The following is a 112,628-nucleotide window of genomic DNA, read 5'->3' as shown; positions in this document are numbered from 1 at the left end:
GCGTCCCGCCCGGCTCCGACACCGTGATGTCGGCCGTGCTCTGCACCGGCTTGCCCTTCACCGCCCACACCGTGCCGTCGTCGGCGTACAGCCGGGCGGTGACGTGGTGGGTGCCGCGGGTGACCAGGCGGGCCGGGAGGCGGTAGGCGGTGCCGCGCAGCCGGGTGACGGGCCGGTCGTCGACGAACAGGGAGGCGAAGCCGCGTCCGGGCACGGGTTTCGCCTTCGTGCCGTCGGGCGAGAAGCGGAAGTGGTGGACGGTCAGCCGTACGTCCCAGGTGTCGTGGGCGTCGGGCAGCACCTCGATGCCGACGTCGGGAGCGCCCTTCTTGTCCACCTGGCGCAGCCGCCTGCCCTGCGGGTCGGTGTCGTCGAGGAGCTTGCCCACCGGGGACGTCGACGTCTCACCCTTCCCGTCCGTCCTCTCGTGCGCGTCGCCGCCCCCGCAGCCCGCGGATCCGGCCAGCAGCAGGACACAGGCCGCGAGCACGGCCAGGAGTCCCCGCGTCCACGACATGCCCGGGAGCGTAGAACACCGGTACGACAGGCGAATCCCCCTGGAGTCTTGTTCTGGTTCCTCCCTGATGAGGAGGGCCGGGGCGGGCCGGGGTCCCCCTTGCGCCCGCCGCAACGCAATCCTATGGTGGAGCATAGGAATCACGTCGCAAGGGAGCGGCCATGAGCGGGGACGCGCGCAAGACGGCGGAGGGGCTGAGCTACCTCTCCGGTTTCGGCAACGAGCACAGCTCGGAGGCGGTGCCCGGGGCCCTGCCCGAGGGCCGCAACGCCCCGCAGCGCGCCCCCCTCGGGCTCTACGCGGAGCAGCTCAGCGGCACGGCGTTCACCGAGCCGCGCGCCCACAACCGCCGCTCCTGGCTCTACCGCATCCGCCCCTCGGCCGCCCACCCGGCGTTCACGGAGACCCACAACGGCTGGATCCGCACGGCCCCCTTCACGGAGTCGGTGCCGGACCCCAACCGCCTGCGCTGGGACCCCCTGCCGGAGCCCGCGGAGGGCACCGACTTCCTGGCCGGCCTGTGGACCCTCGGCGGCAACGGCGACGTCACCCAGCGCACCGGCATGGCCGTGCACCTCTACCACGCCACCGCCTCCATGGACCGCGTCTTCAGCGACGCCGACGGCGAGCTGCTGATCGTCCCCGAGCGCGGCGGGCTGCTGCTGCGCACGGAGTTCGGGCTGCTGCACGCGGAGCCGGGCCATGTGGCGCTGATCCCCCGTGGGGTGCGCTTCCGGGTGGAGCTGCTGGACGCTTCAGCCCGCGGATATGTGTGCGAGAACTACGGCGCCCCCTTCCGCCTCCCCGACCTCGGCCCGATCGGCGCCAACGGTCTCGCCAACGCCCGCGACTTCCGCGCGCCCGTCGCCGCCTACGAGGACGTCGAGGGCCCGGTGGAGGTGGTCAACAAGTTCTGCGGCAACCTCTGGACCGCCACCTACGACCACTCCCCGCTCGACGTGGTCGCCTGGCACGGCAACCACGTCCCGTACGTCTACGACCTACGCCGCTTCAACGTCATCGGCAGCATCTCCTACGACCATCCCGACCCGTCGATCTTCACGGTGCTGACGTCCCCGTCGGACACCCCCGGACTGGCCGGCGTCGACTTCATGGTCTTCGCGCCGCGCTGGCTGGTGGGCGAGGACACCTTCCGGCCGCCGTACTTCCACCGGAACGTGATGAGCGAGTACATGGGGCTGGTCGAGGGCGCGTACGACGCGAAGGCCGAGGGCTTCGTGCCGGGCGGCGGCTCGCTGCACAACATGATGTCGGCGCACGGCCCGGACCGGGAGACGTTCGACCGGGCGAGCGCGGCGGAGCTGAGGCCGCAGAAGATCGACGACGGGCTGGCGTTCATGTTCGAGACGCGCTGGCCCGTCCTGCTCACCGCGCACGCGGCCCAGGCGGACCATCTGCAGCCGCACTACGACGACGTGTGGCGGGGACTCGAGCGCCACTTCCGGCCGTTGCACTGATCGCCCACGACCGGTACGGATAGCCCGTGACCTCCTTCGCCCCGGACTCGATCGTCCTGAACCGCAAGCTGCCGCTCTGGTACCAGGTCTCGCAGTCCCTGCGCGCCTCGATACTCGGCCGCTCGCCCCAGGACCCCCTGCGGCTGCCCACCGAGGAGCAGTTGGCGGGGCACTACGGGGTCAGCGTGCTGACCATGCGGCAGGCGCTGAAGGAGCTGGAGGACGAGGGCCTGATCACCCGGCACCGGCGCCGCGGCACCTTCATCGAGCCCGGTGCCCGCCGGGCCGCTCCGGTGCGGCTGCTCGGCTCGGTGGACGCGATCGTGGCCCAGCAGTCCGGCATGACGACCGAGCTGCTGGACCACCGCAGCGCCTCCGTGCCGCCCGAACTCGCCGAGTTCTTCCCGGAGATCGACGAGGTGGCCACGTACCACCGGCTGCGCGGCGACGAGAAGACGGGCGAGCCGACCAACCACGCCCGCAACTACGTGCGTCCGGACATGGCCGCGCTGATCGACCCCTCGGACCTGGTGCGCCGGCCCATGACCAAGGTGCTGCGGGATGTCGTGGGCGCGGACATCAGCCGCATCACGGACACCGTGGAGGCCCGCCTCGCCGACCCGGAGACGGCCCGGCTGCTCCAAGTCCCGCTGCTCAGCCCGATCCTGCACTACACGGGGGTGACGTACGACACCGCGGGACGGGTCCTGGACGTGGCGGTCATCCACTACCGCGGGGACCGCTTCTCCTTCACGGTGACTCTGGACGCCACATGAGCTCACGTTCGGTGGCAGGTCGTACGATGCCCAGCGTGACGCACGACGACGCTCCGCCGCTGGCGGACCTCATGCCGTGGTCCGTCGCACCGCCGCGGCTCGGCCGGGGGTGGCCGACGGGCCCCGACGCGGCATCCCTGAAGGCCCGCTGGGACGCCCTGCTGAAGGCGGACGGTCCGGACCGGGAGGCCCTGTTCGAGCCGACGCGCTCCCGCACACCGCACACGGCGGTGGGGCAGCTCCCGGGGCAGTCGAGCGGCACGGAGAAGCTGATCCGCGCCTCCGGTCCCTGCCCCGAGCCGGTACGGGTCCTGCACGCGCCCTTCGACGAGCAGTGGCTGATCCCCGACCACCGCCTGATCGACACCGCCCGCCCGGAACTGTGGCGGGTGGCGGACGAGCAGCAGATCTTCGTGGTGGAGACCCCGTCGCAGACGGACGGCCCGCAGCTGCTCGCCACCTCCTGCCTCCCGCTGCTCCGCCCCGGCCGCATCCGCCCCCTCTACCGTCGCCCGGGCGGCACCGAACCCAACCTGGCGCCGGGCCTGACGGAGTATCTGGGCACCCGGCTCGGAACGGCGGTGCGGGCGCCGGACGTTCTGGCCTGGATCATGGCGACGGTCCGCCAGGACCTCACCGTGCCCCTCCCGGAGGATCCCGAACTCTGGTCCCGGGGCGTGGAGTTGGGCCACCGTCTGCTGTGGCTGATGCGGCGCGACGGCGAGCGGCCCCGGCTCCCCGGCGGCCGCCGCCCCTACGTCCGCGCCCCGCTCCCCTCGCGTCCTCTCACCCTCGACTACGACCGCGACGAGGAGACCCTGCTGCTGGACGAGGGTCGCATCTCCCCCGTGCCGCCGGAGGCCTGGGACTTCGAGGCGGCCGGAGTCCGGGTGCTGGAGCAGTGGTTCGGCGCCCGGACGGCGGAGCCCGAACCGGGCACCCTGTCGGCGATCCGCCCGGCGACCTGGCCGCAGGCGTGGACGACGGAACTGCTGGAGCTGATCACGGTTCTGGCGCTGCTGGCGGAACTACGGCCGCAGCAGCGGGAGCTGACGGTACCGGCCACGATCACGGCGGCCGAGCTGGCGACGGCGGGCGTGCTGCCGGCGCCGGAGGCCGCCCGCCGGCCCGCCTCGGTCCTGGACCACCACGAGGAGGGCCCGGAGGGCCAGTTCGCGCTGATCTAGAGCCCATCTAGCCCCTGGCGGGGTCGAAGGCGTCGAGGATCCTCTGCAACGCCAGGTCGAAGACGGCGTCCAGGTCGATCGGCCCCGGGTCCTCCATGAAGGCCGCCGCCATCCTGGGGTAGGCCCCGCCGGCGATCTGGCTCCCCAGATAGGCGATCCGCACCGCGTTCTCCTGCTCCTCGGACCAGGGCAGGTTCCTCGTGCGCTCGGCCGTGGCGAGCTCGTTGGAGACGAACATCGTCACCACGCCGTTGAGCATCCCGATCAGCTGCATCTTCATGCCATACGTCATGTCCTCGAGCGGATCCAGGCACGCCAGGCAGTGCTCGAGGTACCGCAGGGCGTTCGGGCTGAAGCCGTACACCGGTGACATCAGCCGCGGGAGCCAGGGATGGCGGTGCATGAGCGTCCGCGTCTGGTGCGCGACCCGCGCCATGTCGGCCCGCCAGTCCCCGCTCGGCTCCCACGGCTCGTGCTCCCCGCTGACCGCGTCCACCATCAGCTCGTACAGGTCCTCCTTGCGGGGGACGTAGTTGTAGAGCGACATGGTCCCGCAGCCCAGCTCGGCCGCGACATGCCGCATCGACACCGCGTCCAGTCCGCCCGCGTCGGCCAGTTTCACCGCCGCCGCCGCGATGTCGGCACGGGTGTACGCCGGTCTCGGCCCCCGCCCCGTCCGCTCGGGCCGGGCCCAGATCACTTCGGGTACCGCCGCTCGGCCCGCCATCGATCATCACCTCGGCCACCATCGTAGTTACGTACACCGTACGTAGTGCGCTATGGTCGGGACATGACTTCTACGTACGCTGTACTTAGTGAAGGTCTGGAGAAGCGCTTCGGCGAGGTGCGCGCCGTACGGGGGTTGGATCTCGCGGTCGCCGAGGGCATGGTCTGCGGGATCCTCGGGCCGAACGGGGCGGGCAAGACGACGGCCGTACGGCTGCTGACGACGCTGTTGCGGCCGGACGCGGGGTCGGCTCGGGTGGCGGGGCACGACCTCGTCCGGGAGCCCGCGGCCGTACGCCGGCACATCGGCGTCACCGGGCAGTACGCGTCGGTCGACGGCGACCTCACCGGCCGGCAGAACCTGCGGCTGTTCGCCCGGCTGCACCGGGTGCGGGACGCGGCCGCCCGGGCCGACGAGCTGCTGGAGCGTTTCGGGCTCACCGAGGCCGCGGGCCGGACCGCCGCCACCTACTCCGGCGGGATGCGCCGCCGGCTCGACCTCGCCGCGAGCCTGATCCGCCGGCCCGCCGTCCTGTTCCTCGACGAGCCCACCACCGGGCTCGACCCGGCCAGCCGCAACCGGATCCGGGACGCCGTGCGCGAGCTCAAGCGGGACGGCACGACCGTGCTGCTGACCACGCAGTACCTGGAGGAGGCGGACCAACTCGCCGACGACATCGCCCTGGTGGCCCGCGGGCGGGTCGCGCACACCGGGTCGCCCGCCCAGCTCAAGGCCCTCATCGGTTCGTACGCGGAAGCCGTCGTCGGCCACGAGGACGCGCTCACCGGGGCGGCGGCCGTCCTGGACCGGCTCACCGGCGCCGAGCCGGCGTTGGACCGGGAGCGCAACGCGGTGGGCGCCGTCACCACCGACCCGACCCTCACCCTCCCGCGCCTGGTGCGCGAACTGGATGCGGCGGGCGTGGCGTTGATCGACGCCAGCCTGCGCCCGCCGACCCTCGACGACGTCTTCCTCCGGCTCACGGACGAGAGCCCGGACGACTCCCCCGACCCCAAGGAGCTTGCGGCATGAGCGCGTTGACGTACGACGGCCTGGCGATGGTGGGCCGGCAGCTGCGGCGGGTCCGCAACAGCCCGGGCCTCGCCGTCCTCACCCAGGTCATGCCGATCAACATGCTGCTCTTCTTCGGCTATGTCTTCGGCAGCGCCCTCGCGATGCCCGGGCGCGAGTACCGGTCCTTCCTGGTTCCGGGGCTGCTGGTGGCGACGGCGGCGGGCGGGATCATGACCGGGATGTTCCAGGCGGCGGCCGACTCGCACCGGGGCGTGATGGACCGGTTCCGCACGATGCCGGTGAGCCGGGCGGCCGTACCGCTCGGCCAGGCGGTGGCCGATCTCGTGGTCACGGCGATCGGGACGGTACCGCTGCTGCTGGTCGGGCTCGCGGTGGGCTGGCGGATCGAGGGGTCGCCGGCCGGGACCCTGGGCGCGGTGGGGCTGCTGCTGCTCTTCCGGTTCGCCTGCACGTCCCTGGGGATCTGGCTGGGGCTGCTCACCCGCAGCGAGGAAGCGGCCGGGCAGCTAGGCGCCTCGACCTTCGTCCTGCCGCTGCTGTCCAACGCCTACATCCCTACGGACGGTCTGCCGGGCTGGCTGCGCGTCCTCGCCGAGTGGAATCCGATCAGCGCGGTCACGACGGCCCTGCGCGACCTGTTCGGGAACGCGCAGGTGCCGTCGGGTGCCGCCTGGCCGGTGGCGCATCCGATCGCCGGGTCACTGCTGTGGTGCGCGGCGCTGATCGCCGTGTTCCTGCCGCTGGCCGTGCGGAGGTACGCGCGCGGGGAGCGCTGACCTCCACGGCCGTCGACGTGGGCGGAGTCGGACCGGGGTACGAAGCGGGTGGGTCGTACCGGAGGTGACGGATCGGGGACGTGGCCGCGCCCGGGTGTGAGCCCGGGCGTCGCTGCATGCCGTGGGGATGACGGACGACGAGACCGCAGCGCTGTGCCGGGCGGCGCGGTGACCCGAGCGCGGCCCCTTTGCCAGGCGGACGCCGGTGTTTCTCAGCGACCGCCGAACAGCGAACGCGTGAGCCGGCGCAGCGGCGCGAAGAGCGAGACGCGGCGGACCCGCGCACCCCGGTCGCTGCGGGTCTGCGTGGTGTCACGAGCGGTCAGCTCGAGCATCAGCGAGGTCGCCTCGGCCGTCTTCTGCTGCGGCACGGCGGGACCCGCCAGCACCGAGAGATGACGGTCCAGACGCGTACTGCTCGCGCTGCTCCCGTAGGTGATCGCAGGGACCCTGGCCCTGCTGCGCACTGTTATCTGTTCCATGTCACTCCCCACCCGTACGAGTCCACCCGGCCCGGGCAGGGTAACCCTATCGCCCCAACCGGGCACTCGTGTATCGCGGTCACAGGATTCACCTTCCCCGTAAGGGTGTTGACGACGCCTCGGCAGTCACTCTCCGAATCCAACCGATTTCAGGGCGAGTTGGACAATCGGCTGGCTGGTGGGCTGCGGGGAACCCCCGTCGGGCTCGACGGTCACTGCGAGTGATGTAGCAGACTTGTTGAGACCGGTCGCGACCAAGGGCGTGTCGCCGGTCGGGAAGAGCCCCAGGGAGCGTGGTTGCGCGCCGGGGCGCATGAGCCACAGCTGGTGCACCCGTCCGCCGGGCGGGACGCCGTATCCGCTCAGCGTGACGATCGCCTGTCCCTCGGACGCGGAGGCGACCACCGCGAGACTTCGCCCCTGGGCGTCCCTGCCGGCACTCGCGCGGGCATCCGGAGCTGCGAGAACGTGGGCGATCTCACGTGACTGCGCCCGCTCCGCGTCCAGCCGGTCCTGCGTCCGGTTCGCCTGGACGGCGAAGAGCGAGGCGACCACGAGGGCCGCGGCGGCCGTCGCGGTGGCGAGCGGCGCGAACAGGGGGCGGCGCTCGCGGGGCGCACGGGAGCGTGCCGGCGGCGGCTGCGTGCCCCAGACATGCGGCGGCAGCTGGGGCGTGTGCTCCCGCGCCGGCCCCTGATCCTGCGGAGTGGCGCGTACGGCGGCCAGCACCCGGTCGCGCATCGCGGGCGGCGGCTGGGCGGCCGTGGACCAGGCGAGGCGGACCGCGTCCTCGGACAGCGCCCGCACCTCGGCGGCACAGGAGGGGCACGACTTCAGGTGCCGCTCGAAGCGGACCCGCTCGGCGGGCTCCAGGGCGTCGAGCGCGTAGGGGGCGGCGAGCGAGTGCAGATCCTCGCGGCCCAGCATCCGGTCGAGGAGACTCATGCGACACCTCCCAGGCACTTGCGCAGCTGGGTGAGTCCATCGCGCATACGGGTCTTGACGGTGCCCAGCGGCAGGGAGAGCCGCTCGGCCACTTCACGGTACGTGTAGCCGTCGTAGTAGGCGAGCGTGACGGACTGGCGCTGCAGCGCGGTGAGGCGGTCCAGGCAGCGGCGCACCAACTCTCGCTCCAGGCCCGCCTCCACCTCCTCGGTCACCTGGTCGAAGGCGGTGCTGTGGGCCCGGCGGGCCTCGCGCTGCTCGCGTTCACCGGCCGCGCGGGCGCTGCGCACCCGGTCGACGGCGCGACGGTGGGCGAGGGTGAGGATCCAGGACAGCGCGCTGCCCCGGCCGGGGTCGAACCGGGCGGCGGAGCGCCAGAGTTCGAGCAGCACCTCCTGCGCCACCTCCTCCGACTGCGCGGGATCGCGTACGACACGGCGCACCAGCCCGAACACCGGCCCGGACACGAGTCCGTACAGCGCTTCGAAGGCCTTCTGGTCGCCGCCGGCCACGAGTACCAGAAGCTCGTCCGCCTCCACTCGGTCCCTCTCTTCCCGGCCGCATGGGCCCCGTCCTGTCACACCAGGCATTCGCAACGAACGCACCTCCGGATGGGGTTACGGATCAGCGGACCGAAAAAGCGGGTGCGCGCTCGCTGAAACAAGATCTCAAGTTCCGCGTAAGAACGTTTGGGATTCGACCAATCCACCCTGCCGACCGCTCCGAATCAGCGTTCGTCAGGCAAGTTGGGACTGAGGACGGACGGCATGACAACTGACTCCAGGAGCGGCGCGGGACGCAGGAGCATCGCGACCCTCATAGCTGGCGCACTGGCCGCGGGAGGACTCGCGGCAGCCGGCGTGGCAACGCTGGAACCGGGGGCGGCTTCCGCCTCCAGCCACCGGGAGGCCCCGCTGATCTCGGGGCAGCCGCAGTACGACAACACGGACCTGTACGCGTTCGTCAGCCCGGACAAGCCGGACACGACGACGCTCATCGCCAACTTCATCCCCTTCGAGGAGCCGGCGGGCGGCCCGAACTTCTACCAGTTCGCCGACGACGCCCAGTACGACCTCCACATCGACAACAACGGGGACGCGCAGGGCGACCTGCTGCTGCGCTACACGTTCAGGACGCAGACGAAGAACAAGAAGTCGTTCCTGTACAACACGGGCGTGGTCAACAACCTGACCGACCCCGACCTGAACATCACGCAGACCTACGACATCGACCTGATCAAGCTGAAGAACCAGCGGGTCGTCTCCAAGACCAAGCTCGCCGACGACATCCCGGTGGCCCCCTCGGACGTCGGCAAGGCGTCGATGCCCGACTACAACAAGCTGCGCGAGCAGGCGATCTACAAGCTCTCCAACGGCGGCCAGACCTTCGCCGGCCAGGCCGACGACCCGTTCTTCGCGGACCTCCGCGTCTTCGACCTGCTGTACGGCGGGAACCTCTCCGAGGTCGGCCGGGACACCCTCAAGGGCTACAACGTCAACTCGATCGCCCTGCAGCTGCCCAACGACATGCTCACGGAGTCCAAGCACCAGCCGGTGGTCGGCATCTGGTCGACCGTCCAGCGCAGGAACGCCCAGGGCTACTACGAGCAGGTCTCCCGCCTGGGCAACCCGCTGGTCAACGAGGTCGTCAACCCGATCAAGGACAAGGACAAGTTCAACGCGTCCTCGCCGTGGGAGGACGGGCAGTTCCTGAAGAACGTGACCAACCCGGAGCTGCCGAAGCTCATCGAGGCGATCTACAAGATCAAGGCGCCGTCGGAGCCGCGCAACGACCTCGTCGACGTGTTCCTCAAGGGCGTCAAGGGCCTCAACCAGCCGCCGTACGTGAAGGCGGCGGAGGAGCTGCGCCTCAACACCTCCATCAAGCCCACCGCCTACCCGAAGCGGCTCGGTGTGCTCGACGGTGACAACGCGGGCTTCCCGAACGGGCGTCGCCTCACGGACGACGTGATCGACGAGGCGCTGCAGGTGATGGAGGGCGAACTGGTCGGTTCCAAGAACGACCTGGGCGACGCGGTCGACAAGAACGACAAGGGCTTCGGGAAGTACTTCCCGTACCTGGCCAACCCGACGTCCGGCTCGCGCGGTGCCACCGCCAAGGGCGTCACCAGCGGCAACGACGTCAAGAACCAGCTCGGTGACGCGCTGCAGCCGGCGAGCGCGGGCGGCATGGACAACACCACCCTGATCGCCGCCTCCGCGGGCGGCGGCGCGGCCGGCATCGCCCTGATCGGTGCCGGGCTGATGTGGTGGCGCCGGATGCGGAGCCGGGTGTACTAGGCCGGTCCCGCACGGAGGTCGGCGAGCCGCACGCCGTGGCGCCCCGGGGGCGCCGGGCGGGGCGGGCCCCGACCCCTCCGACGGAGGACCGGGCGGTTCTTCGGAGCGGCCCCGCCCGGTCCTCGGCCCTCCACAGACTGGCGTGGCCCGCACACAACGTCCCCCACGGTGCGGGCCGCGCCGCCCACAACTTCTGTACACCGCACGTCGATTGAGGAGAGGGCATGGCCCCGCGCACGAACGACACCGAGCCGGAGCGGGAGGACGGCCCCGCGCCGGCCACTCCCCCCGAATCCGCCGCCGTCGCGCCGGCGGTCGAGGAACAACGGGACGCCAAGAGCCCCTCGACCCCGCAGACCGACCCGAACTCCTCACGCACGGAAACGAAAAGGAACGCGGACGCGGTCACCAAGGCGGTCACCACGACGCCGGGCCGTCGGACGGACACGGAGCCGCACGCGACGAAGGGCACTGTGGTTTCCGGGGACTTCGGAGGCAACGGGCAGCCGGTCACCGCGAAGGACACCGTGGCTACCCGGGTCTCGGGAAGCGGCGGGCAGCCACTCGCCGAGAGCGGCACCGGGATGTCCCCGGACTCACAGACCGACGCGCGGCGCCCCGTCACGAAGGGCGCTACGCCACTCCCGGAGACCGGCGGGGAGCCCCCGGCCACGAAGAAGGCCGCACTCCCCCTGCCGGCCGCGAGCGGGGCTGAGCCCTCGGACACACGGCACGCCACGCCTCCCCAGCCGGTGGCCGGCGGGGCCGCTCTCGTCGAGGACGCTGATGAGCGCGTCGCCGCCGTGCGGCGGGTGTCGGCTGCCGGGCGGCGGTTGCGGGTCGTGCAACTCGGCGGGACCGCCGTGCTGTTGGCCGTCGCACTCACCGCCGGTTCGATCGCCTACGGGGCCATCCGGGACAAGACCGCTGGCACCCCGGTCGCGGCGGCCCCCAGCGCCATCTCACCGGCGCTGCTCTCCAGCGGCAGCATCGACGCGAGCATCGCCGCCCTGCAGGCCCAACTCCGTGCCCAGCCAAGGGACTACGGCAGCTGGGCCTCCCTCGGCCTCGCCTACGTCGAGCAGGCCCGCACCAAGGGTGACCCCTCGCGCTACCCCCAGGCCGAGAAGGCGCTCAAGCGCTCCCTCCAGGTGCGGCCCGGCAACGAACAGGCCATCACCGGACAGGCGGCCCTCGCGGCGGCCCGCCACGACTTCAAGGACGCCCTGGCGTACGCGGACCGGATCCTGAAGGAGAACCCCTACAGCCAGAACGCCCTCTCCTCCCGGATCGACGCCCTCGTCGAACTCGGCCGCTACGCCGACGCCTCGAAGGCCGCCGACACCGCCGACGCCCGCCGCCCGGGCGTCCCCGTCTTCACCCGCTACGCGTACGTCCACGAACTGCGCGGCGACGTGAAGACGGCACGGCGGGTCCTGGAACAGGCACTGGCCACCTCCACCACCCCCGGCGACCTCTCCTACGTCGCCGCCCAACTGGGCCTGCTCGCCTGGAACCAGGGCGACTACCGCACGGCCCTCACCGACTACGCCCGCGCCCTCGCCGCCGACGAGAACTACCTCCCGGCGCTCGAGGGCCGCGCCCGCGCCCAGTGGGCGACCGGCGACAAGGATGCGGCGATCAAGGGCATGGAACAGCTCGTCGCCCGCTATCCGCTGCCCCAACCCCTCGTCGAACTCGGCGAGATGTACCAGGACCGGGCGGCCAAGGGCGACGAGACCAAGGCCCGCGACCAGTACGCCCTGGTCGACGCCTGGATCGCCCTCGCCCGCGCGAACGGCGTCAACGCCGACCTCGACACCGCCCTCGCCGCCGCCGACCACGGCGACAGGGCCGCCGCCCTGCGCGCCGCCCGCGCCGAATGGGCCCGCCGCCACACCGTGCACACCGCCGACGCCCTCGCCTGGGCCCTGCACGTCAACGGCAAGGACGCCGAGGCCCTGCCCTACGCCAGGCAGGCCACGGCCACCGGCTACCGCAACGCCTCGTTCATCTACCACCGCGGCATGATCGAACGCGCCACCGGCCACACCCAGGACGCCCGCGCCTCCCTGGAGGCCGCGCTGAAGCTGAACCCCGGCTTCTCGCCGCTGGGCGCCCGTGAGGCCCGTAAGGCGCTCAAGGACCTGGAGGCGGCAAAGTGAGCTGTCGTCGTCTGCTCGCCTCCACAGCCGCCGTCCTCACGGCGGCCTGCGCGCTCGCGCTGGCTCCTTCCACCAGCGCGAGCGCGCATCCCCTCGGCAATTTCACCGTCAACCGGTACGACGGCCTGGTGGCCGCCCCCGGCACCCTCCGCGTGGACCACGTCGAGGACCTCGCCGAGATCCCGGCGACCCAGGCCAAGCCGGACCTCGAGCGGCTCGGCATGACCGAGTGGGCGAAGCAGCGGTGCGCGAAGGCGGCCGAGGGCAGCAAGGTCACGGTCGGCGGCCGCACCGCCGCGCTGACCGTCGACAGCAGCACGGCACGTCTGCGCCCGGGCCAGGCCGGTCTGCACACCCTCCGCGTGGAGTGCCGGCTGACGACACCGCTGCCCAAGTCCCAGACCGTCCGGGTCGGCTTCCACAGTGCCGGGTTGACCACGGGACCCGGCTGGCGCGAGATCACCGCGCGCGGCGACCGGATGACGCTCACCGCGTCGGACGTACCGAAGACGTCCGTCTCCCATGAACTCACCAGCTACCCCAAGGCGTTGCTCTCCTCCCCGGCCGACACCTCGTCCGCGACCCTGCGCGTACGGCCCGGTGGCCCCGCGCTGGCCCCGGAGAAGGCGGAGGCCCCCGGCGCCTCCATACTCCCCCGCGGCGCCGACCGCTGGACGCAGGACCTGAACAACCTGGTCGCCCGCAACCACCTCACCGTCGGCTTCGCCGCGCTCGCCCTGCTCATCGCGATCGTCCTCGGCGCGATGCACGCCCTCGCCCCGGGCCACGGCAAGACGCTGATGGCGGCCACGGCGGCGGCGCGCGGCGGCCGGGCCCGCCTCAGGGACGTCCTCCCGCTGGCCGCCTCGGTGACGGTCACCCACACCCTCGGCGTCGTGGCCCTGGGCGTCCTGGTCACGGCCGGCTCCGCGGCGACCCCCTCGGTGATCGCCTGGCTGGGCCTGGCGAGCGGAGTCCTGGTCCTGCTGGCGGGCGCGAATCTCGTACGCCGGGCCTGGCGCAACCGCGCGCCCGCGCATCAGCCGCACGCCCATCACACCCATCACGACCCTCAAGAAACAGCGCCCGCACCGGAGTTGGAGCTGGTGGGAGCGGCCGGCGCGACCGCGACGACGGAACATCCCGGCCACCATCACCATCACGAACACGAGCACCACCACGACCACGACCATCAGCACGAACACGAGCACCGGCACGACCACCACCATCCCCACGACCACACTCACGACCACAGCCACCACGGCCACACCCACGACGACGCCACGGTCGAGCACACGCACGGCGGCTTCACCCACACGCACTCCACCGCCCCCACCCTGCGCGGCACGCTCCTCCTGGGCTTTGCCGGCGGCATGGTGCCCAGCCCCTCCGCCGTCGTCGTGCTGGTCGGCGCGGCGGCGCTCGGGCAGGCCTGGTTCGGGCTGCTGCTCGTGGTCGCCTACGGCATCGGGCTCGCCCTCACCCTCACCGCGGCCGGGTTCGCCGTGGTGAAGCTGGGTACGGGAATGAACCGGGTGCTGGACAGGCGCCCCCGCTGGACCACGCACCCCATGGCGGCCCTGCTGCGCAGGACCGCACCGCTGGGATCCGCCCTGGTCGTCGTGGCCCTGGGGGCGGGGCTGGTCCTCAAGGGGGCGGCATCCGCACTCGGATGAGCTACTTTGTGAATGAATCAGGTCAGATGCCGTGGGGGGCGTCGGTGTCCGGAGAACCTGGCAGGGAACGTGTGATCGCGGGCCGCTACCGCCTCCTGTCCCCCCTCGGTGAGGGCGGCATGGGGACGGTGTGGCGGGCCCGCGACGAGGTGCTGCACCGCGAGGTGGCGGTCAAGGAGGTGCGCGCTCCCGCCGGTCTGCCGACCGCGGACGTGGAGCGGCTGTACGCCCGGCTGGAGCGCGAGGCGTGGGCGGCGGCCCGGGTCGCCAACCGCAATGTCGTCACCGTGTACGACGTGGCCACGCAGGACGGCCGGCCCTGGATCGTCATGGAGCTGGTCCGCGGCATCTCGCTGGCGGAACTGCTCGACGCGGAGGGCCCGTTGGACCCGCGGCGGACGGCGCACATCGGTGCCGAGGTGCTCGCCGCGCTGCGGGCCGCGCACGCCGCCGGGGTGCTGCACCGGGACGTCAAGCCGGCCAACGTACTGCTGTCCAACGACGACCGGGTGGTCCTCACCGACTTCGGCATCGCGCAGGTCGAGGGCAGCTCGGCGCTGACCATGACCGGCGAGGTGATCGGCTCGCCCGAGTTCCTGGCGCCGGAGCGGGCGCTGGGCCGTACGCCGGGGCCGGAGTCCGATCTGTGGTCGCTCGGCGTGCTGCTGTACGCGGCCGTCGAGGGCAACTCCCCCTTCCGGCAGAACACGCCGCTGAGCACGCTGCGCGCGATCGTCGACGAGGAGCTGCCGCCACCGCGCCGGGCCGGGCCGCTGAGCCCGGTCATCGAGGGACTGCTGCGCAAGGATCCGGCTCAGCGGATGTCGGCCGAGCGGGCCGAGCAGGATCTGCGGCTGGTCGCGGCCGGGGGCACACCCGGCGCGGACTGGGCGCAGTCGTCGTCGTACGCCCCGACCGTCGCGGCCTTCCCGGAGCCCGCCGCGCCGACCCCGCCGATGCCGTACCCGACGGCGCGGACCCGGCCGACGCCCCCTTCCGGCGCCACGCCGGCCCCGGCCCCGCCGGAGCGCGGTCGCCGGGCCGGTGTCGTCCTGGTGACCGGCGTGGTCGTGCTGGCGCTGGCCATCGCCGGGCTGACGTACGCGCTGCTCAACCGCGACAAGGGCAACGGAGACGGGAACAATGCGGGCAAGACCCGCACCGAGAGCGGCACTTCGCCGACCGCGAGGGACACCGCGCCTGGAGGCGGTGCGTCGAGTCCGTCACCGAGCAAGAGCAGCGGTCGTACGACGGCTCCGCAGTCCGTGAGCGTCACGCTGGCGGGGGCGAACACCGACTACTCGGGGAGCTGCCCGCCGTCGAGGTCCCAGGCCCCCACGTTCACCGCCACGCTGACGGTCGGGCGCCTTCCGGCGACGGTGACCTACCGCTGGGTGACGAAGAACGACTCGCTGTCCGGCGGGTGGAAGACGCTGTCGTTCCCGGCGGGCGGGGGAAAGACCCGGCAGGACCGGCAGTTCATCACCACGCGGGAGAGCAGCGGGACCTTCCAGGACGTGATCAGCGTGGAGGTGCGCGATCCGGTGAGCGCGACGTCCAACTCGGTTCCGTTTTCGCTGAACTGTGTGGCGGAGACCCCGACGGGCGGGGCCTCCCCCAGTACGTCCGCCTCACCGACCTCGTGAGGGTCAGACCGCTCCGGTCAGCACGGGCAGATAGCCGCCCGACTGGCCGGCGGCGGTCGGGTGGTACGACTCGCCGATGCTCAGCAGGTTGAGGCTGTGCAGCCAGGAGCTGCCGGAGCAGATCTCGTGGCCGGTGAAGGTGGTGCGGACATCGCCGAAGGCGAAACCGTGGTTCGCCGCCGCCTTGTTGATGGCGGTGTCCAGGTAGTCCGCCGCGTCGTTGATCGCCTTCCGCTTGGTGTCGGAGAGGCCGACGCAGGTCGTGCCGAGCCGGTAGAAGCGGGGGTAGCCGAGAACGACCACACGGGCGTTCGGGGCCTTGGCGCTGATCGCCGAGTAGACCTTGTCGAGCTGGCCCGGCAGCGTGGAGTCGACGTACGCCTTCGCGGTGTTGATCCGGGAGAGGCAGGAGCTGTCGGACTGCAGGACGCAGGTGGTCATGACGTCGGAGAAGCCGGCGTCGTTGCCTCCGATGGTGATGGAGACCAGGCCGGTGGCGGTGCTCAGCGGCCCGAGTTGGTTCGCCAGAACATCACCCGTACGGGCGCCGGAACAAGCGGTGAAGTCGAACGTCGAGGGTGAATGGGCCGCGGCCCAGAGGTAGGGGTACGCCTTGGTGCTGCGGTCGCAGTCGCCGCTGGAGCCGATGTAGCTGCCCGCGCCGACTCCCGAGGAGTAGGAGTCGCCGAGGGCCACGTAGCCCGTGGCGGCGGCCTGTGGGGACGCCTGCGCCGCCGTGGCCCCGGTGAGGGCCGTGCCGGCGGCGAGGAGGATCGAGCTCACGAAGACGGCAAATCGGGAACGTCTCATGGAACCTCCCTTTAGCAGGATCTCTGCCATAACCGTCGTACCAACTACGCGTGTTGAGGGGAAGTGTCCATGTCAAGCTTTTCGGTGCAACGGGGAACGGACGGGAAGCGCGGGGAACACGTGTGTGCCTCGTTCGCGCCTTGACGCCCCCAGTTCGCTGCGCGACATTGAAGTCCGGCATCCGGCGCGCTGGGGGGCAAAGTCGCCAATGCAGACCATCCGTATCAAGAGACCGTCGGACGACAGCGGCACAGAGCGGGCGGGGCCCGGTCCGGGGAGGGACCTGGCACCTCTGCTCGCGGGGGCCGCGACGGCCGTGGGGGTGTTCGGCGCGCTGCTCGCGCTGGTCGACTCCGGCTCCGCGCTGCGCGGTCCGCTCACCCTGTTCTTCCTGCTCGCTGCGCCGGCGACCGCCATCGCGGCCGCGCTGCGCGGGCTGGAACCCTTCGGCCGCACACTCGCCGCCATCGCGGGCGCGGTCGTCCTGAACATGCTCGTGGCGCAGGGCATGTTGGCCGTCCACCGCTGGTCCGTACACGGCGGGATCATTGCCGTGACCGTGATCAGTTGCGCACTTCTGCTTCTAAGTTGTGTAACGGTCAAACCAACAAAAAGGTGAGGCCTGGTTTCAGGCCTTGCCATACAGGCTCAATCGTCAATACCGTCGTACATCTCACCCGCATCGGACCATCACTCAGCGGCTCCAGGGGAGGGCTCAGGACCGCGATGGCTTCCGGGGGCGGGGCGCGGTAGGGGGGTGCCGTGCTCGGTGACCGCACTTGTGACCGAGTCGTGCCGCGCGGTCGGCTGCCGTCGTCACGGCAGACGGCCAGTTCTGCCAGCTCGCTTCGGCGTGCACGGAGTTCCTTTTCGTCATGCCCAGGCGTGAACCCCCCTTTCGAACCGGACACAAAACCGGGCCGCCCAGGGGCGGGCGGTCCACCGGACGAGAGGGACCAGACTCATGAGTTCCGTACTGCGGCCGGCCACTACGGGCGAAGGCCCGTCAGCCGCCGCCCAATACCGGCCGATCTCCTCGCATCTGGCCATCGCACCACCGGTGAGCGTGGTGATTCCCGCGATGAACGAGGCGGAGAATCTCCCCTACGTCTTCAAGACGCTGCCGGACTGGATACACGAAGTGGTCCTGGTGGACGGCAACTCCACGGACGACACCGTCGAAGTGGCCCGTGGACTGTGGCCGAAGGTCAAGGTCGTCGAGCAGCGGGGCAAGGGCAAGGGGGACGCCCTGATCACCGGGTTCGAGGCCTGCACCGGCGACATCATCGTGATGGTCGACGCGGACGGCTCGGCCGACGGCGGTGAGATCGTCTCGTACGTCTCCGCCCTGGTCTCCGGCGCCGACTTCGCCAAGGGCTCGCGCTTCGCCAACGGCGGCGGCACCGACGACATGACCTTCATCCGCAAGCTCGGCAACTGGGCGCTGTGCACGATCGTCAACCGCAAGTTCGGCGCCCGCTACACCGATCTCTGCTACGGCTACAACGCGTTCTGGCGGCACTGCCTGGACAAGATCTCCCTCGACTGCACCGGCTTCGAGATCGAGACGCTCATCAACATCCGGGTGGTCAAGGCCGGGTTGAAGGTGCAGGAGATCCCCAGCCACGAGTACCTGCGCATCCACGGCGCCAGCAATCTGCGCGCCGTGCGGGACGGGTTCCGGGTGCTGAAGGTCATCCTCAAGGAGCGCTCCAACCGGCGTGAGCTGCGCCGGCAGGAACGCCATTCGCCGATGCTCGACTCGGTGCGGGGAGAGGTGTCTTGAGCGATCTCGACGTCTCCGTCGTGATCTGCGTCTACACCGAGGACCGCTGGGAGGACATCCTCGCCGCGGTCGCCTCGGTGCGCGCGCAGTCGCGGCCCGCTCTGGAGACCCTGCTGGTCGTCGACCACAACCCGACCCTGCTGGAACGACTCGCCAAGGAGTACAAGGAGACCGCGGACGTACGGGTGCTCGCCAACGCGGGCCCCCGTGGCCTGTCCGCCGGCCGCAACACCGGCATCGCGGCCTCCCGCGGCGAGGTGCTCGCCTTCCTCGACGACGACGCCGTGGCCGAGCGCGACTGGCTGCGCCGCTTCATGGAGGCCTACACCGATCCCCGGGTGATGGCCGTCGGCGGACGCACGATGCCGATCTGGGCGTCGGGGCGCCGTCCGGCCTGGTTCCCGGAGGAGTTCGACTGGGTGGTGGGCTGCACCTACCGGGGACTGCCGCCGGGCCGGGTGCGGGTGCGCAACGTCCTCGGCGGCAACGCCTCGTTCCGTCGTACGGCGTTCGACGCGGCGGGCGGTTTCGCGACCGGCATCGGACGCGACGGCGACAAGCGGCCGCTGGGCTGCGAGGAGACGGAGCTGTGCATCCGGCTCAGCCGGGCCAGGCCCGACGCCGTCCTGCTCATCGACGACCGGGCGGTGATCCACCACCGGGTACCCGCGGCGCGTGAGCACTTCGGGTACTTCCGCGCCCGCGCCTACGCCGAGGGGCTGTCCAAGGCGCTGGTGGCGCGCAGTGTGGGCGCGGACAAGGGGCTCGAGTCCGAACGCCGGTACACCACCCGGGTGCTGCCGGCCGGGGTGGCACGCGGACTGCGGGACGCCGTACTGGCCCGGCCGGGCGGAGCGGGGCGCGCCGGGGCCATCGTCGCCGGGGTGCTGACGGCGGCCGGCGGATACGTCGTGGGGAGCGTACGGGCCCGCCGCGGCGGGGCCACGTTCTCGGTGGTCGAGATCGAGGGGGGATCCGATGACTGAAGCGCCCGTGCCGATCCTGATGTACCACTCGGTGGCGACCGCGCCGAACGACGCCACGCGTGCCCTGTCGGTCGCGCCCGAGGCGTTCTCCGAGCAGATGGCGATGATCGGCGACCTGGGGCTCACCCCCGTCGACACCGCCGGTCTGGCGGCCGGTTGGCGCACGGGGGGCCCGCTGCCGCCGCGTCCCGTCCTGATCACCTTCGACGACGGCTACGAGGGCGTGCACCGGCACGCCCTGCCCGTGCTCGCCAAGCACGGCTTCGCCTCGACCCTGTTCGTCTCCACGGGCTGGATCAAGGGCTCGTACGACACCGGGGGCGGCCTCGACACCATGCTCGACTGGGACCAGGTGCGCGAACTGGCCGCGGCGGACGTCGAGATCGGCGGCCACAGCCACACCCACCCGCAGCTCGACCAGCTCGACGACGACGGGCTGCGGTACGAGCTGAGCCGGTGCCGGGAGATCGTCGCCGACGAACTGGGCACCGCCCCGGCCTCCTTCGCCTACCCGTACGGCTACTCCAGCCGCCGGGTGCGCGAGGCCGTCAGGGAGAGCGGGTACGCCCAGGCGCTCGCCGTCGGCAACGCGCTCGCGCGCCGCCGCCAGGGCCCGTACGCGCTGCGACGGGTCACCGTGCGCCGCAGCACCGGGATCGAGGAGTTCGGACGCCTTCTCGAAGGCCGTTCGATCGCCCGCACCTTCGCCGGGGACCGTGCCCTCACCAAGGGGTACGCCCTGGTCCGCAGAGCACGTCAGGTCCGCCGGAAGGCCATCCGTTCCCGTGTCTGACACGACGACCACGACAACCGAGGCCCAGCCCCCGACCGAGGCGCCCGAGCAGCAGGGGCGCCGTCTATGGCTGCCCGGGCTCGGCCGGTCCCGGGGCGGCAGCCCGCTGTTCCGCAACGCCTACGCCCTGATGCTCAACACCGGTATCTCCGCGGTGCTGGGCCTCGGGTACTGGCTGGTCGCCGCCCGCTACTACTCCGACACGGCGGTGGGCCAGGGATCGGCCGCGATCGCCGCGATGAAGCTGCTGGCGGGCCTGACCGCGGTGACCCTGACCGGCGCCCTGGCCCGCTTCATCCCGGTCGCCGGACGCAGCACCGGGCGCTTCATCTTCCGTACGTACGCGGCGAGTTGCGTCGTGGTGTCGTTCGCGGCGGGCGTCTTCCTGCTGACGCTGGACGCCTGGGGGCCGTCGTACGCCTTCCTGCACGGGGCGGTCAAGGGCCTCGGCTTCATCATGGCGGTCGCCGCCTGGAACCTGCTCACGCTGCAGGACGGGGTGCTGACCGGGCTGCGCAGCGCACCCTGGGTGCCCGTCGGCAACACCGTCTTCTCCGCGGTGAAGCTGGCGCTGCTGATCGGGCTCGCCGCCTCGATGCCGACGACCGGTGTCTTCCTGTCCTGGGTCCTGGCGATCGCCACCTCCGTGGTGCCGCTGGGCATCCTGGTCTTCCGCAGGCTGGTGCCCCGGCACGTCAAGGCGACCGAGGACCACGCGAAGCCGCCGACGGTCAAGGAGATCGGCAGGTTCCTCGCCGGCGACTACACGGGCTCGCTCTTCTCGCTCGCCGTGGTCTACCTCGTGCCGGTCATCATCGCCTCGCAGGTCAGCTCCGAGGACAACGCGTACTTCTACATCACCACCACGATCGGCGGCACGATCAATCTGCTCGCCATCAACATGGGTGCCTCGCTGACCGTCGAGGGCTCGCACGACCCGGCCCGGCTCGCGGCCAACACCCGGGCCGCGCTCAGGCGGATGGCCCGGATCATGCTGCCGATCTGCGGGCTGCTGTTCCTCGGGGCGCCGTACATCCTGGGTGTCTTCGGATCGGGCTACGCGGACGCGGCGACGCCGCTGCTGCGCTGGTTCGCGGTCGGCGCGCTGCTCCGGGTGGTGATGGAGACGTACTTCGCGGTGCTGCGCGCCCAGAGCCGCACCGCCGGGCTGGCCTGGCTGCAGGGCCTGTTGTGCGTGCTGGTGCTCGGACTGACCCTGCTGCTGCTCCCCCGGATGGGGCTGACCGGCGCCGGTGTCGCCGAGATCTCCTCGCTCGCCGTGATCGTCGCCATCGCCGCGCCCAAGCTGTACACCACGGTGCGGGCCGCCCCCGCCGAACTGCCCGCGGACGCGGCGCCCGACGGGGACCTCGCCGACCTGGGTGCGCGCGAGGTACCCGCGAGCGAGAAACCGCGCCGCCGCGGACCGGCCTGGGCGCTGGACACCGACACCCTCGCGCTCGGCATCCACGTCGACTTCGACCACCAGGAACGGCGCCCGGACGTGCGCCCGGGACCGGGCACCCCGCCCACCGGTACGCCCGCCGTACGCCCGGACCACCGGCCGACCTGGGCGAAGCAGCCGCAGGTCGGGCTGCCCGTTGAAGAGCGGGAACCGGGTTCGGAGGCCTCGCTGGGGCCGGCCGAGCTGGAGGTCGACGCGCCCTTCGAGGCCGGGCTCGCCGAAGAGGCCGTACGGGAGCCGTCGCCCGCGCAGGCGGAGACGCCCGTACGGGAAGAGGCGCGCGAGCCCGAGCCGCCCGTCCTGTCCCGGCGTCAGCGGCTGCGGCCCACCCGGCTCGGGCTGGTCCTGGGCTGTCTGCTGCTCGCCGCGCTGCTGCTGTACTGGGTGCCCGCGCTGCGGCTCGGCGAGAGCGACCTGGACCGCATGGGCGGGCTCGGGCTGATCTCGGTGCTGCCGTTGCCGACGCTGGTCGGGGCCGCGCTGCTGATCGCGGTGTTCGGCTCGCTGCTGTGGCTGGGCCGCGAGCACAAGGCACTGCTGCTCATCACCCTGCTGGCGACCGTGGTGTCACTGCACGCGCTGCCCGCCGTGATCGAGACCGAACCGCGGTTCCCGACGGCCTGGCAGCACCTGGGCTTCCTCGACCACATCGACCGCACCGGCTCGGCCGTGCCCGACCTGGACGCGCGGTGGAGCTGGCCGGGCTTCTTCGCGGTCGCCGCGTTCGTGACCAGGGCCTGCGGGGTCACCGACCTCACCGAGCTGATCCGCTGGTGGCCGCTGACCGTCCAACTCGTGTATCTGGCCCCGATGTTCCTCCTCGTCCGCTCGATGCGGGCGAGCTGGCGCGCCAAGTGGACCGGCATCTGGATCTTCGTCCTCAGCGGCTGGGTCGGCCAGGACTACTTCTCCCCGCAGGGCTTCACCTACCTGCTCTACCTGGCGTTCGTGGCGATCCTGCTGGTCTGGTTCCGCGAACCGCGCGTGATCTGGACGAAACGGCGTCCCGGCGAGGCGGAGGTCGAACCGGCGAACCGGCGCCAGAAGGCCGTCCTGCTCGCCGTGTTGACCGGCCTGTTCATGGCGAGCGTCCCCGCCCACCAGCTCACCCCGTTCGTGATGCTGGGTGTGCTCGCGGCGCTCGTCCTGGTCGGCCGCTGCGAACTGCGCGGCCTGCCCATCCTGTTCGCCGTGGTGGTCGCGGTGTGGATCGGCTTCATGGCCGAGCCGTACTGGTCCGGCCACTTCGACGAGCTGTTCGGCGGGGTCGGCGGCGTCGGCAGCAACGTCTCCACCTCGGTCTCCGGCCGTATCCAGGGCGGCAGTTCGACCCACAAGCTCGTCCTGTACGCACGCGTGCTGCTGGCCGGCGGTGTGATGCTGTTCGCCTGCTGGGGCTGGTGGCGCCGGCGCGACCACAAGTACCGCGAGCGGTCGCTGCTGGTCCTCACCTTCGTCCCGTTCCTCGGCTTCGGCATGCAGTCCTACGGCGGCGAGATGGCGCTGCGCGTGTTCATGTTCGCCCTGCCCGGCGCGGCCCTGCTGGCCGGTCTCGCCCTGTTCCCCCGCACCGGCGTCACCGCCGAGGAGCGGGACAAGGACCGGGTGAGCCTGGCCCCGCTGGCGGCGCTGCTGGCCGGGCTGCTGCTCATGGGCGGCTTCCTGGTGGCCCGCTGGGGCAACGAGCCCTTCGAGCGGGTCCGGCCCGGCGAGGTCGCCGCCATGGACTACGTCTACGCGCACGACAAGCCGACGGTCCGCCTGCTGTGGCTCAGCAACGACACCGTCAACGACGTGACCCCGGCGATGCCGTGGGGCGCGAAGGACATGGAGCGGGTCGACTACGTGCCGACGCTCGCGCCGGCCGACCCGGTCCTGGTCTCCAGCCTGGTCAAGGCGCTCAAGGACGCGGGGCCGAACTCGTACCTGATGATCAACGCGGGTCAGGTGACCTACCTCCAGATGGACGTGGGCTACTCGGCCACCTGGGAACCCCGGCTGATCCAGAACCTGGACCGGCGGCCCGAGTTGCAGAAGGTGTACGACAACGCGGACGCGACGGTCTACGCCCTGAGGAAGCAGCCCGAGGGCAAGGTGCCCCAGCCCGACCCGGGTCCGATCGGTCCGCAGATCACCTGGACGCCGTGGTCGGTCGTCGGCGCCCTCGCCGCCCTCGCGCTGATCCTGATGCTGACGGCACGTGAGGTCATCCGGGTCGCGATGCGGCCCGGCGTGCGCCAACTGCGCCTGCTGCAGAGCAGCTTCTGGTTCTCGCTGCCGCTGCTGGCGGTGCTGCTGGCCTCGCTGGTGCAACGGTTCCTGAGCCTGAAGTGAGATCCGCGTACGAGGTGAAGCGGCCTGCGGCCCTACGGCTGAGGTCACATCACCTCGAACGCGCCGGCCTGCGCCTCGACCGGGTCGACGAGCGCTGCGCGTGGCGCAGGCCGCCCGGCGTGGAGTCGCGGCGACGAGGTGAAGCAGCCCAGAGCCCTACCGCTTGAGCCACTTCACCTCGTACGCCTGCATCTCGAACCGCTTGCCGTCGATCCGCGCGCTGATCGACCGGTCGAGGGTGTTGACCACCAGGACGGTCCTGTCGCTCGCCAGCACCCGGACGTTGGGCACGTCGTCCGCCGCGACGGACACGGTCTCGTACCTGGTGCCGGGCCGGAACGCCTGGTCGAACCGGGAGACCAGGTCGAACATGGGCAGCCTCCGCCCACCGCCCGAGCCGTTGGTCGGCGTCCACAGACAGCCCGCGCAGGTGTCGCCCTTCTCGTCCTCCGGGTTCCAGTAGAAGCCGGAGGACGCACCGCCCTTGACCATCGCGATCATCCCGGCGGCCTGGACGGCGACCCGGCGGTTCTCGGACCAGCCCTTGCGGTCGTCGTTGCCGTCGGCGGGCTCGACGTAGTACTCGGCCCACCACAGCGGCAGGTCGTGCGTCTGCTGCCGCACCCACCGGCCCACGGCGGTGAGCTTGTCGGTGGCCCCGAACTCGTCCGGCTTCATCTCGTCGTCGTTGGTGTAGCTGGAGCCGTCGACGACGACGAAGTCGGCGCCCGCCTTGTGCTCGTTCCAGTAGTCGAAGGCGTCCAGGACCCGCTGGTCCATGGCGCCCCAGGGCCCCTTGAAGGTCGCGGACGCCTCGTCGGCGCGCGGATCGACGCTGTCCATCACCAGATACGGCCCGCCGACCATGATGTCCTTGTCGACCTTCTTGAGCGCCCGGTAGACGAGGTTGTAGAGCCGGGTGTAGCCCTCGTAGTCCCAGCGGCCCTTGGCGTCGTTCCAGAAGCCCTTGAACTCGTTCCAGACGATGAAGTGCCGTACGTCCGGATAGCGCTGGGCGACGGTCGCGGCGAGCGCGGCGAAGTCGGCGTAGTGCTTCGGCTGCGGGGCGGTCTCCAGCGCGGACTGGCTCCAGTCGGTGTTGTCGACGCCGGCCCTGCCGCCCTTCATCCAGTCCGGGGCGCAGCACAGGGTGACGACCGGGGTGCCGCCCGACCTGCGGATGAAGTCGATCCGGCGGTCCATCGCGCCGAAGTCGTAACGGCCCTTCACCGGCTCGGGGTTGTCCGCGCCCCAGCCCATGAGCGCCTGGTCCTGCGGCATGCCCCCGGCGTCCTGGACCAGCTTCTCGACCCGGTCGGTCGCGGTGGAGCTGCCCTCGTCGGCGCTGTACTGGGTGTGGGTGAAGCCCCAGCCGACCTCGGGCTTGTCCTGGTCCGGCGGCGTCACCGGGGTGCCGTGCACCGTGGCGCCGTTCTTGGAGGTGCCCTTGGTTCCGCCGCTGTCCGGAAGCGTGTTGAGGAGGGTCACGACCAGCGCGAGTGCGGCGACGCCCACACCGAGCAGTGCGGTGAGCCGCCACCGCCGAGCCCCCGAAGTCCACCCATGACGTCCCATCGAGGCCAACAGTAACCGTGTGGACGCCAGATAGGGCAGATGTAGTGAATGCACAGCTTCGCTACATTTTCGCATGGGGGAAATCCAGTGCGCGGAGTGCGTCGGTGCCGGATCATGGACGCCATGTCTGCGAACCCATACGACGCGTTGCCGATCCGGCTCAACGTCGACGACAGCGACTCGCCGTCCGACGTCGTCGACGCTCTGTTCCTCGGCCGCTTCGCGACGGGCGAGCAGCCGTACTCGCACGCGGCGAACATCGACCGGGTGCGCTCCGGGGCGACTCTGCTGCCGCCCGGCGCGCGGGTGCTGCGTGCGGCCCGCGACGACGACCGCAGCGCGACCCTGGCCGAGGGCGAGGGCTGGACGGTGCTGATCTCCCGCTGGAACCGGGGCGCGGACGTCACGGTCACGGCGACCAGCGCGGAGCTCGCGAAGAAGGTCCTCGACCAGGCCACGGACGGCGCGGCGGACGAGCCCGAACCCCAGCCGGAGAACGTGACGATGGGCTTCTGGTACGTCTCCCCGAGGCGCGGCCCGCACCGCACCACCCGGCAGATCTCCGCGGGCACCTGGGACGAGGTGCGGGACAACTACACCGCGCCGGTGGCGGAGGCGATGGACCGCCTGATGAAGACGACGCCGGAGGACATCGCGGGCCGGCTGCTGCTGCTCCACGGCCCGCCGGGCACGGGCAAGACCTCGGCGCTGCGCACCCTCGCCCGCTCCTGGCGGGACTGGTGCCAGGTCGACTGCGTACTGGACCCCGAGCGCCTGTTCAGCGACGTCGGCTATCTGATGGACATCGCGATCGGCGAGGACGACTCGACGGGCAAGGGCCGCTGGCGGCTGCTCCTGCTGGAGGACTGCGACGAACTGATCCGCGGCGAGGCCAAGCACACGGCGGGCCAGGCGCTGTCCCGGCTGCTGAACCTCACCGACGGGCTGCTGGGGCAGGGCCGTAACGTCCTGGTGGGCGTCACGACCAACGAGGACCTGGAGCGCCTGCACCCGGCGGTGGTCCGCCCCGGCCGCTGTCTGGCCCGCATCGAGGTGGGCAGGCTGACGCACCGCGAGGCGGTCGGCTGGCTGGGCACCGAGGAGGGCGTCGGCCGCGAGGGCGCGACCCTGGCCGAGCTGTACGCGCTGCGCCGGGGCACCTCACCGACCTCGGTGCCGGATCCCCGGGACGGGGCGGACGCGGGGCTGTACCTGTAGTGCTTTCATGGACGGTATGACCCTGTTCGTCGGGACGTCGGGGTGGCAGTACAAGGACTGGCGGGGTGTGCTCTACCCCGCCGGGTGCCCCACGCGGCTGTGGCTCGAGGAGTACACGGCGCACTTCGCGACGGTGGAGATCAACAACGCGTTCTACCGTCTGCCGACGCGGGAGACCTTCGAGGCGTGGCGGGAGCGGGTGCCGGGCGACTTCGTGGTCGCGGTGAAGGCGAGCCGGTACCTCACCCACATCAAGCGGCTACGGGAGCCCGAGGAGCCGGTCGACCGCCTGATGACCCACGCGGCGGGTCTCGGGGAGCGGCTGGGCCCGGTCCTTCTCCAGCTCCCGCCCACCCTGAAGGTCGACCCGGGCCTGCTGGACACCTGCCTCGGCTGCTTCCCCCCGGGCACCCGGGTCGCGGTCGAGCCGCGGCACGAGTCCTGGTGGACGCCGGAGGTGCGCAAGGTCCTTGAGACCCGGGGTGCGGCCCTGTGCTGGGCGGACGTCCTCTCCCGCCCGGTCACACCGCTGTGGCGCACCACGGACTGGGGCTACGTCCGCTTCCACCAGGGCCGCGCCCAACCGTGGCCGCACTACGGCAGCCGGGCCCTGGAGACGTGGGTGACCCGGATCATGAGCACCTGGCGCACGGACGAGGACGTCCACGCCTACTTCAACAACGACCCGACGGGGGCGGCGGTACACGACGCGACGACGTTCGCGAAGGCGGCCCGAGCAGCGGGCTTCCCGGTCACCCGCACCCCGTCGCTGTCGCCCGCCTGATGTGCCGGCGCTGTCCGGACTCCGCGTCCGAACTCCGCGTCCGGACTCCGCTCAGCCCGCGCCGTACCCCGCCCGCAACGCGTCCCGCACCGCGGCCAGCGCGTCGGCCTCCGCCAGCCCCAACCGCCGCGCCCGCTCCACGTACGCCTGGGCCGCCGCCGCGAGCTCCCGTTCCGCCGCCGAGCCGGCCGCCGCCACGTACGTCCCGTTCCGGCCCCGCGTCTCGATCACCCCGTCGCTCTCCAGCGCCCGGTACGCCTTGGCCACCGTGTTCGCCGCCAGCCCCAGCGACTCGGCGAGCCCCCGCACGGTCGGCAGCCGGTACCCCACCGGCAGCACCCCCGTCCGCGCCTGCTCGGAAATCTGCGCCCGCACCTGCTCGTACGGCGCGGCACTGTCGTCGATGTGGATCTTCAAGGTCACGGCCCGATTGTCCCGTACCCGCCCGAAAATGGGAGGCACCCGGGCTCGACTCCCCCGTAGCGTGCGCCTTCATGACAGTAACCGTGCGCGACCTGCGCCCCGACGACCGGAAAGACCTCGAGGACTTCGCCCTCATCCGCCATCTCGGCCTTCCCTACGTCATGTGGACCGCCGACGCCATCCGTCACCACCTCCTGCACACCCACCCGGACGCGAAGGCCCGGGCGCTGGTGGCGGAGGAGGACGGCGAGATGATCGGCACGGCCCAGATCGGCCTCGCCCACGACAGCCCGCAGCCGGGCCAGGGGTTCCTCAACATCTACGTGCACCCGGACCGGTTCCACCGGGGCGCCGGCCGTCTGCTGGTCCGTGCGTCCGAGGAGCACCTCATCGCGCACGGTGCGACGAAGCTGTTCGCGTGGGTCCTCGACGAGCCGGCCAACCGCGCCTTCGCCGAGCACCACGGCTATCGCGCCAGCCGCTCGGCCGGCTTCCTCCGGCTGGACCTGGCGAACGTCACGCTGCCGCCCCTGCAGGACCCCCCGCCCGGCACCGAGCTGCGCACGGCCGCCGACTTCGCGGACGACCCGCGCCCGCTGTTCGAGCTGGACGCGGAGACGACGGCGGACGAACCGAGCGATGTGGACTCCGAGTTCACGGACTACGAGGTCTGGATCGAGGAGAACTGGAAGCACCCGTGCCTCGACCTCGGCCTGACCACGGTGGCGGTCGTCGACGGCCGCCCCGCCGCCTTCACCGTGGCCTACACGGACGGCACCCGTTACTTCACCGCCATGACCGGCACCGCCCGCGCCTTCCGCGGCCGGGGCCTGGCCAAGCTCGCCAAGAACCACTCGCTGCACCGCGCCCGCGCCGCCGGCTTCACCGAGGCCCACACGGGCAACGACGCCGGCAACGGCCCGATGCTCGCGATCAACAAGTGGCTGGGGTACGAGATCTCCGCGTCGGAGGTGCGTTATGTCCGCGAACTCGGCTGAGTCGGCCCGGCGGTTGAACGTCGTCCTCGTCAAGGCGGGCCGCACGAAGATCGGTTACGAGGCCGACCTCGTCGAGGACGACGGCGACCGGATCGCCGTACGCGCCCTCTGGGCGGGCGAGGGGGTCCGTGACTTCGGGTTCGTGCGCTTCGAGAAGGGCGACGTCTTCACCGAGTACTACTGGCGGGACCGCTGGTACGCGGTGAAGGAGGTCCGTGACGCCGAGGGCGGGCTGAAGGGCTGGTACTGCGACGTCACCCGGCCCGCGGTCCTCTTCGGCTCGGAACTGATCGTCGAGGACCTCGACCTGGACCTGTGGCGCTCGGCCGACGGCAGGGACGTACGCCGTCTGGACGAGGACGAGTTCGCGGCCAGTGGTCTGGCGGAGAGGGACCCTCAGGCGGCGACAGCGGCGGTCGCGGCCCTGGACACCCTGGAGCGGCTGGCCCGCGAGGGCGGCTTCGACGCGCTCCTGGCCTGAGGCGCCTCCGCCTCACACCAGCGCCACCACCGCGTACCGCTCGTCGTCGACCGGCCTTCCCCACAGCACCGCGTCCTGCGACAGCGGCTCCACCCGCACCTCCTCGGCCAACGGCTCGACGAGCCCGGTGAGCGTGCCGGCCGGTATGCCGGCCGGCGTGACCGTCCCCCACACCCCCTCGATCAGGACGAGCCGCCCTCCCGGCCGCAGCAGCCCCCTCCAGTGCCGCAGCGCGCGGCCGGGATCGGGCAGGGCCCACAGCACATGCCGTACAAGCACGACGTCGAAGCGCTGCTCCCCCACCGGCGGTGCCGCCGCGTCGCCGACCAGGAACACCGCGTCACGCCCGGCCAGCTTGGCCCGCGCCCGCTCGATCATGGCCGCTGAGGCGTCCACGCCCGTGACGCGGTGTCCCTGTTCGGCCGCGAGGAGCGACAGACTGCCCGTGCCGCAGCCGAGGTCGAGGACGTCCGAGGACCTTTCCGGCAGCCAGTCGCCCAGCCGGCCCGCCCAGGCCCGCCGTACCTCCGGATCGCGCAGTCCGTGGTCCGGCTCGTCGTCGAAGGAGGCGGCCTCGGCGTCCCAGTCGATGCCGGAACCCGCGTCCGCCCCGGTCAGAGCTTCACTGTCGTTCGTCATGCCCCCCAGAGTGACACCCGCCACTGACAGTCGAATCGTGACAGCCGCCACTGACAGACCTGCACCGATGAGTCACTCTCCCGAAAAGGGTCTACCTCCGTGAGAACGCGGAACTCGGTAGGCACTGAAGGAGGCAGCCATGCGCCGGACCACTGTGCACAAGCCCCTGAGGAAGTCGGACTCGCGCAGGGTCCACGAGGAAGCCGACGAGCGTCCCGCCGGGCGCCCGGAGGTGCGGAAGGACGTCGCACGGACGTGGTGGCCCGACGGGTGAGGGCACTCAGTCGAGCCGCTTGCGGAAGTGGACACGGTCATAGGGGCCGTCCACCCGCCGCTCCACGACCTCGTAGCCGAACTTCGGATAGATCTTCTGGTTCTCCCACATCATCGCGTTGGTGTAGAGCCTGACCTCGGGCAGACCGAGCGCACGCGCGCGTGTCTCGACGAAGTCCAGCAGCCGTCGCCCCACGCCCGTGCCGTGTGCGTCGGGGTGGACGGCGATGCTGTCGAGGAACAGATGGCCGTCGCGCTCCTCGAGCACGACGAGCCCGATGACGGGATCGCCCGTCACGAACACCTTCCCCGCGGCCACGTTCGCCGCGTGGTCCGCCTCCATGGGCACCGGCACCACCCCGATCCGTTCGATGTAGGGGTGGTACGCGGCGTCGGTCACGGCCTTCACGGCCGCCACGTCGGCGGCCCCGGCCGCCCGGATCCCGTCGTCTGCCATGCCGGCACGCTCCCTACCTGATCCCAGTCTCAGCACTCCCTTAACGCGAGCATAAGGATCTCCCTCGCCCGTCCCCAGCAGGCGATTTCACGGTTTCCCGGGGCTAGCTTCTGATCACACCCCACGGGATTCACCCAGGACCGTTCCGAGGAGATTCCGCATGCCCGCACGTCTCCGCAAGGCCGTCACGATCGCCGCCCTCGGCGCGACCCCGCTCGCCCTGACCGCCCTCGCCGCCGCCCCGGCGTCGGCGCACGGGACGATGGGCGACCCGGTCAGCCGGGTCGCGCAGTGCTACGCGGAGAACCCGGAGAGCCCCAAGTCGGACGCGTGCAGGGCAGCGGTCGCGGCCGGCGGCACCCAGGCGCTCTACGACTGGAACGGCATCCGCATCGGCGACGCGGACGGCCGGCACCAGGCGCTGATCCCGGACGGCAAGCTGTGCAGCGCGGGCAACGAGGAGTTCAAGGGCCTCGACCTGCCCCGCGCGGACTGGCCGGCGACGGACGTGCGCGGCGGCTCGTACACCTTCAAGTACCGCGTGACCGCCCCGCACAAGGGCACGTTCACCGTGTACATGACCAAGCCGGGCTACGACCCGACGAAGCCGCTGGCCTGGAAGGACCTGGACCTGTCCGCCCCGGTGGCGAAGTCCAAGTCCACCGACCCGGTCGCCGCGAACGGGTTCTACACGTTCTCCGGCACCCTCCCCCAGCGCTCGGGCCGGCAGCTCCTGTATGCGATCTGGCAGCGCTCGGACAGCCCGGAGGCCTTCTACTCCTGCTCGGACATCACCTTCGGGGGCGGCGCCACGGTCAGCGGCTCGACACCGGCTCCGACCGCCTCCGCACCCTCCGACCGGCAGATCGCGGCCGGTGCCGACAAGTCGACGGTCGAGCACCACGGTCACGGCGACCAGGACGCCGCCACGTCGGCCGAGCCGGCCACCGCCAACACGCCGAAGGCGGCCGGTGCGGTGGAGAACCTCGCCGAGACGGGAGGCAGTGGCAGCACGCCATACCTCGCGATGGCCGGTGCGGCGGCGCTCGCGCTGGGGTCGGCGGCACTGTTCGCCTCGGTCCGCCGGCGTGCGACGACCGGAGGCCGTCGGTAGACCCCACGGGGGGCGGGGCCTGTCCGGCGGCTCAGGTCGGACAGGCCCCGTTCGTGCGTCAGCTCAGCACCGACGCGCAGGTGGTCGTGGTGGCGTGCGCCGGGTCGAGCGCGTTGGCCACCTCGTGGAAGGCGAGCCGGTCACTGAGACCCATCAGGACATGCTCGGAGAGGTCGAGCGAGCACAGGTTCTGGATGAGGACGTTGTGCACGTCGGAACCGCTCAGGAACTGACTCGTGTACGGCGTGACGACCTCGTCGTACTTGCTGGCGATGACGGTGTAGTGGACGCCGGGGACGGTGTCGCCGCCGGCGTTGAGCTTGGTGAGGAAGGCGGACCCGACGATCTGGTCGGCGAGGCCCGGAACGGAGGAGGACAGCAGGTCAGACGCTCCCGGGAAGTACGGCAAGAGGTTGGTGAGGCCGTCCAGGTCGGTTCCGTGGTTGTCGGGTGCGATGCCCACCAGGGTGTTCACCTTGGCGGCTCCGCCGAGGAACCTCAGGTAGTAGCGGGGCATCATGCCGCCCTGCGAGTGGCCGACGATGTCGGCCTTGGCGGCCTTGGTGGCGGCGAGCACCTTGTCGACGAAGGCGGAGAGCTGCTCGGCAGACTTGTCGATGGGGCCGAGGCCGTAGAAGACGGGGACGCCGGAGAGCTGGCCGTAGTCGAGGGAGAAGACGCAGTAGCCGCGGCTTTCCAGGTAGGGGGCGAGGCCCAGCCAGTTGTCGACCGAGTTGCCGAGGGTTCCGTGGACCAGGACGACGGGGCGGGGGTGGGTGGCGGAGGGCTTGCAGGAGTAGTCGTTCCAACCGCTGCTCGGGGCCGTTGAGGCGTGGGCTGCGGTGGCGGGGACGAGGGCGACCGCGGCGGTCAGCAGCACCGCGGCCAGGGGTCTGAGCACTCGGTTCCAGGGCAGCATCGTGTGATCTCCTTGCGGCTCAAGGGAGTTGCGATGGCCTTACGCCATGTGATCCGGATCACAAAGGATGCTGTTCACTCGTCAAGTTACGAGCGAGTAGTGCAAGTGTGAAGTTACGCGTCAGTAAAAACTTCCAGTGGTAACTGACTCGGCAGTAGCGGCCGATGAACCGTCACCAGGCGGGCCTGACAGGACCATAGGGTGCGATCCGCCACAACTGCTCCCACAACACCCGCACTTCACTCTCCCCGAGTACACCCGCCCACCCCTGCACCACCTCGGCGGCCGCCTCCTCCGCGGCCCGGGTGCACGCCCACCCCCGCTCGGTCAGCACGACCAGCCGCGCCCGGGCGTCCCCGGGGTGCGGCCGCCGCTCGGCGAACCCCTTGCGCACGATCTCGTCGACGAGCTGACTGGCGGCCTGTTTCGTCACCCCGAGATGCGCGGCGAGCTCGGTCGCGGTCGCGCCGTCCGGGGCGAGCCGGGCGAAGGCGAACCCGTGAGCGGGCCTGACCCCTTCGAAGCCTCGGGCGACGACGCCCTCGTTGATGCGCTGCGTCAGCTCACCGGCGACGGCGAGCAGGGTTGCGGACAGGGCCATGGCCTCGGAGTTCTGCACGCAGGCATTGAAACACCCTTGACGAGATGGTCAAGCAGCTTGACCATAGGGGGCGAGCGAATGGTCAAGCAGCTTGACCACTTCATCCGACCGGAGAGGCACCCATGCCCGTCATCCGCACATCCGAAGCCGTCACCCATGAGATCCACGGCGCCCGCTTCGTCTCGTACGCCACCCCCCTCACCGGGAGCAAGGAGCTCTGCGCCTGGCGCGGCGAGATCCCCCCGGGCACCAAGGCCCCCGTCCACACCGTCACCCGCGAGGAGATCTTCCATCTCCTCGTCGGCGAACTCCTGATCACCCTCGACGGCCGCACCGACCGCGTCACCGCGGGCGACACCGTGATCGTCAACCCCGGCGCGGCCCTGGGCGTCGAGAACCCGACCGATCAGACAGCCATCTCCTGGGTCACCACGTCCATCGGCCTGGAGGCGGAACTGGCCGACGGCACCCGGCTCACCCCGCCGTGGGCGAACTGACGCTCACGCCACCAGCGCCCCCGGGATCACCGCCCCCGGGCCGAACCTGGCCCTGATCCGGTCCGCGGTCTGCTCGATGCGGCGGACCTTCTCGTCGACCGGGTCGAAGGTGAGCTGGTAGGAGGCCTGGTCGGCGGGGGTGAGGGACTCGGCGCGCAGGACGAGGGCGCGGACCCGGGCGCGTTGCAGGCCGAGGGCCTCGTACATGCCGTACGCCGTCCTGGTCAGGGCGGCGGAGTGCGCGGTGGGTTCCTTCAGGGTGCGGGTGCGGGTCGTCGAGGAGCGGTCGGCGTAGCGGACCGTGAGGGTGAGGGTGCGGCAGACCTTCTCCAGGGCGCGGAGGCGGGCGCCCAGTTCCTCGGCGGCCGACAGAAGGGCGCGGCGGTGCCGGTCGGGGTCCAACTCGTCCCGCTCGAAGGGCCGTTCGGTGGCCAGGGAGCGGGAGACGCCGTTCGGGACGACCCGGCCGCGGTCGACGCCGTTCGCCTTCTCGTGCAGTTCTCGGCCCGTCCTCGCGCCGACCAGCCGCTGGAGCGTGGACAGCGGCGCGGCGGCGACGCGCCCCAGGGTGTCGAGGCCGTACTCGGACAAGGTGCGGGCCGTCGTCGTCCCCACGCCGGGAAGCACGCCCACCGGCAGGTCCGCGAGGAACTCCGCGACGCCCTCCGGATCACCGGGAACCTCGCAGGTCACCCCGGGCCGGGCCGCCCCCAGCGCCACCCGGGCCAGCATCGGCCCCGGTCCGGCGCCGATCGCACAGTCGACCCCGTACAGCGCGAGGGCGCGCACCCGGATCACCGAGGCCAGTTCGACCGCCCCGCGCCCGAAGTACCGCTCGGCGCCCCGCAGATCGGCCAGCGCCGCGTCCGGCGGCAGCGCCTCCACGACCGGGGTGAACTCCTCCAGCAGCCCGAGCAGCCCGGGCAGGGCCGTCTCGGACTCCGGCGGCAGCTGGAAACGTACGCACACGATGGTCATCCCGCACTCCCCGGACTCTGGTGCCACAACTTCCGTACCTGCGAAGGCTCCTGACCCGCCGGGCGCAGATCGGCCCACGGGTTGAGTTCGTATCCGGTGGGCAGCTGGATGCGCCGGCCCCGCGCCGGATCGCCGCCCGTCCCTTCCACCGCCGGCTCCGCCAGCCGCTTCGCCACCTCGTCGAGCCCGCCCTCGGCGCGCAGTTCGACCAGTTCGGCGAGGTTCCAGGCGGCGGAACCCACCACGCTCAGGCTGCGCGGCCCGCGCCGCTGCACGACCCCGCGCACCAGCAGCAGCCAGGAGTGGAAGACGGTGTGGGCGCACGCGTCGTGGGAGTCGTCGAAGAAGGCGAGATCGACCAGGCCCGTCCCGTCGTCCAGCGTGGAGAAGATGACCCGCTTGCCGGACCGGATCGGCGGTGTCTGGGTCGCCGCCTTGGCCCCCGCGACCAGCACGGTCTCCCCGTGCCGCGCCTCCCGCAGCCGCCGCGCCGACACCACGCCCAGCTCGTCCAGGAAGACCCGGTGATCATCCATCAGGTTGCGCGAGGCGTCCATGGACAGCACACCCAGCTCGGCGCTGAGCTTCTCCGTCTCCGACAGATCCGGCAGCCCCGCGGACGCGGTCTTCCGCCCGCCGGCCAAGGGCAGTTGGCCGCCGCCCGCGCCCCGTGCCCCGCGCTGCAGCTCGGTCAGGTGCAGCTGCAGATCACGCCGGTTGGCGCCGAACGCGTCCAAGGCCCCGACCTGGGCGAGCCGTCCCGCGAGCGGCCGGCTGGGCCGCGCCCGCTCCCAGAAGTCCAGCAGCGAGTCGTAGGGCTGCCCTTCCTCGATCCGCGCGGCCTCGGCCTCACTGATCCCGTAGACATCGCAGAGCGCCAGCCGCAGCCCCCACACCCCATCAGATTCAGACACCAGTTCGATCCGGTGTGCGACCGCCGAGTTGTTCACGTCCAACGGCAGCACCGGCACCCCCCGTCGCCGCGCGTCCGCCAGCAGCAACCGCTTCGGGTACATCCCGGGATCATGCGTGAGCAGCCCCGCGTAGAAGGCGGCCGGATGATGGGCCTTCAGCCAGGCCGACTGGTACGTCGGTACGGCGAAGGCCACCGCGTGCGCCTTGCAGAACCCGTACGACCCGAAGGCCTCGATGATCTCCCAGGTCCGCCGAATCGTTTCTCCGTCATATCCGTTGGCCGCCGCGTGCTGGGCGAACCACACCTTGATCCGCCCCTGCGACTCCGGGTCGGACAGCCCGCGCCGCACCCGGTCCGCCTCCCCGCGTCCGCAGCCGGCCATGATCGCGACGATGTCGATGATCTGCTCGTGGAAGACGACCACCCCGTAGGTGCCCCGCAGCGGCTCCTCCAGATCCGGATGCGGATACCGGACGGGCGCCCGTCCGTGCCGGGCCTCGATGAACGGCCGCACCATGTCGGCGGCGACGGGCCCGGGCCTGAACAGCGAGATGTCCACCACCAGATCGTGAAAACTACTCGGCTGCAGCCGCCCCACCAGATCCCGCTGCCCCGGCGACTCGATCTGGAAGCACCCCAGCGTCTCGGCGGACCGGATGAGCTGGTACGTGGCCGGGTCACCCCCCGCCAACCCGTCAAGGTCGATCCGCTCCCCCGTCGCCCGCTCCACCTCGGCGACCGCGTGCGCCATGGCCGACTGCATCCGCACACCCAGCACGTCCAGCTTGAGCAGCCCGAGATCCTCCACGTCGTCCTTGTCGAACTGGGACATGGGAAACCCCTCGCCGCTGGTGGGCATGACCGGCGTACGGCTCAGCAGGGACGCGTCCGACAGCAGCACCCCGCACGGATGCATGGCCACCCCGCGCGGAAGGGCGTCAAGAGCCTCGACCAGCTCCCAGAGCCGCCCGTACCTCTCCTTCTCCCCCGCCAGCGCCTTGAGCTCGGGCAGTTCCTCCAGCGCCGCCCGGGCGTCGCGCGCACGGATGTGCGGGAAGGACTTGGCGATCCGGTCGATCTCGTCCGGGTCCATGGACAGGGCGGCGCCCACATCCCGGATCGCGTGCCGCACCCGATAGGTCTCCGGCATCGCGACCGTGGCGACCCGCTCCTCGCCGAACCGGCCGATGATCGCCCGGTAGACCTCCAGCCGGCGCGCGGACTCCACATCGATGTCGATGTCGGGCAGCACGACCCGCTCCTTGGACAGGAAGCGCTCCATCAGCAGCCCGTGTTCGATCGGATCGGCGTTCGCGATACCCAGCAGATGGTTCACCAACGACCCGGCACCGGACCCACGGGCGGCTACGCGGACCCCCATCTCCCTTACATCGTCGACGACTTGAGCGACCGTCAGGAAATAGGAGGCGAAACCGTGATGTCCGATGATGTCCAGCTCATCGTGCATCCGCTCCCAGTAGTCCCGCCTGTCCGTGTAACCGTGCAGCACCATGCCCGCCGCCGCCCGGGAGGCCAGCGCCCGCTGAGCGGTACGGTGTCCCGCGCCCACGAGGTGCGCCTCGGGGAAGTGAACCGTCCCCATGCCCAGGTCGCCCTCGGGATCGACCAGGCACTCGGCGGCCACGGACTGCGTCTGCTCCAGCAGCCGGTGGGCGGTCTCCCGCCGGTACCCCGCCGCCTCGACGATCCGCTCCGCCCCGCGGAACATCTCCTCCGCGCCCTTGAGCCAGGCCTCCCCCGAGTCCAGCTCCTTCCTGGGGTCGATCGGGACGAGCCGCCGAGCCGCGTCCAGGACGTCGGCGACCGGCCCGAGCCCGCGGTCGGCATAACGGACAGCGTTGCCGAGCACCGGCCGGACCTGCTGCTCGGCGGCGAAGCCCAGGGTGCGGGCGGCCAGCCGCAGCGACCCGGCCCCGGTGCCCTCACGCCCGTGCCAGACGACCTCAAGTCGCAGGGCGTCCCCGTAGACCTCCCGCCAGGGCCCGAGCAGCCGGGCCGCACGGTCCGGCCGCCCGGCGGCAAGGGCCCGCCCGACGTCGGAGGTGGGACCGAGCAGGACGGTCACGCCGTCGGCGTGATTGTCCGCCCAGGTCAGCAGGGGCTGCCCCGCCCCCGCATGCGCCGCCGTGACCAGTCGGCACAGATCCGCCCAGCCACGAGCCCCCGCACGCGCCAGATAGACAACCCGAGGCATCGACTCATCGACAAAGGAACCACCGCGCACAGGGTTACGGCGCCGCCCTCCCCCCACGGACTCCGGCTCCGAGCCCTCCACCGCCAGCTCCACTCCGAACAGCGGGCGCACCCCCGCCCCCGCACAGGCCTTGGCGAACCGGACGGCACCGGCGAGGGTGTCGCGATCGGTGAGAGCCAGGGCGTCCATCCCCCGCTCGGAGGCACGCTCGGCCAGCCGCTCCGGGTGCGAAGCGCCGTACCGCAGGGAGAACCCGGAGGCGGTGTGCAGATGAGTGAAGCCCGGCACCCGCACCTCCCGTTATCGAACATCAGTTCCCGACCGTCCCACCTCCACCATAGACCAAAATCAGAACGCTTGTGCGATAACCGTTCGGGCCCCCTTCACCTGGGAAAACGCCGGCGGCCGGGACGTCACTTGCTCTGCAGCGCGCCCAGCGCTTCGGGGTCCTCCGCCAGCGCGGCGGCCGCCGCCTTCCAGCCGGTGTCCCCGGGGTGGAGGGCGCTGCGCAGGTAGGCCGAGCTGAGCCGCTGGATCAGGGCGACGCGCGCGGGATTCTCATCCGTCGTCTCGACGACCGTGTACCCGCAGATGCCGCCGAGCGAGTGCTCGCCCCCGAACAGCGTGAGCAGGCTCTTGTCGCCCGGGCTGTAGATGTACGGGTCGGTGAACCAGTCCGGTCCGCGCGTGGAGAGCGCGGACTGGTCGTTGTCCCCGGCGACGATCAGGGCCGGAGTGGTCATGGTGTCGAAGGACGGCTTCATGAAGGGGAAGTGCTCGGCGGCGAACGGCGTCAGGGTGTCGCCCAGGCCGGTCAGCGCGAGCAGCACACCCGCCTTCACCCGGGGGTCGGACATGTCCTCGCCGGGCTTGCCGTCGGAGCCGAGGACGCGCGCACCCAGCAGCGCGCTCGCCGTCTGGGCCCCCCAGGAGTGGCCGGCCACGGCGACGCGGTCCCGGTCGAGGCGCCCGGCGAGACCCGGCACGGCGGCTTCGAGGACGTCGAGCCCGTCCAGCACCCGCGTGAGGTCCTCGATGCGGATGCGCCAGATCCGCGGCGTACGGGGGTCCTCGGGGGGCAGGCCGAGCGTCCTGGAGTCGAGGTGGGTGGGCTGGACGACCACGAAGCCCTGAGCGGCCCAGTAGTCCGCCAACGGGAGGTAACCGTCCATGGACCAGCCGAAGCCGTGCGAGAAGACGATGACGGGCAGATCGCCGCCGCTCGCGGGGGCGGACACGCGGACCTGGAGGTCCTCACCGCGTCCCGGGGCGGACAGAACGACCGGCCGCGCGGACACCACGGTGACGGGCTTGGATTCGGACATGGGGGTGCCTTTCGGTACGACGGGTCGGAAGCGCACTGAAGACGGCGGTTGGCCACAGGCCTGCCGCTCTGCCATCATGAAGGAAACGGAACCTTGTTCCACCTAAGATACGGAACGCCGATCCGTTTTGCAAGATCGGCCGTCGAAGGAGAGCCGCGGTGAACGACGAGGGCCGGAGCCCGGGAAGCTCAGCCAGGTCGAATCGCAAGGACGCCCGGCGCAACCAGCAGGCCCTGCTGGACGCGGCCGCTGCGGTCTTCGTGGCCTCGGGCGTCGATGCGCCGGTGCGCGACATCGCGGCCAAGGCCGGCGTCGGGGTGGCCACCATCTACCGCCACTTCCCCACCCGGGCGGACCTCGTCGTCGCCGTCTACCGCCACCAGATCGACGCCTGCGCCGAAGCCGGCCCCACCCTGCTGGCGGCCGGCCCCACCCCCTATGCGGCCCTGGGGAAGTGGGTCGACCTCTTCGTCGACTTCCTGGTCACCAAACACGGCCTCGCAGCCGCGATGCAGGGCGACAGCGCCGGCTTCGAGACGCTCCACGCCCTTTTCCTCGAACGGCTCCTGCCGGTGTGCGCCCAACTCGTCGAAGCCGCCGACGCCTCCGGCGAGATCCGCCCGGACATCGACGCCTACCACCTCATGCGCGGCATCGGAAACCTCTGCGTGGGCGCCGAGAGCGACCCCCGCTACGACGCCCGCCGAATGGTCACGCTCCTCATCGCCGGCCTACGCCAACCGAACTGACACGCGCCCACGGTGCCGTGAAGACCACGCGCCAACGGTGCCGTGAAAACCATGCGCCAACGGCGGGAAGGGGACGGGGCGGGGGGGGTCCGCCCGCAGTGTCGGGCGTCAACGAACAGCACCACACGACCCACAGCACCGCCCGACCGAGGACGGACACCCCCCGCCCCGGCCCCGACCCACCACCAAACCGTAGGCGCTACGCGCACCCCCACCGAACCCGCACAGGCGCCGCAGGCATCCCGCGGCTACTCCCCCGCCTCGGACTCCCCGGCCGCCGGCAACTGCTCCCGCACCGCCCGCTCCGGAACCTGCGGCGCCACCCCCTGCTGCGCCCGCTCCAGGAACCGCAGCAGCTCCACCGGGAACGGCAGCACCAGCGTCGAGTTCTTCTCGGCCGCCACCGCGGTCACCGTCTGCAGCAGCCGCAACTGCAACGCGGCCGGCGTGTCCGCCATCTGCTGCGCCGCTTCGGCCAGCTTCTTCGACGCCTGCAACTCCGCGTCCGCGTTGATGACCCGGGCCCGCCGCTCGCGGTCCGCCTCGGCCTGCCGGGCCATCGACCGCTTCATGGTCTCGGGCAACGAGACGTCCTTGATCTCGACCCGGTCGATCGTCACCCCCCACTCGACCGCAGGACTGTCGATCATCAACTCCAGACCCTGATTGAGCTTCTCCCGATTGGACAGCAGATCATCCAGCTCGCTCTTGCCGATGATGCTCCGCAACGAGGTCTGAGCCATCTGCGCGACAGCGAACCGATAGTCCTCGACCCGCACCACGGCCTCCGCGGGCCCGGTCACCTTGAAGTACACGACGGCGTCCACCCGCACGGTGACGTTGTCCCGGGTGATCCCCTCCTGCGCGGGCACCGGCATCGTCACGACCTGCATGTTGACCTTCTGCAGCCGGTCCACGAACGGCACGATCATCGTGAACCCCGGCCCGCGCACCTCGTCCCGCAGTCTGCCCAGCCGGAACACCACCCCGCGTTCGTACTGCTTGACGACCCGCGCCGCCGCCATCACGTACACCGCCCCGGCTGACGCGAGGGTCACTCCCGCAGCCACCAGCGCCTCGACCATGTCGGCCCCCAGGGGACTGAGCGCTACCTGTACTCCGAAGGTAACTCCGCCACCCGAACAAGAGGGAGCCCCCGCACACCGGTTGTGTACGGGGGCCACTCACCACCGGACGTCAGCCGATGCTCACGCCGTAGTAGCTCAGCGCCTCGGTCACCGGCTGGAAGAAGGTCGTACCGCCGGAGCTGCAGTTGCCGCTGCCACCGGAGGTCAGCCCGTACGCCACACTGCCGCCGTACAGCGGACCACCGCTGTCGCCGCCCTCGGCGCACACCGTGGTCTGGATCAGACCGTAGACGACGTCACCGCTGCCGTAGTTGACGGTGGCGTTCAGCGCGGTGACCCGCCCGCTGTGCGTACCGGTGGTCGATCCACGGCGGTACACGGTCGTGCCCACGCTCGGCGTGGCCGCGCTGGTGATGGTCTGGCTGCCGACCGTGCTCGGGTGCGAGATGGAGGAGTTGGTGTAGCGCACCAGCGCGAAGTCGTTGCCCGGGAAGCTGTAGCCCACGTTGGTGCCGAGCACCGTGGAGTGGGCGGAGTTGGAGTACCAGGTGGAGGCGACCTCACCGCAGTGGCCGGCGGTCAGGAAGTAGTAGGTGCTCCCGCTGTGCACGTTGAAGCCCAGGGAGCAGCGGTACTGTCCGCCGTAGATGGCGTCGCCGCCGGAGATCAGCGGCTTGAACCGCCCGGCCGAGTGCTTGATGGTGAGGGCCCCGGCGTTGGCGCCGGCCTCGCGCTTGATCTTGGCGATCTCGGCCTTGGAGACCGTGCTGTCGACGGTGACCAGGACACGGTTGGTCTTGCTGTCGACGGCCCAGGCGGTGCCGGGGACGTCGGCCTTGAGCACCGAGGCGTCCGCACTCTTGAGCGCGCTCGCGCTGAAGGTGGGCGACTCGGACGCGTTCGCGCTGGGGACCGCGATCGCGGCGGCGGCCACGAGACCGGTGGTGACGGCGATCAGCCGGGTCCGTCTCGAAATGCCGCTGCGAGGGGTGGTGCGCTTGATCCTCACGTTCGTTCCTCCCAAGGGGAAGTCGGGGGGCCCGCGTGGGGTCGGGGCCCCGTGAGGCGCAGCCCGGGGCATGATCGTCCGGGTTCCGGACAAGCCGTGCCCCTGACAAGCGCTTGTCGGGGAGTATTCGGCCGAACGACCGCCAGCCGCAAGGGCGCCTTTCGGCCGTCAACCTGTGAACGAACCATGCGTTTTGGCCAGGCACGCCCTGGTTCGGCGCGGACCGCGGCCTCGCCGCCCCGGGTCGCGGCGCGTTGCGGCATCGGGGTCGAAGTCCCGTACTCCTCACGCCCTTTCGCACACCGGCACGACCGGCCACCGCCGCCACACACCCGTTCAGCGCCGTCCCGATTCCGGGGGTGTCCGGAAGTCGACCGTCCGGATCACTCTCGATCCTGTGAGTGGATCACCCTCGATCCTGTGAGTGGTCCAGCCCGAGATGGGAGCGGAGCGTCGAGCCCCGGTACTCCGTGCGGAACACCCCGCGTTCCTGGAGCAGCGGCACCACCCGGTCCACGAACTCGTCCAGTCCGCCCGGCGTGAGATGCGGTACGAGGATGAAACCGTCGGCGGCGTCCCGCCGTACGAACTCCTCCAGCCCGGCGGTGACCGCGTCCGGGGTCCCGATGAAGGACTGCCGGGCGCCCGCCTCGATCACGGTCTCCCGGATGGACAGTCCCTTCTCCTTGGACAGGGCACGCCACTTCTCGGCGATCACGACGGTGTCACCGCGCCGAGTCCGCCCCTGGGTGATCGCCGAGTCCGCCACCGGGTCGATCTCGGGGAGCGGCCCGTCGGGGTCGTACGCCGACAGGTCGACGCCCCAGATCTGCTCCAGGGCGAGGATCGCGTTCTGCGGGGAGACCTGCTGCCGCCGGATCTCGGTGGCCCTCTCCTGTGCCTCGGCGGCGGTGTCGCCGAGGACGACGGTGACTCCGGGCATGATCTTCAAGTCCCCCGGTTCCCGGCCGTACTTGGCGAGGCGGCGCTTCACATCGGCGTAGAAGGCACGCCCCGCCTCCAGCGAGCCGTGCCGTGTGCTGTGCCATCCCGGGGGATGCCCCCCGGACCCCCAGCCGGAAAAGATCACGTCGGCGGTGGAGGCGGCGAACTCCCGCCCTTCTCCCGAGTCCCCCGCCTGGATGACCACCGGATGACCCTGCGGTGAGCGCGGCACGGTGAACTCGCCCGCGATGTCGAAGTGCCGCCCGTGGTGGGCGAACGGCCGGCTGACGCCGTCCGGCGTCCAGGAGTCCCACACCTTCCGGGCCACCTCGACGAACTCCGCGGCTCGCGTGTACCGGTCGGCCCGGTCGAGGAAGCCGCCGCGGCGGAAGTTCTCGCCGGTGAAGGCGTCGGAGGAGGTCACCACGTTCCAGGCGGCCCGGCCGCCGCTGAGGTGGTCCAACGTGGCGAATCTGCGGGCGAGTTCGTAGGGCTCGTTGAAGGTGGCGTTGACGGTGGCGGCGAGCCCGAGGTGCTCGGTCACCCCCGCGAGGGCGCCCAGCACGGTGAGCGACTCGGGGCGTCCCACCACGTCCAGGTCGTGGATGCGGCCCTTGTGCTCGCGCAGTCTCAGTCCCTCGGCGAGGAAGAAGAAGTCGAACAGGCCGCGTTCGGCGGTACGGGCGAGGTGCTCGAAGGACGAGAAGTCGATCTGCGAGCGCGACCGCGGATCCGCCCACACGGTGGTGTTGTTGACGCCGGGGAAGTGAGCCGCCAGGTGGATCTCTTTTCGAGGCCGTACGGTCATGACGCTCTCCCTGTCACGGCGTACCGGTTGGCGGGCCTGGCCAGGCCCAGGTGCTCCCGGAGCGTGCTGCCCGGATAGAAGGTGCGGAACAGCCCGCGGTGCTGGAGCAGCGCCACCGTGCCGTTGACGAGCCGCTCCAGGTCACGGCGCGGCTCGGCGGGTGTGAGGTGGAAGCCGTCCACGACACCGTCGGTGTGCCAGGCGGTGATCAGCTCGGCGAGGTCCACCGGGCCGCCCCTGTACAGCGGGCCCTGCGCGGTCTGCCGGGGCCCGCCCCCGCCATGCCCCGGCTCGGCCGCGTGCTCCCCGTCACCGAGATCGACGAGCAGGCTCGCGAGAACGCGCAGGGTGTCGGGATCCCGCCCGAACTCGGCGGCTGCGGCACGCAGTTGATCGCGTACGGCGGCGGCCTGGGCGGCGCTCGCGGCGCGCACGAGGACCACGTCGGCGTACCGGGCCGCGGTGCGCCGGGCCTGCCCTTCGGTCGCGTCGACCACCCGGACGGGGTGGCCCTGTGGGGGGCGCGGCACGATCGAGGGGCCCTTCACGGAGAAGCCGGCGCCCTCGAAGTCGACGTGGTGCAGCTTGTCACGGTCGATGAAGCGGCCGGTGGGGACATCCCGTATCTCGGCGTCGTCCTCCCAGCTGTCCCACAACCTGGCGGCCACGTCGGCCACTTCGCCGGCCTCGCGCCACAACTCCTCGGCGGGAGCGGCGTGCCGGCGGCCGAAGAGACGGGCCTCCCCCTCGGTGGCCGACACGTCGATCCGCCAGCCGGCCCGGCCCCGGCTGACCCAGTCGAGGGTGGCGACGGCGGCCTGGACGTGGAAGGGCTCGGTGTGCGTGGTGGTGACGGTGGGGACCAGACCGACGCGGCCGGTGGCGGGCGCGACCCGGGCCAGGACGGCGAGCGCGTCGGGTCCGGGCCGGGCGAAGGTGTCGCCGAGCGTCACGAAGTCCAGCCCGCCCCGCTCGGCGAGCCGCGCCAGCTCGACGTACGGGCCGGCGTCGAACACCGTCGGCTGATCGAGAGCGGCGGCCAGGTGCAACAGCCCCCGGCCGTGCGATGAGGTCATGTGGAGGAACCTTTCGAAGCCACGCCCACTCCGGCCGCCCCGCCCACCCCGGTCGTCACGCCGCTGCCCGGGAGGCCAGCTTCGTCAGGAAGCGCAGTGCCGCCCGGGCCGTCGCGTCGTTCTGGCGGAACGCGGGGCCGCCCGTGCGCGGTCGGGTGAAGGCGCCCGGGGTGCGGCCGTCGGTGTAGGGGCCGAGCGCGAAGCGCCGGGGATGCGGTCGCCCGGCCCGGTCGAGGATCCGTCCGTCACCGGGATCGACCCGCAGCAGCCCGTCCGCCGTCTCGGCGGCCCCGTCGGCCTGCAGCTCGCGCAGCAGCGGGTCCCGCGCCCGCCCGACGGTGGGCTCCGGCAGCCGCGCCTCGACCAGCGCCCGCGCCTCGACGACGGCGCCCGGCACGGTGGCACTGGCCGCCCGGAACACCCCGTCCTCCGCGGTGACGGTCATGTCGGCGCCCAAAAACTTCAGCACCCCGGCCCGGGAGAGTGCCAGCATCTGCCGCAGCCGGGGCCCGGGCGGACCGGAGGCCAGATAGCTGAAGAACCCGTGCCACCAGGGCCCGATGTCACCGAGCCGGATCAGCTGCCCGTAGACGGACAGCAGCGCCAGGAAGACCGCCAGGTCGGGGTCGTACCGCGGATCGTGCCGTCTGCTCAGATCCCGCTCGACATATCCGCGCAGCCCCTCCTGGAACTCGTCCAGCGACCCGTACCGCACCCCGTCCAGGGGCCGGTCGAGCGCGGCGAGGTCCAGCCGGTCCGCGGGATCGGGCACGGCGGATGCGACCAGCGCCTGGATCTCCGCCCCGCTCCCCGCCGCGTACTTCTCCTCGAAGTCGGCCCAGGACATCGCGGTCCGCTCCGGATGCACGGTGAACAGCCGGTGATAGTGGGCGAAGCCCAACTCCTTCTCCACCAGGGGCCACACGTCCCGCCGGAAATCGAACCCGCCCGGCCTGGCGAGCAGTTCACCGACCTCGCCGGGCCCGAAGAACCGCGGCAGCGGCGGCCGCTCACCACTCCACTCGTAGCCGATCTTGGAGTGGTACGGCACCCCGCGCCGCGATCCGACGTACAGCACCGGCTCCCGCCCGGACGGCACATAGGTGTCGCCCTCGTACCGCCCGCCCCGCCCCTCGGTGAGCAGCACCATCAGGTCGACGAAGGCCAGCCCGAACCCGCGGACCAGGACCGGTTCGCCGGCCCGCAGCGGGGACAGATCGCTGTCGGCGGTGAAGTCGGGCGGCAGGTGCACCAGCCCGTGCTCGCGCGCGTAGTCGGCCAACTCACGCTGCTGCTCGTCGAGTTCCGCGTCGAGATGGCCGATGGCCAGCACCACCAGATCGGCCGGGAGGGGTCTGGAGCGGCCCTCCAGCCACACCTGCTGACGCCCCTCGCGCGGACCGACGATCCGCAGGGCTCGCCGCGGGTGGTGGTGGACGGTTACGTCCGGGGGCAGCGCGGCGACGGCCTGTTCGTGCACCCAGCGCAGATAGGAGCCCTGCAGCTGCCGGTCCGCGAAGACGCCGCCGTCGATGCCGGCCCACTCGTGCAGCGTGGGGCCCTCGCGTACCGGGCCCTCCATGGCCACCGTCTCGTCGGTGAACATGGTGACGTCCTCGGCGTGCGAGTTCATCCACAGCAGCGGCGACTGCGCGGCGCGCCAGATCCGTCCGGCGCCCGGCGGATGCGGGTCGACGAGATGGATGTCGAGACCCGAACCGCCGTACAGCTCGGGGGCGTTGGCGGCGATCCGCTCGATCAGACCGGTCCCCCTCGGCCCGGCCCCCACGATCACCAGGGAGTGCCGGGCGGACTCGGCGGGGAATGCGACAAGGGTGTCGGAGGACATGCGAAGGCTCCGCGACGTAGGTGGAACACGGTGGTGCCTTCACACGGATGCGCGGCAGGGCGCAGTACGGCCGAGCCCCTCAGCAGGACCGTCCGTCGACTGTACGGGGCCGTTTCCCGTCGCTGTCAAGGCCGTCCAGCATATGAGCCGCACGTCTCATCTCAGTTGACGCGGAACCGGATGCCTGTTCCACTTACTCCATGCATCCACAGCAGTGGCTGGTCAAGCGCTCCCACATCGACTTCGGTCGCGTGTGGTCCTGTTCCTGTTGAGCCGACCGCTCTGCCCGCGCCCTGCCCGGCGCCACTCATCTCCTTGCTCTCGCCTTCACACGCACACCCCTCCCCTCGTGCATTTCGCAGTCCGCCGCTAACGCACCATCGCGGCCCGTCTCCTGGGCGCAGCCCGGACCCCGATCACCCGATCCATCAGAGCGCCCAGCACATCACGCACGGAAGACCGCTCCCGTGCGTCGCACTCCAGCACCGGCACGTCACCCCCCAGCCCCAGTGCCTCGCGCACTTCCTCCAGTTCGAACCGCTCCGCCCCGTCGAAGCGGTTCACGGCCAGCACGAACGGCGCTCCCTGCGACTCGAAGTAGTCCACCGCCGGGAAGCACTCCTCGATGCGCCGGGTGTCCGCGAGGACGACCGTCCCGAGGGCACCCTCCACCAGGTCGTCCCAGAGGAAGGAGAAGCGGTCCTGGCCGGGCGTCCCGAACAGGTACAGGGCGATCGTCGGGTCCAGGGTGATCCGTCCGAAGTCCAGCGCCACCGTGGTCGTCGTCTTCGACTCGACCCCGTCCAGCGAGTCGACGCCCACCGAGACCTGGGTGATCGCGGCCTCCGTGTCCAGCGGCTCGATCTCCGAGATCGCCCCGATGAACGTGGTCTTCCCCACCCCGAGTCCCCCGCTCACCACGATCTTCACGGCGAGCGGCACGGTCCTGTCAGAGCGCCCGGACATGGTCCCTGATCCTTTCGAGCGTCTGGAGCGGCAGCTCCGCGGGTTGCCGGCAGGTCAGCTGACCCGCGACGACGAGGTCGGACACGAGCACCTTGGCGACGCCGAGCGGCACACCGACCCGCGACGCCACCTCCGCGACCGTCGTCGGCTGCTCGCACACCGCGACGATGTGCCGCCGTTCGAAGGTCAGCGTCTCGTCGGACACACCGACGGCCACGACCAGCGTCTCCAGCCGAAGGTCCGCCCGGAGCGGCTCGGCCCGGCCGCCGGTGATGATGAACGGCCGGACGAAGGTCGCGTCCTCAACCGGTTCTACGTCCCTGGGGAGTTCGCCGTTCACCGCGGCAACGCCTGCCGCAGATCGGCGATGAGCGTGGGTGTGAGCAGATCACCCGCCCGCTCCGCGAGCACCGCCATCTCATAGCCGACCAGACCCAGTTCACCGCTGCTGTCGGCGAGCACCCCGAGACAGCTGCCGTCCCGGATCGCGGAGACGAGCAGGAATCCGCGCCCCATCTCGATCATGATGAGCTTGACCCCGTCGAAGCCGTACCGCTTGGACGCGCTGCGCGCCAGGCTGCTCAGCCCCGACACGATCGCCGCGAGATGGTCGGCCTCGGTCCGCCCGAGCCCGTCGGACACGGCGATCAGCAGCCCGTCGGAGGAGACGGCGACCGCGTCCCGTACCCCGTCGGTGCTCCGGACGAAGTTGGCGAGCAGCCAGTTGAAGGTCTGCGAGTCGTTGTGGGCGTCCACGGTGGTCACTTGGCGTCACCCTCACCCTGTTCGGCAAACCGCCGCTTGTCCTGCTGCTCGTCCTGCTTCTTCTCCTTCTCCACGCTGATCCCGCCCCGCATGTGGGCGCTGCGCAGGGTGGAGAGCATCCCGGAGATCTCCTCGGGGCTCCGGTCGGGGGCCGGCCCGGCGGGCGCCGGCCGCTGCGGCCGGTCCGTCTCGTTGACGGCGTCCGCGATCGCGCTGCGCTGGGGCCGCTTGACGAGCCCGTTGCGGGTGCGGGCGGCGGAGGCGCCGCCCCTCACGCCGGCGCTCCTGCCCTCGTTCCTGTTCTCGTTACGGTTCTCGTCCACGCTCTTCGGCTTCGCTTCCGCCGCCACGGTGACCGGCTCGGCGGCCGTCACCTCCGTCTCCTTGCGCGGTGCGGGCAGTACCGCCTTGTCCGCCGTCCTGTCCGCCGCCTTCTTCGGCGGGGCCTCCGTCAGCAGTGAGGTCGGGATCAGCACCCGGGCGACCACGCCGGCCGCCGGCGCCTCCCCGAGCCGTACCTCGATGCCGCACTTGCGGGCGAGGGCGCCGACCACGAAGTGGCCGAGGAAGCGGGTGGGTTCGGCCATGAAGCTGGCGGTGCCGGACAGCCGTACGTTGGCCTCCGCGAGCGCCTGGGCGTCCATGCCGAATCCGTGGTCGACGATCGCGACCAGGTAGCCGGCGCTGGTGCGGCGCCCCTCGATCTCGACGTCGGAGTCCGGCGGGGAGAAGCTGAGCGCGTTCTCGACCAGCTCGGCGAGCAGATGGGCGACTTCGGCGACGACCGAGCCGGTGATGTGCGCGGGCTCGATCCGCCGCAGGGTGACCCGGCGGTACTCCTCGACCTCGGAGAGCGCGGCGCGCAGCACGTCGGTGAGGGCGAGCGGGGTGGCCCAGGGGCGGGGGCTGGACTCACCGGCGAGCACCAGCAGGCTCTCGGCGTTGCGGCGCATCCGGGTGGCCAGGTGGTCGAGTTCGAAGAGGTTGGCCAGGGTGGCCGGGTCGGCGTCCTCGTGCTCCAGCTTGTTGATGAAGCTGATCTGCCGGCGGACCAGGTTCTGGTTGCGGCGGCCCAGGCTGACCAGGGAGTCGGTGGCGTTGCGGCGCAGCACGGCCTGTTCGGTGGCGAGGTCGAAGGCGGCGCGCTGGACGCGGTCGAAGGCCTCGGCCACCTCGCGCACCTCGGCGCCCGTCCTGCCGGGGAGGGTCAGTGGGGCGGGTGGTTCGGGGGTCTCCCCCGAGGCGGTGTTCTGTACGGCGGCGACGGCGCGCGGCAGTCGTTCGCCGGCCATCTCCCGGGCTTGCTGGGCGAGTTCGACGAGCGGCGCGGAGACGGACCGTACACAGTCGAGGGCCAGGGCACCGAGCGCGGCGACGGTGCCGAGGGCGAGCAGCGCGAACAGCAGCAGGTCGCGCTGGGCGGCGCTCTCCAGCACGGCAGCGCGGTTCTCGACGTCGGTGCCGAGCGAGACCTGCACCTGGCGCAGTCCGTTGATGGTGGAGGTCGTCGCGTCCCACCAGGCCATCGGCGGGATGGCGCGGGAGCCGAGCCGTCCGCCCCCGTGCACCGCGGTGCTCTCGTACGCCAGCATGCGCTCGGCGTCCGGTGTGGTCAGGGCCGCGTTCAGGCGCCGTTCCTGGACAGCGGTGGCCGAGCGCGGGAAGGCGGCGAGGGCCGCGAGCCGGCCGGCCCGGATCTGCATGAAGCGGCTGTAGTCCTCGCCGTGGAACTTCCCGCCGCGCACCGAGCCGAGCACGATGGCGCGCTCCTCGCCGGTGAACTCCTTGGCGTTGCCGAGCGTCTGCAGCGACTGGTAGGCCTCGCGCAGGGGACCGTCGTGGACCTCGTCGAGGCCGAGGTCGAGCCGGTCGAGGACGGTGATGGTGGTGGTGAAGTAGTCGAAGGTGTCCTTCACGACACCGGTGTGGTCGTCCGCGTGACCGCGGATGCCGGCGAGTCCGCCGAGCCGTCCGAGCGACTCGCGCACGGAGTCGGCGGCGCGGTCGCCGCGGCCCTTCAGCGCCTTGTCCAGCGCGGTGCGGGCGGCGTCTGTGGCCTCGCGCTGGGCGGGCAGCTTGGCCTTGAACTGCCCGACGCCGCCGACGTATCCGGTGGTCAGGCCGCGTTCCTTCTGCAGCTCGTGGACGAGGCCCTGGAGGGTGATCTCCAGACGTGCGTTGTCCTCGGTGGCGGATGCGTTGCGGTAGGCGGAGATCTGCTCGCCGGCGGCGAGCCCGAGCAGCGCCAGCAGGACCGCCAGGGCGAGGACGAGGATCCTCAGCAGTCTGGTGCGGATGCTGGTGGCCGCTCGGGATGTGACGCTTGCTGTGACGTCCACGGAAGTGCCTTATTTGAGGGGCGGGCCGGGGGGAGGAAAGAAACTGTTCTGCTCCCGCCCAACGACCCTCACGAGGCGACGGTCACCGGATCATGTTTTTGTTTTACGCCCCGGAAACAGCATCTCCGGGAAACACCAGGTGGCCGCGGGACCGCGCGCATCCCGTATACGCCACTGTCGGTAGCCGGTTCAGCAACCGCAGTCGCAGCCGCAGTCACAGCAGTCGCATCCGTCGCACTCCCCGCAGCACTGGCAGCAGTTGCAGCAGTCCCCGCAGTCCGCGCAGTCGGAGCAGCTCGCGTCGCGGCACAGTCCGTCCCTGCGCTCACGGCTCCACGGGTCCTCGTACTCGCCGCAGCACAACTGGCAGGTGCAGGCCAGCCCCGCCCACACCGCGCACCCCGCGAGCAGTCCGCGCCGGTCGCGCCGGGGCGGCTCGGGCGGCGGACCGCCGGGGGAGCCGGGCGGCGCGTACGGTCCCGCGAGCGAGGGCGTCGAGCGGTGCGCGCAGGACGCCGTACCGAAGGCGCGGTCGACGGAGGCTCGCAGTTCGTGCACGAGCAGCCGGTGCGCCAGCTTCCCGTCAGTGAACTCGACCTCCCGCAGCACGAGCCGGATCCCGTGCAGCGCGTCGTCCGCGAGCCGTCGGGCCTCGGTGAGCGGGGTCCCGGTCGTGGTGAGCGGGTTCCAGGCACCCGACGCCGCGTCAGCTTCCCTGTCCTCCACGGCGTCCAGCAGATGCGCGAGCCGCCCGAACAGCCGCCCGGCCTCGGCCAGCGGCTCGGCGTTGCGGGGCCTGCCTGCGAGAACGGCCGTGTGGGCGAAGGCCGCGGCGGTCGCGGTCTCGGTCGGCTCGGTGACCGTGAGCAGGGGCGTGCCCGGTCCGGCGAGCGCCTCGATGCCCAGTTGCCGGTCCACGGCGTCCACCAGCACGGCCGTGTCGAAGCCGACGTCGGCTCCCGTACGGGCACCCGCCGCGCCCCAGCTCGCGGCGACCCGGCGGGCCGCGAGCGCCACGGGCCTTCGCGCCAGCAACCCGTCGCCGTCGGCGACATGGTCGCGCACCTTGGCCGAGGCGAGCACCAGGGAGACGGCGGCCGCGAGCCGCGAGCCCTCGCCCCGGGCGACGGAGGCGGTGCGCATCCCGCGCAAGGGGCACGGGCCCGCGGTACGCCGCCAGGTGCCCGCCTTTTCCGCCTGAGCCTCCGTCAGAACGGATATGAGGAGCCCGTCGTAGTTGGTGACGACCCGAGCGAACTGTCCGTGGTCCCCGCGCAGCGCGAGACACAGTCCGCACAAGTGCGCCATCCACTGGGACTTGAGATTCTCACCGAGCCGATGGGTGCAGGGTCTGACGATTCCGAACATGGTGATCCCCCGTGACGCGTGTGACTTCCCGGGCCGTTGGCACGGCGCTGAGCTGCCGCATCGTATCGATCGCCCGTTCACCCGGACGCACCGTCCATCACCCGTACGCCACGAAGAATCATATTTCACTCACAGTCAGCAGCCGCATACATCAAGACCCTTGGGGCACCCGGGCTCTCGACGTATTCGCTGTGCACCAGTACCGTCACAAACCCCCCGCGCGGCGTCTATCCACTTGGCGCGACGTCCGCATCATGGATGACCATAGGGATGCGGAAAGCAAGAAAGACCGCTGTGAGAGGAGGCGTCCATGGGATCGGTACGCAAAGCGAGTGCCTGGCTCGGCCTCGTCGACGACAACGACGACGAGCGTTACTACGACGACGACTACTCCGAAGGGACCGAGCAGCCCGGGGATGCCTGGGTCACCGACCCGCGGGTCAAGGTGGCCTCGGACGTCGCCGAGGAGAAGGGCCGCCGCATCGGCACGGTGACCCCGGACAGCTTCCGGGACGCGCGCGCCATCGGCGAGCTGTTCCGTGAGGGCGTCCCGGTGATCGTGAACCTCACGGCCATGGAGGCGGCCGACGCCAAGCGTGTCGTCGACTTCGCGGCCGGGCTGACCTTCGGTCTGCGCGGCACCATCGAGCGGGTCGCCAACCGGGTCTTCCTGCTGACCCCGGCGAACACCGAGATCGTCAGCGGCGAGCCGGCCGCGCGCCGCGAGGACGGTTTCTACAACCAGAGCTGAGGCAGGGCCGCTCACCGGCCCTGCCCCCGCGCGGGGTTCACCGGAAGGCGTCGAGCCCGGTGAGTGCCTTGCCCAGCACGAGCTGGTGCATCTCGACGGTGCCCTCGTACGTCAGCACCGATTCGAGGTTGGTCGCGTGCCGCATGACGGGGTATTCGAGGGAGATCCCGTTGGCGCCGAGGATCGTACGGGCCGTCCGGCAGATCTCGATGGCCTCACGCACGTTGTTGAGCTTGCCGAAGCTGACCTGCTCGGGACGCAGGCGGCCGGCGTCCATGCGCCGCCCGAGGTGATGGGCGAGCAGGATCCCCTTGTGCAGTTCGACCGCCATGTCGGCGAGCTTGGCCTGGGTGAGCTGGAAGCCGCCGATGGGCCGTCCGAACTGCTCCCGCGTCTTCGCGTAGTCCACAGCGGCCTCGAAGCAGGACCGGGCCGCGCCCATCGCGCCCCACACGATCCCGTACCGGGCGTGGGACAGACAGCTCAGCGGTCCCTTGAGCCCCACGACCTCCGGCAGGACGGCGTCGCCGGGCAGCCGTACGTCGTCGAGCACGAGTTCGCTCGTCACGCTCGCCCGCAGTGACCACTTGTGCTTGATCTCGGGCGCGGAGAACCCGGCGCTGTCGGTGGGCACGACGAACCCGCGGATCCCCTCCTCGGTTTGCGCCCACACCACGGCCACCCCGGCGACGGAGCCGTTGGTGATCCACATCTTGCGTCCGTTGAGCACCCAGTCGGTGCCGTCGCGCTTGGCGGAGGTCCGCATGGAGGCGGGGTCGGACCCGTGATCGGGTTCGGTGAGTCCGAAGCACCCGATGACCTCACCGCTCGCCATCCGCGGCAGCCAGGTCTGCTTCTGCTCCTCGCTGCCGAACCGGTGGACGGCGTACATGGCGAGGGATCCCTGCACGGAGACCAGCGACCGGATCCCGGAGTCGGCGGCCTCCAGTTCCAGGCAGGCGAGCCCGTACTGCACGGCGCTGGCCCCGGCGCACCCGTACCCGGTGAGGGACATGCCGAGGGCTCCGATGCCGCCGAGTTCCCTGGCCAGCTCCCGGATCCCGGGCAGCTCGCCCTTCTCGTACCACTCGGCGACCCGCGGCAGCACCCGGTCCGCCGCCCAGGCCCGCACGGTGTCCCGCACCGCCAGGTCCTCGGGTTCCAGCAGGTCGTGGATGCCGAGGGGGTCGGCGGGGTCGAACGGGGGCAACTTCGAGGACGCGGACATCAGAAACACCCTCCGGCACACGAAAACTAGCAGCGCTAGTTACGACTCTGGGGCCGACGTTACGACGCAGTGTCCCGCACGTCCAGTGAGCGGCCCACGCGGAGAGGCGAGCGGCCTACACGGAGAGGCGAGCGGCCTACGCGGAGACACGGGACTGAGCGACCTCCCGGGGCGCCGGCAGCTCCACCGGTGGCGCCGCCTCCGCGCACTGCATGATCCGCGGCAGCCGCAGCGCCATCACCGCGCCCAGCAGCAACAGGCCCGCGCTGACCAGCAGCGTCACATGCAGTCCGTGCACGAAGGAGTCCCGGGCCGCGCGGCGCAGGGCGACACCGACCGGGCCGCCGAGACGCCCGGCGACATCGTAGGCCTCGCCCAGCGAGTGCGCCGCGGAGGCCGACGCCGAGGCAGGGACACCGGGTACCGAGGACAGGCCGGGCGCGTACGCCGCGTTCATGACGCTGCCGAGCAGCGCGATCCCGATCCCCGCGCCCAGCTGGTACGAGGTCTCCCCGACCGCCGCCGCACCACCGGCCTGGGCCGGCGGGGCCTCGCTCAGCATCGACTCGTACGCCCCGAAGAGCGTCGTCTCCAGCCCGAAGCCGAGCAGGACGAAGCCGAACAGCAGCAGGGGCGGGTTGTCGGTGGCGCCCATCAGTGTCAGCAGCAGCACCGCCCCCGCCGTCACACAGAACCCGAAGCACACCATCGCCCGCGGCCCGAACCGGCGCAGCATCCGCGCCCCGGCCAGCCCCGCGGCCATCGCCGCGAAGGTCAGCGGCAGCAGCCGCAGGCCCGTCTGGAGCGGCGACAGATCGAGCACCAGCTGCAGGTACTGCGCCGCGATCAGCTCCAGGCCCACCAGCGCGAGCATCGCCAGCACGATGCAGCCCACCGAGGTGCTGAACGCCGGACGGGCGAACATGCCGAGGTCGACCAGCGGATGCCTGCGCCGGCGCTGCCGCCGCACGAAGAACACCAGCAGCACCGCACCCACCACCAGGGGGGCCAGGGTGAACGCGCTGCCCGCCGGCTCCCCGCCGCCGAGCCGCTTCACCCCGAACACGACGCCGAAGAGCCCGGCGGCGGCCATCAGCGCGCCGACCACGTCCCAGGGCCCGTCGCCCGAGCCCCGCGACTCCGGCAGCAGCATCCGCCCCACCGGCAGGCTGACCAGCATCAGCGGGATGTTGACGAGGAAGACCGAGCCCCACCAGAAGTGCTCGAGCAGGAAGCCGCCGAGCAGCGGTCCGACCGCCGCGCCGACCGCGGCGACCGCGCTCCACACGCCGATCGCCAGCGCCCGCTCCCGCCGGTCGGGGAAGACCTGGCGCAGGATCGACAGCGTGGCCGGCATGATCATCGCGCCGCCGACGCCGAGCAGCGCCCGGGCGAGGATGAGGATCTGCGGGTCCTGGGCGAGGGCCGCCAGAGCGGAGGCGATGCCGAAGAGGCCGTAGCCGATGAGCAGGATCCGTCTGCGGCCGACGCGGTCGCCCAGCGTGCCGAACAGGATCAGCAGCGAGGCGCAGACGAGGGGGTAGACGTCGACGATCCAGAGCAGCTCTATCGCGCCGGGCCTGAGGTCCTCGGTGACCGCGGGGACCGCGACGTGCAGCACGGTCGCGTCCACGGCGACCAGCAGCAGGCTCACACAGAGCACGACGAGGACGACCCAGCGGTTGGCACCGGCCCCGGCCGCCCGACGGCGCAGCGCTGCGGCCGTGGTCGTCCCGGACATGTACGTACCTCCCAGATGCTTCCTCGCGTTCGGCGGGCATCACGGGGTGGGGACTCCCCGTGATCTCGGCCGGGGAGGAGCGGCTGTCCCCGGCCCGCGCAACGAAGGCGAGTGACTCGTCAGCGTACGCGAGTTCGCGCCACGTTCACGTGGCGGACCTCTCAGATGCGTACAGAACTCGTGTGGCGTGCGCCACTCCCCCTCACCTGGGAGCACGCGGCACCGGGTCCGCCGGTTCCGGCCCCGTCGATAATCGAGCCCGTGACGGATCTTGCGACGCGCCCCGCGCCACCCGCCGGCCGGGCCCTGCGCCGTGCGGCCCCGGCCCTCCTCGGGTACGCGGCCGTGCGCGCGCTGGGCCTGCTCGTGCTGGCGGTGTGGAGCGGGGCGCGCAGCAAGAGCGCGTACACGCTGCTGACGGCCCGCTGGGACTCGCTGTGGTACACGCGGGTCGCCGAGCTCGGTTACGGCTACGAGGTGCGGCTGCCGAACGGCGACGTGCACTCCAACCTGGCCTTCTTCCCGTTGCTGCCCTGGCTGGAGCGGCTGCTGCACGCGTTCACGCCCCTGTCGTACGCCGGCGCGGGTTTCGCCGTCAGCCTGCTCGCCTCGCTCGCGGCGGCCTGGGGGATCTTCGCGGTCGCGGAGCTGGTGCACGGCCGCCGGGCCGCGGTGTGCGCCGTGCTGCTGTGGGCCGTACTGCCCGTGGGGATCGTGCAGTCGATGGCGTACAGCGAGTCGCTGTTCACCGCGCTCGCCGCCTGGGCGCTGTACGCGGTGCTGACCGGCCGCTGGCCGGCGGCGGGCGCGCTGGCCGCGCTGGCGGGGCTGACCCGGCCGGTCGGGCTGGCCGTCGTGGCGGCGGTGTGGGTCGCCGGCATTGCCTCTTTCGTGCGGAACCGGAGCGCGCCGGACGCGGACGGCGCGTCCGTGGGCGCTCACGCCCCTGCGTCGCTCGCAGAGGGGCCCGTGGAGCGCGTCCCGTCACCAGAGGGCGCCGGAACCCCTCCGCGCGCCCCCACGGCCGTACAGCCCGCGCTGGCGCTTCTCCTCGCCCCGCTGGGCGCCGCCGGCTACGTCCTGTGGGTCGGCCACCGCACCGGCAAGGGTCCGCTGGGCTATCTGGACGTCCAGGCGGGCTGGCGCAACGGCTTCGACGGGGGCGCCGCCTTCGCGCGCTTCGTCGCGGGCAAGTTCACGTCGTTCCCGTCGGCCCTCGCGGGCATCGGGATCATCCTCGGGGTCGGGCTCGTGGTGTGGCTGTACGTCGTCGGCGTACGGCAGCGCCAGCCGGTTCCGCTGCTGGTGTACGCGGGCGTGGTCACCGCGCTCGCGCTGTGCGCCTCGAGCTACTTCGGCTCGAAACCGCGCCTGCTGCTGCCCGCCTTCCCGCTGCTGCTGCCGCTCGCCGTCGCCCTGGCCCGGGCGCGTACGTCCAGGTCGGCGCTGGTGGTGGGCGGTGTCGCGGTGGCGTCGGCCGTGTACGGAGCGTTCTGGCTGAACGGCTCCGGTCCGCCGTGACCGACCCTGGCGCGGCGTGAGCGTCCAGGTAAATCCCGGCCAGCTTTCGGTGAACGAATTCATAAGCCGCAGAAAACTGATTCGCGTAATGATCAAAGGAAATGAAGGGCCCGGCGGTCCGTCATTGCGGATTCCGTGGAAATAAACCCCTCGTTGAGAGGAATCCCACATCACATCGTCATCACAAACCCGCTGAAGAGACGGAGAACTTACCTCACTGGCTGTAACGTCGATTGGGTGCGTACCGAACGAAACCTCACCCGTCTGGACCGGGTGTTCGCCAGACTGGACCGGGAGCCGGAACGACCGGCGAACCTCGATGTCCCGAAGATGAGCCGGCACCGGGTGGCGCTGCTGACCGGCACCCTGGCGTTCTACCTGGCGATCGTGTGGGCCGTGGTGACCACCTCCTGGCTGGTCCGCCTGGACTGGCAGGTCATGTTCTTCCGGCCGTACCAGCAGTGGCACGGCATCCACTGGTTCGTCGACTACTACGTGGTTCTCGGCCAGCGCGGCCCGACCGCCGTGATGGTCGCGGCCTGGCTGGGCTGGCGCTCCTGGCGGCAGCACACGCTGCGTCCGCTGCTGACGCTGGGCACCGCGCTGCTGCTGCTGAACATCTCCGTCGGCGCCGCGAAGCTCGGCATGGGCCGCCTGGGCCCGCACTACGCGACCACGATCGGCTCGAACGAGATGGGTCTGGGCGGCGATATATTTCCCAGCGGTCACACCGCCAACGCCGTCGTGACCTGGGGAATCCTGGCCTATCTCGCCTCCACGCCGAGGGCCCGCCGCTGGCTGTCGGCGATCTCCGCCGTGACCTCGCTGGGCGTCGGGATGGCCACCGTCTACCTGGGTACGCACTGGCTGAGCGACGTCCTGCTGGGCTGGGCGGCCGGTCTGCTGGTCCTGCTCGCCCTGCCCTGGTGCGAACCGCTCATCGCCCGCGCCGAGGTCGAACTGTTCGACCTGCGCGACCGCTGGCGGGCCCGCAAGGCCGCCACGGCACCCGCACCGACCCCGGCCCCGGCCGGCTCGCCGGTGCTGCTCACACCGCGGACGACGGCTCAGGACGAGGCCTCGCACGAGCCGGCGGCCCGCTCCCCCCGGGCGCCCGTCTATCTCGCCCCCGGCCCGCACACGGCCCGCTCCGAGCGCACACCGGTGACCCCGGTGGGCAGTCGACGGCCACCCCACCCCGACCGCGTCTCCCGCGGCACACCGGCCTCGGCCCGCCCCGTGGCGGGCGGCTGAGCGGTTCCAGGACAGCGGGGTCCGGTACGCACAACCCACGCCCCGCACGGCGAAGGCCCCGGCCCCCTCATCGAGGGACCGGGGCCTTCGTGCGGGTCAGCCCTTCCAGGACCGCACCACCAGGCCGTCCTTCACCTCGAAGTTCAGCCGCCCCTGGCGGTACTCCATCGTGATGATCGCCCCCGGCGGCAGCGAGCGCACCGTGGACCAGCCGCGCTCCCGCGCGCGCCGCTCGGCGCCTGCCTGGTCGAGGCCGACATACGCGTCCGGACTGTCCTCGGGCTCCGCCTGCGGAGTGGGAATCGGTGCCATGCCGCCACGCTAGGCCCTGCCCCCGGCCCGCGGAACCCCGGACCGCCACGACGGGTCCCACGTGCCTCTCCGGTCACACTTCTGTCACAGGATCACGACGCGCGTTTCGGCGGCGCCGAGTCACACGTACGGGCGGTTTCGTACGCCTTCCGCAGTCAATCGAACGTAATTCCCGCGTGTCGCTCGGGCTTGTCCAATACCCGGGCGGAAAGTGCCGTGAGAACGGCCCCCGGTCGCCGCCGGATTCGATTCCGGGCCGATTCAGGGCGCCGGTCGCGGGAGCTGACACCGCATAGGAAATACACGGATCCGGCACACAACCCCCGCACACCCCCTGTCGCGGCGCACGCCGAGACGCGCATCATGGCGTGAGCTCGCGAGCGAGCGCACGCGGGCTGCAGCGGACCCGGTGCGCGACGAGCGAAGGGGCGAGCGAACGATGGGGACCCAGACCGTGCAGGCGGCGGCGCGACCCGGACCGCACAAGCAGCGCGGCCGGCTGGTCGTCGACTGGCTGACCACCACCGACCACAAGAAGATCGGGCACCTCTACCTGATCACCTCGTTCGTGTTCTTCCTGGTCGGCGGGGTGATGGCGCTGCTGATGCGGGCCGAACTCGCCCGTCCCGGGCTGCAGATCCTGAGCAACCAGGAGTACAACCAGCTGTTCACGATGCACGGCACGATCATGCTGCTGCTGTTCGCCACCCCGTCCTTCGCGGGCTTCGCCAACGAGCTGATGCCGCTGCAGATCGGCGCCCCCGACGTGGCGTTCCCCCGGCTGAACATGTTCTCGTACTGGCTGTTCCTGTTCGGCGGTCTGATCGTGCTCGGCTCGCTGCTCACGCCCGACGGGGCCGCCGCCTTCGGCTGGTTCGCCTACGCGCCGCTCAACGACTCGGCGCACTCCCCCGGTCTCGGCCCCGACCTGTGGATCATGGGGCTGGCGCTGGCCGGGTTCGGCACGATCCTCGGCGCGGTCAACTTCATCACGACGATCATCGGGATGCGCGCGCCCGGCATGACGATGTTCCGGATGCCGATCTTCACCTGGAACACGCTGTTCACGTCGATCCTGATCCTGCTGGCGTTCCCGGTGCTCGCGGCGGCGCTGCTGGTGCTGGAGGCGGACCGGCGCTTCGGCGCGCAGGTCTTCGAACCCGCCAACGGCGGGGCGCTGCTGTGGCAGCACCTGTTCTGGTTCTTCGGGCATCCCGAGGTGTACATCATCGCGCTGCCGTTCTTCGGGATCATCACGGAGATCATCCCGGTCTTCGCCCGCAAGCCGATCTTCGGCTATCTGACGCTGGTCGGCGCGACGATGTCGATCACCGGGCTCTCGGTGGTCGTGTGGGCGCACCACATGTTCGTGACCGGCTCCGTGCTGCTGCCCTTCTTCTCCTTCATGAGCTTCCTGATCGCCGTCCCCACGGGCGTGAAGTTCTTCAACTGGACCGGGACGATGATCAAGGGCTCGCTGTCCTTCGAGACGCCGATGCTGTGGGCGGCCGGCTTCCTGGTGACGTTCCTGTTCGGCGGTCTGACCGGGGTGCTGCTGGCGTCGCCGCCGCTGGACTTCCACGTCTCGGACACCTACTTCGTCGTGGCCCACTTCCACTACGTGGTGTTCGGCACGGTCGTCTTCGCGATCTTCGGCGGGCTGTACTTCTGGTGGCCGAAGTTCACCGGGAAGATGCTGGACGAGCGGCTCGGGAAGATCCACTTCTGGACGCTGTTCGTCGGCTTCCACACCACGTTCCTGGTGCAGCACTGGCTGGGCGCGGAGGGCATGCCCCGCCGGTACGCCGACTATCTGGCTGCGGACGGCTTCACGGCCCTGAACACGGTGTCGACGATCGGGGCGTTCCTGCTCGGCATGTCGACGCTGCCGTTCCTCTACAACGTCTGGAAGACCTCGAAGTACGGCGTGCGGGTCGAGACCGACGATCCCTGGGGCTACGGCCGTTCCCTGGAGTGGGCGACCTCCTGCCCGCCGCCCCGGCACAACTTCACCGGCCTGCCGAGGATCCGTTCCGAGTCCCCGGCGTTCGACCTGCACCATCCGGAGTACGCGGCGACCGAGGACGAGCCCCTCGGAGAAGCGCGCGCGACAGCCGGTCCCGAGACGTCCTGATCGCCTCGGTCAGCTCGGCGGGCTCCAGCACCTCGAACTCGAAGCCCGTCATCATCACGTGAATCACCATCACCTCCAGGCTCGCCGCCCCCGTGCGCAGGACGCAGGCGTCCGGCCCGTCCGCCTCCAGCGTCCCGGCGCTCGGCGAGATCCGCTCGGCGGCCTCCGCCAGGGGCACGAGCAGACGGACGACGGCCCGGCTGGCGTACGCGCGCGTGGAGACGCCCTTCGAGACGTACGCGGCGAGGTCCTCGGCGGGCGGGGTGCGCGGGGCGAAGCGCGGGCCGTGCGGCGGTCTGGGCGTGATGCGGTCGACGCGGAAGGTCCGCCAGTCCTCGCGCTCCAGGTCCCAGGCGACGAGGTACCAGCGCCGTTCGCTGCAGACGAGCCGGTGGGGTTCGACGGTACGGCGGGTGGCCCGGCCCCCGTGGTCGCTGTACTCGAAGCGCAGGCGCTCGGAGTCCCGGCAGAGGTGGGCCAGTTCGGTCAGGACGGCCGGGTCGACCACGGAGGGCAGGGGGCCGCGCAGCATCGGCACGGTGAAGGCGTTCAGGGCGCCGACCCGGCGGCGCAGCCGGCTCGGCAGCACCTGCTCCAGCTTGGCGAGGGCCCGTACGGAGGTCTCGCCGATGCCCTCGATGCCCTGCCCGGCGGCCGTGCGCAGGCCGACGGCCACGGCGACGGCCTCGTCGTCGTCCAGCAGCAGCGGCGGCAGTTCGGCGCCCGCGCCCAGCTGGTAGCCGCCCCCGGTGCCGGGGCTGGCGTTGACGGGGTAGCCCAGCTCGCGCAGCCGGTCGACGTCCCGGCGCACGGTGCGCGCGGTGACGCCGAGGCGCTCGGCGAGGTCGGCGCCGGACCACTCCCGGTGCGCCTGGAGCAGCGAGAGCAGACGCAGCAGTCGTGCCGAGGTCTCCAGCATGGTCACAGTCTCCCTCAGGGGGAGTACGGCAGCTGCGGCACCTCGAAACAGGTGTGGTTCATGTCCCCTTGTGAGATCCAGCCCTTCCCGTCCCTCCAGCGCGCCACCGACAGACAGGTCCGGCGGGTCCTCGGCGGCTCGGACAGCCGCTCGAAGGACACGGGCTGCAGCAGCCCGCCCGCGGTGTAGCCGTCGCTGCGGTTCATGAAACCGTCCACGCACGCGCGCGTGATGCCCGTCCGCGCGCACGACCTGGCCGCGTCCGTGAACCACATCGCGGCCGCCCAGCCCTCCAGTTGCCACTGGGAGTGCGTCTTCAGGCCCTTGGTCGCGTCCCGGAACTCCCGCACGGCCGCGTTCGCAGTGTCGTCGTAGTCGCGGCTGGCCCCGGTCGCCCACAGGGCGTTGCGGCAGCGCGGCGAGTCCCTGTAGTCGTCCGGGACGGTGGAGGTCCAGTTCTGGACGTTCGTGACCTTGGCGATGACCTTGGCGCCGACCTCGTCCATCGCCTTGCACAGCTGGGCGTTGCCGTGGGTGTCGATGGCGTCGAAGACCAGGTCGGCGCCCTGCTCCTTGAGGTCGGCCGCGGCGGCGCGGAAGTTGGGCAGCGCGAAGTCGACCTGCTCGCTGACGACCCTGTACCCCTCGGCCTTCAGCCCCTGCTCGACGAGGCGGGCGTAGGCGGCGGAGGAGGCCTGGTTGTACGACACGACGGCCGCCGTACGGGCGCCCTGCTGCTGTTTGAAGTACCGGTAGACCTCCGTGCCGCCGTACAGCTTCCCGCCCCAGCCCGGGGTGCCGTTCCTGGGCGCGAGGCTGCCGTAGATGCCGTACAGGTGCGGCCAGGTGTCGTAGGCGGCGCCGATGGGCTGGCCGCCGATGTCGGGTACGCGCGCGTGGGAGACGCGGGGGGCGCCCGCGTAGTCGAGGGCGGTGGTGGCGACCAGGGCGACGACCTTGTCCTCGTCGACCAGCTGGTGGACGCAGGTGTTGTCGCCGACCCCGCTGCCGCCGTCGTCGCACTCGCGCACCTGGACGGGGTGCCCGTCGATGCCCCCGTGGGCGTTGAGGCGGTCGAACCAGGCCTTGGCGCCGTCGCGCGGGCCGGTGAAGGCGGCGCCGCCGACCGGGCTGGTGACACTGGTGATGATGCCGACCGGGATCGGTGTGCCGCCGCTCGCCACGGGTGCGGGTGTGCGGGTGTCGTGCTCGAAGTCGCTCTCCGGCAGCCGGCTGCCGCAGGCCGTGCCCAGCAGGAGCAGCAGCGCGGCGGCGGCCGCGCCCTCAGCAGCCCGCGGCCGGGGAACCCGACGCATCGCCGCTCAGCTGGACCAGCGCGCACAGGGTGTTGACGGACACCTTCCAGGTGCCGCCCTGCTGGACCGCGGTCCCGGAGGCCTTCGGCAGCGCGGTGGCGCCCTGCAGGGTCAGCGCGTACGTCACGGTCGCCTTGGTCGGTGAGGTGAACTCGATCGTCTGGACCTGCGCCTGCACCTGGCCGCCGCGCTTGTCACCGCTGAAGGCCTTCAGCACCGGCGCCATGCTGTCGCCGTTCTCCAGCACCTTCTGCTTCTCGGCCAGTGACGTCTTCGGGTCGAAGAACTTCTGCCAGTTGGCGGTGATCTCCTGCTTGGCGGCCGCGGGGTCGGCGGGCGCGGTGGCCGGTGCGCTCGTCGCCGGGGTCGCCACGGACGGAGTGGGGGGCGCGCTCTGGCTGCCGCCGCCGCTCTTGTCGCTGCACGCCGCGAGGACGGGGGTGAGGATGAGAACGAGAGCGGCGAGCGCCGCCGTACCCCGTCCCGCCGCCCGTGGGCCGCGCCCCCTTCGTGCCTTCCCCTGCCTGAGGTCGCTCCCGAGAACCATCTGGCTCACCACCGGGTGTCGTTCCGGGCAAGGTGCGCCCGGTGCTTTCAGGGTCAGCTTCCAGAAGGCATAGTGCAAGCGATCGGCAGACCTGGGAAGACAGTCAGACGCGTGACCTGTGGGAGCCAGAGATGCGGACAGGCGGACTCCGGAGCGTGCACCCCGTCCTGTGGGCCGGCTGGGCCGCGCTCGCCGCTGGCGCGGTGCTGTGCGTCATCGGCTGGTACGGCGTCTCGGGCGAGCGCTACGCCGAGCGGCAGCTGCCCTATCTGGCCTCCTGCTCGATCCCGGGCGCGGCCCTGATCATCGCGGGGGCGGTGCTGCTCACCCACGGCCGGGGCGCGCTCGCCGCCACGCGCGTGGAGGAGCTGTACGGCCTCCTGGTCGCCGCCGAGCCCTCTGACGCGGACGAGGCGGGGCAACCCTCCGGTGCGCCCCTCGCGGTCAGCGGGGACCTGCTGATGGTGCCCGGGGGCACGCTCTGGCACCGGGCGGACTGTCCGCTGGTGGCCGGGAAGGCGGAGGCGGTCCCGGTGGACGCCAAGCTTCTGGCCGGCGGCGAACTGGGCCCGTGCCCCATCTGTGAGCCTGTCGAAGAAACCGACTGATGTCGTCACTGACGTACGACCTCGCGCTCGCCGGCCTCTCGGTGGGCAGCGCGGCCGCGCTCACCGGGATCGGCCTGATCGTGACGTACCGCGCGACCGGCGTGCTGAACTTCGCGCACGGCGCGATCGCGATGGTGTGCGCGTACGTGCTGCGGCAGTGCGTGGTCGAGTGGGGGTGGCCGCTGTGGCTCGCGGCGACGGCGACCCTCGTCGTTCTGGCGCCGGCGATCGGCGTGACGCTGGAGCGGTTCGTCTTCCGCCCGCTGGCGGTCCGGGGCAGCGACCCGGCGCAGACCCTGGTCGCCTCGATCGGTGTCTTCGTGCTGCTGGTCGGCGGGGCGGCGCTGTTGTGGGGGCAGGGGGCCAGGGACGACGCCCCCGAGCTGGTGTCGGCGGACCCGTGGGGGCAGCTGGCTGTGGTCCTCGTCCTGGCGGCCGGTGTCGGTGCGGTGATCCGCTGGACCCGGTTCGGGCGGGAGCTGCGGGCCGTGGTGGACGACCGGCAGCTCGCGGTGCTCGGCGGGATCGACGCGGACCGGGTGGCGGCGGCCGGCTGGGCGTTCGGGTCCTTCACGGCGGGTCTGACGGGCGTACTGCTGGCGCCGTACGTCCGGCTGGACCCGTACGGGCTGCCGCTGCTGGTCATGGAGGTCGTGGCGGTGGCGGTGGCCGCGCGGATGCGCAGTCTGCCGGTCGCCGTGCTCGTGGCGCTCGGCATCGGGGTGGCGCAGAGCCAGCTGACCCGGCTGCATCCGTCGGGCTGGGGCGGGCCCCTGCTGCAGGCGGCCGACGCGAACCTGTTCGTCGTCGCCCTGCTGGTCACGTCCCTGGCGATGCCCCGCGTCGGCACGCGTGACGCCCTGCCCGCCGCGGCCACCGCGCGCGTGCCGACACCGCCGGGCGCGTGGATCGTGGCGGTCGTGCTGTTCCTGCTGCCGCTGGGCTTCGCGGGCTCGGACCTGCACACGTCGGTCCAGGTGCCGGCGCTGGGGGTGGTCCTGCTCTCCCTGGTCGTCGTCACGGGCCGCGGCGGCCAGATCTCCCTCGGCCAGGCGGCGTACGCGGGTCTGGGCGCCCTCTTCACGGCCCTTCTCTCCGCCGGCCGCTTCCCGGGCCTGCCCCGCCTCCCGGAACTGGCCGCCCTCGCGGTCGCGGTCGCCCTGGTGGCTCCCCTGGGCCTGCTGACGGGCTGGCCCGCGATCAGTCGCCGGGGCCTCGCCCTCGCCCTGGCGACCTTCGCCGTGGGCGTCGGCGTGAGCCGCTTCGTCTTCGCCCAGCCCTACGCGACGTCCGGCCTGTCCCTGGACCGCCCGGCGGGCTTCGACGGCGACCGCGCGTACTACGTCCTCGAACTGGTGCTGCTGGCGGCGGCGTTGCTCGCGACCCACGCCCTGCGCCGGGGCCGCACCGGCCGGGCGCTGGCCGCGATGCGGGACGACGAGTCGGGGGCGTCGGCGACCGGCGTGCAGGTGCCCTCGCTGAAGCTGCTGGCCTTCGTCTCGGGCGCCGCGCTGGCCGCCCTCGGCGGCGGCATGCTGGGCATGGGGGTGCGCGCCTTCGACCCCGCCGCCTACGACCCCGTGCGCGGCCTCCTCTGGTTCGCCGCGGTGGTGGTCCTGGGCGCCGACAGCACCCTGGGCGCCCTGGCCGCGGCGGCCCTCCTGGTCGGCCTCGACGCGGGCACCCGGGGCGGGGTGGCGGCGGCCCTGATCGGCGTCCTGGCAGCACTGGTGGGACGCTTCCCGACCGGCCCGCACGAGGCCTTGCGCACAGCGACGAGCCGCCTGCGGGGCCGGCGGACGGCGACCCTGACGGCGCTGGGAGAGCGAGCGAGGAAAAGGATCCGACCACCCGAACCGTCCTCGATCCGGCGGCCGGCACTGGCCGGGGTGACGGCAGCACCACGTGACAGCTCGGCAGTCAGCCGACGGACAGCCGCCGACAGTGCTCCAGCCCCACCAGGGCCACCCGCACCCGACCACGAATCCCGCACGGGTGGTGCGGGTGGGAACACAAACCCGGCCGGAGGCCGGGTGCACCCCCACGCACCCCCACCCGCACCGACCCTCAAGGCCCGCTCCCTCCACGCCCGATACGGCCGCTTCACCGCCCTCGACGGAGTCGACATCGACGTACCCCCCGGCCGGATCACCGCCGTCGTCGGCCCCAACGGCGCCGGCAAGAGCACCCTGTTCCACTGCCTGGCCGGCACCCTCCACCCCACCCACGGCCGGGTCCACCTCGGCGACCGCGACATCACCCGGCTCCCACCCCCCACCCGCACCCGCCTCGGAATCGCCCGCACCTTCCAGCAGCTCTCCGTCTTCCCCTCCCTCACCGTCGCCGAGAACGTCCGCGTGGGCGCCGAACAGGGCCGCCCCACCGACCCGGAGGCGGTCGAGCGCGCCCTCAGGCTCTTCGGTCTGGACGGCCCGGCGAGATCACTCCCCGCCGCCGCCCTCCCCACCGGCACCCTCCGCCGCGTGGAACTGGCCCGGGCCCTCGCCTGCAACCCCCGCGTCCTGCTCCTGGACGAACCCGCGGCCGGCCTGGACGGCACCGAGGTCGCCGCCATGACCCGCGTACTGAAGGCCCTCGCGGCCGACGGCACCGCCCTCCTCGTCGTGGAGCACGATCTCGACCTGGTCGCGGACCTCGCCGATGTCGTGCACGTCATGACGGCCGGTCACATCGTCGCCTCCGGCCCCCCGGACCACGTACTGGACGAGGTCGTCCCATGACCGGCATCTCCCTCCGCGACGCCCGCGTGCGCTACGGCCCCCTGGAGGCCCTGCACGGCGTCACCCTCGCCGCCCCCGGCCCCGGCCTCACGGTCCTCCTCGGCCGCAACGGCTCCGGCCGTACGACCGCCCTGCGCGCCCTGGCCGGAACCGTGCCCCTGTCCGCCGGCACGGTGATCTGGGACGGGACCGACGTGACCCGGCTGCCGGCGTACGAGCGTGCCCGGTGCGGACTGTGCCTGGTCCCGGAGCGCCAGGCCGTGTTCGGCTCCCTCACGGTCCACGAGAACCTCGAACTCTCCTCCCGGCGGTACGACTTCGCCCTCGACGCCTATCCGCAGCTCAAGCCCCTGCTCCAGCACCGGGCCGGCACGCTCTCCGGCGGCGAGCAGCGCATGCTCGCCCTCTCCCGGGCACTGCTGGCACGCGCGCGCGTGGTCCTCGTCGACGAGCCGGCGCAGGGCATGTCACCGCCGGTCGCGGCCCGGACGTACGAACTGCTCGCCGGTCTGGACGCGTGTGTGATCGTCGCCGAGCAGCGGCTGCCGCCCGGGCTTCGCCACCGAACCCCGGTCCTGGTGTACGAACTGCGGCGCGGGACGGTCGTGTTCGGCGGCGAGGCGGACGAGCAGGCGCGACGATGACGGGGCGCCCCGTGACCGAGTGGACGCCGAAGGGCCTCGTCCGTTGTGACGGACGAGGCCCCGCGGTACCCGGTGAGGGGGTGTGCCTCAGAGTTCGAGCTGCTGCCCGGGCACGATCAGGTTCGGATCGCCGCCGATGACGGCCTTGTTGGCGGCGTACAGGCGCTGCCAGGTGGTCCCGTGCCGCGCGGCGATCATGCTGAGCGTGTCGCCCTCACGGACGGTGTAGTCGCCGCGGGAGGAGCTGCGGTTGGTGTGCTCGGTCGAGCGGGCAGGCGCCTTCGACAGCTGCTTCGCAGCCTTCTTCGAGGGGCTCTTCGACGCCTTCTTGGAGACGACCTCCTCGGGGGCCGCCTTCGTGGACGCGGCACCCGACGAGGCGGGCGCGCTGCCGTACGCACCGGCCCGGCCCGAACAGACCGGCCAGGCGCCCCAGCCCTGGGCGTGCTGGACCTTGGTGGCGACGGCGATCTGCGCCTGCTTGGAGGCCTTGTCGGCGGTGGAGGCGTAGGCCGAGCCGCCGTACGCGCGCCAGGTGCCGGCGGAGAACTGGAGCCCGCCGTAGTAGCCGTTGCCGGTGTTGATGTGCCAGTTGCCGCCGCTCTCGCACTGGGCGATGCGGTCCCACACTCCGCCGTCCGCCGCGACCGCGTTGCCGGTGGCGGCCAGCAGTCCGAGGGGGGCGAGCAGTGCGGCCCCGGCGAGGACCGCCGTCGTACGCGTCTTACGAACGTTGTCGCGGGTGGTATCGGCACACTCGGACATGTAATTCCCTCTCGAAACACCCGGGGTCCCCCAAGGCGGGGCGCGCTTGCGGCACTTGGGCCGGTCGCCACGCTCCGCCCCGTCCGCCGCGACCGCGCCGGCCGGTGGTGCGGGCCGGGTGCGGTGGACGGACGTTTCCCGAGCGGTGCTCGTTGCACACGGCCGAGGAATCTAAGGAGCGGCGGGGCGGGACGACAACCAACGAGGTGTCGTGCCAGGTCAGTTGGGTGTTACCGAAGGTAGCGAGATGTTCCGGAGACCTGATTCGCTCCGCGATTTCCTGATATTTCGACCACCAGGACCATCTGACTGTGACTCACTTCACGCAACCAACTCCCTTGACCTGACAACCACTTGACCGTGCGTGACCAATTCGGAACCTGTCGTGACCATCCGCGTTGGATGGATTGATTCCGTTCGCCCAGGAGCGTGACTCTCGCCACAGGTCCTCCGTTGTCTTCTTCATGAGTCCGGGACCCGCCCGGTTCACACTTCCCGAGGGGAGCCACCGTGCCGCGCATGCTCGACGTCAGCGACGAGGTACGCGCCGAGATCGGCGACGAAGAGGCCGACCGGCTGCTCGCCGGAGAGAACGCCCCCGGCAGCTACGACTGCACGTCCTGCCGCACCCCGGGCGACTCCGAGCAGGAGCGCACCAGCACCGTCCTGTTCATCGGCGACGAGACCGCCGTCCTCGCCTTCGCCCACGCCGGCTGCCTGCCCTCGCAGGTCGTGCAGGTGACCGAGGAGCAGCTCCAGGGGGCCGTGCGGTCCATCTCCGGCGACACGGTGGACCTGGACCCGGACAAGGTCGTACCACAGCAGGCCGTGCTCGGGGTGACCAGCGGACTCGTGCTGATCGCCGGGGAGTTGCACCCGGCGCTGGTGGTCGAGCCGACGGGACCGATCGTGCGGCCGGGGGCCACGGGCCTCGGCGACGACTTCCTGCCGCTGCTCATCGAGCAGGGGTTCATGCCGCTGACGGAGATCACCGAGATGCCGCCGGTGCTGCACGGCTGGTCGGTGCTGCTGGCCGTCGGGCAACTGCACGCGGTGCTGCAGCCGAACGCGGCCGGCGGTCAGCCGGTGGCGTGGTGGCAGGCGCACCAGCCGCTGCAGGTGACGGAGGGCTGGCGGGCCGCGGCCAACAAGCACCAGCAGGTCCTGATGTTCGCCGCGCCGGTGGGCTCGATCGGCCGCCAACCGCGCGAGGACCTGCTGCGGGACGCGCTCGACAAGGCCGCGGCGGGCGGCAAGCTGGTCGCCGCGGCCATGCCCCTCGCCGGCACCTGAGGGCCGGCGTCGCGTGCACCCGCATCCCAAGTGACCCGAGGTCGTTTGGACATACGTGCACGCATACGACGTTTCGCGCCGCCAGTCGTTCCAGTCGATCCCTTCGTCGAGGTCGGCCCCCGATTTCCTGGGCGGCCCATCGGCCACGCCGATCTACGACGCGCTCTACACCGAGTACGTCAAGTCCTTCCGCACGCTGCCGGGCGACCGCAGCGGCGAGGAGGACCTGGGCTTCACCGCCTTCGGGAACATCCCGCACAGCACGGGGTCGTACGGCGGGCACCGCCCGGGGTCGTTCAGCAGCTCCTACGGCGCCTACAGCGCGGGGGCGTCCGTCGCGCGCCAGCAGTCGCAGTGGCAGCGGGTCGGGCACATCGGGCCGCAGGCCTCGGCGATGCAGCACGTACCGGCGGCCCTGCCGCCGGGCTCGCGCAGAGGCGGCTGAGCGGACATGAGAAGGAGGGCGGTCCCAACGGGGGCCGCCCTCCTTGTCGTTCGCGTGTCGTTCGCGCCTACTTCTTCTTGCCGCGCTTCTCGCGCACCCGCACGGAGATATGGATCGGCGTCCCCTCGAAGCCGAACTCCTCCCGCAGCCGGCGCTCGATGAAGCGCCGGTAGCCCGCCTCGATGAAGCCGGAGGCGAAGAGGACGAACCGCGGCGGCTTGGTGCCGGCCTGGGTGCCGAAGAGGATGCGCGGCTGCTTGCCGCCCCGGATCGGGTGCGGGTGGGCGGCGACCAGTTCGCCGAGGAAGGCGTTCAGGCGGCCGGTGGGGACACGGGTCTCCCAGCCGGCGAGAGCGGTCTCGATCGCCGGGACCAGCTTCTCCATGTGCCGCCCGGTGCGCGCCGAGACATTGACCCGGGGCGCCCACGCCACCTGGCCGAACTCGGTCTCGATCTCCCGCTCCAGGTAGTAGCGGCGCTCCTCGTCGAGGGTGTCCCACTTGTTGTAGGCGATGACCATGGCGCGGCCCGCCTCGACCGCCATGGTGACGATCCGCTGGTCCTGCACCGAGATGGACTCGGAGGCGTCGATCAGGATGACCGCCACCTCGGCCTTCTCGACGGCGGCCGCGGTGCGCAGCGAGGCGTAGTAGTCGGCGCCCTGCTGGAGGTGGACACGCTTGCGGATACCGGCCGTGTCGACGAACTTCCAGGTGACACCGCCGAGTTCGATCAGCTCGTCCACCGGGTCGCGAGTGGTGCCCGCGATTTCGTTGACGACCACGCGCTCCTCGCCCGCCACCTTGTTCAGCAGGGAGGACTTGCCGACGTTCGGGCGGCCGATGAGGGCGATCCGGCGGGGGCCGCCGATGCCGGTGCCGCCGAAGGTCTGCGCGGGCGCGTCCGGGAGGGCCTCCAGGACGGCGTCGAGCATGTCGCCGGTGCCGCGGCCGTGCAGCGCGGAGACCGGGTGCGGCTCGCCGAGGCCGAGGGACCAGAGGTAGGCGGCGTCCGCCTCGCCGCTCGGGCCGTCGACCTTGTTGGCCGCCAGCACGACCGGCTTGCCGGCCTTGCGCAGCAGTCGTACGACCGCCTCGTCGGTGTCGGTCGCGCCGACCTTGGCGTCGACGACGAACACCACCGCGTCGGCGGCCTCGATCGCGTACTCGGCCTGGGCGGCCACGGAGGCGTCGATGCCGAGGACGTCCTGCTCCCAGCCGCCGGTGTCGACGACCTTGAAGCGGCGGCCCGCCCACTCGGCCTCGTAGGTCACCCGGTCGCGGGTGACACCGGGCTTGTCCTCGACGACCGCCTCACGGCGGCCGATGATGCGGTTGACGAGGGTCGACTTGCCGACGTTCGGCCGCCCGACCACCGCCAGCACCGGCAGCGGCCCGTGCCCCGCGGCCTCGATGGCCCCCTCGACGTCCTCGAGGTCGAAGCCCTCTTCCGCGGCGAGCTCCATGAACTCCGCGTACTCGGCATCGCCAAGCTCTCCGTGATCGTGCTCCTCGAAAGAGCCCTCGGAGTGGATGTCGTCGTTCATGAAGTCCGTACCTCGTTCATCGTGGTGATCGGTGGACCGCCCGGTGTCATCCGGTTTGATCCACTACTCAGTGTCGCCCAGGGCCTGCCCGGCGGACCAGGCCGGCGTCGCGGGGCCTGGCACGCCCATCTGCGGCGTTGTCGTCGGTTGCCGACGCTCCGCGTCGACGCCCTCCTCCGCCTTGCAGCTGGACGCACCAGGCCCCGCTCGGCTTGGCCAAGAAGCACCGTACCTCCAGGCCGGCCTGATCCGCCGGACAGGCCCTAGCGCCCGGTCAGGCGCCTTGCGTTTTCCAGGTGGGTGCCGAGCTGTTTCTGGATGCGTTCCGTTGCCGCGTCCAGGGCCGCTCGGGTGCGCCGTCCGGAGCCGTCGCCCGCCTCGAAGGGGTCGCCGAAGACGACGTCGACGCGGCTGCGCAGCGGAGGCAGCCCCTTTATCAACCGTCCGGGCTTCTCGGAACTTCCCAGGACGGCGACCGGGACGATCGGGGCGCCGCTGCGGACGGCGAAGTAGGCGAGCCCCGCGCGCAGGGAGGCGAAGTCGCCCTCTCCGCGGGTGCCCTCCGGGAAGATGCCCAGGACTCCCCCGGCCGCGAGAACGTCGAGCGCGCGCGTTATGGCCCCGCGGTCGGCGACCGAGCGGTCCACCTTCAGCTGGCCGATGGCCGTCAGGAACGGGTCGAGCGGGCCGACGAACGCCTCCTTCTTGATCAGGAAGTGCGTCGGCCGGGGCGCGACTCCCATGACCATGGGGCCGTCGATGTTGTGGGAGTGGTTCACGGCGAGGATCGCCGGGCCGCTCGCGGGCACCTTCCAGGCACCGAGCACCCGCGGCTTCCACAGCCCGTACATCAGGCCGACGCCGATCCGGCGCCCGACCTCGGCGCCCCGCTCGGAGGCAACGGAAGCAGCGGTCACTTCCCGGCCCGCTTCTCCTCGACGAGGGTGACGACGCACTCGACGACCTGCGCGAGGGTGAGCTCGGTGGTGTCCACCTCGACCGCGTCGTCCGCCTTGGCGAGCGGCGAGGTCTTGCGCGAGGAGTCGGCCGCGTCCCGCTTGATCAGGGCCTCGCGGGTGGCGTTGACGTCGGCGCCCTTCAGCTCACCGCTGCGACGGGCCGCGCGGGCCTCGGCGGAGGCGGTGAGGAAGATCTTCAGATCGGCGTCGGGCAGCACGGTCGTACCGATGTCCCGGCCCTCGACCACTATGCCGGTCTCCGCGGAGGCGGCCAGCGAGCGCTGCAGCTCGGTGATCCGGGCGCGCACCTCGGGCACCGCGCTGACCGCGCTCACCCTGGCGGTGACCTCCTGCGTGCGGATCGGCCCGGCCACATCGGTGCCGTCGACGCTGATCGTCGGATCCGCCGGGTCCGTACCGGAGACGATCTCGGGCTTGCCGGCCACGGCGGCGATCGCGGAGGGGTCCTCGAGGTCGATCCCGTTGGTCACCATCCACCAGGTGATCGCCCGGTACTGGGCACCGGTGTCCAGGTAGCTCAGGCCAAGCTGCGCGGCGACGGCCTTCGACGTGCTCGACTTGCCCGTGCCGGAGGGACCGTCGATGGCGACGATCACGGGCTTGGCGGCGCCGTTTTCCACGAGGGGACACCTTCCTGGTGCGGTGCGGTGGGTGGTGTACGGGCGCGAGCGCGCCCCGCACAAGGTTACCGGCCTCCCGGGTCCCCTCTTACAGACGGATGATCGGGAGGATCACTGCCGGATGGACCAGCCCCGCTCCCGCAGCGCGGCACTGAGCACCGGCGCCGCCTGCGGCTCCACCATCAGCTGGATCAGACCCGCCTGCTGCCCGGTCGCGTGCTCGATGCGCACGTCCTCGATGTTGACCCCGGCCCGGCCGGCGTCGGCGAAGATACGGGCCAGCTGACCCGGCTCGTCGCTGATCAGGACGGTCACGGCCTCGTAGACCCGCGGCGCGGAGCCGTGCTTGCCGGGGACGCGGACCTGGCCCGCGTTGCCGCGGCGCAGCACGTCCTCGATGCCGGCCGTGCCCTCGCGCCGCTTGGCGTCGTCGGAGGACTGCAGGGAGCGCAGCGCCTCGACGGTCTCCTCCAGGTCGGCGGCGACGTCCGAGAGCAGGTCGGCGACCGGCCCGGGGTTCGCGGAGAGGATGTCGATCCACATCCGGGGGTCGGAGGCGGCGATCCGGGTCACGTCCCGGATGCCCTGCCCGCACAGCCGTACGGCCGCCTCCTCGGCGTTCTCCAGGCGCGCGGCGACCATGCTGGAGACCAGGTGGGGCATGTGGGAGACGAGCGCGACGGCGCGGTCGTGGGCGTCGGCGTCCATCACCACCGGCACGGCACGGCAGTGGGAGACCAGCTCGAGTGCGAGGTTCAGCACCTCGGTGTCGGTGTCCCGGGTCGGCGTCAGGACCCAGGGGCGGCCCTCGAAGAGGTCGCCGGTGGCGGCCAGCGGGCCGGACTTCTCACGGCCGGACATGGGGTGCGTGCCGATGTACGACGACAGGTCCAGGCCCAGCGCCTCCAGCTCGCGGCGCGGGCCGCCCTTGACGCTGGCCACGTCGATGTAGCCGCGGGCCACGCCCCGGCGCATGGCGTCGGCGAGCACGGCGGCGACATGGGCCGGCGGGGCGGCGACGATCGCGAGGTCGACGGGCCCTTCGGGGGCCTCGTCCGTGCCGGCGCCCAGGGCGGCCGCGGTGCGGGCCTGCTCCGGGTCGTGGTCGGTGAGGTGGACCACGACGCCCCGCTGGGACAGGGCGAGGGCCGCGGACGTACCGATGAGGCCGGTGCCGATGACGAGTGCGGTTCTCACTGGGCGATGTCCTTGCGCAGGGCGGCCGCGGCGCCGAGGTAGACGTGGTTGATCTCGGCGCGGGACCGGTCGGTCTCGATGTGCGCGAGTATCCGCACGACCCGGGGCATGGCGCCCGCGATGTCGAGTTCCTGCGCGCAGATCAGGGGGACGTCGACGATGCCGAGCTTGCGGGCGGCGGCCGCCGGGAAGTCGCTGTGCAGGTCGGGCGTGGCCGTGAACCAGATGCTGATCAGGTCGTCGGCGGTCAGGCCGTTCCGCTCCAGGACGGCGGTGAGCAGGGCTCCGACCTGCTCGTCCATGTGTCCGGCCTCGTCCCGTTCCAGTTGGACGGCTCCCCGGACCGCTCGTACCGCCACGGCGCTGCTCCTCGCTCACGTATCGGCTCTACGACCGTCCAGCCTAGTCAGCCCGCGCGGCGGCGGCCGTCGGCGCCCGCCCGCTGAGACGGCCCGACGATCTCCGACAATGTCACCCGAATGTCTCTATTCCGATACTTGGGGGCGGAACACCCCGTGCGCCTCTTTACGCCGTGGCCGCCGGTCCGCTCTCATGACAGGAAACTCGCCTCGGGGGAGGCCTTCATGAAGCGTCCAGGACCGCTGCTGACCTTGCTCGCGGGACTGCTGTTCGGTCTGTTCATGCTCACGCTCAACTCGACCACCGGCACCAAGACCGCCTCGTCGACGTACAAGGAGGAGTCGCCGGCCGCGTCTCCCGCGCCCACGAGGACCAGCGCACCGCCGACTCCCAGCCCGACTCCGACGCGCACGGCGGCGTCGACCGGCGTCTACACCGGCCGCACGGACGACGACTCCTCCGCCGTCGCCGTCTCGCTGCGCGGCGGCAAGGCGATCGCGTACTTCTGCGACGGCCACAACATCGAGTCCTGGCTGAAGGGCGATGTCCGCGACGACGGCAGCATGGCGCTGACCGGCGAGAACGGCGCGCGGTTGAACGGCACCCTGAAGGGAAGCGCGCGGCTGAGCGGTACCGCCGACCTCGGTGGCGGCCACTACACCTTCACCCTGGCCAAGGCCAAGAAGCCGTCCGGTCTGTACCGGGCCAACAGCCAGGTGCGCGGCGCCCGGATCGTCGGCGGCTGGATCGTCCTGCCGAACGGTCGCCAGGTCGGTCTGCTCACCCGTGACGGCAAGCGCACGGCCGCGCCCGCCATCGACCCGGCCACGGGCGCGGTGACGGTCGACGGAGAGCAGCTCACGGCACGTCCCGTAACTCCTTGATCCTTCTGAGATCCTTCTGCCCGGGGAGCCGACCATGACCGTCGATCCGAACGCCGCCACACAGAGCTTTCCGCCTCCGGGGCCGGCCCATCGGGCGCCGAGCCCGGCCCGCTATCTGGTCCCGGCCCTGGTCGCCGCCGCGGTGGCCGTCGGCCTCGGCGTCTACGGAAAGGCCCACCACCCGGCCGGCACCGCCTTCAACCTCGCCGGGTTCAGCAGCACGGGAGCGGTGAAGTCGTGGCTGGCGACGACCGCCTTCTTCTTCGCGCTCGTCCAGTTGGTGTCCGCGTTCATGGTCTACGGCAAGCTCCGGGGACCGGGCTGGGCGCCGACGCTGCACCGCTGGTCGGGGCGAATCGCGTTCCTGGTGGCGGTCCCGGTGGCGGTGCACTGTCTGTACGCGCTGGGCTACCAGACGTACAGCACGCGCGTCATGTGGCACTCCGTCCTCGGTTGCTTCTTCTTCGGTGCCTTCAGTGCCAAGATGCTGCTGCTCCGCTCGGAGCGGCTGCCGGGCTGGCTGCTGCCGTTCGTCGGCGGGCTGGTCTTCACCGTTCTCACCCTCATCTGGCTGACGTCCGCCCTCTGGTTCTTCCGAACGTTCGGAGTGACGACATGACCCACCGCTCGACGCGACGCACGGTTCTGCTCGCCACAGGTGCGGTGCCGCTGGCCGCGGGCTGCAGCAAGTACGGCGACAGCGGAGGCGGTTCGGGCTCCTCGTCGGTGAAGGCCTCGGCCGGGCAGGAGCTCGCGAAGACCGCCGAGATCCCGGTCGGCGGGGGCAAGATCTTCAAGGACGAGAAGGTCGTCGTCACCCAGCCGGCGAAGGGCGAGTTCAAGGCGTTCTCGGCGATCTGCACGCATCAGGGCTGCACGGTGAGCACGGTCGCCGACGGCACCATCGACTGCCCGTGCCACGGCAGCAAGTACCGCATCGCCGACGGTTCGGTGGCGGGCGGACCGGCGCCGAAGCCGCTGCCGCCGGAGCAGATCGAGGTGGAGGGAAATTCGATCCACCTGGCGTGAGGCGCCACGTACGCTCGCGGACATGCAGCCCGAGGCCCTGGTGCGCGACCACACGATCTACTCCTGCGTCATGGGGTCGCGCGCCTTCGGGCTGGCGACGGATGGCAGCGACACCGACCGCCGGGGCGTGTACCTCGCCCCCACTCCCCTGTTCTGGCGTTTCGAGAAGCCGCCGACGCATGTCGAGGGCCCGGCGGACGAACAGTTCAGCTGGGAACTGGAACGCTTCTGCGAACTGGCCCTGCGCGCGAACCCGAACATCCTGGAGTGCCTGCACTCCCCCCTGGTGGAGCACGTCGACCCCGTGGGCCGCGAACTCCTCTCCCTGCGCGAGGCGTTCCTCTCCCGCCGGGCCCACGAGACCTTCACCCGCTACGCGCTCGGCCAGCGCAAGAAGCTGGAGGCGGACGTCCGCGCCCACGGCGCCCCGCGCTGGAAGCACGCGATGCACCTGCTGCGCCTGCTGATGAGCTCCCGCGACCTGCTGCGCACGGGCACCCTCACCATCGACGTGTGCGAACAGCGCGAGCCCCTGCTCGCCGTGAAACGCGGCGAACTCGCCTGGCCCGAGGTCGAGTCGTGGATGAACCGCCTGGCGGCGGAGGCGGACGAGGCGTCCGCGCACACCCCCCTGCCCGAAGCCCCGGACCAGCACCGCGTGGAGGACTTCCTCCTCCGCGTCCGCCGCGCCTCAGCCCTCCAGCCGGACCCGTACGACGAAGTCGTGCAGGGCGTCGTACCCGCGCGGGGCGTCCGGCAGCTCTGACGCCTCCTGCGCCCGGTCGAGCAGCCCGTGCAACCGCTCGACGTCGGCCTGCACGCGCGCGTGGTCGACATCGGCGTCCCCGTGCTCCCGCTCCGCCTTGGCGGTGATGAGCTCCGGCAGGTACGCGGGTGCCTCGGTCACCTCCCCGAGCAGCGTGGGCAGATGGGCCTGCACTTCACCGGAGCGCATCAGATGAATGCCGGTGAGCAGCACCCGGAAGGTGTAGAGCAGCGGCTTGAGCTCGCCGGTCTTCTCGAAGAGCCGCCACTGGGTGGTGGCGAATCCGCGGTAGTGGTGGGCGTGGTGCGCGGTGAGCACACCGGGCGCGAGTGCGGTCAGCTCCCGGTGCGCGTCCGTGGTGTGGACGACCAGGGGTGAGAGCAGCTGCTCCAGCACATAGCCGTTGCGGCGCAGCATCAGCCGGACGAACTTGCGTACGTCGTGGGTGACGAGGTCCATCTCGACGCCGTCCCGGTCCCACATCCGTGACCGCGTCTCCTCCGGCTCACGCAGCCCGACGAGGTCGGCGGCCGGCAGCAGGTGCGCGCCCCGCAGGTCGACGTCCGAGTCACGGGACGGGAAGCCGTAGAGGTGCGCGCCGGAGACGGTCGCGAAGAGGACCGGGTCGGGCTGTTCGGCGATCACCGGGGTCAGGTCGAGGGGCAGGGTGTCGGTCACGGGTCAAGCGTCCCAGAGGGCGCCGAGTGTCATCAGGTCGCCCCGGTACTCGATGCGGTCCGCCCAGTCGGTCGGCCAGGCCTCCGCGCCCAGGTACGCGCCCGCGAACGCGCCCGTCAGGCAGGCGATGGAGTCCGAGTCGCCGGAGGTGCAGGCGGCGCGGCGGATGGCGGTGACCGGTTCGTCGGGGAAGAGCAGGAAGCACAACAGGCCGGTCGCCAGCGCCTCTTCGGCGATCCAGCCCGCGCCGGTGGCCAGGCACGGGTCGGTCTCGGGGTCGGCGGTGCGCACGGCCTCGTCGAGACGGTCGAGTACCTCCAGGCACTCGTCCCAGCCGCGGGCGATGAACTCCTCGGCCGTGGAGTCGTCGGCCCGGGTCCACAGGTCGCCGAGCCAGGGGTGGTGGTAGCGGCTGCGGTTGTCGCGGGCGTACGTCCGCAGCAGTCCGACCAGGGCCGCCGGTTCGGTGCCCAGCGCGAGCAGTCGTACCGTCCTCGCCGTCAGGTCGGACGCGGCGAGCGCCGTGGGGTGGCCGTGGGTGAGCCCGGCCTGCAACTGGGCCGCGCCGGCCCGCTGTTCGTCGCTCAGTCCCGGTGCGAGCCCCACGGGCGCCACGCGCATGTTGGCGCCGCAGCCCTTGGAGCCGATCTGGCTGGCGTCCTGCCAGGGCCGGTTCTCGTCCTTGAGCAGGTCGCACGCCCGCAGACAGGTGTTCCCGGGTGCCCGGTTGTTGTCCGGCGACTGGTACCAGTTCACGAACTCCTTGCGCAGCGGCCGCTCCAGCCGCTCGGGCGCGAGTACCCCGCGGTCCATCGCCGTGCGCATGCCGTGCGCGACGGCCAGCGTCATCTGCGTGTCGTCGGAGACGATCGCCGGCGTCGGCAGTCGCATCTCCCGCCACGGCCCGCACTTGGCGAGGATCGAGGGGACGTCGTTGAACTCGGTGGGGAAGCCGAGCGCGTCCCCGAGGGCGAGGCCGATCAACGCGCCGGTGGCGGCGCGCTTGTCGACGATGGTTGCGGTCATGCGGGGCGTCCTTCCCGGGACGGTCGGAGGAGGGGCGGGTGCAGGGCGGTGGCCCGACCCGCGCGGTAGAGGGCGGCGGGTTTGCCGCGCCCTCCGGTCAGTCGGGCGCCGCCCGGCACCGGTTCGACGAACCCGGGTGTCGCGAGCACCTTGCGGCGGAAGTTGGGCCGGTCGAGGGGCGTGCCCCAGACCGTCTCGTAGACCTGCTGCAGCTCGCCGAGGGTGAACTCGGGCGGGCAGAAGGCGGTGGCGAGGCAGGTGTACTCGAGCTTGGCACCGACGCGTTCATGGGCGTCGGCCAGGATCCGGTCGTGGTCGAAGGCGAGCGGCCGGTCCACGTGGTACGGCAGCCAGCTCGCCCGGGCCGCGTCGCTCCCGGCGTGCGGTTCGGGCGCGTGGGGCAGCAGCGCGGTGAAGGCGACGGACACGACCCGCATCCGGGGGTCCCGGTCGGGCTCGCTGTAGGTGCGCAGCTGCTCCAGATGGAGTCCGGTGACGTCCGACAGGCCCGTCTCCTCGGCGAGTTCACGTCCGGCGGCCGTCTCCGCCGACTCGTCCGGCTCGACGAAGCCGCCGGGCAGCGCCCAGTGCCCGGCGTACGGCTCCTGCCCGCGCTCGACCAGCAGCACCTGCAGCGCGCCGTCCCGGATGGTGAGGACGGCGAGGTCGACGGTGACGGCGAAGGGTTCGTAGGCGTACTTGTCGTAACTCGCCTTGTCGAACGCCATGTTCACCACCCCCTTGACGGTCATCTTTAATAGTCATTACGACTATAAACAGCATGGGCGTGCTTCCACAACCCCCGCGCGGGTAACCGGCCCCGCATGGGCGAGATCCTGGTGGGCACGTGTTCGTGGACGGACCGCGCGCTGGTCGGCAGCGGCTGGTACCCGGTGGGAAGCAGGGACGCCGAGGGGCGATTGCGGTACTACGCGGACCGGTTCCCGGTGGTCGAGGTCGACTCGGCGTACTACGCCCTGCCCAGCGCCCGCAACTCCCAGCTGTGGGCGGATCGCACGCCCGAGGGCTTCGTCTTCGACGTGAAGGCGTTCTCGCTGCTGACCGGTCACCCGACCCGCGGGTCCGTGATGCCGGACGGGCTGCCCGCCGACCCCCGGGACCCGAAGGTGCTCGACGCGGTGTGGGCGCGCTTCACCGAGGGCGTCGAGCCCCTGCGGGCGGCGGGACGGCTCGGCGCCGTGCTGTTCCAGTTCCCGCCGTGGTTCCGGCCCGGACGGCGGGCCGGGCGGTTCCTGAGGGAATGCGCCGAACGGACCGCGGGATGGCCCCTCTCCGTGGAGTTCCGGCATCCCGACTGGTGGCGCGCGGAGTGGGCGGACGCGACACGCGCCCTGCTTGCGCGGTACGGCATGGCCGCCGTGGCCGTCGACATGACGCAGACGCTTCCCTCGTCCATCCCGCCCGTCACACCGGTCACTTCACCGGACCTGTCCGTCGTCCGCTTCCACGGCCGCAGCCCCGCCTGGGGCTCGGGGAGCAAGGAGGACCGCTTCCGGTACGACTACGGGGAGGCCGAACTCGCCGAGTGGCTGCCCCGCTTGCGCGGGCTCGCCGAGCGGGTCGGCCGGCTGCACGTGCTGTTCAACAACTGCTGCGGCGCGGCCGCGGTCCGTGCCGCCGAGCGCATGCGCGGGCTGCTCGACGGCACGGACCGGGCTCACGCGCGCGTGCGGGACGGCGCGAACGCCGCCACCAGCGCGCCCGCTCCCGCGGCCCCCGCCGACACCCACAGGGCAGGCGCGCAGCCGTCCAGGAACGACGCCGGGGAGCCGTAGCCGCCGTACCGGGTGAAGACCAGGGCGGCGACGGCGACGCCGAAGACTCCGCCCAGTTCCCGCAGGGCGTTGTTGACGCCGGCCGCGACGCCCGCCTCGCCGAGCGGGACGGAGGACGTCACGGCGTTGGCGACGCTCGGGAAGACCATGGAGATACCGATGCCGGCGATGATCAGCGGCAGCACCAACTGTCCGTAGCTGACACCGGGTTCGACCTGCCAGGCGAGCAGGGCGAGGCCGGTTGCCTGCAGCAGCAGTCCGATCAGCATAAAGGGCCGGGTGCCGAAGCGGTCCGCGAGGGCGCCCGCGACCGGGGCGACCAGCAGCGGCATGGCGTTCCAGACGAGGATGCGCACGCCGGCCTGGAGCGGGGAGTAGCCGAGTCCGGTCTGGAAGAGCTGCGTGATCATGAAGAGGGCGCCCAGGAGCGAGCCGAAGACCAGGAAGCCGGCCGCGTTGGCGGTGGTGAAGCCGCGGTTGCGGAAGTGCGCGAGCGGCAGCATCGGGTGACGGGCGCCCTTGCGCTCCCACAGGAGGAAGGCCGCGACGAACACGACTCCCGCGGCCAGCGCGCCCAGCACCTCGGCGCTCCCCCACCCCGCCTGCGGCGCCCGGACCGGCGCCCAGGCCAGCCCGGTCAGCCCGACGGCCGCCAGCACCAGCCCCACCAGGTCGAGTTGGGGCCGGGTGCCGTGACTCTCGCGGAGCTTGGTGGCGGCGAAGGGCAGCATCGCCAGGCCGATCGGCACGTTCAGCCAGAAGATCCACTGCCAGGACAGCCCCTCGGTGACGGCCCCGCCGAGCACGGGCCCGGCGGCCACCCCGAGCCCGGTCACCCCGCCCCACACCCCGATGGCGACGCCCCTCTTCTCGGCCGGGAACGCCTCGCTGATCAGGGTCAGGGTGAGCGGAAGCAGGACGGCCGCCCCGGCGCCCTGCACGATCCGGGCGCCGATGAGCTGTTCCGGCCCGTTCGACAGGGCGGCGGTGGCGGAGGCGAGGGTGAAGACGGCGAGCCCGACGACGTACATCCGCCGGCGTCCGAAGCGGTCGCCGAGTGCGGCGCCGGTCAGGGTGAGGCAGGCGAAGACCAGGTTGTAGGCGTTGATCGTCCACTCCAGGTCCGACAGGCTCGCCCCGAAATCGGCCCGCAGCGCGGGCAGCGCGGTGGCGACGACCACGACGTCCAGGGAGCACAGCAGCGCGCCGAGTCCGGCCAACAGAACGGTCCAGCCGCGGCGGGACGGACCGGTCGCCACGGGTGGTTCGTGCACGGAGACACTCAGTGTGTCGGTCATGACGGGGGTTCCTTCCATGAGCTCATGAGGTCGCTCACGGAAGGCAGACCACCCTCACCCCGCAAAGGAATCGCGCCGCCCCAGGAAGGCCAGCAGCCGCCCGTCGGGCCCCGCGCCCAGCGGCACGGCGACCGGCGCGCCGAACCGCACGCCCCGGTCCTCCGCCGCGACCACGCACCGCGCGACGGGCAGCAGTTCGGCGGCGAGCGCGGCCGGGATGGGCCGCCGGCGCCCGCAGGCCTGCGCCACGTCCCATCCGTGCACGGCGATCTCCACGGCCCCCACGGCGGCCATCACCCGCACGTCCAGCGGCAGTTCGCCCACCACCACCCGCTCCCCGGGCCAGGCGGCCCAGGCGCCGAGCACGGCACACGCGCGTGTGCGGAACGCACAGGCCGGGTCGGCGGTCCCCGGCGTCAGCCCGATCCGCCCGCCCGTCAGCCCCTCGTGCAGGGCGTCGAGCGAGTCGTCGAGATGCCCGAGCAACTCCCCCAGGTCCCACTCCGCGCACGGCGTGCCCCGCTCCAGCCGCCCGGCCCCCACCCCGGCGACGCACCCCAGCGCGTAGGCGAGCGAACGCTCCAGCAGCTCACCGGCGTTCACGACAGCACCCGCGGGAACCCGAAGCGGACGACCTGCTCCACGTCGAGGAAGGCGGTGACCCGGGCCACCGTCCCGTCCACCACGGTGAGCACCTGCACCGAGTGCGCGCGCAGCACGCCGTCCACCCCGCGCACGTACATGACGAGAGCCGGCTGCCCGTTCGCGCGCGTGGGCAGCATCCGCAGTCCGCCCTCCTCGTGCACGCGCGCGTGCAGGAACCGCAGCACGTCCTTGCGGCCGCGGAACCACTCCAGGTTGGGCGGCATCTCCAGCTCCACGCCGTCCTGCAGGAGGTCGACCAGCGCGTCCAGGTCGGCGTGCTCGAAGGCGGCCATGTAGCGGTCCAGCACCTCGCGGTCCGCCGCACCGCCGGGTTCGACGACGAGGTCCTCCTCGGGGGCCACCTCGTCGAGCCGGGCACGCGCGCGCTGCAGGGTGCTCTTGACGGCCGCGGTCGACGTCCCGAGCAGCGCGGCCACCTCGGGCGCCCGCCAGGCCAGCACGTCCCGCAGGATGAGCACCGCCCGCTGCCGGGCGGGCAGATGCTGGAGCGCGGCGACCAGGGCGAGCCGCAGGCTGCCCCGGGCCGCCACCACGGTCGCCGGGTCGACGAGGGCGTCCGGCAGCGGCTGGAGCCACGGCACGTCCGTCGCGGCGCCCCTCAGCGGCTCCTCGGGCGCCTGTGACGGCCCGCCGAGCCCGGAGGGCAGCGGACGCCTCGCACGGCTCTCCAGGGCCGTCAGACACGTGTTGGTGGCGATCCGGTGCAGCCAGGTCCGCAGGCTCGCGCGGCCCTCGTAGCCGTCGTAGGACCGCCAGGCCCGCAGATACGTCTCCTGCACCAGGTCCTCGGCCTCGTCGACCGAGCCCAGCATCCGGTAGCAGTGCGCGAGCAGCTCCCGCCGGTACGGGTCCGTCAGCCGGACGAACTCGTCGCGGTCCGTCGTCGTAGCAGGCATTCCTGCACACTCCTCTCGCCGGTCACGCAGTACAGACCGGCGAGAGGGCGGAAAAGCATCGGCTAGAGGTCGACTTCCTTCATCAGCATGCCGACCTCGGTGTTGGACAGCCGCCGCAGCCAGCCCGACTTCTGGTCGCCCAGGGTGATCGGGCCGAAGGAGGTGCGCACCAGCTTCTCGACGGGGAAACCGGCCTCCGCGAGCATGCGGCGCACGATGTGCTTGCGGCCCTCGTGCAGGGTCACCTCGACCAGGTAGTTCTTGCCGGTCTGCTCGACGACCCGGAAGTGGTCCGCGCGCGCGTAGCCGTCCTCCAGCTGGATGCCGTCCTTGAGCTTCTTGCCCAGGTCGCGCGGGATCGGGCCGACGATGGCGGCGAGGTAGGTCTTCTTCACGCCGTACTTGGGGTGGGTCAGCCGGTGCGCCAGCTCGCCGTGGTTGGTGAGCAGGATGACGCCCTCGGTCTCGGTGTCGAGGCGCCCGACGTGGAAGAGCCGGGTCTCGCGGTTGGTGACGTAGTCCCCGAGGCACTGGCGCCCCTCCGGGTCCTCCATCGTCGAGACGACACCGGCGGGCTTGTTGAGCGAGAAGAACTGGTACGACTGCGTGGCGACCGTCAGGCCGTCGACCTTGACCTCGTCCTTCTCCGGGTCGACCCGCTTGCCCTGCTCCAGCACGATCTCGCCGTTGACCTCGACCCGGGCCTGCTCGATCAGCTCCTCGCAGGCGCGCCGGGAGCCGTAGCCCGCGCGCGCGAGGACCTTCTGCAGCCGCTCGCCCTCCTGCTCGGCGCCCGGGAAGGTCTTGGGCAGCTTGATGTCCTTCTTGCCCGCGTACCGGTCCCGGTTGCGCTCCTCGGTCCGTGCGTCGTACTCACGGGAGCGGGCGGGAGCCGTGCGGCCGCCGCGCTGCTGTCCCTGCTTGGGGCCGCCCTTGGCGCCGCCGCGGGCCGCGCCGCCGCGCCCTGACTTGGGACCGTCCTGGGTGGCGCCGGGGCCCACGTCGTAGCGGCGCTCCTCGGGGCGGGGCTTGCGGGGGCGGCCCTGACTCTGGCCCTGACCCTGCTTCTGGTCCCTGTTGTTGCCGGCTCCGCGGTGGTTACCGCGCCCGCCGCTCTTGCCGCTGCCGCTGCTTCGCATCAAAGTTCCGTCGTCGTCGTGTGTTCGTCGTGGGCGCCCGGACCGTCATCGGGTGCGTCCGGGTCGAACGAGGGAACGCCTTCCTGGGTCTCGGCCTCGATCGCCTCCGCCTCCGGGAGGAAGGGCGCGAGCTCCGGGAGCTCGTCCAGACCGCGCAGGCCCATCCGCTCCAGGAAGTAGTTCGTCGTCCTGTACAGGATCGCACCTGTTTCGGGTTCCGCGCCCGCCTCCTCGACCAGACCGCGTTGCAGCAGGGTTCGCATGACCCCGTCGCAGTTGACCCCGCGGACGGCCGAGACGCGGCTGCGGCTGACCGGCTGGCGGTAGGCGACGACCGCGAGCGTCTCCAGGGCGGCCTGGGTGAGCCGGGCCGTCTGGCCCTCCAGGACCAGGCGCTCCACGGCCGGGGCGTACTCGGCGCGGCTGTAGAAGCGCCAGCCGCCCGCGACGAAGCGCAGCTCGAAGCCGCGGCCCTGCACGGTGTAGTCGTCGGCCAGCGCCCGCAGCGCGTCGCCGATCTGGCGCTTCGGGCGCTCCAGGATCTTCGCGAGGTGCTCCTCGGTGGCGGGCTCGTCCACGACCATCAGGACGGCCTCCAGGGCGGGCCCCAGCTCGAGATCGGCGACGGCTCGCAGGCCGGCCGGCAGCTCGGTCGTCTCCTCGCTCACGGCTTGTCCTCCTTGGGCGGCTCGGGCGGTCGGTCGAACTCGTCGGTCACCATCGGCCGGGTCTCCCCCTCGCCGCCGGTCCACCGCACGATCAGCTCGCCGAGGGCGGTCTCCTGCTCCAGCGCGACGGCCTTCTCCCGGTACAGCTCCAGGAGCGCCAGGAACCTGGCTACGACGGTGAGGGTGTCGTCGGTGTCCTCGACGAGGGAGCGGAAGCTGGCCTCGCCGAGTTCCCGGAGCCGGTCGATCACGATGCGGGCCTGCTCCTGGACGCTGACCAGGGGGGCGTGGATGTGGTCGACGTAGACCTGCGGCTTGGGCTTGGGCTGCATGGCCTTGACCGCGAGCCGGGCGAACCCCTCCGGGCCGATGCTGATGACGACCTCGGGCAGCAGCTCGGCGTGGTGCGGCTCCAGTCCGACGGTGCGGGGGTAGCGGCGGGCCTCGTCCTCCAGTCGGCGGCTGAAGATGTCGGCGATCTGTTTGTACGCGCGGTACTGCAGCAGCCGGGCGAAGAGCAGGTCGCGTGCTTCGAGGAGGGCGAGATCGGCCTCGTCCTCGACCTCCGCGGACGGCAGCAGCCGGGCCGCCTTGAGATCGAGCAACGTGGCCGCGACGACCAGGAACTCGGTCGTCTGATCGAGGTCCCAGTCCGGCCCCATGGCGCGGATGTGCGCCATGAACTCGTCGGTCACCTTGGACAGCGCGACCTCGGTGACGTCCAGCTTGTGCTTGGAGATCAGCTGCAGCAGCAGATCGAAGGGCCCCTCGAAGTTGGAGAGCCGAACCTTGAAGACACCGTCGTCGGCTTTGCCCGGATCGGCGACGGGTTCGGAGGCCGCGCCCTGCGGCGGATCGGATGGTGCGCTCTTGCCGCCCGGCTCCGCCTTCTGCGGGGCGTCCCCGGGCTCGCCCGACTTGTCCGCCGGCTCGGCGAGCACTTCAGCCCCGCCGACCACCCGCACGGGCCCCCCGGCTCCTTCGTCCGTCAGGGAGTCGACCGCCTCAGGCTGGACGACCCCTGCCCCAGCCGCCCCGGGCCCGAGCACCTCCACCCCGGCCCCCCTGGGCCCGAGCACCTCTGCTCCCGCCACCCCGGGCTGGAGGGCCTCAAATACGGCTGCCGCAGGATCGACGGCCTCGAACGCGACTGCCGCAGCACCGACGGCCTCCGCCTCGACCGCCCCCCGCTCGCGCACCTCCCGCTCGACCGGCCCGGACCCCATCTCCGCTGACTTCGATCGAGCGCCGAGCCCAGCGGCCTCGACTCCGGTAACGGCGGGATCGACGGCCTCCGCCTCGACCGCCCCCCGCTCGCGCACCCCCGACTCGACCGGCCCGGACCCCGTCTCCGTGGATGTGGGTCGCTCCTCGGTGCGTTTCTCGGCGGCCTCGGGCACGGTTTCCGGGGGCGTCGGATGCGTCGCGGGCTGTTCCTCCGGTGTCGGGGGCGTCGGCTCGGCCCGCTGAGCGCTCGCGCCCGGTCCCCGCCCCAGCGCACGCCGACGGCCGGCGCCGGGGCCGGGGCTGGAAACGTCGTTCGAGGTCATGGCCCCCGCAGGCTACCGTCTACCGCCCGCGCAGTCGGCGTACGAGAATGCTCGCGTCCCCGCGGGACTCCAGGTCGGCCAGGACCACGGCGACCGCCTCGCGCACGATGCGCCCCCGGTCCACGGCCAGCCCGTGCTCGCCCCGGAGCACCAGCCGCGCGTGCTCCAGATCCATCAGCTCCTCGGCGGACACGTACACGGTGATCTTCTCGTCGTGCCGTTCCCGCCCGCTGGGGCGCCGGTTGGCCGCCCGCCCGCGCTTGCGCGGCTGAGCGCCCGCGCCGGCCGGGGCAGAACCTTCCTGCGCCGTCTGACGGCGTGCCGGCCGGTCCCGGGACTCGCCCTCGTCGGACGGCTCCGGCTCCGCCGCCACATGCTCCGCGCCCTCGCCGTCGCCGCCCTGCGCGGGCACCGACTGCGGCGCGTCCTCGGGCCCGGCGGCGGCCGGGTCGCTCTCCCCGGCGGGCGCGGGCACACGGGCTTCGCCGTTGGCCCCCCGCCGCGGAGTGGACGGCTGGAGCGCCATTCCCCCTGTCGTACGGAAGAGTTCGTCGGCCCCCGGCAGACTCACTCGGCGTGACACCGGGCGAGCACCTCCCTGGCGAGCTGGCGGTAGGCGGCGGCGCCGACGGAGTTGGAGGCGTAGGTGGTGATCGGCTCGCCCGCGACCGTGGTCTCCGGGAAGCGGACCGTGCGGCCGATGACCGTGTGGTAGACGTGGTCGTCGAAGGCCTCGACCACGCGGGCCAGCACCTCGCGGCTGTGGACCGTGCGCGAGTCGTACATCGTGGCGAGGATCCCGTCGAGCTCCAGCTCCGGGTTGAGCCGCTCCTGGACCTTCTCGATGGTCTCGGTGAGCAGCGCGACACCGCGCAGCGCGAAGAACTCGCACTCGAGGGGCACTATCACCTTGTGCGCCGCCGTCAGCGCGTTCACGGTGAGCAGACCCAGCGAGGGCTGACAGTCGATCACGATGTAGTCGTAGTCGGCCATGAGCGGCTTCAGGGCGCGCTGCAGCGTGGACTCGCGCGCGACCTCGGAGACCAGCTGGACCTCCGCCGCCGACAGGTCGATGTTGCTGGGCAGCAGGTCCATGTTGGGGACCGCCGTCTTCAGGAGCACCTCGTCGGCCGCCATGCCCCGCTCCATGAGCAGGTTGTAGACGGTGAGGTCGAGCTCCATCGGGTTGACACCGAGGCCCACCGACAGCGCGCCCTGCGGGTCGAAGTCCACGAGCAGCACACGCCGGCCGTACTCCGCGAGCGCGGCACCCAGGTTGATGGTCGACGTCGTCTTGCCCACGCCGCCCTTCTGGTTGCACATCGCGATGATCTTCGCGGGGCCGTGGTCGGTCAGCGGGCCCGGGATCGGGAAGTACGGCAGCGGGCGCCCGGTCGGGCCGATGCGCTCACGGCGCTGACGGGCAGCGTCGGGCGCGAGCGTGGCCGCGTACTCGGGATCCGGCTCGTACTCCGCGTCGGGGTCGTAGAAGTGCCCTTCGGGCAGTTCGTCGTAGTCGGCGAAGTGGTTGTGGGGCGCGCCACTTCCGTCGCCGGCCATGGCGTTCACGTGATGGCCATCCATGCTCTGGGGTGCTGACAGAACCATGCGGGGGCCGGTCTGGCTCTGTTGGGCTGCGAAGGTTCGGACAGCGACGGAGCCGACAGCCTCGAGCCCCGCGGGACCGGGGTCCCGCGTAGGCATTCCTGGTTGACCACCCCCGGGAGAAAATGTCGACTCATTCACAAGTCGTCTTACCTCCTTGGTGACCAGGAAACTTCTAGACAAGGTCAGCGTGGCACCATGCCGACGGTTGGCGACTCTATGGCGTGTCGGGCGTCCGCAGCAACACAATCCGCCGGACCCGGCCCGATGTGTCGGCAATGAAACATCCCGCTGTCAAGGGCGTACGGCCGTCGCACGGCAGGTTTCGCCGGTGTGCGAATCGGTCGAAGGGTTACGTTCGAGGCGAGTTGACCGAGAGGCGCAAAGTGACCATACACACATCCGGCCGGACCTTGTGGGGCAAGGTCCGGCCGGGTGCGAACGGTTGACACGCCTTGTTGACGTATCGCCTTTACGAAAAGGTGACTTACGTTTTCGGCTCGATCGGGCTCAGCCGAGCAGCGTCTCCAGCTCCACGTGCTCCAGTCCGTGCGCCTCCGCGACCTCGCGGTAAACGACCTTGCCCTCATGGGTGTTGAGCCCCTTGGCCAGCGCGGGGTCGCGGCGCAGCGCCTCCACCCAGCCGTGGTCGGCGAGTTCGACGATGTAGGGCAGCGTGGCGTTGGTGAGCGCGTAGGTGGAGGTGTTGGGCACCGCGCCGGGCATGTTGGCGACGCAGTAGAAGACCGAGTCGTGGACCGTGAAGGTCGGGTCGGCGTGGGTGGTCGGACGGGAGTCCTCGAAGCAGCCGCCCTGGTCGATCGCGATGTCGACAAGGACACTTCCGGGCTTCATCCGGGCGACCAGCTCGTTGGTGACCAGCTTCGGGGCCTTGGCGCCCGGGATGAGCACGGCGCCGATGACGAGGTCGGCGTCCAGGACGGCCTTCTCCAGCTCGAAGGCGTTCGACATGATCGCCCGGACCTTGGTGCCGAAGACCTTGTCGGCCTCACGGAGCTTGTTGATGTCGCGGTCGAGCAGCGTGACGTGGAAGCCCATGCCGACGGCGATCTGGGTGGCGTTCCAGCCGGAGACACCGCCGCCGATGACGACGGCACGCGCGGGCTGGGTGCCGGGCACGCCGCCGGGCAGCACACCGCGGCCGCCGACCGAGCGCATCAGGTGGTAGGCGCCGACCTGCGGGGCCAGCCGGCCCGCGACCTCGGACATGGGCGCGAGCAGCGGCAGGGCGCGGCTGGGCAGCTCGACGGTCTCGTAGGCGATCGCCGTGGTGCCGGACTCGATGAGCGCGTCGGTGCACTCCTTGGAGGCGGCCAGGTGCAGGTAGGTGAAGAGCGTCTGGTCCTTGCGGAGGCGGTGGTACTCCTCGGCGATCGGCTCCTTGACCTTCAGCAGCAGGTCGGCGGCGGCCCAGACCTCGTCGGCGGTGTCCAGGATCTGGGCACCCTCGGCGGTGTACTCCTCGTCCGGGATCGACGAGCCGAGGCCGGCGCCCCGCTCGATGACGACCTGGTGGCCGTGGCGCACGAGCTCGTGCACCCCGGCGGGGGTGATGGCCACCCGGAACTCGTTGTTCTTGACCTCGCGGGGGATGCCGACCTTCACGTGGATCACGGTCCTTGGCTCAGTGGATGTGGGGCAATACAACACGTACCCAGGCATGACGGAACACACCGGGAGACACCGCAGGAGAAGGTGCGGCAGAGCCAGTTTAATGAAGGTGTTCCCGCTGTCTAGCCTTTCATTGCATCAATCTCCAGCGGATGTACTACGGATTTCGCAGGCATCAGCGGCAGGTTTCGTGTCATCGGACTGTTCCGGCTCGTCACCGAGGAGGCGCTCGGCCCGTCCCCGGTGCAGTGCGGCGGCCGCCGGATCGCCGAGGTGCTCCAGCGTGTCGGCGAGCCGCAGCTGCAGCGCGGCCTGCAGCCGCTGGTCCTCGGCCCGGCGCGCCCACTCCAGCGCCTCGTGGCAGGTGCGCAGCGACTCCTCGGGCCGCCCCGCGTACTCCTGGACGCGCGCGAGCTCGCTCAACGCCCGGGCGTGGGCCGCCACATCGCCGTTCTTGCGGTACCCGGCGGCAGCGGCCCGCCAGTTGCGCTGCGCCTCGCCGTAGCGGCCCGCGTAGGTGTGAGCGGCGGCGATACGGCCGTACAGCCGCGCGGCCTCGGCGCGCTCGTCCCGGGCCAGCCGCTGGGCCAGGGCCCGGCCGAACCAGTCGGCGGCCCGGTCGTAGTCCTCGAGCTCCAGATGCGCGCCGCCTACGGATTCCATCGCGCGCCCGGTCGCGTACGGGTCGTTCGCCTCGCGTCCGGCGTCCAGCGCGGCCCGGTACCGCACCAGGGCCTGCGCCGTGCGGCCGGTCTGGCCGTCCAGATCGCCCAGGTTCAGCAGCGCGGCGGCCTTCTCCCGGGGCAGCCTCCGGCGCTCGGCGACGTCGAGGACCAGCGCGTGGACGCCGTACAGGTCGGGCGCGGCGGCCTGGGTGCCGAAGTGCGCCACCATCGCCCTGACCAGCTGGGACATCAGGCGTCTGGCGAGGGTGTCCAGCTCCCCGTCGGCCACCGCGGCCCGGGCGGAGGCCAGCAGGGCGGGCCGCCGGATGCGCAGCCACTCCTCGGCGGCCCGGGGGCTCGGGAAGCGCAGCCAGCGGGGCATGGCCTGGAGCTTCTCGCGGGCCTCGGGGTCGTCGGTCTCGGTGATGGTCCGGCAGGACTGCAGCAGGCGTACCGTCCGCTCCAGCATCCGGGCGCGGGCCAGCTGGAGCTCGCCGGGGCGGTCCTGGGCCACGGCCAGCTTTCTGAGCAGGGGGTGCAGACAGCCGGGCACCTCGTACTGGGGCAGCGGCGAGTCCACGGTGTGCAGCAGGCCGAGGGCGACGAAGTCGTCCAGGGCGGAGCGCGCGCCGTCGACGGAGCAGCCGGCCAGCGCGGCGGCGGTGTGCGGGTCGACGAGGCCGGCCGGGGCCAGCGAGAGCAGTCGCAGAATCCGGGCGGAGGCGGAGGGCAGCGAGCCGTGGACGAGCCGGAAGACCCGGCTGAGCGGGGTGCCCTCGCCGTCCTCGCTGTGCAGCTGCTTGGCCAGGTCGGCGACGGCCGCCTTGGGGCGCGCGGCGAGCCAGCCGCCGGCCAGCGTCAGCGCCGCGGGCTGCCCCTGGCACTCCTCGACCAGGCCCTCGGCGGCACGGGGGTCGACGGTGATGCGGACCGAGCCGGTGTGGCGGGTGAGCAGCTCCAGGCCGGACTTGGTGTCGAGGCCGCCCAGGGTGCAGGGGCGGACGTCGGAGATGCCGGTGAGAGGGCCGCCGGACACGGCGACGACCAGGCAGTCGGGGGTGTCCGGGAGGAGAGCGTCGACCTGCTCGGCGTCGGCCGCGTCGTCGAGCAGCAGCAGGACCCGCCGGTCGGCGAGGGCGGTGCGCAGGGCCTGGGTCAGGTCGTCGGCGGCGGCTCCGGCAGGGGTGGGCAGGTCCAGGGCGGCCAGCAGCTCACGGGCGGCACGCTCGACGGGGACGGGGGTGCCGTCGGGCTCGCTCAGCCGGGCGCGCAGCACTCCGTCGTCGTAACGGTCCGCGACCTGTCGTACGAGTTCCTCGGCGAGCGCGGTGCGTCCGGAGCCGGGCTTTCCGGCGATGAGCAGGACACGCGCGCGTGGGGGTTTCTTCCCGGACAGGGTGTCCAGCCCCGCGCGCTCGATGTCGGCGCGCAGCTCCTTCAACTCCCTTGTACGGCCCAGGAACTGACTTTCCGACAGCCGTGCGCCGCCTTCCGTGTCCACCGCCTGATCCGTCACGGGCCACACTCCCGTCCCACCGCACGCAAGCCCGCCGGGACCCCGGTCCGGGCATGGGTCAGAGCCTAGTTCACGCTCTGCAACGTTCCTGGTGGAGCGCGGCGGACAGGTCCCTCGATCGGATCAGCCGATGGTCACACCGACACGCCGGGAAGTGTTCAGGACTCGAACGGACGCGCGGGCCACGGCGCCTCGGCCGGACGCAGCGCGTCGAGCCCGTCGCCGTTCTGCGCCGCGATGAGCGAAAGGACGCCCACCACGAGGCAGTTGTTGTGCAGTTCACCCGCGAGGACGCCCCGGGCCAGCTCGTCGAGCGGCACACGGTCGTACTCCAGGTCGATCTCCTCGTGCTCGACCGCGAAGCGCTCGCCCTCCGCCTCGGACAGATCCCGGGCCAGGAAGATCCGCACGGCCTCGTCGGAGCCGCCCGGGGTGGTGTAGACGTCGGCCAGCACCCGCCAGTCCTCGGCCTTGACGTGCGCCTCCTCGTACAGCTCGCGCTGGGCCGCGTGCAGCGGGTTCTCGCCGGGCACGTCGAGCAGGCCGGCCGGGATCTCCCAGAGCTTCTGGCGCACGGGGTGGCGGTACTGGCGGATCACCAGGACACGTCCCTCGTCGTCCAGGGCGAGGACGCCGACCGAGCCCGGATGGACCTGGTAGTCGCGGTGGACGACCGTTCCGTCGGACATGACCACGTCGTCCGTGCGGACGGAGGTCTTGTTGCCCACGAACGGGGTCCTCGTCGCCCGGATCTCCCACTCCTCGGGAGTGTCCTTGATCGTCATGCCCTGTCCTTCCCCACGTGCAAAAAAGAGCAGCCGGGGCGCTCACCTTTTGAATGCGAGCGCCCCGGCCACCGTACAACTGTTGTGTCAGTCGGAGTTCTTCCGCTCGACGGCGGCCTTCACCAGGCCCGCGAACAGCGGGTGCGGCCTGGTCGGACGCGAGCGCAGTTCGGGGTGCGCCTGGGTGGCGACCAGGTAAGGGTGCACCTCGCGGGGGTACTCCACGTACTCCACGAGCTTGCCGTCCGGCGACGTGCCGGAGAACAGGATGCCCGCCTTCTTCTCCAGCTCCGCGCGGTAGGCGTTGTTGACCTCGTAGCGGTGGCGGTGCCGCTCCTCGACGTACTCCTTGCCGTCGTACACCTCGCGCACGATGGAGCCCTCGGCCAGCTTGGCCGGGTACATGCCCAGGCGCATCGTTCCGCCCATGTCGCCCTCACCGGCGACGATGTCCAGCTGCTCGGCCATGGTGGAGATCACCGGGTGGGCGGTGGCCGGGTCGAACTCGGTGGAGTTGGCGTCGCCGATGTCGGCCAGGTTGCGCGCGGCCTCGATCACGATGCACTGCAGGCCCAGGCAGAGGCCGAGCAGCGGGATCCTGTTCTCGCGGGCATACCTGATCGCGCCGACCTTGCCGAGCACACCGCGGTCGCCGAAGCCGCCGGGGATGCAGATGCCGTCGACGTCCGCCAGCTGCGCCTTGGCGCCGGCCGGGGTCTTGCAGTCGTCGGAGGTGACCCACTTGATCTTCACGCGGGCCTTGTTGGCGAAGCCGCCGGCGCGCAGGGCCTCGGTGACCGAGAGGTAGGCGTCGGGCAGGTCGATGTACTTGCCGACCAGGGCGAGGGTGATCTCGTGGTCGGGGTTGTGGACGCGGTCGAGCAGGTCGTCCCAGGTCGTCCAGTCCACGTCGCGGAAGGGCAGGTCCAGCTTGCGGACGACATAGGCGTCCAGGCCCTCGCCGTGCACGGTCTTCGGGATGTCGTAGATCGAGCGGGCGTCGGGACAGGCCACCACGGCGGCCTCGTCGACGTCGCACATCAGGGAGATCTTGCGCTTGATCGCGGTCGGCACCTCGCGGTCGCAGCGCAGCACGATGGCGTCCGGCTGGATACCGATGTTGCGCAGGGCCGCAACCGAGTGCTGGGTCGGCTTCGTCTTCAGCTCTCCCGACGGGCCGATGTAGGGCAGGAGGGAGATGTGGACGACGAAGACGTTGTCACGGCCGACCTCGTGCCGCACCTGGCGCACCGTCTCCAGGAACGGCAGCGACTCGATGTCGCCGACCGTGCCGCCGACCTCCGTGATGACGACGTCGACCTCGTCGGTCGCCATCCGGCGGATCCGGTGCTTGATCTCGTTGGTGATGTGCGGGATGACCTGCACGGTGTCACCGAGGTACTCGCCGCGCCGCTCCTTGGCGATCACCGTCGAGTACACCTGTCCCGTAGTGACATTGGCGGAGCCGTCCAAGTCACGGTCGAGGAAGCGCTCGTAGTGTCCGATGTCCAGGTCGGTCTCCGCCCCGTCGTTCGTGACGAAGACCTCACCGTGCTGGAAGGGGTTCATCGTGCCCGGGTCCACGTTCAGATACGGGTCGAGCTTCTGCATCACGACCCTGAGGCCGCGCGCCTTGAGCAGCATGCCGAGGCTGGAGGCCGTCAGTCCCTTGCCCAGGGAGGAGGCGACACCCCCGGTGACGAAGATGTGCTTGGTCGTCGTGGCTGTGCTGTTTCGAAAAACATGCGGCGGCATGGCCAAGAGGGGGCTCCCGTGGTCGCGGTCTGGGTTGCGGTTCCGGGGTTTTCTCGCCCACCGGTCCACGGGCTACCAGGGTATCAGCGACCGCAGCCGGCGGCTTCCGGCCACGCTCCGCACACGGGCCGCCACGGACGTGCACGTCTTCCGCTGTTTCCCGGCGGTTGCTCACCCGTTCGGCCGATCTCGGTTGCCGGGAGCGGCACACAGATCATCTACGTGCGTCGTATCCTGCTCGGACACTCACTGCCGAGCCCGGCCGGATACACGTCACCACCCCCGCACGTGATGACCGGAACAACGAGAGCTCGTCAGTTCGTTGAGCATCAATTGTCGTTTTGCCACACGGCAGGCACGACTGCTTTGCTTCACCGCTCAACGACGCATTACAACGACCCCTTGACCGCAATAGCGACAGCCCCCTGCTGGGGGTGACGTGGCCGTTCGACTGGAGTTGCACGTGGCCGGGCGCATCGAAGACTACGCACTCATCGGAGACATGCAGACCGCTGCCCTGGTCTGCCGGGACGGCACGGTGGACTGGCTGTGCCTGCCCCGCTTCGACTCGCATGCCATCTTCGCCGGTCTGCTGGGCACCGAGGAGCACGGCTTCTGGCGGCTGGGCCCCGCCCACGCCTCCGACGCCCAGCCCCCGCGGGCGGCCCGGCGCGGCTACCGCGGCGACTCGCTGATCCTGGAATCCGAGTGGGACACCCCGCGCGGCACGGTCCGAGTGACCGATTTCATGCCCCCGCGTGACGGCGCCCCGCAGCTGATCCGGATCGTCGAGGGCGTCTCGGGCCGCGTCCCCATGCGCTCGGCCCTGCGCATGCGTTTCTCGTACGGCCGTGTCGTGCCCTGGGTGCACAAGCACGACGGCCGCACGGTCGCCGTCGCAGGCCCCGACTCGGTCTGGTACGACACCGAGTGCGAGACCTACGGCAAGTCGCTGACGACGTACTCGGACTTCACGGTCGCCCCCGGGGACCGGATCGCCTTCACCATCTCCTGGCAGCCCTCGCACAAGGAGCCCCCGCCGCTGCCGGAGCCGGAGGCGTCCCTGGAGGCCACGGAGGACTTCTGGCGCGAGTGGGTCGAGCACTGTACGTACCACGGCCCCTACCGCGAGGCGGTGATCCGCTCGCTGATCACGCTGAAGGCGCTGACGTACGCCCCGACCGGCGGCATCGTCGCCGCACCGACGACCTCCCTCCCCGAGGACATCGGCGGCGTCCGCAACTGGGACTACCGCTACACCTGGCTGCGCGACGCGGCCATCACCCTGTCCTCGCTGCTGCGCACCGGTTACCGCGAGGAGGCCCGCGCCTGGCGCGAGTGGCTGCTGCGGGCGGTCGCCGGCGACCCCGAGAACCTGCAGATCATGTACGGCATCGCGGGCGAGCGCGAGCTGGGCGAGGCGGAGCTGGACTGGCTGCCCGGCTACGAGAACTCGGCGCCGGTGCGCGTCGGCAACGGCGCCGCCCACCAGCTCCAGCTCGACGTGTACGGCGAGGTCACCGAGGCCCTGCACCTCGGCCACATGACGGGCCTGGCCCGCAGCGACTACGCCTCCCTCCTCCAGCTGAAGCTGATCCGCTACCTGGAGCAGCACTGGGACGAGCCGGACGAGGGCATCTGGGAGGTGCGCGGTCCGCGCCGGCACTTCGTGCACTCCAAGGTCATGGCCTGGGTCGCCGTGGACCGCACCATCAAGCTCATCGAGTCCGGCGACGCGGACGGCCCGCTGGAGCGCTGGAAGGAGCTGCGCGACGAGATCCACCGGGACGTGTGCGAAAAGGGTTACGACAAGGAGCGCAACACCTTCACGCAGTCGTACGGCTCCAGGGAGCTCGACGCCTCGCTGCTGCTGATCCCGCAGATGGGTTTTCTGCCGCCCGACGACAAGCGCGTCATCGGCACCATCGAGGCCATCCAGCGCGAGCTGTCGACCCCCGACGGCTTCATCCTGCGCTACCCGACCGAGGGCGACAGCGAGGGCGTCGACGGCCTCCCCGGCGACGAGGGGGCCTTCCTGGCCTGCTCGTTCTGGATGGCCGACGACCTCGCGATGATCGGCCGCGTGGACGAGGCGAGGAAGCTCTTCGAGAAGCTGCTCTCGCTCCGCAACGACCTCGGGCTGCTCGCCGAGGAGTGGGACCCGCGTCTCAAGCGCCAGGTGGGCAACTTCCCCCAGGCCTTCAGCCACGTGCCGCTCATCGACACGGCCCTGCGTCTGACGGCGTCGGGGGCGTACGGCGGCTAGACGCTCCGCCGCGGACGCGGGAAGCCGGACGCCGTGGCGGCCGTCTGTCCTCCGCGCCACCGTCGTGGCTGGTCAGGCCCGCGGCCGAGCGCATGACGACCGCGGCTCGGCGCGCCCCTTCGGGGCGCTGCCGTGGCCGCCCGCGGGCGCACCGGGGCGCCGCCCAGGTGCTCGCGGCCAGCGGACCGCGGACGACGTTCGCCCTCGGTGCCGCCCGGGGGCGCTTGCGTCGGGCCCGAGCTGTTGCGGTGGCATCCGCGCAGGTAGCGTCCGGCTATGGACAGCGGCACGGACAGCAGACTCGCCACCCAGGGCGCCGGCATCACCGTTCAGCGGGCGCTGGAGCTGCCCGGGCTGCGCAGCGGGCTGCCCGAGGTGCTCGCGGGCGCCGACCGGCTGCAGCGCACCGTGCGCTGGGTGCACGCCGGCGAAGTGCCCAACATCGCCTCGCTGCTCAAGGGCGGCGAGCTGCTGCTGACCACCGGCTACGGGCTCGGCACCCGCCCGGCCGACCAGCGCGTGTTCGTCCGCACCCTCGCCGAACGCGGCATCGCCGCCCTCGTCGTCGAGCTGGGCCCGCGCTTCACCCGTCTGCCCGCGGCCCTCGTCGACACGGCACGCGCGGCCGGTCTGCCCCTGGTCCAGCTGCACCGCGAGGTGCCCTTCGTGACGGTCACCGAGGAGATCCACACCGAGATCGTCAACGGCCACTACGCGCTGCTCCAGCGGGCCGAGGAGGTGCACCGCCGCTGTACGGAGGCCCTGCTGGGCGGCGGCGGGGTGCCCCAGGTGCTCGGCATCCTGGCCGGCTTCGGCGGCAACCCGGTCTTCCTGGAGACACCCGACGGCCAGCTCCTGTACGCCGCCGGGGAGGGCCCCGAGGGCGCGGACCCGCTCCAGGTGTGGGAGGGGCTGCGCGGCCAGCACAAGGACACCCCGCCGTCCGGCTCCGTGCTCGTGGACGTGCCCGGGGGCGGCCCGGGGACCGGTTCGGTGCGCGCACGGCTGGTGCTGCTGCCCGTACGGGCCCCGCTGGGGCCCGTCCACCGGATGGCGGCCGAGCGGACCGCGGGCATCCTCGCCGTCGTGCTGATGCAGGCCCGCCAGGAGGAGGAACTGGCGGCGCGCGGACGCGGCGACTTCCTCACCGACCTCGCCGAGGGCCGGATCACCGCCGAGGACGCTCCCGCGCAGGCGCGCGTGCTGGGCTTCAAGCCGGGCACCAGCCCGCTGCTGCCGGTCGTCATGCGGCTCGGGGACGCCCTGTCGCCCGGGGGCGGCTGGGCGGTGCTGGCGCGTGCCGTCTCCGAGGAGCTGGCCTCGGTGGGGGTGCCGGTGCTGCTGGGTGTACGGCCGGTGGAGGGCCGTGTCCTCGTCCTGCTGGGCCTGCGGTCGGAGTCGGAGCGGCCGGCGGTCGCGGACCGGGTGGCTGCGGCGCTGCGGGCCGGGGTGGAGCGGGCCGGCATGCAGCGGCCGGGGGCGCAGCCGCCGGTGGTGGTCGTGGGCGTCGCGGGCGGCTGGGCGGCTGCGTCGGCGGGGCTGCGGCACGCGGCGGAGACCGCGACGGCGGCGCAGGGCCTGACGGACCGCCCCTGGTACGACGCCCGCCGCCTGGACATCGACCTCCTGCTGTGGCGGCTGCGGGACCACCCCGACCTCGCGGCCTTCGTCGACCGCGCGATCGGCCCCCTGCGCGACCACGACGAGCGCTCCCGGCCGCCCCTGCTGCCCACCCTGGAGACGTACCTGGCACACGCGGGCCGCAAGGCGGAAACGGCCCGCGAACTCCACCTCAACCGGCAGACGCTCTACAACCGTCTCGCCCGCATCGGCGAGTTGCTCGGCACGGACCTCGAAGACCCGCAGACCGTACTGGCGTTGAGCCTGGCGCTCAGGGCGCGCCGGCACGTGCCCCAGATCGCTAGATGAGGGGCCGGGGCTGCGTCAACTCGTCGTAGACGCTCAGTACCTGGGCGACCGTCTCGTCCTCGGTCGGCCAGGTGGCGGCCTGCCGGGTGCCCCGGTCCTTCAGGAGCTCACAGCGGGCGGGGTCGGTCAGGAGCCGGGTGACGGCGTCGGCGAGGGCCTTCGCGTCGCCGTACGGGACGAGTTCCGCGGCGTCGCCGACGAGTTCGGGGACGCCGCCGACGCGGGTCGCGACGAGCGGCACACGCGCGTGCAGGGCTTCCTGCGCGAGCACGGAGCGGGACTCCCAACTGCTGGGCAGCAGCGCGACATCGGCGGCGGTGAGCAGTTCGCTCGCGTCGTCGCGCCGCCCGAGGAGCCGTACGGGCAGTTCCTCGTCCTCGATACGGCGCTGCAGCATGCCCCGCAGCGGTCCTTCGCCGGCGATGACGACGAGCGGCACGGGGTCGAGGCGGCACCAGGCGCGGGTGGCGTCCAGGAGGGTGTCGTAGCCGCGGTGCCGGTCGAGCGAGCCGACGGCCATCAGCAACGGGCGCCCGGTGGCGCCGAGTTCGGCCCGGATCTTGGAGCCGAGCCGCTCCGGGTCGTCGTGCTCGGCGGTGCCGCGGCGGCCGGGCAGCGCCACGGCGGCGAGCCGTGCGTCGCGCGCTCCGGTGCGGCGGGCGCGGTCCACGAGGTCCGAGGTCGTGCCGAGCACCACGGTGGCCGCCTTCACCACCCGCCGCTCCAGCAGACGCAGCAGATGGGCCCGGGCCCCCTCAGCCCGCGCGTGGTTGTGCCAGGTGACGACCAGCGGGGTGCGCCGTCCGCTGAGCGCGAGGGCGGCCCGGAAGGAGGCGTGCAGTCCATGGGCGTGCACCAGGTCGGCGTTCCTGCAGGCCTCCCGCAGCACGGCCACGGACCCCGGGTCGCTGCTGCGGGGCACGTGCACGTGTTCGGCGCCGGTGCCCGTGAAGTCGTAGAGGTGATCGGCCTCGACCGGGGCGCACACTGTCACCCGCACGCCCCTCGCGACGAGCCCGGAGGCCAGCGAGCGCACATGCGCGCTGCTGCCGGCGTTGCCGCCGCCCAGCACCTGCACGGTGCGCAGCGACGACTGACCGTGCGGCGTAGGGCTGCTGACGGGGCTCACGTGGCCGGGGCTCCTGGTTCGGCGTCGGGCGGTCACGAAGAAGGTACAGAAGGACCGGGCGGTGGGGGTGTACCGCGCTGTTTCCTCCACGTACCAACTCAAGGATGCCAGCACGTACGGGTGTTCCGGCACCGCGGAGGCGCCGGGCAACCGCCGGAGACCGGGGCCGGGTCACTCACACGAGTGAGAAGGGGGCGTTCCGCGACGGTCCGGTGGAGGGTTGGTGCGCGCGGACGGCACAGGCGCCCCTGGCGCACCACCGGCCTCAGCGACCGCTCGCCCCGCCCCAACGGCCGCCCACGGACCGCGTGATGAGACTCACCCCCACCGGCTCCTACACGTCCGCGCGAGCCGTGGCCAGCAGTTCCTCCGCATGCGCCCGCGCCGTCTCCGAGTCCTCCTGCCCGGCGAGCATCCGGGACAGCTCCCGCACCCGCTCCTCGCCCTCCAGCACCTTCACGCCGGAGCGGGTCACGGACCCGTCGTTGGTCTTCTCGACCAGCAACTGCCGGTCGGCGAAGGCGGCGACCTGCGGGAGATGGGTCACGACGACGACCTGCGCGGTCTTGGCGAGCCTGGCCAGCCGCCGCCCGATCTCGACGGCCGCCTTGCCGCCGACACCGGCGTCGACCTCGTCGAAGAGGTAGGTCGGCACCGGATCCGTCCCCGCGAAGACGACCTCGACGGCGAGCATCACGCGCGAGAGCTCACCGCCGGACGCCCCCTTGGCGATGGGCCGCGGCGGCGCCCCCGGATGCGGGGCGAGCAGCAGCTCCACCTCGTCGGCACCGGACGGCCCGTAGGCGACCGTGCGCCCGCCGACCTCCACGCCCTCGGGATCCTCGGTCTGCCGGATCTCGAACGACACGCGCGCGTGCGGCATGGCGAGCGAGGCAAGCTCCGCGGTCACGGCCGCGGCGAACCGCTCGGCGGCCTCCGCCCGCGCGTCCGTCAACGCCTGCGCCAGCCCGCCCAGTTCGGAACGCAGCGCGTCCCGCTCCGCGGTGAGCTCGTCGATCCGCTCGTCGTCTCCGTCCAGCTCGGTCAGCCGTGCCGCGCTCCGCTCGGCCCACGCCAGCACGGCGTTGACGTCCTCGCCGTACTTCCGGGTCAACCCGGTGAGCGCGGCCCGCCGTTCCTCAACCGCCGCCAGCCGCAGGGGATCGGCGTCCAGGTCGTCGGCGTATCCCGCCAACTCCCCGGCCACGTCGCCCAGGAGGATCCCGATCTCCCCGATCCGGTCGGCGAGCGCGGACAGCGCGGGATCGTGCGACCGCACGGCGTCCAGTGCCCGCTGGGCGCCCGCGACGAGCGTGGCGGCGTCGATGCCCTCGGGGTCCTCGGGATTCCCGGCGAGGGCGGCGTGCGCGGCCGTGGCGGCGGACGACAGCGCCTCCGCGTGCCCGAGCCGCTCCGCCTCCTCGGCCAGCTCGACGTCCTCCCCGGCCCGCGGCTCGACGCCGGCGATCTCCTCGAGGCCGTAGCGCAGCATGTCGGCCTCCTGGGCCCGCTCACGCGCGCGCGTGACGATCTCCTCCAGCTCGACGGAGACGGCCCGCAGCCGGCGATAGGCCTCGCCGTACTTGGCGAGCGGCCCGGCCACGGCCTCACCGGCGTACCGGTCGAGCGCCTGCCGCTGCCGGGACAGCTTCAGCAGTCCCTGCTGGTCGGTCTGACCGTGCACGGCCACCAGGTCGTCGGCGAGGTCGGCGAGCAGCCCCACCGGCACGCTCCGCCCGCCCACGTGCGCCCGCGACCGCCCCTCGGCGGAAACGGTACGGCTGATCAACAGGGCCCCGTCGTCGAGCTCGGCCCCGGCCTCCTCGGCCCGCACCACGGCGGAGGCGTCCGCGGGCACGGTGATCCGGCCCTCGACGACGGCCTTCTCGGCCCCGATCCGCACCAACGCCGCGTCCGCCCGGCCGCCGAGCAACAGCCCGAGACTGGTGACGACCATGGTCTTGCCCGCACCCGTCTCACCGGTGACGGCGGTGAACCCGGGCGACAGCTCGACGACCGCGTCGTCGATGACACCGAGCGACCGTATCCGCATCTCTTCCAGCACGGCTACGACCTTACGAGGTAGGGACGGAGATACGCGAGGCACCCTGTCACTCGGGCGAGTGGATGTCCCGGGGGGTCAGTGCGGCGCTCCCCGCCATCCGGAAACCGGCAGCGCGAACTTCGCCACCAGCCGGTCGGTGAAGGACGCGTGATGCAGCCGAGCCAGCCGCACCGGCACCGCGCCCCGCCGCACCTCCACCCGCGCCCCCGGCGGCAGCTCGAACGTCCGCCGTCCGTCGCACCACAGCACACCCGGCGGAATGTGGGGCAGCAGCTCGACGGCGAGCACGGAGTTCGGCGAGGTCACCAGCGGCTTCGCGAACAGCGCGTGCGCGGAGATCGGCACCATCAGCAGCGCCTCGACCTCGGGCCACACCACGGGCCCGCCCGCCGAGAACGCGTAAGCGGTCGACCCGGTGGGCGTGGACAGCACGATCCCGTCGCAGCCGAACCCCGTGACCGGCCGCCCGTCGATCTCGAGGACGACCTCGAGCAGCTTCTCGGCCCCGGCCTTCTGCACGGCCGCCTCGTTCAGCGCCCAGTCCGTGTGGACGATGTCCCCATTGCGGTGAACGACGACGTCGACGGTCATCCGCTCCTCGACCTCGTACGACTTCGACACCACCCGGTCGACCACCTTGTCGAGGTCGTCCCGCTCGGCCTCCGCGAGGAACCCCACGCTCCCGAGGTTGACGCCCAGCATCGGCACCCCGGACGCGCGAGCGAACTCGGCTCCGCGCAGCAGCGTCCCGTCGCCGCCGAGCACGATCAGCAGCTCGCACCCCTCGAGGCACTGGGCGGTGGCCTCCTTGACCAGCTCCACCTCCTCCGGCAGCGGCAGGTCGGCGGCCTCGTACTCCAGGACCCGTACCCCGATCCCCTCGCGCAGCAGCCCCTTCACGACCAACTCGGCGCTACGGATGGCCGCCGGCCGTCCCGTGTGGGCGAGCAGGAAAACCGTACGAGCTCGGTTCTGTGTCAACGCGGCCCCTCCGCAACTGCACGATCGACATCGGCCGGGTCCAGTTCGGGTGCTCCGGCCCGCAGCCACAGAAAGTACTCGACGTTCCCGGAGGGTCCGGGCAGCGGACTGGCGGTGACACCCTTCACCCCGAGTCCGAGTTCCCACGCCTTGTGGGCGACACCCCGCACAGCCTCCGCCCGCAACTGCGGACTCCGTACCACTCCCCCGCTGCCCAGCCGTTCCTTCCCCACCTCGAACTGCGGCTTGACCATCATCACCAGATCGGCATCCGGCTTCACACACCGCACCAGGGCGGGCAGTACCAGGCCGAGCGGGATGAAGGACAGATCCCCCACGACAAGATCCACAGGCTCCCCATCGATCGCTTCGAGCGTCAACTCGCGTACGTTCGTACGGTCCTTGACGGTGACGCGTTCATCGCTCTGCAGAGTCCACGCGAGTTGTCCGTAGCCGACGTCGACGGCGACGACGTGCGCGGCCCCCGAGCGCAGCAGCACATCCGTGAAACCACCGGTGGAGGCGCCTGCGTCCAGCGCCCGCCGCCCCTCGACGACGAGCCCCCGCGGCACGAACGCCTGCAGGGCGCCCGCGAGCTTGTGCCCGCCGCGCGAGACGTAGTCGGGGTCGTTGTCGTCGGCCGCGACGACGATCGCCGCGGCGGTCTCCACCTGGGTGGCCGGCTTGGTCGCGACGGTCTTGCCGACGGTGACCCGTCCGGCCGCGATCAGCTGCCCGGCGTGCTCACGCGAGCGCGCGAGCTTGCGGCGCACCAGCTCCGCGTCCAGACGGCGACGTGCGACTCCTGCCACGTTCGGTTCAGCTCCTGTTGCCATACGAGGGTGAAGGCCCCCTCGTGCCGTACGACGGTGAGGGCGCCGGAGGTCCCGGGCGTGCGTCGAGCGCGGTCAGCGCGTCGCGCAGCCCCCGGTGCACATCCTCGTACACCTCGAGATGTCCGTCCGTGGCGAGGTGGTCGGCGTCGCCGAGCCGCTCCAGCTGGGCGTCGACCTCGGCGTCGCCGGTCGGGATGCGGGGGACGTTCAGCGGGGCGGGGGCGGCGGGGTCGTACGCCGGTTCGTCCACCGGCTCGGGTGGTTCCTGCGGGCCGTCGCCCTCCGGCACTGTGTCGCTCATGCCCAGACGCTACCCCGAAGCCCTGGGGTACCGTCGATCCCGATGGCCACGATCGAGGAGTGCCGCGCCGCACTCGAGAAGCTCTCGGACAACATGCAGCACGCCGAGGGGGACGTCCGCACCGCCGCGTCCCTGGACCGCTCGGTGAGCTGCCGGATCACCGACCTCGACATCACCTTCGTCGGCCGGATGACCGGCGGCCGGATCGTCGTCCACGACACGATCCAGGGCTCACCGACGGAGAAGGCCCAGATCAGACTCACCATGAAGGGCGACGACCTGGTGGCCCTGGTCAACGGCGAGCTGAACTTCGCCAAAGCGTGGGGCTCGGGCCGGGTGAAGCTGGAGGCGGGCCTGCGCGACCTGTTCCAGCTCAGGAAGCTTCTGTAGCCGCCGCCTCAAGAAGCCTCTGCAGCCGCTGTCTCAAGAAGCCTCTGCAGCCACCACGCGCGCGCGTGCCGTGCGCGCCGCCGGGACCACCAGCGGCGTCCCCGTCTCCGGGTCGTCGATCACCTGGCAGCGCAGCCCGAAGACCTCCTCCACCAGCTCGGCAGTGACGATGTCCTTCGGCGCGCCCTCGGCGACGACCGTCCCCTCGCGCAGCGCGATCAGATGCGTGGCGTACCGGGCGGCGTGGTTCAGGTCGTGCAGCACGGCGACCAGCGTCCGCCCGTGCTCCTCGTGCAGCTCGGCGCACAGGTCGAGCACGTCGATCTGGTGCTGGATGTCGAGGTAGGTAGTCGGCTCGTCGAGCAGCAGCAGCGGGGTCTGCTGGGCGAGCGCCATGGCGATCCACACCCGCTGCCGCTGCCCGCCGGACAGCTCGTCCACGTACCGCTCGGCGAGCTCGGCGACCCCGGTCCGCGCCATGGACTCCTGGACGACCCGCTCGTCCTCGGCGGACCACTGGCGCAGGAGGCCCTGGTGCGGGTAGCGGCCGCGGCCGACCAGGTCGGCGACGGTGATCCCGTCGGGCGCGATCGACGACTGCGGCAGCAGACCCAGCGTGCGGGCGACCTTCTTCGCCGGCATCGACTGGATGACCTGCCCGTCGAGGAGCACCCGGCCCTGACTGGGCCTGAGCATCCGCGACAGCGCCCGCAGCAGCGTGGACTTGCCGCAGGCGTTCGGGCCGACGATCACCGTGAAGGAGTTGTCGGGGATCTCCACCGAGAGCTGCTCGGCGATGACCCGCTGGTCGTAGGCGAGGGTGACGTTCTCGGCGGACAGGCGGTTCACGGTGCTCCTTCGGGTGTACGGGTTCGCCGAGCCGCTCATATCCGGCCCGCCTTGCGCTCGGTGACCAGCAGCCACAGCAGGTAGACACCGCCGAGGACGCCGGTGACCACGCCGACGGGCAGCTGGTCGGCGCCGAGGAGACGCTGGGAGGCCCAGTCGGCGGTGACCAGGAGGGCGGCGCCCATGCACAGGGACGGCAGCAGGTTGGGGCCGGGTGAGCCGGTCAGCCGGCGGGCGAGCTGCGGGGCGGTGAGGGCGACGAAGCTGACGGGGCCGGCGGCCGCGGTGGCCGTGGCGACGAGCAGGACGGCCGCCACCATCAGCAGGGCCCGCACGCGCTCGACGCGCACGCCGAGGGCGTTCGAGACGTCGTCGCCCATCTCCATCATCCGCAGCCCGCGGGCGTTGGCGAGGACGATCGGCACGAGCACCGCGCACAGCGCGAGCAGCGGCCAGACCTGGTCCCAGTCCCGGCCGTTGAGCGAACCGGTCATCCACACCACCGCGCGGGCCGCGTCGACCAGGTCGGAGATGGTGAGCAGATAGCCGTTGACCGCCGTGACGACCGCGGAGACGCCGATACCGACCAGGACCAGCCGGTATCCGTGCACGCCCCGCTTCCAGGCGAGCAGATAGATGGCCAGCCCGGTCACCAGGCCGCCCACGAGCGCGCCCAGCGTGACCTGGGCCGCGCTCCCGGAGAACAGCACGATCATGGTGAGGGCCCCGGCGGTCGCCCCCTGCCCGACGCCGAGGACGTCCGGGCTGCCCAGCGGATTGCGGGTGACGGTCTGGAACAGCGCCCCGCCGAGCCCGAGGGAGGCGCCGACCAGCAGACCGACCAGGACCCGGGGCAGCCGCAGCTCCCTGACGATGAACTCCTGGCCCGCGTTGCCGTCGCCGAGCAGCGTCCTCACCACGTCGCCGGCCGGGATCGGGAAGTCGCCGGTGCCGATGAGCAGGACGCTCGCGGCGAGCGCGGCGAGCAGCAGCAGGGCGACGACGGTGACAGCGCGGACGTCCAGGCGCAGCGACAGCCCGCCGGGGGTCCGCAGGACTCGGGTGGTCTTCACAGCTGCGCCGTCCTCCGCCGTCGTACCAGAAAGATGAAGACCGGGCCGCCGATGAGCGCGGTGATGACGCCGACCTGCAGCTCAGAGGGGCGGGCGAGGATCCGGCCGATCACGTCGGCGCCGAGCAGCAGCACGGGGGACAGGATGGTGGCGTACGGCAGGATCCAGCGCAGGTCGGGACCGGTGAAGGACCGTACGGCGTGCGGGACCATCAGCCCCACGAACGCGATCGGCCCGCAGGCGGCGGTCGCCGCGCCGCACAGCACGGTCGCGGCGAGCATGGACAGCGCCCGGGTGCGGTTGAGGTTGGCGCCGAGGGCCTTGGCGGTGTCGTCGCCCATGGCCACGGCGTTGAGCGGCCGGGCGAGTCCGAGGGCGAGGAGTGTGCCGACGGCGAGGAACGGCAGCACCTGGAGGATCGTCGAGTCGGTCGCCGCGGCCAGCGAACCGACCGTCCAGAAGCGCATCCTGCCGAGCGCGGCGTCGTCGGTGATCATCACGGCCTGCAGATAGCCGTACAGGGCCGCACTGATGGCGGTACCGGCGAGAGCGAGCCGCACCGGGGTCGCGCCCCGGCTGCCGCCGAGGAACCACACCAGCGCGCCGACCGCGGCCGCGCCGACGAAGGCGAACCAGACGTAGCCGCTGAGGCTGGTGACCCCGAAGTACGTGATCGCCGTGACGACCGCGGCCGAGGCGCCCGCGTTGATGCCGAGCAGCCCCGGATCGGCCAGCGGATTGCGGGTGAGCGCCTGGAGCACCGCGCCGGAGAGGCCGAGCGCGGCGCCGGCGAGCAGCCCGAGGCCCGTCCGCGACAGCCGCTCGTCGACCACGACGTCGCCGTAGGTGCCCGTGTCCTGGAACAGCCCGTGCCAGACCTGTTCCAGGGAGAGCCCCTTCGCGCCGATCGCGATGCTCGCCAGCGCGACGAGCACCAGGACCGCGACGGACACGAGCAGCCCAATGGCACGTACCGCCCGGCGGGTCGGGGGCGCGGGGGCGGTCTCCGCGCGCTGTTCGGGAGGACTGTCGACCAACACGAGGTTAGGTTAGCCTACCCTCGCATCGGCGCTCGATCCCCGGCGCTGAGAACCCGATCCCCGGTGCTCAGAACCCCAGCCGTGCCAGCGCCTTCCCCGTCTCCAGCTCGCACACACCCTCACCGGCCACCGTCCAGGCGGCGGCACAGAGCGCCCGCAGCCCGTCCAACGACTCTCCATCACCGTCCAGTTCCAGCCGCTCGGCACCCGCCGTCGCGGTCCAGCCGCCGCACCGGAAGCCCTCTCCCGCCTCGGCGACCTCCGGCTGTCCCGTGAGGAGCCCGCGCAGGTCGGCGTCGACGTACGTCGGCCGGTGCTGCGGGGGCGCGGCGAGCAGTTGGGCGCCGTCCGTGACACCGGTGAGGACGAGCAGCGAGTCGACCTCGCCGTTGAACGCCCCCTCGATGTCCGTGTCCAGCCGGTCCCCGACCACCAACGGCCGCTCGGCGCCTGTGCGGAGGATGGTCTCGCGATGCATCGGGGGCAACGGCTTGCCCGCGACCTGGGGTTCGGCGCCGGTCGCTATCCGCACGACCTCCACGGCCGCGCCGTTGCCGGGCGCGATACCGCGGGCGCTCGGAATCGTCAGGTCGGTGTTGGAGGCGTACCAGGGCACTCCGCGCGCGATGGCGTAACAGGCCTCGGCGAAACGCCCCCACGGCAACTCGGGCCCGCCGTACCCCTGCACGACCGCCACCGGCTCGTCCTCCGCCGACTCCACGGGCTGAAGCCCCCGCTCCCGCAGCGCGACCCGCAGCCCCTCACCGCCGATCACCAGGACCCGGCTCCCCTCCGGCACCTGCTCGCTGATCAGCCGCGCGACCGCCTGGGCCGAGGTGATGACGTCGTCGGCGCCCGTCGGGATCCCCAGCTCGGTCAGGTGCCCGGCCACGGTGTCCGGCGTACGCAGCGCGTTGTTGGTGACGTACGCGAGATGCATTCCGCCCTCGCGGGCCGTGGCCAGCGACTCGACCGCGTGCGCGATGGCGAGGCCGCCGGCGTACACCACCCCGTCGAGATCAAGCAGCGCGGTGTCGTACGCCTTGCTCAGGGCCTGCCCACTGCCCTCGGGCCTCGTCCTGACGCTCTGGCTCATTCCGCATCGCTCCTCGTTCGACGGCTTTCCCCCGATCATCCCGCACGCCACTGACACACGTACGATGCCGGGATGAACACTGCAGGTCACCCGGAAGCAACGGCGCGCCGAGGCCTGGAACTCACCCCGTTCCGAGGACTGCGGTACGACCCCGACCGGGTCGGCAGCCTGGCCGCCGTGACATCCCCGCCCTACGACGTCGTCGTACGCCCCGACGGCCTGCACCACCTGCAGGATTCCGACCCGCACAACATCGTCCGCCTGATCCTCCCGCAGGCACCCACCCCGCACGCCCGCAACGAACAGGCCTCGGACACCCTGCGCCGCTGGCTCGACGAGGGCGTCCTGACCACCGACCCCGAACCGGGCCTGTACGTCTACGAACAGCGCCACGACGACGGCATGCTGCAACGCGGGATCATCGGCGCCCTACGCGTCTCCGACCCGTCGGACGGTGTGGTCCTGCCCCATGAGGACGTCATGCCGCATGTGGTCGCCGACCGTGCGGCCCTGATGCGCGCCACCTCCGCGAACCTCGAACCCCTGCTGCTGACCTACCGCGGCAACGGCTCGTCGGCCGCCACCAGCGAGATCGTGGAACGCGTCGCCGGCCGCCCGCCCCTGCTCTCCACCACCACGGAGGACGGCTACAGTCACCGCCTCTGGTCGGTCACCGACCCCTCCGACCTGACCCGCATACAGACCGACCTGGCCGAGCACCAGGCCCTGATCGCCGACGGCCACCACCGCTGGGCGACCTACCGCCGGCTCCGCACCGAGCACCCCTCCCCCAGTCCCTGGGACTACGGCCTGGTCCTCCTGGTCGACACCGCCCGCTACCCCCTCCGTGTCCGCGCCATCCACCGCCTCCTGCACAGCCTGCCGGTCGCGGACGCACTGGAGGCCGTGGAAGGCCTGTTCCGGGTACGACGTCTCGACGTCTCCCTGTCACAAGCCCTGGAGGCCCTGGCCGACGCGGCCTGCGCGGGCAACGCCTTCCTCCTGGCGGGAGACGGCGCCTTCCACCTGCTGGACCACCCCGACCCGGCCCTACTGGCCCGCACGATCCCGGCCGGCCGCCCGGCGGCCTGGCGCACCCTGGACGCCACCGTCCTGCACGCCACCCTCCTCGACCACGTCTGGCGCATCCCCGAGGACTCCCCCGCCCACATCGCCTACATCCACGACACGGCCGCCACGGTCGCGAAGGCGGAACGCGACGGCGGTACGGCGGTCCTGATGCACCCGGTCCGCGAGGAGGTCGTCCGCGACCTGGCCCGCCAGGGCGTGACCATGCCCCGCAAGTCGACGTCCTTCGGCCCGAAGCCTGCGTCGGGTCTGGTACTGCGGGCACTGGACCTCTGACCGGTCCGACACAGAAGACACAAAAGAAGGGCGGGGCCGTATGGCCCCGCCCTTCGTCGTCACAGACCGACCGGGTCAGCCCTTGCCGTCCTCGTCGTCCCGGTCCTTGTCGTCCCGGTCCTTGTCGTCCCGGTCCTTGTCCTCGATGTCGACGGCTTCGAGGTCAACGTCGTCACCGTTGGTGTCGTCGCTCTCGTCGAAGGCGTCGACGAACTCGACCCCGTCCATCTCGGCGAGCCGGTCCGAGGCGTCCGTGCTGCCGTCCCGGTCGGCCTCGACGGCCTTGGCGAACCACTCCCGCGCCTCACCCTCACGACCGGCGGCGAGCAGCGCGTCGGCGTAGGCGTAACGCAGCCGAGCGGTCCACGGCTGAACGGAGTTGGAGGCCAGCTCGGGGCTCTGCAGCGTCACGATCGCCGCGTCCAGCTGCCCCATGTCACGCCGGGCACCGGCCGCGACCAGCCGCATCTCGACCTGCCCGGCCTTGTCGAGCTTGTGCACCTCGGGCGCCCCGGCCATGTCCAGCGCCTTCTCGGGACGCCCAAGGCCACGCTCGCAGTCCGCCATCAGCGGCCACAGCTCCGCGCTGCCGGTCATCCGCCGCGCGGCCCGGAACTCGGCGAGCGCCTCGGCGTACATCTGGTTCGCGTACGCGGCGAACCCGGCCGCCTCCCGTACGGCGGCCACGCGCGAGGCGAGCCGCAGGGCCACCTTTGAGTATCCGTACGCGCCCTCGGGGTCCTCGTCGATGAGCCGGGCGACCATCACCAGGTTCTTGGCGACGTCCTCGGCGAGCGTCTTGGGCAGACTCTGCAGCTCCTGCCGTACGTCCTTGTCGATCTCTTCGCCGGTGACGTCCTCGGGGATCGGCAGCCGCTTGATCGGCTCCCGGTCGCCACGGTCCCGGTCGCGGTCGTCGCGGAAACGGCTTCCGCCCTGCCGGTCGTCCCGCCCGCGGAAGCCCCCGGGGCGCCCACCGCGGTCGTCACGGCGGGGGCCACCACGTCCACCGCGGTCGTCGCGCTGGTACGCGGGGCGGGAACCACGGTCACGGTCACCGTCTCGCCGGTCGTCACGGCGACCGTACCCACCACCGCGGTTGTCATCGCGGCGGAAGCCGCCCCGGTCGCTGTCACGCCGCTCGCCCCGGTCATCACGACGGAAGGTCGGACGCTCGCCGCGGTCGCCTCGGTCTCCGCGGTCGTCACGCCGGAAGGACGGGCGTTCGCCGCGGTCGTCACGGCGGAAGGACGGGCGCTCGCCCCGGTCGCCCCGGTCGTCACGGCGGAAGCCGCCGCGGTCACGGTCACGGTCGTCCCGACGCGGGCCACGGTCACGGTCACGATCGTCACGCTGGAAAGCCGGACGGGGACCACGGTCACCGTCACGCCGGTCGTCCCGACGACCGTAACCGCCACCGCGATTGTCATCCCGCCGGCCATCACGACGATCGTCGCGGCGGTCGTCGCGCCGGTCGTCACGGCGGAAACCGCCACGGTCACCCTGGCCACCGCGGTCACCGCGGTCGTCGCGCGGACGGTCGTCACGGCGACCGTACCCACCGCCACCGCTCCGGTTGTCGTCACGGCGGAAGCCGCCTCGGTCGCTGTCACGCCGCTCGCCCCGGTCATCACGCCGGAAGGAGGGACGCTCGCCCCGGTCACCGCGATCGTCACGACGGAAGCCGCCGCGGTCACGGTCACGGTCGTCCCGACGCGGGCCACGGTCACGGTCACGATCGTCACGCTGGAAAGCCGGACGGGGACCACGGTC

At 71.8% G+C, this 112,628-nt stretch carries 101 protein-coding genes and 2 pseudogenes (1 of these 103 running past the window's edge); 40 read left to right on the top strand and 63 right to left on the bottom strand.

The genetic code is table 11. From position 1 onward, the window contains the following. Window positions 1-517, bottom strand: the 5' portion of a protein-coding gene (locus ACWCQ1_RS27275; protein ID WP_358601892.1) for a hypothetical protein. 176 nt of this gene lie to the left of the window's left edge; the window shows 517 of its 693 coding nt (coding positions 1-517); the start codon lies at window positions 515-517; its stop codon lies beyond the left edge, outside the window. A gap of 161 nt (window positions 518-678) precedes the next feature. Here ACWCQ1_RS27275 and hmgA point away from each other — a divergent pair, with 161 nt between their 5' ends. Genes hmgA through ACWCQ1_RS27260 form a run of 3 tightly spaced genes read left to right on the top strand, consistent with a single transcriptional unit; the run spans window position 679 to window position 3,958 of the window. Next, window positions 679-1,995, top strand: coding sequence for a homogentisate 1,2-dioxygenase (gene hmgA, locus ACWCQ1_RS27270; RefSeq protein WP_451027584.1), 1,317 nt, complete (start codon window positions 679-681; stop codon window positions 1,993-1,995). Window positions 1,996-2,021: 26 nt separating this feature from the next. Beyond that, complete coding sequence (locus ACWCQ1_RS27265) at window positions 2,022-2,771, top strand: GntR family transcriptional regulator (RefSeq protein WP_358601888.1); 750 nt, start codon at window positions 2,022-2,024, stop codon at window positions 2,769-2,771. Window positions 2,772-2,797: 26 nt separating this feature from the next. Then, window positions 2,798-3,958, top strand: a complete 1,161-nt coding sequence (locus ACWCQ1_RS27260) for a type ISP restriction/modification enzyme (protein ID WP_358601885.1) — start codon at window positions 2,798-2,800, stop codon at window positions 3,956-3,958. A 7-nt stretch (window positions 3,959-3,965) separates the two neighbouring features. Here the strand turns inward: ACWCQ1_RS27260 and ACWCQ1_RS27255 are convergent, their stop codons facing one another. Beyond that, window positions 3,966-4,685 carry a TetR/AcrR family transcriptional regulator gene (locus ACWCQ1_RS27255; RefSeq protein ID WP_133047222.1) on the bottom strand — a complete coding sequence of 240 codons (720 nt, stop codon included), beginning with the start codon at window positions 4,683-4,685 and terminating at the stop codon, window positions 3,966-3,968. Window positions 4,686-4,748: 63 nt separating this feature from the next. On the opposite strand from ACWCQ1_RS27255, the gene ACWCQ1_RS27250 reads away from it, so the two are divergent. Together ACWCQ1_RS27250 and ACWCQ1_RS27245 are read left to right on the top strand one after the other, a co-directional pair. Beyond that, complete coding sequence (locus tag ACWCQ1_RS27250) at window positions 4,749-5,717, top strand: ATP-binding cassette domain-containing protein (RefSeq protein ID WP_451027583.1); 969 nt, start codon at window positions 4,749-4,751, stop codon at window positions 5,715-5,717. Then, the gene (locus ACWCQ1_RS27245) at window positions 5,714-6,496 is read left to right on the top strand and encodes an ABC transporter permease (RefSeq protein WP_133047224.1); all 783 of its coding nucleotides are present in this window, start codon (window positions 5,714-5,716) and stop codon (window positions 6,494-6,496) included. Before ACWCQ1_RS27250 ends, ACWCQ1_RS27245 begins: the two co-directional genes overlap by 4 nt. Window positions 6,497-6,708: 212 nt before the next feature. Here the strand turns inward: ACWCQ1_RS27245 and ACWCQ1_RS27240 are convergent, their stop codons facing one another. From ACWCQ1_RS27240 to ACWCQ1_RS27230, 3 genes are all read right to left on the bottom strand, one after another. Then, window positions 6,709-6,978, bottom strand: a complete 270-nt coding sequence (locus tag ACWCQ1_RS27240) for a hypothetical protein (protein WP_133047225.1) — start codon at window positions 6,976-6,978, stop codon at window positions 6,709-6,711. Window positions 6,979-7,104: 126 nt separating this feature from the next. Next, window positions 7,105-7,923, bottom strand: a complete 819-nt coding sequence (locus ACWCQ1_RS27235) for an anti-sigma factor (RefSeq protein ID WP_358601878.1) — start codon at window positions 7,921-7,923, stop codon at window positions 7,105-7,107. Next, on the bottom strand, window positions 7,920-8,513 hold the full coding sequence (locus tag ACWCQ1_RS27230) for a sigma-70 family RNA polymerase sigma factor (protein ID WP_244373272.1): 594 nt from the start codon (window positions 8,511-8,513) through the stop codon (window positions 7,920-7,922). Before ACWCQ1_RS27230 ends, ACWCQ1_RS27235 begins: the two co-directional genes overlap by 4 nt. Before the next feature lie 177 nt (window positions 8,514-8,690). Between ACWCQ1_RS27230 and ACWCQ1_RS27225 the strand changes: the two genes are divergently transcribed. From ACWCQ1_RS27225 to ACWCQ1_RS27210, 4 genes are all read left to right on the top strand, one after another. Continuing rightward, the gene (locus ACWCQ1_RS27225; protein ID WP_133047228.1) at window positions 8,691-10,223 is read left to right on the top strand and encodes a DUF4331 domain-containing protein; all 1,533 of its coding nucleotides are present in this window, start codon (window positions 8,691-8,693) and stop codon (window positions 10,221-10,223) included. A gap of 584 nt (window positions 10,224-10,807) precedes the next feature. Continuing rightward, window positions 10,808-12,388, top strand: a complete 1,581-nt coding sequence (locus ACWCQ1_RS27220) for a tetratricopeptide repeat protein (protein WP_451027608.1) — start codon at window positions 10,808-10,810, stop codon at window positions 12,386-12,388. Further along, window positions 12,385-14,064: a HoxN/HupN/NixA family nickel/cobalt transporter gene (locus ACWCQ1_RS27215; protein WP_451027582.1), complete on the top strand. Its 1,680-nt coding sequence runs from the start codon at window positions 12,385-12,387 to the stop codon at window positions 14,062-14,064. Before ACWCQ1_RS27220 ends, ACWCQ1_RS27215 begins: the two co-directional genes overlap by 4 nt. A gap of 44 nt (window positions 14,065-14,108) precedes the next feature. Continuing rightward, window positions 14,109-15,710: a protein kinase domain-containing protein gene (locus ACWCQ1_RS27210; RefSeq protein ID WP_451027581.1), complete on the top strand. Its 1,602-nt coding sequence runs from the start codon at window positions 14,109-14,111 to the stop codon at window positions 15,708-15,710. 3 nt (window positions 15,711-15,713) lie between these two features. Here ACWCQ1_RS27210 and ACWCQ1_RS27205 read toward each other — a convergent pair whose 3' ends face one another. Continuing rightward, window positions 15,714-16,520 (bottom strand): SGNH/GDSL hydrolase family protein, encoded by an 807-nt coding sequence (locus tag ACWCQ1_RS27205; protein ID WP_133047232.1) that lies wholly within the window; start codon window positions 16,518-16,520, stop codon window positions 15,714-15,716. A gap of 208 nt (window positions 16,521-16,728) precedes the next feature. Here ACWCQ1_RS27205 and ACWCQ1_RS27200 point away from each other — a divergent pair, with 208 nt between their 5' ends. From ACWCQ1_RS27200 to ACWCQ1_RS27180, 5 genes are all read left to right on the top strand, one after another. Further along, window positions 16,729-17,139 carry a hypothetical protein gene (locus ACWCQ1_RS27200; protein WP_358601865.1) on the top strand — a complete coding sequence of 137 codons (411 nt, stop codon included), beginning with the start codon at window positions 16,729-16,731 and terminating at the stop codon, window positions 17,137-17,139. Window positions 17,140-17,484: 345 nt separating this feature from the next. Next, window positions 17,485-18,306, top strand: coding sequence for a glycosyltransferase family 2 protein (locus tag ACWCQ1_RS27195; protein ID WP_358601862.1), 822 nt, complete (start codon window positions 17,485-17,487; stop codon window positions 18,304-18,306). Beyond that, window positions 18,303-19,292, top strand: coding sequence for a glycosyltransferase family 2 protein (locus ACWCQ1_RS27190; RefSeq protein WP_451027580.1), 990 nt, complete (start codon window positions 18,303-18,305; stop codon window positions 19,290-19,292). The genes ACWCQ1_RS27195 and ACWCQ1_RS27190 overlap by 4 nt, the downstream gene beginning before the upstream one ends. After that, complete coding sequence (locus tag ACWCQ1_RS27185) at window positions 19,285-20,085, top strand: polysaccharide deacetylase family protein (RefSeq protein ID WP_451027579.1); 801 nt, start codon at window positions 19,285-19,287, stop codon at window positions 20,083-20,085. Before ACWCQ1_RS27190 ends, ACWCQ1_RS27185 begins: the two co-directional genes overlap by 8 nt. After that, entirely contained in the window at window positions 20,078-23,884 is a 3,807-nt protein-coding gene (locus ACWCQ1_RS27180; protein WP_451027578.1) for a lipopolysaccharide biosynthesis protein, read from the top strand. Before ACWCQ1_RS27185 ends, ACWCQ1_RS27180 begins: the two co-directional genes overlap by 8 nt. Before the next feature lie 156 nt (window positions 23,885-24,040). Here the strand turns inward: ACWCQ1_RS27180 and ACWCQ1_RS27175 are convergent, their stop codons facing one another. Beyond that, window positions 24,041-25,459 carry a GH39 family glycosyl hydrolase gene (locus ACWCQ1_RS27175; protein WP_358601850.1) on the bottom strand — a complete coding sequence of 473 codons (1,419 nt, stop codon included), beginning with the start codon at window positions 25,457-25,459 and terminating at the stop codon, window positions 24,041-24,043. A gap of 123 nt (window positions 25,460-25,582) precedes the next feature. Here ACWCQ1_RS27175 and ACWCQ1_RS27170 point away from each other — a divergent pair, with 123 nt between their 5' ends. Then, window positions 25,583-26,677, top strand: coding sequence for a DUF5925 domain-containing protein (locus tag ACWCQ1_RS27170; protein WP_358601847.1), 1,095 nt, complete (start codon window positions 25,583-25,585; stop codon window positions 26,675-26,677). 16 nt (window positions 26,678-26,693) lie between these two features. Then, complete coding sequence (locus tag ACWCQ1_RS27165) at window positions 26,694-27,461, top strand: DUF72 domain-containing protein (RefSeq protein ID WP_358602015.1); 768 nt, start codon at window positions 26,694-26,696, stop codon at window positions 27,459-27,461. Between the two features lie 51 nt (window positions 27,462-27,512). Here the strand turns inward: ACWCQ1_RS27165 and ACWCQ1_RS27160 are convergent, their stop codons facing one another. Continuing rightward, entirely contained in the window at window positions 27,513-27,884 is a 372-nt protein-coding gene (locus tag ACWCQ1_RS27160; RefSeq protein WP_356769449.1) for a GntR family transcriptional regulator, read from the bottom strand. A gap of 71 nt (window positions 27,885-27,955) precedes the next feature. On the opposite strand from ACWCQ1_RS27160, the gene ACWCQ1_RS27155 reads away from it, so the two are divergent. Together ACWCQ1_RS27155 and ACWCQ1_RS27150 are read left to right on the top strand one after the other, a co-directional pair. Next, window positions 27,956-28,882, top strand: a complete 927-nt coding sequence (locus ACWCQ1_RS27155; protein WP_133047240.1) for a GNAT family N-acetyltransferase — start codon at window positions 27,956-27,958, stop codon at window positions 28,880-28,882. Continuing rightward, the gene (locus tag ACWCQ1_RS27150; protein WP_451027577.1) at window positions 28,863-29,363 is read left to right on the top strand and encodes a DUF402 domain-containing protein; all 501 of its coding nucleotides are present in this window, start codon (window positions 28,863-28,865) and stop codon (window positions 29,361-29,363) included. The genes ACWCQ1_RS27155 and ACWCQ1_RS27150 overlap by 20 nt, the downstream gene beginning before the upstream one ends. A 12-nt stretch (window positions 29,364-29,375) precedes the next feature. Here the strand turns inward: ACWCQ1_RS27150 and ACWCQ1_RS27145 are convergent, their stop codons facing one another. Continuing rightward, window positions 29,376-30,002 (bottom strand): class I SAM-dependent methyltransferase, encoded by a 627-nt coding sequence (locus ACWCQ1_RS27145; RefSeq protein ID WP_358601842.1) that lies wholly within the window; start codon window positions 30,000-30,002, stop codon window positions 29,376-29,378. A 139-nt stretch (window positions 30,003-30,141) separates the two neighbouring features. On the opposite strand from ACWCQ1_RS27145, the gene ACWCQ1_RS27140 reads away from it, so the two are divergent. Continuing rightward, complete coding sequence (locus ACWCQ1_RS27140; protein WP_358601839.1) at window positions 30,142-30,276, top strand: hypothetical protein; 135 nt, start codon at window positions 30,142-30,144, stop codon at window positions 30,274-30,276. Between the two features lie 6 nt (window positions 30,277-30,282). Here the strand turns inward: ACWCQ1_RS27140 and ACWCQ1_RS27135 are convergent, their stop codons facing one another. Further along, window positions 30,283-30,732: a GNAT family N-acetyltransferase gene (locus tag ACWCQ1_RS27135; RefSeq protein WP_358601836.1), complete on the bottom strand. Its 450-nt coding sequence runs from the start codon at window positions 30,730-30,732 to the stop codon at window positions 30,283-30,285. Between the two features lie 160 nt (window positions 30,733-30,892). On the opposite strand from ACWCQ1_RS27135, the gene ACWCQ1_RS27130 reads away from it, so the two are divergent. Beyond that, window positions 30,893-31,846 carry a lytic polysaccharide monooxygenase auxiliary activity family 9 protein gene (locus ACWCQ1_RS27130; RefSeq protein ID WP_451027576.1) on the top strand — a complete coding sequence of 318 codons (954 nt, stop codon included), beginning with the start codon at window positions 30,893-30,895 and terminating at the stop codon, window positions 31,844-31,846. A 58-nt stretch (window positions 31,847-31,904) separates the two neighbouring features. On the opposite strand, the gene ACWCQ1_RS27125 is transcribed toward ACWCQ1_RS27130, so the two are convergent. Together ACWCQ1_RS27125 and ACWCQ1_RS27120 are read right to left on the bottom strand one after the other, a co-directional pair. Continuing rightward, window positions 31,905-32,765, bottom strand: a complete 861-nt coding sequence (locus ACWCQ1_RS27125) for an esterase/lipase family protein (RefSeq protein WP_451027575.1) — start codon at window positions 32,763-32,765, stop codon at window positions 31,905-31,907. A 172-nt stretch (window positions 32,766-32,937) separates the two neighbouring features. Further along, the gene (locus ACWCQ1_RS27120) at window positions 32,938-33,384 is read right to left on the bottom strand and encodes a MarR family winged helix-turn-helix transcriptional regulator (protein ID WP_358601830.1); all 447 of its coding nucleotides are present in this window, start codon (window positions 33,382-33,384) and stop codon (window positions 32,938-32,940) included. A 104-nt stretch (window positions 33,385-33,488) separates the two neighbouring features. Here ACWCQ1_RS27120 and ACWCQ1_RS27115 point away from each other — a divergent pair, with 104 nt between their 5' ends. Then, on the top strand, window positions 33,489-33,863 hold the full coding sequence (locus ACWCQ1_RS27115) for a cupin domain-containing protein (protein WP_133047248.1): 375 nt from the start codon (window positions 33,489-33,491) through the stop codon (window positions 33,861-33,863). A 3-nt stretch (window positions 33,864-33,866) separates the two neighbouring features. Here the strand turns inward: ACWCQ1_RS27115 and ACWCQ1_RS27110 are convergent, their stop codons facing one another. The 3 genes from ACWCQ1_RS27110 to ACWCQ1_RS27100 form a co-directional block, all read right to left on the bottom strand. Then, window positions 33,867-34,841 carry a DNA polymerase Y family protein gene (locus ACWCQ1_RS27110; protein WP_451027574.1) on the bottom strand — a complete coding sequence of 325 codons (975 nt, stop codon included), beginning with the start codon at window positions 34,839-34,841 and terminating at the stop codon, window positions 33,867-33,869. Beyond that, a complete protein-coding gene (locus ACWCQ1_RS27105; protein ID WP_451027573.1) occupies window positions 34,838-38,260 on the bottom strand; it encodes a DNA polymerase III subunit alpha in 3,423 nt (1,140 codons plus the stop codon). The genes ACWCQ1_RS27110 and ACWCQ1_RS27105 overlap by 4 nt, the downstream gene beginning before the upstream one ends. A 125-nt stretch (window positions 38,261-38,385) precedes the next feature. Beyond that, window positions 38,386-39,297: an alpha/beta hydrolase family protein gene (locus ACWCQ1_RS27100; RefSeq protein WP_451027572.1), complete on the bottom strand. Its 912-nt coding sequence runs from the start codon at window positions 39,295-39,297 to the stop codon at window positions 38,386-38,388. Window positions 39,298-39,455: 158 nt separating this feature from the next. Between ACWCQ1_RS27100 and ACWCQ1_RS27095 the strand changes: the two genes are divergently transcribed. Continuing rightward, window positions 39,456-40,046 (top strand): TetR/AcrR family transcriptional regulator, encoded by a 591-nt coding sequence (locus tag ACWCQ1_RS27095; RefSeq protein WP_451027571.1) that lies wholly within the window; start codon window positions 39,456-39,458, stop codon window positions 40,044-40,046. Window positions 40,047-40,294: 248 nt separating this feature from the next. Here ACWCQ1_RS27095 and ACWCQ1_RS27090 read toward each other — a convergent pair whose 3' ends face one another. The 10 genes from ACWCQ1_RS27090 to ACWCQ1_RS27045 all read right to left on the bottom strand — a co-directional run bounded on the left by ACWCQ1_RS27090 (window position 40,295) and on the right by ACWCQ1_RS27045 (window position 52,259). Then, window positions 40,295-41,131 (bottom strand): slipin family protein, encoded by an 837-nt coding sequence (locus ACWCQ1_RS27090; RefSeq protein WP_358605123.1) that lies wholly within the window; start codon window positions 41,129-41,131, stop codon window positions 40,295-40,297. 112 nt (window positions 41,132-41,243) lie between these two features. Then, on the bottom strand, window positions 41,244-42,143 hold the full coding sequence (locus tag ACWCQ1_RS27085; RefSeq protein WP_133047253.1) for a S1 family peptidase: 900 nt from the start codon (window positions 42,141-42,143) through the stop codon (window positions 41,244-41,246). Window positions 42,144-42,549: 406 nt separating this feature from the next. Continuing rightward, on the bottom strand, window positions 42,550-43,896 hold the full coding sequence (locus ACWCQ1_RS27080) for an NtaA/DmoA family FMN-dependent monooxygenase (RefSeq protein ID WP_358605126.1): 1,347 nt from the start codon (window positions 43,894-43,896) through the stop codon (window positions 42,550-42,552). Next, on the bottom strand, window positions 43,893-44,972 hold the full coding sequence (locus tag ACWCQ1_RS27075; protein ID WP_451027570.1) for an LLM class flavin-dependent oxidoreductase: 1,080 nt from the start codon (window positions 44,970-44,972) through the stop codon (window positions 43,893-43,895). The genes ACWCQ1_RS27080 and ACWCQ1_RS27075 overlap by 4 nt, the downstream gene beginning before the upstream one ends. 55 nt (window positions 44,973-45,027) lie before the next feature. Continuing rightward, window positions 45,028-46,821 carry an FAD/NAD(P)-binding protein gene (locus ACWCQ1_RS27070; RefSeq protein ID WP_358605129.1) on the bottom strand — a complete coding sequence of 598 codons (1,794 nt, stop codon included), beginning with the start codon at window positions 46,819-46,821 and terminating at the stop codon, window positions 45,028-45,030. A 369-nt stretch (window positions 46,822-47,190) separates the two neighbouring features. After that, window positions 47,191-47,787, bottom strand: a complete 597-nt coding sequence (locus ACWCQ1_RS27065; RefSeq protein ID WP_208785711.1) for a GTP-binding protein — start codon at window positions 47,785-47,787, stop codon at window positions 47,191-47,193. After that, window positions 47,771-48,127: a DUF742 domain-containing protein gene (locus ACWCQ1_RS27060; RefSeq protein ID WP_133047258.1), complete on the bottom strand. Its 357-nt coding sequence runs from the start codon at window positions 48,125-48,127 to the stop codon at window positions 47,771-47,773. The genes ACWCQ1_RS27065 and ACWCQ1_RS27060 overlap by 17 nt, the downstream gene beginning before the upstream one ends. After that, a complete protein-coding gene (locus tag ACWCQ1_RS27055) occupies window positions 48,124-48,552 on the bottom strand; it encodes a roadblock/LC7 domain-containing protein (protein WP_208785709.1) in 429 nt (142 codons plus the stop codon). Before ACWCQ1_RS27055 ends, ACWCQ1_RS27060 begins: the two co-directional genes overlap by 4 nt. Next, window positions 48,549-50,891, bottom strand: coding sequence for a sensor histidine kinase (locus tag ACWCQ1_RS27050; protein WP_451027569.1), 2,343 nt, complete (start codon window positions 50,889-50,891; stop codon window positions 48,549-48,551). The genes ACWCQ1_RS27055 and ACWCQ1_RS27050 overlap by 4 nt, the downstream gene beginning before the upstream one ends. A gap of 189 nt (window positions 50,892-51,080) precedes the next feature. Then, on the bottom strand, window positions 51,081-52,259 hold the full coding sequence (locus ACWCQ1_RS27045) for a DUF5685 family protein (protein WP_451027568.1): 1,179 nt from the start codon (window positions 52,257-52,259) through the stop codon (window positions 51,081-51,083). A 310-nt stretch (window positions 52,260-52,569) separates the two neighbouring features. Between ACWCQ1_RS27045 and ACWCQ1_RS27040 the strand changes: the two genes are divergently transcribed. Continuing rightward, window positions 52,570-53,010, top strand: coding sequence for a cell division protein SepF (locus ACWCQ1_RS27040; protein WP_133047262.1), 441 nt, complete (start codon window positions 52,570-52,572; stop codon window positions 53,008-53,010). A 37-nt stretch (window positions 53,011-53,047) separates the two neighbouring features. Here ACWCQ1_RS27040 and ACWCQ1_RS27035 read toward each other — a convergent pair whose 3' ends face one another. Then, the gene (locus ACWCQ1_RS27035; RefSeq protein WP_451027567.1) at window positions 53,048-54,238 is read right to left on the bottom strand and encodes an acyl-CoA dehydrogenase family protein; all 1,191 of its coding nucleotides are present in this window, start codon (window positions 54,236-54,238) and stop codon (window positions 53,048-53,050) included. A gap of 136 nt (window positions 54,239-54,374) precedes the next feature. After that, the gene (locus tag ACWCQ1_RS27030; RefSeq protein ID WP_451027566.1) at window positions 54,375-55,979 is read right to left on the bottom strand and encodes an MFS transporter; all 1,605 of its coding nucleotides are present in this window, start codon (window positions 55,977-55,979) and stop codon (window positions 54,375-54,377) included. Between the two features lie 261 nt (window positions 55,980-56,240). On the opposite strand from ACWCQ1_RS27030, the gene ACWCQ1_RS27025 reads away from it, so the two are divergent. Beyond that, window positions 56,241-57,500 (top strand): mannosyltransferase family protein, encoded by a 1,260-nt coding sequence (locus tag ACWCQ1_RS27025; RefSeq protein WP_451027565.1) that lies wholly within the window; start codon window positions 56,241-56,243, stop codon window positions 57,498-57,500. A 237-nt stretch (window positions 57,501-57,737) separates the two neighbouring features. Beyond that, the gene (locus ACWCQ1_RS27020) at window positions 57,738-58,754 is read left to right on the top strand and encodes a phosphatase PAP2 family protein (RefSeq protein WP_133047266.1); all 1,017 of its coding nucleotides are present in this window, start codon (window positions 57,738-57,740) and stop codon (window positions 58,752-58,754) included. 96 nt (window positions 58,755-58,850) lie between these two features. Here ACWCQ1_RS27020 and ACWCQ1_RS27015 read toward each other — a convergent pair whose 3' ends face one another. Beyond that, a complete protein-coding gene (locus ACWCQ1_RS27015; RefSeq protein WP_133047267.1) occupies window positions 58,851-59,066 on the bottom strand; it encodes an I78 family peptidase inhibitor in 216 nt (71 codons plus the stop codon). A 439-nt stretch (window positions 59,067-59,505) separates the two neighbouring features. On the opposite strand from ACWCQ1_RS27015, the pseudogene ctaD reads away from it, so the two are divergent. Continuing rightward, window positions 59,506-61,188 (top strand): annotated as a pseudogene (gene ctaD, locus ACWCQ1_RS27010) (aa3-type cytochrome oxidase subunit I); the annotation flags it as partial. On the opposite strand, the gene ACWCQ1_RS27005 reads toward ctaD, so the two are convergent. The 3 genes from ACWCQ1_RS27005 to ACWCQ1_RS26995 are packed head-to-tail and all read right to left on the bottom strand — an operon-like array spanning window position 61,076 to window position 63,982. Continuing rightward, complete coding sequence (locus tag ACWCQ1_RS27005; protein WP_451027564.1) at window positions 61,076-62,119, bottom strand: helix-turn-helix transcriptional regulator; 1,044 nt, start codon at window positions 62,117-62,119, stop codon at window positions 61,076-61,078. The pseudogene ctaD and the gene ACWCQ1_RS27005 sit on opposite strands and share 113 nt — an antisense overlap. A 14-nt stretch (window positions 62,120-62,133) precedes the next feature. Then, window positions 62,134-63,435, bottom strand: coding sequence for an ABC transporter substrate-binding protein (locus ACWCQ1_RS27000; RefSeq protein ID WP_451027563.1), 1,302 nt, complete (start codon window positions 63,433-63,435; stop codon window positions 62,134-62,136). After that, complete coding sequence (locus tag ACWCQ1_RS26995; protein ID WP_133047270.1) at window positions 63,404-63,982, bottom strand: hypothetical protein; 579 nt, start codon at window positions 63,980-63,982, stop codon at window positions 63,404-63,406. The genes ACWCQ1_RS27000 and ACWCQ1_RS26995 overlap by 32 nt, the downstream gene beginning before the upstream one ends. Before the next feature lie 131 nt (window positions 63,983-64,113). On the opposite strand from ACWCQ1_RS26995, the gene ACWCQ1_RS26990 reads away from it, so the two are divergent. The 3 genes from ACWCQ1_RS26990 to ACWCQ1_RS26980 are packed head-to-tail and all read left to right on the top strand — an operon-like array spanning window position 64,114 to window position 67,975. Next, window positions 64,114-64,590 (top strand): hypothetical protein, encoded by a 477-nt coding sequence (locus ACWCQ1_RS26990; RefSeq protein ID WP_133047271.1) that lies wholly within the window; start codon window positions 64,114-64,116, stop codon window positions 64,588-64,590. Beyond that, window positions 64,590-67,331 (top strand): ABC transporter permease subunit, encoded by a 2,742-nt coding sequence (locus ACWCQ1_RS26985; RefSeq protein ID WP_451027562.1) that lies wholly within the window; start codon window positions 64,590-64,592, stop codon window positions 67,329-67,331. Before ACWCQ1_RS26990 ends, ACWCQ1_RS26985 begins: the two co-directional genes overlap by 1 nt. After that, window positions 67,328-67,975, top strand: coding sequence for an ABC transporter ATP-binding protein (locus ACWCQ1_RS26980; protein ID WP_358605156.1), 648 nt, complete (start codon window positions 67,328-67,330; stop codon window positions 67,973-67,975). Before ACWCQ1_RS26985 ends, ACWCQ1_RS26980 begins: the two co-directional genes overlap by 4 nt. A gap of 87 nt (window positions 67,976-68,062) precedes the next feature. Here the strand turns inward: ACWCQ1_RS26980 and ACWCQ1_RS26975 are convergent, their stop codons facing one another. Continuing rightward, window positions 68,063-68,740: a LysM peptidoglycan-binding domain-containing protein gene (locus tag ACWCQ1_RS26975; protein ID WP_451027561.1), complete on the bottom strand. Its 678-nt coding sequence runs from the start codon at window positions 68,738-68,740 to the stop codon at window positions 68,063-68,065. A 510-nt stretch (window positions 68,741-69,250) separates the two neighbouring features. Here ACWCQ1_RS26975 and ACWCQ1_RS26970 point away from each other — a divergent pair. Together ACWCQ1_RS26970 and ACWCQ1_RS26965 are read left to right on the top strand one after the other, a co-directional pair. Then, window positions 69,251-70,033 (top strand): hypothetical protein, encoded by a 783-nt coding sequence (locus ACWCQ1_RS26970; RefSeq protein ID WP_358605162.1) that lies wholly within the window; start codon window positions 69,251-69,253, stop codon window positions 70,031-70,033. Window positions 70,034-70,088: 55 nt separating this feature from the next. Beyond that, window positions 70,089-70,478: a hypothetical protein gene (locus ACWCQ1_RS26965; RefSeq protein ID WP_358605165.1), complete on the top strand. Its 390-nt coding sequence runs from the start codon at window positions 70,089-70,091 to the stop codon at window positions 70,476-70,478. Between the two features lie 67 nt (window positions 70,479-70,545). Here the strand turns inward: ACWCQ1_RS26965 and der are convergent, their stop codons facing one another. The 5 genes from der to aroH all read right to left on the bottom strand — a co-directional run bounded on the left by der (window position 70,546) and on the right by aroH (window position 75,180). After that, entirely contained in the window at window positions 70,546-72,024 is a 1,479-nt protein-coding gene (der, locus tag ACWCQ1_RS26960; RefSeq protein ID WP_133047277.1) for a ribosome biogenesis GTPase Der, read from the bottom strand. Window positions 72,025-72,287: 263 nt separating this feature from the next. Beyond that, a complete protein-coding gene (locus ACWCQ1_RS26955; RefSeq protein ID WP_451027607.1) occupies window positions 72,288-72,875 on the bottom strand; it encodes a lysophospholipid acyltransferase family protein in 588 nt (195 codons plus the stop codon). A gap of 62 nt (window positions 72,876-72,937) precedes the next feature. Beyond that, window positions 72,938-73,624, bottom strand: a complete 687-nt coding sequence (gene cmk / locus ACWCQ1_RS26950) for a (d)CMP kinase (RefSeq protein WP_133047279.1) — start codon at window positions 73,622-73,624, stop codon at window positions 72,938-72,940. 111 nt (window positions 73,625-73,735) lie between these two features. Then, entirely contained in the window at window positions 73,736-74,821 is a 1,086-nt protein-coding gene (locus tag ACWCQ1_RS26945) for a prephenate dehydrogenase (protein ID WP_133047280.1), read from the bottom strand. Then, on the bottom strand, window positions 74,818-75,180 hold the full coding sequence (gene aroH / locus ACWCQ1_RS26940; RefSeq protein ID WP_133047281.1) for a chorismate mutase: 363 nt from the start codon (window positions 75,178-75,180) through the stop codon (window positions 74,818-74,820). The genes ACWCQ1_RS26945 and aroH overlap by 4 nt, the downstream gene beginning before the upstream one ends. A 225-nt stretch (window positions 75,181-75,405) precedes the next feature. On the opposite strand from aroH, the gene ACWCQ1_RS26935 reads away from it, so the two are divergent. From ACWCQ1_RS26935 to ACWCQ1_RS26920, 4 genes are read left to right on the top strand one after another with little or no spacing between them, the layout of a single operon-like run. After that, window positions 75,406-76,065: a hypothetical protein gene (locus ACWCQ1_RS26935; protein ID WP_133047282.1), complete on the top strand. Its 660-nt coding sequence runs from the start codon at window positions 75,406-75,408 to the stop codon at window positions 76,063-76,065. A gap of 34 nt (window positions 76,066-76,099) precedes the next feature. Beyond that, window positions 76,100-76,684, top strand: coding sequence for a DUF6529 family protein (locus ACWCQ1_RS26930; RefSeq protein WP_356769368.1), 585 nt, complete (start codon window positions 76,100-76,102; stop codon window positions 76,682-76,684). Next, window positions 76,681-77,094, top strand: a complete 414-nt coding sequence (locus ACWCQ1_RS26925; protein ID WP_358605174.1) for a Rieske (2Fe-2S) protein — start codon at window positions 76,681-76,683, stop codon at window positions 77,092-77,094. The genes ACWCQ1_RS26930 and ACWCQ1_RS26925 overlap by 4 nt, the downstream gene beginning before the upstream one ends. 22 nt (window positions 77,095-77,116) lie before the next feature. Continuing rightward, entirely contained in the window at window positions 77,117-77,860 is a 744-nt protein-coding gene (locus ACWCQ1_RS26920) for a nucleotidyltransferase domain-containing protein (protein ID WP_358605177.1), read from the top strand. Here ACWCQ1_RS26920 and ACWCQ1_RS26915 read toward each other — a convergent pair. Genes ACWCQ1_RS26915 through ACWCQ1_RS26905 form a run of 3 tightly spaced genes read right to left on the bottom strand, consistent with a single transcriptional unit; the run spans window position 77,786 to window position 80,316 of the window. After that, a complete protein-coding gene (locus tag ACWCQ1_RS26915; protein WP_358605180.1) occupies window positions 77,786-78,538 on the bottom strand; it encodes a nucleotidyltransferase domain-containing protein in 753 nt (250 codons plus the stop codon). The two genes, ACWCQ1_RS26920 and ACWCQ1_RS26915, sit on opposite strands and share 75 nt — an antisense overlap. 3 nt (window positions 78,539-78,541) lie before the next feature. After that, window positions 78,542-79,564: an ADP-ribosylglycohydrolase family protein gene (locus tag ACWCQ1_RS26910; RefSeq protein ID WP_451027560.1), complete on the bottom strand. Its 1,023-nt coding sequence runs from the start codon at window positions 79,562-79,564 to the stop codon at window positions 78,542-78,544. Beyond that, a complete protein-coding gene (locus ACWCQ1_RS26905; RefSeq protein WP_358605185.1) occupies window positions 79,561-80,316 on the bottom strand; it encodes an NUDIX hydrolase in 756 nt (251 codons plus the stop codon). Before ACWCQ1_RS26905 ends, ACWCQ1_RS26910 begins: the two co-directional genes overlap by 4 nt. 72 nt (window positions 80,317-80,388) lie before the next feature. Here ACWCQ1_RS26905 and ACWCQ1_RS26900 point away from each other — a divergent pair, with 72 nt between their 5' ends. Then, the gene (locus ACWCQ1_RS26900) at window positions 80,389-81,360 is read left to right on the top strand and encodes a DUF72 domain-containing protein (RefSeq protein ID WP_358605188.1); all 972 of its coding nucleotides are present in this window, start codon (window positions 80,389-80,391) and stop codon (window positions 81,358-81,360) included. On the opposite strand, the gene ACWCQ1_RS26895 is transcribed toward ACWCQ1_RS26900, so the two are convergent. The 12 genes from ACWCQ1_RS26895 to ACWCQ1_RS26840 all read right to left on the bottom strand — a co-directional run bounded on the left by ACWCQ1_RS26895 (window position 81,243) and on the right by ACWCQ1_RS26840 (window position 95,535). Beyond that, window positions 81,243-82,658 (bottom strand): DHA2 family efflux MFS transporter permease subunit, encoded by a 1,416-nt coding sequence (locus ACWCQ1_RS26895; protein WP_451027559.1) that lies wholly within the window; start codon window positions 82,656-82,658, stop codon window positions 81,243-81,245. The genes ACWCQ1_RS26900 and ACWCQ1_RS26895 overlap by 118 nt on opposite strands. Before the next feature lie 54 nt (window positions 82,659-82,712). Then, complete coding sequence (locus tag ACWCQ1_RS26890; protein ID WP_358605194.1) at window positions 82,713-83,261, bottom strand: TIGR03086 family metal-binding protein; 549 nt, start codon at window positions 83,259-83,261, stop codon at window positions 82,713-82,715. After that, window positions 83,258-84,220 carry a sigma-70 family RNA polymerase sigma factor gene (locus tag ACWCQ1_RS26885; RefSeq protein WP_133047291.1) on the bottom strand — a complete coding sequence of 321 codons (963 nt, stop codon included), beginning with the start codon at window positions 84,218-84,220 and terminating at the stop codon, window positions 83,258-83,260. Before ACWCQ1_RS26885 ends, ACWCQ1_RS26890 begins: the two co-directional genes overlap by 4 nt. Window positions 84,221-84,282: 62 nt before the next feature. Then, window positions 84,283-85,359, bottom strand: coding sequence for a pseudouridine synthase (locus ACWCQ1_RS26880; RefSeq protein ID WP_356769348.1), 1,077 nt, complete (start codon window positions 85,357-85,359; stop codon window positions 84,283-84,285). After that, window positions 85,359-86,027, bottom strand: a complete 669-nt coding sequence (gene scpB, locus ACWCQ1_RS26875; RefSeq protein WP_358605198.1) for an SMC-Scp complex subunit ScpB — start codon at window positions 86,025-86,027, stop codon at window positions 85,359-85,361. Before scpB ends, ACWCQ1_RS26880 begins: the two co-directional genes overlap by 1 nt. Further along, entirely contained in the window at window positions 86,024-86,992 is a 969-nt protein-coding gene (locus ACWCQ1_RS26870; RefSeq protein WP_451027606.1) for a segregation and condensation protein A, read from the bottom strand. The genes scpB and ACWCQ1_RS26870 overlap by 4 nt, the downstream gene beginning before the upstream one ends. Window positions 86,993-87,596: 604 nt before the next feature. After that, window positions 87,597-88,160: a hypothetical protein gene (locus tag ACWCQ1_RS26865; protein ID WP_133047295.1), complete on the bottom strand. Its 564-nt coding sequence runs from the start codon at window positions 88,158-88,160 to the stop codon at window positions 87,597-87,599. After that, complete coding sequence (locus ACWCQ1_RS26860; protein ID WP_133047296.1) at window positions 88,145-89,281, bottom strand: ParA family protein; 1,137 nt, start codon at window positions 89,279-89,281, stop codon at window positions 88,145-88,147. The genes ACWCQ1_RS26865 and ACWCQ1_RS26860 overlap by 16 nt, the downstream gene beginning before the upstream one ends. 411 nt (window positions 89,282-89,692) lie before the next feature. After that, window positions 89,693-90,808, bottom strand: a complete 1,116-nt coding sequence (ald, locus tag ACWCQ1_RS26855) for an alanine dehydrogenase (protein ID WP_207929927.1) — start codon at window positions 90,806-90,808, stop codon at window positions 89,693-89,695. A gap of 144 nt (window positions 90,809-90,952) precedes the next feature. Next, window positions 90,953-92,995, bottom strand: a complete 2,043-nt coding sequence (locus ACWCQ1_RS26850; protein WP_451027558.1) for a tetratricopeptide repeat protein — start codon at window positions 92,993-92,995, stop codon at window positions 90,953-90,955. A 158-nt stretch (window positions 92,996-93,153) separates the two neighbouring features. Continuing rightward, on the bottom strand, window positions 93,154-93,780 hold the full coding sequence (locus ACWCQ1_RS26845; RefSeq protein WP_451027557.1) for an NUDIX domain-containing protein: 627 nt from the start codon (window positions 93,778-93,780) through the stop codon (window positions 93,154-93,156). A gap of 87 nt (window positions 93,781-93,867) precedes the next feature. Next, window positions 93,868-95,535 (bottom strand): CTP synthase, encoded by a 1,668-nt coding sequence (locus ACWCQ1_RS26840; protein ID WP_133047300.1) that lies wholly within the window; start codon window positions 95,533-95,535, stop codon window positions 93,868-93,870. A gap of 463 nt (window positions 95,536-95,998) precedes the next feature. On the opposite strand from ACWCQ1_RS26840, the gene ACWCQ1_RS26835 reads away from it, so the two are divergent. Beyond that, a complete protein-coding gene (locus tag ACWCQ1_RS26835; RefSeq protein ID WP_133047317.1) occupies window positions 95,999-97,801 on the top strand; it encodes a glycoside hydrolase family 15 protein in 1,803 nt (600 codons plus the stop codon). A gap of 276 nt (window positions 97,802-98,077) precedes the next feature. Further along, entirely contained in the window at window positions 98,078-99,730 is a 1,653-nt protein-coding gene (locus ACWCQ1_RS26830; RefSeq protein WP_358605210.1) for a PucR family transcriptional regulator, read from the top strand. On the opposite strand, the gene ACWCQ1_RS26825 is transcribed toward ACWCQ1_RS26830, so the two are convergent. From ACWCQ1_RS26825 to ACWCQ1_RS26805, 5 genes are all read right to left on the bottom strand, one after another. Continuing rightward, on the bottom strand, window positions 99,723-100,859 hold the full coding sequence (locus ACWCQ1_RS26825; protein ID WP_451027556.1) for a glycosyltransferase family 4 protein: 1,137 nt from the start codon (window positions 100,857-100,859) through the stop codon (window positions 99,723-99,725). The two genes, ACWCQ1_RS26830 and ACWCQ1_RS26825, sit on opposite strands and share 8 nt — an antisense overlap. A gap of 334 nt (window positions 100,860-101,193) precedes the next feature. After that, window positions 101,194-102,912 (bottom strand): DNA repair protein RecN, encoded by a 1,719-nt coding sequence (gene recN / locus ACWCQ1_RS26820; RefSeq protein ID WP_133047318.1) that lies wholly within the window; start codon window positions 102,910-102,912, stop codon window positions 101,194-101,196. A gap of 87 nt (window positions 102,913-102,999) precedes the next feature. Next, window positions 103,000-103,905, bottom strand: a complete 906-nt coding sequence (locus ACWCQ1_RS26815; RefSeq protein WP_133047303.1) for an NAD kinase — start codon at window positions 103,903-103,905, stop codon at window positions 103,000-103,002. Further along, window positions 103,902-104,717: a hemolysin gene (locus ACWCQ1_RS26810; protein WP_133047304.1), complete on the bottom strand. Its 816-nt coding sequence runs from the start codon at window positions 104,715-104,717 to the stop codon at window positions 103,902-103,904. The genes ACWCQ1_RS26815 and ACWCQ1_RS26810 overlap by 4 nt, the downstream gene beginning before the upstream one ends. Before the next feature lie 7 nt (window positions 104,718-104,724). Further along, a complete protein-coding gene (locus ACWCQ1_RS26805; protein WP_358605218.1) occupies window positions 104,725-105,042 on the bottom strand; it encodes a hypothetical protein in 318 nt (105 codons plus the stop codon). A gap of 42 nt (window positions 105,043-105,084) precedes the next feature. Here ACWCQ1_RS26805 and ACWCQ1_RS26800 point away from each other — a divergent pair, with 42 nt between their 5' ends. After that, the gene (locus tag ACWCQ1_RS26800; protein WP_358605221.1) at window positions 105,085-105,432 is read left to right on the top strand and encodes an SCP2 sterol-binding domain-containing protein; all 348 of its coding nucleotides are present in this window, start codon (window positions 105,085-105,087) and stop codon (window positions 105,430-105,432) included. 33 nt (window positions 105,433-105,465) lie between these two features. Here ACWCQ1_RS26800 and ACWCQ1_RS26795 read toward each other — a convergent pair whose 3' ends face one another. The 4 genes from ACWCQ1_RS26795 to ACWCQ1_RS26780 form a co-directional block, all read right to left on the bottom strand. After that, complete coding sequence (locus ACWCQ1_RS26795; protein ID WP_358605224.1) at window positions 105,466-106,320, bottom strand: ABC transporter ATP-binding protein; 855 nt, start codon at window positions 106,318-106,320, stop codon at window positions 105,466-105,468. After that, window positions 106,317-107,354, bottom strand: a complete 1,038-nt coding sequence (locus tag ACWCQ1_RS26790; RefSeq protein ID WP_451027555.1) for a FecCD family ABC transporter permease — start codon at window positions 107,352-107,354, stop codon at window positions 106,317-106,319. Before ACWCQ1_RS26790 ends, ACWCQ1_RS26795 begins: the two co-directional genes overlap by 4 nt. Next, a complete protein-coding gene (locus tag ACWCQ1_RS26785; protein WP_451027554.1) occupies window positions 107,351-108,394 on the bottom strand; it encodes a FecCD family ABC transporter permease in 1,044 nt (347 codons plus the stop codon). The genes ACWCQ1_RS26790 and ACWCQ1_RS26785 overlap by 4 nt, the downstream gene beginning before the upstream one ends. Window positions 108,395-108,461: 67 nt before the next feature. After that, a complete protein-coding gene (locus ACWCQ1_RS26780) occupies window positions 108,462-109,490 on the bottom strand; it encodes an HAD hydrolase-like protein (protein WP_451027553.1) in 1,029 nt (342 codons plus the stop codon). A gap of 72 nt (window positions 109,491-109,562) precedes the next feature. On the opposite strand from ACWCQ1_RS26780, the gene ACWCQ1_RS26775 reads away from it, so the two are divergent. Then, window positions 109,563-110,855, top strand: coding sequence for a DUF1015 domain-containing protein (locus ACWCQ1_RS26775; protein ID WP_451027552.1), 1,293 nt, complete (start codon window positions 109,563-109,565; stop codon window positions 110,853-110,855). Window positions 110,856-110,930: 75 nt separating this feature from the next. On the opposite strand, the gene ACWCQ1_RS26770 is transcribed toward ACWCQ1_RS26775, so the two are convergent. Together ACWCQ1_RS26770 and ACWCQ1_RS26765 are read right to left on the bottom strand one after the other, a co-directional pair. Continuing rightward, window positions 110,931-111,728, bottom strand: a complete 798-nt coding sequence (locus tag ACWCQ1_RS26770; protein WP_451027605.1) for a hypothetical protein — start codon at window positions 111,726-111,728, stop codon at window positions 110,931-110,933. 213 nt (window positions 111,729-111,941) lie between these two features. Continuing rightward, window positions 111,942-112,628, bottom strand: a pseudogene (locus ACWCQ1_RS26765) (tetratricopeptide repeat protein); the annotation flags it as partial.

Source organism: Streptomyces sp. NPDC002144, assembly GCF_053593695.1.
The sequence above is the reverse complement of the archived record's forward strand: the minus strand, read 5'-3'. Positions and strand labels throughout refer to the sequence as shown.

What these genes read in the sequence shown, in the direction of transcription:
- hmgA (WP_451027584.1), top strand. Translation starts at nt 679, where the DNA reads ATGAGCGGGGACGCGCGCAAGACGGCGGAGGGGCTGAGCTACCTCTCC.
- ACWCQ1_RS27260 (WP_358601885.1), top strand. Translation starts at nt 2,798, where the DNA reads ATGCCCAGCGTGACGCACGACGACGCTCCGCCGCTGGCGGACCTCATG.
- ACWCQ1_RS27255 (WP_133047222.1), bottom strand. Translation starts at nt 4,685, where the DNA reads ATGGCGGGCCGAGCGGCGGTACCCGAAGTGATCTGGGCCCGGCCCGAG.
- ACWCQ1_RS27250 (WP_451027583.1), top strand. Translation starts at nt 4,749, where the DNA reads ATGACTTCTACGTACGCTGTACTTAGTGAAGGTCTGGAGAAGCGCTTC.
- ACWCQ1_RS27245 (WP_133047224.1), top strand. Translation starts at nt 5,714, where the DNA reads ATGAGCGCGTTGACGTACGACGGCCTGGCGATGGTGGGCCGGCAGCTG.
- ACWCQ1_RS27240 (WP_133047225.1), bottom strand. Translation starts at nt 6,978, where the DNA reads ATGGAACAGATAACAGTGCGCAGCAGGGCCAGGGTCCCTGCGATCACC.
- ACWCQ1_RS27235 (WP_358601878.1), bottom strand. Translation starts at nt 7,923, where the DNA reads ATGAGTCTCCTCGACCGGATGCTGGGCCGCGAGGATCTGCACTCGCTC.
- ACWCQ1_RS27230 (WP_244373272.1), bottom strand. Translation starts at nt 8,513, where the DNA reads ATGCCTGGTGTGACAGGACGGGGCCCATGCGGCCGGGAAGAGAGGGAC.
- ACWCQ1_RS27225 (WP_133047228.1), top strand. Translation starts at nt 8,691, where the DNA reads ATGACAACTGACTCCAGGAGCGGCGCGGGACGCAGGAGCATCGCGACC.
- ACWCQ1_RS27220 (WP_451027608.1), top strand. Translation starts at nt 10,808, where the DNA reads ATGTCCCCGGACTCACAGACCGACGCGCGGCGCCCCGTCACGAAGGGC.
- ACWCQ1_RS27205 (WP_133047232.1), bottom strand. Translation starts at nt 16,520, where the DNA reads ATGAGACGTTCCCGATTTGCCGTCTTCGTGAGCTCGATCCTCCTCGCC.
- ACWCQ1_RS27200 (WP_358601865.1), top strand. Translation starts at nt 16,729, where the DNA reads ATGCAGACCATCCGTATCAAGAGACCGTCGGACGACAGCGGCACAGAG.
- ACWCQ1_RS27195 (WP_358601862.1), top strand. Translation starts at nt 17,485, where the DNA reads ATGAGTTCCGTACTGCGGCCGGCCACTACGGGCGAAGGCCCGTCAGCC.
- ACWCQ1_RS27185 (WP_451027579.1), top strand. Translation starts at nt 19,285, where the DNA reads ATGACTGAAGCGCCCGTGCCGATCCTGATGTACCACTCGGTGGCGACC.
- ACWCQ1_RS27175 (WP_358601850.1), bottom strand. Translation starts at nt 25,459, where the DNA reads ATGGGACGTCATGGGTGGACTTCGGGGGCTCGGCGGTGGCGGCTCACC.
- ACWCQ1_RS27170 (WP_358601847.1), top strand. Translation starts at nt 25,583, where the DNA reads ATGTCTGCGAACCCATACGACGCGTTGCCGATCCGGCTCAACGTCGAC.
- ACWCQ1_RS27165 (WP_358602015.1), top strand. Translation starts at nt 26,694, where the DNA reads ATGACCCTGTTCGTCGGGACGTCGGGGTGGCAGTACAAGGACTGGCGG.
- ACWCQ1_RS27155 (WP_133047240.1), top strand. Translation starts at nt 27,956, where the DNA reads ATGACAGTAACCGTGCGCGACCTGCGCCCCGACGACCGGAAAGACCTC.
- ACWCQ1_RS27150 (WP_451027577.1), top strand. Translation starts at nt 28,863, where the DNA reads ATGTCCGCGAACTCGGCTGAGTCGGCCCGGCGGTTGAACGTCGTCCTC.
- ACWCQ1_RS27145 (WP_358601842.1), bottom strand. Translation starts at nt 30,002, where the DNA reads ATGACGAACGACAGTGAAGCTCTGACCGGGGCGGACGCGGGTTCCGGC.
- ACWCQ1_RS27140 (WP_358601839.1), top strand. Translation starts at nt 30,142, where the DNA reads ATGCGCCGGACCACTGTGCACAAGCCCCTGAGGAAGTCGGACTCGCGC.
- ACWCQ1_RS27135 (WP_358601836.1), bottom strand. Translation starts at nt 30,732, where the DNA reads ATGGCAGACGACGGGATCCGGGCGGCCGGGGCCGCCGACGTGGCGGCC.
- ACWCQ1_RS27130 (WP_451027576.1), top strand. Translation starts at nt 30,893, where the DNA reads ATGCCCGCACGTCTCCGCAAGGCCGTCACGATCGCCGCCCTCGGCGCG.
- ACWCQ1_RS27125 (WP_451027575.1), bottom strand. Translation starts at nt 32,765, where the DNA reads ATGCTGCCCTGGAACCGAGTGCTCAGACCCCTGGCCGCGGTGCTGCTG.
- ACWCQ1_RS27115 (WP_133047248.1), top strand. Translation starts at nt 33,489, where the DNA reads ATGCCCGTCATCCGCACATCCGAAGCCGTCACCCATGAGATCCACGGC.
- ACWCQ1_RS27110 (WP_451027574.1), bottom strand. Translation starts at nt 34,841, where the DNA reads ATGACCATCGTGTGCGTACGTTTCCAGCTGCCGCCGGAGTCCGAGACG.
- ACWCQ1_RS27100 (WP_451027572.1), bottom strand. Translation starts at nt 39,297, where the DNA reads ATGTCCGAATCCAAGCCCGTCACCGTGGTGTCCGCGCGGCCGGTCGTT.
- ACWCQ1_RS27090 (WP_358605123.1), bottom strand. Translation starts at nt 41,131, where the DNA reads ATGGTCGAGGCGCTGGTGGCTGCGGGAGTGACCCTCGCGTCAGCCGGG.
- ACWCQ1_RS27080 (WP_358605126.1), bottom strand. Translation starts at nt 43,896, where the DNA reads ATGACCGTACGGCCTCGAAAAGAGATCCACCTGGCGGCTCACTTCCCC.
- ACWCQ1_RS27075 (WP_451027570.1), bottom strand. Translation starts at nt 44,972, where the DNA reads ATGACCTCATCGCACGGCCGGGGGCTGTTGCACCTGGCCGCCGCTCTC.
- ACWCQ1_RS27070 (WP_358605129.1), bottom strand. Translation starts at nt 46,821, where the DNA reads ATGTCCTCCGACACCCTTGTCGCATTCCCCGCCGAGTCCGCCCGGCAC.
- ACWCQ1_RS27065 (WP_208785711.1), bottom strand. Translation starts at nt 47,787, where the DNA reads ATGTCCGGGCGCTCTGACAGGACCGTGCCGCTCGCCGTGAAGATCGTG.
- ACWCQ1_RS27045 (WP_451027568.1), bottom strand. Translation starts at nt 52,259, where the DNA reads ATGTTCGGAATCGTCAGACCCTGCACCCATCGGCTCGGTGAGAATCTC.
- ACWCQ1_RS27040 (WP_133047262.1), top strand. Translation starts at nt 52,570, where the DNA reads ATGGGATCGGTACGCAAAGCGAGTGCCTGGCTCGGCCTCGTCGACGAC.
- ACWCQ1_RS27035 (WP_451027567.1), bottom strand. Translation starts at nt 54,238, where the DNA reads ATGTCCGCGTCCTCGAAGTTGCCCCCGTTCGACCCCGCCGACCCCCTC.
- ACWCQ1_RS27030 (WP_451027566.1), bottom strand. Translation starts at nt 55,979, where the DNA reads ATGTCCGGGACGACCACGGCCGCAGCGCTGCGCCGTCGGGCGGCCGGG.
- ACWCQ1_RS27015 (WP_133047267.1), bottom strand. Translation starts at nt 59,066, where the DNA reads ATGGCACCGATTCCCACTCCGCAGGCGGAGCCCGAGGACAGTCCGGAC.
- ACWCQ1_RS27005 (WP_451027564.1), bottom strand. Translation starts at nt 62,119, where the DNA reads ATGCTGGAGACCTCGGCACGACTGCTGCGTCTGCTCTCGCTGCTCCAG.
- ACWCQ1_RS27000 (WP_451027563.1), bottom strand. Translation starts at nt 63,435, where the DNA reads ATGCGTCGGGTTCCCCGGCCGCGGGCTGCTGAGGGCGCGGCCGCCGCC.
- ACWCQ1_RS26995 (WP_133047270.1), bottom strand. Translation starts at nt 63,982, where the DNA reads ATGGTTCTCGGGAGCGACCTCAGGCAGGGGAAGGCACGAAGGGGGCGC.
- ACWCQ1_RS26990 (WP_133047271.1), top strand. Translation starts at nt 64,114, where the DNA reads ATGCGGACAGGCGGACTCCGGAGCGTGCACCCCGTCCTGTGGGCCGGC.
- ACWCQ1_RS26985 (WP_451027562.1), top strand. Translation starts at nt 64,590, where the DNA reads ATGTCGTCACTGACGTACGACCTCGCGCTCGCCGGCCTCTCGGTGGGC.
- ACWCQ1_RS26980 (WP_358605156.1), top strand. Translation starts at nt 67,328, where the DNA reads ATGACCGGCATCTCCCTCCGCGACGCCCGCGTGCGCTACGGCCCCCTG.
- ACWCQ1_RS26975 (WP_451027561.1), bottom strand. Translation starts at nt 68,740, where the DNA reads ATGTCCGAGTGTGCCGATACCACCCGCGACAACGTTCGTAAGACGCGT.
- der (WP_133047277.1), bottom strand. Translation starts at nt 72,024, where the DNA reads ATGAACGACGACATCCACTCCGAGGGCTCTTTCGAGGAGCACGATCAC.
- ACWCQ1_RS26955 (WP_451027607.1), bottom strand. Translation starts at nt 72,875, where the DNA reads ATGTACGGGCTGTGGAAGCCGCGGGTGCTCGGTGCCTGGAAGGTGCCC.
- ACWCQ1_RS26935 (WP_133047282.1), top strand. Translation starts at nt 75,406, where the DNA reads ATGAAGCGTCCAGGACCGCTGCTGACCTTGCTCGCGGGACTGCTGTTC.
- ACWCQ1_RS26930 (WP_356769368.1), top strand. Translation starts at nt 76,100, where the DNA reads ATGACCGTCGATCCGAACGCCGCCACACAGAGCTTTCCGCCTCCGGGG.
- ACWCQ1_RS26925 (WP_358605174.1), top strand. Translation starts at nt 76,681, where the DNA reads ATGACCCACCGCTCGACGCGACGCACGGTTCTGCTCGCCACAGGTGCG.
- ACWCQ1_RS26920 (WP_358605177.1), top strand. Translation starts at nt 77,117, where the DNA reads ATGCAGCCCGAGGCCCTGGTGCGCGACCACACGATCTACTCCTGCGTC.
- ACWCQ1_RS26910 (WP_451027560.1), bottom strand. Translation starts at nt 79,564, where the DNA reads ATGACCGCAACCATCGTCGACAAGCGCGCCGCCACCGGCGCGTTGATC.
- ACWCQ1_RS26905 (WP_358605185.1), bottom strand. Translation starts at nt 80,316, where the DNA reads ATGACCGTCAAGGGGGTGGTGAACATGGCGTTCGACAAGGCGAGTTAC.
- ACWCQ1_RS26900 (WP_358605188.1), top strand. Translation starts at nt 80,389, where the DNA reads ATGGGCGAGATCCTGGTGGGCACGTGTTCGTGGACGGACCGCGCGCTG.
- ACWCQ1_RS26895 (WP_451027559.1), bottom strand. Translation starts at nt 82,658, where the DNA reads ATGACCGACACACTGAGTGTCTCCGTGCACGAACCACCCGTGGCGACC.
- ACWCQ1_RS26885 (WP_133047291.1), bottom strand. Translation starts at nt 84,220, where the DNA reads ATGCCTGCTACGACGACGGACCGCGACGAGTTCGTCCGGCTGACGGAC.
- ACWCQ1_RS26880 (WP_356769348.1), bottom strand. Translation starts at nt 85,359, where the DNA reads ATGCGAAGCAGCGGCAGCGGCAAGAGCGGCGGGCGCGGTAACCACCGC.
- ACWCQ1_RS26860 (WP_133047296.1), bottom strand. Translation starts at nt 89,281, where the DNA reads ATGCCTACGCGGGACCCCGGTCCCGCGGGGCTCGAGGCTGTCGGCTCC.
- ACWCQ1_RS26845 (WP_451027557.1), bottom strand. Translation starts at nt 93,780, where the DNA reads ATGACGATCAAGGACACTCCCGAGGAGTGGGAGATCCGGGCGACGAGG.
- ACWCQ1_RS26840 (WP_133047300.1), bottom strand. Translation starts at nt 95,535, where the DNA reads ATGCCGCCGCATGTTTTTCGAAACAGCACAGCCACGACGACCAAGCAC.
- ACWCQ1_RS26830 (WP_358605210.1), top strand. Translation starts at nt 98,078, where the DNA reads ATGGACAGCGGCACGGACAGCAGACTCGCCACCCAGGGCGCCGGCATC.
- recN (WP_133047318.1), bottom strand. Translation starts at nt 102,912, where the DNA reads ATGCGGATACGGTCGCTCGGTGTCATCGACGACGCGGTCGTCGAGCTG.
- ACWCQ1_RS26805 (WP_358605218.1), bottom strand. Translation starts at nt 105,042, where the DNA reads ATGAGCGACACAGTGCCGGAGGGCGACGGCCCGCAGGAACCACCCGAG.
- ACWCQ1_RS26800 (WP_358605221.1), top strand. Translation starts at nt 105,085, where the DNA reads ATGGCCACGATCGAGGAGTGCCGCGCCGCACTCGAGAAGCTCTCGGAC.
- ACWCQ1_RS26795 (WP_358605224.1), bottom strand. Translation starts at nt 106,320, where the DNA reads ATGAGCGGCTCGGCGAACCCGTACACCCGAAGGAGCACCGTGAACCGC.
- ACWCQ1_RS26780 (WP_451027553.1), bottom strand. Translation starts at nt 109,490, where the DNA reads ATGAGCCAGAGCGTCAGGACGAGGCCCGAGGGCAGTGGGCAGGCCCTG.
- ACWCQ1_RS26775 (WP_451027552.1), top strand. Translation starts at nt 109,563, where the DNA reads ATGAACACTGCAGGTCACCCGGAAGCAACGGCGCGCCGAGGCCTGGAA.